Annotated in this window: 93 protein-coding genes, 1 pseudogene and 1 riboswitch (1 of these 95 running past the window's edge); of the genes and pseudogenes, 49 read left to right on the plus strand and 45 right to left on the minus strand. The window is 64.6% G+C overall.

The features are described from left to right. Positions 1 to 1,228, minus strand: a 1,228-nt coding sequence (locus tag F7R11_RS16770) for a GAF domain-containing protein (protein WP_151180541.1), incomplete at its 3' end; no start/stop codon positions are given. Positions 1,229 to 1,934: 706 nt separating this feature from the next. On the opposite strand from F7R11_RS16770, the gene F7R11_RS16780 reads away from it, so the two are divergent. From F7R11_RS16780 to F7R11_RS16795, 4 genes are all read left to right on the plus strand, one after another. Further along, a complete protein-coding gene (locus tag F7R11_RS16780) occupies positions 1,935 to 2,300 on the plus strand; it encodes a glycoprotein (protein WP_335720527.1) in 366 nt (121 codons plus the stop codon). Further along, entirely contained in the window at positions 2,297 to 2,728 is a 432-nt protein-coding gene (locus F7R11_RS16785; RefSeq protein WP_064806875.1) for a hypothetical protein, read from the plus strand. Before F7R11_RS16780 ends, F7R11_RS16785 begins: the two co-directional genes overlap by 4 nt. A gap of 50 nt (positions 2,729 to 2,778) precedes the next feature. Then, positions 2,779 to 3,687: a helix-turn-helix domain-containing protein gene (locus F7R11_RS16790; RefSeq protein ID WP_064806873.1), complete on the plus strand. Its 909-nt coding sequence runs from the start codon at positions 2,779 to 2,781 to the stop codon at positions 3,685 to 3,687. 139 nt (positions 3,688 to 3,826) lie between these two features. Continuing rightward, on the plus strand, positions 3,827 to 4,267 hold the full coding sequence (locus F7R11_RS16795) for a universal stress protein (RefSeq protein ID WP_048935857.1): 441 nt from the start codon (positions 3,827 to 3,829) through the stop codon (positions 4,265 to 4,267). 27 nt (positions 4,268 to 4,294) lie between these two features. Here F7R11_RS16795 and F7R11_RS16800 read toward each other — a convergent pair whose 3' ends face one another. The 3 genes from F7R11_RS16800 to F7R11_RS16810 form a co-directional block, all read right to left on the minus strand. Further along, positions 4,295 to 4,858, minus strand: a complete 564-nt coding sequence (locus tag F7R11_RS16800) for a Spy/CpxP family protein refolding chaperone (protein ID WP_064806871.1) — start codon at positions 4,856 to 4,858, stop codon at positions 4,295 to 4,297. Positions 4,859 to 5,012: 154 nt separating this feature from the next. Beyond that, positions 5,013 to 5,672: a response regulator gene (locus tag F7R11_RS16805; protein WP_064806869.1), complete on the minus strand. Its 660-nt coding sequence runs from the start codon at positions 5,670 to 5,672 to the stop codon at positions 5,013 to 5,015. Continuing rightward, positions 5,656 to 7,200: an ATP-binding protein gene (locus tag F7R11_RS16810; protein ID WP_064806867.1), complete on the minus strand. Its 1,545-nt coding sequence runs from the start codon at positions 7,198 to 7,200 to the stop codon at positions 5,656 to 5,658. The genes F7R11_RS16805 and F7R11_RS16810 overlap by 17 nt, the downstream gene beginning before the upstream one ends. Before the next feature lie 308 nt (positions 7,201 to 7,508). Between F7R11_RS16810 and F7R11_RS16815 the strand changes: the two genes are divergently transcribed. From F7R11_RS16815 to F7R11_RS16825, 3 genes are all read left to right on the plus strand, one after another. Further along, positions 7,509 to 8,288: an AraC family transcriptional regulator gene (locus F7R11_RS16815; RefSeq protein ID WP_249042860.1), complete on the plus strand. Its 780-nt coding sequence runs from the start codon at positions 7,509 to 7,511 to the stop codon at positions 8,286 to 8,288. Between the two features lie 92 nt (positions 8,289 to 8,380). Then, the gene (locus F7R11_RS16820; protein WP_064806865.1) at positions 8,381 to 9,298 is read left to right on the plus strand and encodes a DMT family transporter; all 918 of its coding nucleotides are present in this window, start codon (positions 8,381 to 8,383) and stop codon (positions 9,296 to 9,298) included. Positions 9,299 to 9,300: 2 nt separating this feature from the next. Then, the gene (locus tag F7R11_RS16825) at positions 9,301 to 9,993 is read left to right on the plus strand and encodes a B3/B4 domain-containing protein (RefSeq protein ID WP_064806863.1); all 693 of its coding nucleotides are present in this window, start codon (positions 9,301 to 9,303) and stop codon (positions 9,991 to 9,993) included. On the opposite strand, the gene F7R11_RS16830 is transcribed toward F7R11_RS16825, so the two are convergent. Continuing rightward, a complete protein-coding gene (locus tag F7R11_RS16830; protein ID WP_064806861.1) occupies positions 9,990 to 11,567 on the minus strand; it encodes a TerC family protein in 1,578 nt (525 codons plus the stop codon). The two genes, F7R11_RS16825 and F7R11_RS16830, sit on opposite strands and share 4 nt — an antisense overlap. Positions 11,568 to 11,676: 109 nt before the next feature. Next, positions 11,677 to 13,065: a cytochrome-c peroxidase gene (locus F7R11_RS16835; RefSeq protein ID WP_064806858.1), complete on the minus strand. Its 1,389-nt coding sequence runs from the start codon at positions 13,063 to 13,065 to the stop codon at positions 11,677 to 11,679. 274 nt (positions 13,066 to 13,339) lie between these two features. Here F7R11_RS16835 and acpA point away from each other — a divergent pair, with 274 nt between their 5' ends. Beyond that, on the plus strand, positions 13,340 to 15,487 hold the full coding sequence (gene acpA / locus F7R11_RS16840; RefSeq protein WP_064806857.1) for an acid phosphatase: 2,148 nt from the start codon (positions 13,340 to 13,342) through the stop codon (positions 15,485 to 15,487). A 66-nt stretch (positions 15,488 to 15,553) separates the two neighbouring features. Here acpA and F7R11_RS16845 read toward each other — a convergent pair whose 3' ends face one another. Then, positions 15,554 to 15,802, minus strand: a complete 249-nt coding sequence (locus F7R11_RS16845; RefSeq protein ID WP_064806855.1) for a dodecin — start codon at positions 15,800 to 15,802, stop codon at positions 15,554 to 15,556. 351 nt (positions 15,803 to 16,153) lie between these two features. On the opposite strand from F7R11_RS16845, the gene F7R11_RS16850 reads away from it, so the two are divergent. From F7R11_RS16850 to F7R11_RS16865, 4 genes are all read left to right on the plus strand, one after another. Continuing rightward, on the plus strand, positions 16,154 to 16,417 hold the full coding sequence (locus tag F7R11_RS16850; RefSeq protein WP_021192639.1) for a hypothetical protein: 264 nt from the start codon (positions 16,154 to 16,156) through the stop codon (positions 16,415 to 16,417). A 189-nt stretch (positions 16,418 to 16,606) separates the two neighbouring features. Further along, complete coding sequence (locus F7R11_RS16855; protein ID WP_064809015.1) at positions 16,607 to 17,908, plus strand: MFS transporter; 1,302 nt, start codon at positions 16,607 to 16,609, stop codon at positions 17,906 to 17,908. A 334-nt stretch (positions 17,909 to 18,242) separates the two neighbouring features. After that, on the plus strand, positions 18,243 to 20,132 hold the full coding sequence (locus tag F7R11_RS16860; RefSeq protein ID WP_064809014.1) for a hybrid sensor histidine kinase/response regulator: 1,890 nt from the start codon (positions 18,243 to 18,245) through the stop codon (positions 20,130 to 20,132). 287 nt (positions 20,133 to 20,419) lie between these two features. Then, positions 20,420 to 22,861 (plus strand): penicillin acylase family protein, encoded by a 2,442-nt coding sequence (locus tag F7R11_RS16865; RefSeq protein WP_064806853.1) that lies wholly within the window; start codon positions 20,420 to 20,422, stop codon positions 22,859 to 22,861. Between the two features lie 323 nt (positions 22,862 to 23,184). On the opposite strand, the gene F7R11_RS16870 is transcribed toward F7R11_RS16865, so the two are convergent. After that, the gene (locus F7R11_RS16870) at positions 23,185 to 24,111 is read right to left on the minus strand and encodes a sugar kinase (protein WP_064806850.1); all 927 of its coding nucleotides are present in this window, start codon (positions 24,109 to 24,111) and stop codon (positions 23,185 to 23,187) included. Positions 24,112 to 24,124: 13 nt separating this feature from the next. Continuing rightward, positions 24,125 to 25,402 carry an amino acid deaminase gene (locus tag F7R11_RS16875; protein WP_064806849.1) on the minus strand — a complete coding sequence of 426 codons (1,278 nt, stop codon included), beginning with the start codon at positions 25,400 to 25,402 and terminating at the stop codon, positions 24,125 to 24,127. Positions 25,403 to 25,553: 151 nt separating this feature from the next. Here F7R11_RS16875 and F7R11_RS16880 point away from each other — a divergent pair, with 151 nt between their 5' ends. The 5 genes from F7R11_RS16880 to F7R11_RS16900 all read left to right on the plus strand — a co-directional run bounded on the left by F7R11_RS16880 (position 25,554) and on the right by F7R11_RS16900 (position 30,452). Beyond that, a complete protein-coding gene (locus F7R11_RS16880) occupies positions 25,554 to 26,423 on the plus strand; it encodes a MurR/RpiR family transcriptional regulator (RefSeq protein WP_064806843.1) in 870 nt (289 codons plus the stop codon). A gap of 1 nt (position 26,424) precedes the next feature. After that, positions 26,425 to 27,909, plus strand: coding sequence for an N-acyl-D-amino-acid deacylase family protein (locus F7R11_RS16885; RefSeq protein WP_064809013.1), 1,485 nt, complete (start codon positions 26,425 to 26,427; stop codon positions 27,907 to 27,909). Between the two features lie 31 nt (positions 27,910 to 27,940). Continuing rightward, a complete protein-coding gene (locus tag F7R11_RS16890) occupies positions 27,941 to 28,327 on the plus strand; it encodes a RidA family protein (RefSeq protein WP_009240594.1) in 387 nt (128 codons plus the stop codon). A 107-nt stretch (positions 28,328 to 28,434) separates the two neighbouring features. Next, positions 28,435 to 29,787: a GntT/GntP/DsdX family permease gene (locus F7R11_RS16895; RefSeq protein WP_021192648.1), complete on the plus strand. Its 1,353-nt coding sequence runs from the start codon at positions 28,435 to 28,437 to the stop codon at positions 29,785 to 29,787. Between the two features lie 38 nt (positions 29,788 to 29,825). Next, positions 29,826 to 30,452 (plus strand): bifunctional 4-hydroxy-2-oxoglutarate aldolase/2-dehydro-3-deoxy-phosphogluconate aldolase, encoded by a 627-nt coding sequence (locus F7R11_RS16900; protein WP_021192649.1) that lies wholly within the window; start codon positions 29,826 to 29,828, stop codon positions 30,450 to 30,452. Positions 30,453 to 30,487: 35 nt separating this feature from the next. Here F7R11_RS16900 and ribB read toward each other — a convergent pair whose 3' ends face one another. Further along, complete coding sequence (gene ribB, locus F7R11_RS16905) at positions 30,488 to 31,213, minus strand: 3,4-dihydroxy-2-butanone-4-phosphate synthase (RefSeq protein WP_064806840.1); 726 nt, start codon at positions 31,211 to 31,213, stop codon at positions 30,488 to 30,490. Positions 31,214 to 31,332: 119 nt separating this feature from the next. After that, a riboswitch (FMN riboswitch) is annotated at positions 31,333 to 31,494 on the minus strand. 92 nt (positions 31,495 to 31,586) lie between these two features. Next, on the minus strand, positions 31,587 to 32,810 hold the full coding sequence (locus tag F7R11_RS16910; RefSeq protein WP_082932906.1) for a Zn-dependent hydrolase: 1,224 nt from the start codon (positions 32,808 to 32,810) through the stop codon (positions 31,587 to 31,589). Positions 32,811 to 33,190: 380 nt separating this feature from the next. Between F7R11_RS16910 and F7R11_RS16915 the strand changes: the two genes are divergently transcribed. From F7R11_RS16915 to F7R11_RS16925, 3 genes are read left to right on the plus strand one after another with little or no spacing between them, the layout of a single operon-like run. Continuing rightward, positions 33,191 to 34,510, plus strand: coding sequence for an MFS transporter (locus tag F7R11_RS16915; RefSeq protein WP_064806837.1), 1,320 nt, complete (start codon positions 33,191 to 33,193; stop codon positions 34,508 to 34,510). 23 nt (positions 34,511 to 34,533) lie between these two features. Then, on the plus strand, positions 34,534 to 35,334 hold the full coding sequence (locus F7R11_RS16920) for a class II aldolase/adducin family protein (RefSeq protein WP_064809011.1): 801 nt from the start codon (positions 34,534 to 34,536) through the stop codon (positions 35,332 to 35,334). Between the two features lie 5 nt (positions 35,335 to 35,339). Continuing rightward, positions 35,340 to 36,266: a 2-hydroxyacid dehydrogenase gene (locus F7R11_RS16925; protein ID WP_064809012.1), complete on the plus strand. Its 927-nt coding sequence runs from the start codon at positions 35,340 to 35,342 to the stop codon at positions 36,264 to 36,266. A gap of 4 nt (positions 36,267 to 36,270) precedes the next feature. Here F7R11_RS16925 and F7R11_RS16930 read toward each other — a convergent pair whose 3' ends face one another. Continuing rightward, positions 36,271 to 37,227: a LysR family transcriptional regulator gene (locus F7R11_RS16930; RefSeq protein ID WP_064806835.1), complete on the minus strand. Its 957-nt coding sequence runs from the start codon at positions 37,225 to 37,227 to the stop codon at positions 36,271 to 36,273. A 170-nt stretch (positions 37,228 to 37,397) separates the two neighbouring features. Between F7R11_RS16930 and F7R11_RS16935 the strand changes: the two genes are divergently transcribed. After that, positions 37,398 to 39,053 (plus strand): ArnT family glycosyltransferase, encoded by a 1,656-nt coding sequence (locus F7R11_RS16935; RefSeq protein WP_064806832.1) that lies wholly within the window; start codon positions 37,398 to 37,400, stop codon positions 39,051 to 39,053. Positions 39,054 to 39,125: 72 nt separating this feature from the next. Here the strand turns inward: F7R11_RS16935 and F7R11_RS16940 are convergent, their stop codons facing one another. The 3 genes from F7R11_RS16940 to F7R11_RS16950 all read right to left on the minus strand — a co-directional run bounded on the left by F7R11_RS16940 (position 39,126) and on the right by F7R11_RS16950 (position 41,677). Beyond that, the gene (locus F7R11_RS16940; RefSeq protein ID WP_021192657.1) at positions 39,126 to 39,548 is read right to left on the minus strand and encodes a putative hemolysin; all 423 of its coding nucleotides are present in this window, start codon (positions 39,546 to 39,548) and stop codon (positions 39,126 to 39,128) included. Positions 39,549 to 39,651: 103 nt separating this feature from the next. After that, positions 39,652 to 40,953: an ATP-binding protein gene (locus tag F7R11_RS16945; RefSeq protein ID WP_064806830.1), complete on the minus strand. Its 1,302-nt coding sequence runs from the start codon at positions 40,951 to 40,953 to the stop codon at positions 39,652 to 39,654. After that, positions 40,937 to 41,677 carry a response regulator gene (locus tag F7R11_RS16950; RefSeq protein ID WP_021192659.1) on the minus strand — a complete coding sequence of 247 codons (741 nt, stop codon included), beginning with the start codon at positions 41,675 to 41,677 and terminating at the stop codon, positions 40,937 to 40,939. Before F7R11_RS16950 ends, F7R11_RS16945 begins: the two co-directional genes overlap by 17 nt. 243 nt (positions 41,678 to 41,920) lie before the next feature. On the opposite strand from F7R11_RS16950, the gene F7R11_RS16955 reads away from it, so the two are divergent. The 5 genes from F7R11_RS16955 (at position 41,921) to F7R11_RS16975 (ending at position 52,006) form a co-directional block, all read left to right on the plus strand. Then, positions 41,921 to 43,333 carry an MdtA/MuxA family multidrug efflux RND transporter periplasmic adaptor subunit gene (locus F7R11_RS16955; RefSeq protein WP_064806828.1) on the plus strand — a complete coding sequence of 471 codons (1,413 nt, stop codon included), beginning with the start codon at positions 41,921 to 41,923 and terminating at the stop codon, positions 43,331 to 43,333. 47 nt (positions 43,334 to 43,380) lie between these two features. Then, entirely contained in the window at positions 43,381 to 46,536 is a 3,156-nt protein-coding gene (locus tag F7R11_RS16960) for an MdtB/MuxB family multidrug efflux RND transporter permease subunit (RefSeq protein WP_064806826.1), read from the plus strand. Beyond that, entirely contained in the window at positions 46,533 to 49,640 is a 3,108-nt protein-coding gene (locus F7R11_RS16965) for a multidrug efflux RND transporter permease subunit (protein WP_064806824.1), read from the plus strand. The genes F7R11_RS16960 and F7R11_RS16965 overlap by 4 nt, the downstream gene beginning before the upstream one ends. Beyond that, on the plus strand, positions 49,640 to 51,172 hold the full coding sequence (locus F7R11_RS16970; protein WP_064809010.1) for an AdeC/AdeK/OprM family multidrug efflux complex outer membrane factor: 1,533 nt from the start codon (positions 49,640 to 49,642) through the stop codon (positions 51,170 to 51,172). Before F7R11_RS16965 ends, F7R11_RS16970 begins: the two co-directional genes overlap by 1 nt. 270 nt (positions 51,173 to 51,442) lie before the next feature. Next, a complete protein-coding gene (locus F7R11_RS16975; protein WP_031328681.1) occupies positions 51,443 to 52,006 on the plus strand; it encodes an acyloxyacyl hydrolase in 564 nt (187 codons plus the stop codon). A 97-nt stretch (positions 52,007 to 52,103) separates the two neighbouring features. Here F7R11_RS16975 and F7R11_RS16980 read toward each other — a convergent pair whose 3' ends face one another. Further along, positions 52,104 to 53,462 carry a diguanylate cyclase domain-containing protein gene (locus F7R11_RS16980; RefSeq protein ID WP_064806822.1) on the minus strand — a complete coding sequence of 453 codons (1,359 nt, stop codon included), beginning with the start codon at positions 53,460 to 53,462 and terminating at the stop codon, positions 52,104 to 52,106. A gap of 662 nt (positions 53,463 to 54,124) precedes the next feature. Here F7R11_RS16980 and F7R11_RS16985 point away from each other — a divergent pair. The 3 genes from F7R11_RS16985 (at position 54,125) to F7R11_RS16995 (ending at position 57,624) form a co-directional block, all read left to right on the plus strand. Further along, complete coding sequence (locus F7R11_RS16985; protein ID WP_021192666.1) at positions 54,125 to 54,604, plus strand: hypothetical protein; 480 nt, start codon at positions 54,125 to 54,127, stop codon at positions 54,602 to 54,604. Between the two features lie 414 nt (positions 54,605 to 55,018). Beyond that, positions 55,019 to 55,927: a flagellar brake protein gene (locus tag F7R11_RS16990; protein ID WP_064806820.1), complete on the plus strand. Its 909-nt coding sequence runs from the start codon at positions 55,019 to 55,021 to the stop codon at positions 55,925 to 55,927. 269 nt (positions 55,928 to 56,196) lie between these two features. Then, complete coding sequence (locus F7R11_RS16995; protein WP_064806818.1) at positions 56,197 to 57,624, plus strand: bifunctional diguanylate cyclase/phosphodiesterase; 1,428 nt, start codon at positions 56,197 to 56,199, stop codon at positions 57,622 to 57,624. Between the two features lie 98 nt (positions 57,625 to 57,722). On the opposite strand, the gene F7R11_RS17000 is transcribed toward F7R11_RS16995, so the two are convergent. Further along, a complete protein-coding gene (locus tag F7R11_RS17000) occupies positions 57,723 to 59,291 on the minus strand; it encodes a methyl-accepting chemotaxis protein (protein ID WP_064806816.1) in 1,569 nt (522 codons plus the stop codon). 314 nt (positions 59,292 to 59,605) lie between these two features. Between F7R11_RS17000 and F7R11_RS17005 the strand changes: the two genes are divergently transcribed. Beyond that, positions 59,606 to 59,746, plus strand: coding sequence for an entericidin A/B family lipoprotein (locus F7R11_RS17005; protein ID WP_031328687.1), 141 nt, complete (start codon positions 59,606 to 59,608; stop codon positions 59,744 to 59,746). 96 nt (positions 59,747 to 59,842) lie between these two features. On the opposite strand, the gene F7R11_RS27530 is transcribed toward F7R11_RS17005, so the two are convergent. Both F7R11_RS27530 and F7R11_RS27535 read right to left on the minus strand, forming a co-directional pair. Next, complete coding sequence (locus F7R11_RS27530; RefSeq protein WP_390624411.1) at positions 59,843 to 60,736, minus strand: phospholipase D-like domain-containing protein; 894 nt, start codon at positions 60,734 to 60,736, stop codon at positions 59,843 to 59,845. Between the two features lie 159 nt (positions 60,737 to 60,895). Then, positions 60,896 to 61,549: pseudogene (locus F7R11_RS27535) on the minus strand (phospholipase D-like domain-containing protein); the annotation flags it as partial. A gap of 199 nt (positions 61,550 to 61,748) precedes the next feature. Here F7R11_RS27535 and cls point away from each other — a divergent pair. Both cls and F7R11_RS17020 read left to right on the plus strand, forming a co-directional pair. Beyond that, positions 61,749 to 63,185, plus strand: coding sequence for a cardiolipin synthase (cls, locus tag F7R11_RS17015; RefSeq protein WP_064806812.1), 1,437 nt, complete (start codon positions 61,749 to 61,751; stop codon positions 63,183 to 63,185). Between the two features lie 94 nt (positions 63,186 to 63,279). After that, positions 63,280 to 64,548: an MFS transporter gene (locus F7R11_RS17020; RefSeq protein ID WP_064806810.1), complete on the plus strand. Its 1,269-nt coding sequence runs from the start codon at positions 63,280 to 63,282 to the stop codon at positions 64,546 to 64,548. Between the two features lie 2 nt (positions 64,549 to 64,550). On the opposite strand, the gene F7R11_RS17025 is transcribed toward F7R11_RS17020, so the two are convergent. Then, on the minus strand, positions 64,551 to 65,552 hold the full coding sequence (locus F7R11_RS17025; RefSeq protein ID WP_031328688.1) for an AraC family transcriptional regulator: 1,002 nt from the start codon (positions 65,550 to 65,552) through the stop codon (positions 64,551 to 64,553). A gap of 153 nt (positions 65,553 to 65,705) precedes the next feature. Here F7R11_RS17025 and F7R11_RS17030 point away from each other — a divergent pair, with 153 nt between their 5' ends. The 7 genes from F7R11_RS17030 to F7R11_RS17060 all read left to right on the plus strand — a co-directional run bounded on the left by F7R11_RS17030 (position 65,706) and on the right by F7R11_RS17060 (position 72,350). Beyond that, a complete protein-coding gene (locus F7R11_RS17030; RefSeq protein ID WP_064806808.1) occupies positions 65,706 to 66,761 on the plus strand; it encodes a beta-keto acid cleavage family enzyme in 1,056 nt (351 codons plus the stop codon). Between the two features lie 72 nt (positions 66,762 to 66,833). Next, a complete protein-coding gene (locus F7R11_RS17035; RefSeq protein WP_064806806.1) occupies positions 66,834 to 68,174 on the plus strand; it encodes an MFS transporter in 1,341 nt (446 codons plus the stop codon). A 134-nt stretch (positions 68,175 to 68,308) separates the two neighbouring features. Continuing rightward, positions 68,309 to 69,289: a quinone oxidoreductase family protein gene (locus tag F7R11_RS17040; RefSeq protein WP_064806804.1), complete on the plus strand. Its 981-nt coding sequence runs from the start codon at positions 68,309 to 68,311 to the stop codon at positions 69,287 to 69,289. A 9-nt stretch (positions 69,290 to 69,298) separates the two neighbouring features. Then, positions 69,299 to 70,147, plus strand: coding sequence for a TauD/TfdA dioxygenase family protein (locus F7R11_RS17045; RefSeq protein ID WP_064806802.1), 849 nt, complete (start codon positions 69,299 to 69,301; stop codon positions 70,145 to 70,147). Between the two features lie 68 nt (positions 70,148 to 70,215). Then, a complete protein-coding gene (locus F7R11_RS17050) occupies positions 70,216 to 71,349 on the plus strand; it encodes a porin (protein ID WP_064806800.1) in 1,134 nt (377 codons plus the stop codon). Between the two features lie 100 nt (positions 71,350 to 71,449). Next, positions 71,450 to 72,022: an RBBP9/YdeN family alpha/beta hydrolase gene (locus F7R11_RS17055; protein WP_064806798.1), complete on the plus strand. Its 573-nt coding sequence runs from the start codon at positions 71,450 to 71,452 to the stop codon at positions 72,020 to 72,022. A gap of 13 nt (positions 72,023 to 72,035) precedes the next feature. Next, positions 72,036 to 72,350 (plus strand): Rieske (2Fe-2S) protein, encoded by a 315-nt coding sequence (locus F7R11_RS17060; RefSeq protein WP_064806796.1) that lies wholly within the window; start codon positions 72,036 to 72,038, stop codon positions 72,348 to 72,350. Positions 72,351 to 72,371: 21 nt separating this feature from the next. On the opposite strand, the gene F7R11_RS17065 is transcribed toward F7R11_RS17060, so the two are convergent. From F7R11_RS17065 to F7R11_RS27425, 17 genes are all read right to left on the minus strand, one after another. Further along, entirely contained in the window at positions 72,372 to 73,751 is a 1,380-nt protein-coding gene (locus tag F7R11_RS17065; protein WP_064806794.1) for an MATE family efflux transporter, read from the minus strand. Next, the gene (locus F7R11_RS17070) at positions 73,748 to 74,371 is read right to left on the minus strand and encodes a DUF2239 family protein (RefSeq protein ID WP_064806792.1); all 624 of its coding nucleotides are present in this window, start codon (positions 74,369 to 74,371) and stop codon (positions 73,748 to 73,750) included. Before F7R11_RS17070 ends, F7R11_RS17065 begins: the two co-directional genes overlap by 4 nt. A gap of 211 nt (positions 74,372 to 74,582) precedes the next feature. Then, complete coding sequence (locus F7R11_RS17075; RefSeq protein WP_064806790.1) at positions 74,583 to 75,389, minus strand: fused MFS/spermidine synthase; 807 nt, start codon at positions 75,387 to 75,389, stop codon at positions 74,583 to 74,585. A 44-nt stretch (positions 75,390 to 75,433) separates the two neighbouring features. Next, complete coding sequence (locus F7R11_RS17080) at positions 75,434 to 75,892, minus strand: YkgJ family cysteine cluster protein (protein ID WP_315853997.1); 459 nt, start codon at positions 75,890 to 75,892, stop codon at positions 75,434 to 75,436. 15 nt (positions 75,893 to 75,907) lie between these two features. Next, positions 75,908 to 78,655: a nitrate reductase gene (locus tag F7R11_RS17085; protein WP_064806788.1), complete on the minus strand. Its 2,748-nt coding sequence runs from the start codon at positions 78,653 to 78,655 to the stop codon at positions 75,908 to 75,910. Between the two features lie 289 nt (positions 78,656 to 78,944). After that, positions 78,945 to 80,177 carry an NAD(P)/FAD-dependent oxidoreductase gene (locus F7R11_RS17095; protein WP_064806786.1) on the minus strand — a complete coding sequence of 411 codons (1,233 nt, stop codon included), beginning with the start codon at positions 80,175 to 80,177 and terminating at the stop codon, positions 78,945 to 78,947. Then, entirely contained in the window at positions 80,174 to 80,512 is a 339-nt protein-coding gene (gene nirD / locus F7R11_RS17100) for a nitrite reductase small subunit NirD (protein WP_064806783.1), read from the minus strand. Before nirD ends, F7R11_RS17095 begins: the two co-directional genes overlap by 4 nt. Positions 80,513 to 80,526: 14 nt before the next feature. Beyond that, entirely contained in the window at positions 80,527 to 83,082 is a 2,556-nt protein-coding gene (nirB, locus tag F7R11_RS17105) for a nitrite reductase large subunit NirB (protein WP_082932904.1), read from the minus strand. 14 nt (positions 83,083 to 83,096) lie between these two features. Further along, a complete protein-coding gene (locus F7R11_RS17110) occupies positions 83,097 to 84,425 on the minus strand; it encodes an MFS transporter (protein ID WP_064806781.1) in 1,329 nt (442 codons plus the stop codon). A gap of 368 nt (positions 84,426 to 84,793) precedes the next feature. Further along, complete coding sequence (locus F7R11_RS17115) at positions 84,794 to 85,093, minus strand: hypothetical protein (protein WP_021192694.1); 300 nt, start codon at positions 85,091 to 85,093, stop codon at positions 84,794 to 84,796. Positions 85,094 to 85,268: 175 nt separating this feature from the next. Further along, positions 85,269 to 85,523: a GlsB/YeaQ/YmgE family stress response membrane protein gene (locus F7R11_RS17120; protein WP_021192695.1), complete on the minus strand. Its 255-nt coding sequence runs from the start codon at positions 85,521 to 85,523 to the stop codon at positions 85,269 to 85,271. 145 nt (positions 85,524 to 85,668) lie between these two features. Further along, positions 85,669 to 87,213 (minus strand): methyl-accepting chemotaxis protein, encoded by a 1,545-nt coding sequence (locus F7R11_RS17125; protein ID WP_064806779.1) that lies wholly within the window; start codon positions 87,211 to 87,213, stop codon positions 85,669 to 85,671. Between the two features lie 798 nt (positions 87,214 to 88,011). After that, complete coding sequence (cysC, locus tag F7R11_RS17130; protein WP_064806776.1) at positions 88,012 to 88,572, minus strand: adenylyl-sulfate kinase; 561 nt, start codon at positions 88,570 to 88,572, stop codon at positions 88,012 to 88,014. A 1-nt stretch (position 88,573) separates the two neighbouring features. Then, the gene (locus tag F7R11_RS17135) at positions 88,574 to 89,428 is read right to left on the minus strand and encodes an alpha/beta fold hydrolase (protein WP_231973347.1); all 855 of its coding nucleotides are present in this window, start codon (positions 89,426 to 89,428) and stop codon (positions 88,574 to 88,576) included. After that, positions 89,425 to 90,594, minus strand: a complete 1,170-nt coding sequence (locus F7R11_RS17140; protein WP_064806774.1) for a glycosyltransferase family 9 protein — start codon at positions 90,592 to 90,594, stop codon at positions 89,425 to 89,427. Before F7R11_RS17140 ends, F7R11_RS17135 begins: the two co-directional genes overlap by 4 nt. Further along, complete coding sequence (locus F7R11_RS17145; RefSeq protein ID WP_064806772.1) at positions 90,591 to 92,678, minus strand: tetratricopeptide repeat-containing sulfotransferase family protein; 2,088 nt, start codon at positions 92,676 to 92,678, stop codon at positions 90,591 to 90,593. Before F7R11_RS17145 ends, F7R11_RS17140 begins: the two co-directional genes overlap by 4 nt. 138 nt (positions 92,679 to 92,816) lie before the next feature. Further along, positions 92,817 to 96,188, minus strand: a complete 3,372-nt coding sequence (locus tag F7R11_RS27425; protein WP_064806769.1) for an autotransporter outer membrane beta-barrel domain-containing protein — start codon at positions 96,186 to 96,188, stop codon at positions 92,817 to 92,819. A gap of 541 nt (positions 96,189 to 96,729) precedes the next feature. Here F7R11_RS27425 and F7R11_RS17155 point away from each other — a divergent pair. From F7R11_RS17155 to F7R11_RS17165, 3 genes are all read left to right on the plus strand, one after another. Next, complete coding sequence (locus F7R11_RS17155; RefSeq protein WP_064806767.1) at positions 96,730 to 97,911, plus strand: glycosyltransferase; 1,182 nt, start codon at positions 96,730 to 96,732, stop codon at positions 97,909 to 97,911. A 237-nt stretch (positions 97,912 to 98,148) separates the two neighbouring features. Beyond that, positions 98,149 to 99,234, plus strand: a complete 1,086-nt coding sequence (locus tag F7R11_RS17160; RefSeq protein ID WP_064806765.1) for a helix-turn-helix domain-containing protein — start codon at positions 98,149 to 98,151, stop codon at positions 99,232 to 99,234. A gap of 312 nt (positions 99,235 to 99,546) precedes the next feature. After that, positions 99,547 to 100,506 carry a helix-turn-helix domain-containing protein gene (locus F7R11_RS17165; RefSeq protein WP_064806763.1) on the plus strand — a complete coding sequence of 320 codons (960 nt, stop codon included), beginning with the start codon at positions 99,547 to 99,549 and terminating at the stop codon, positions 100,504 to 100,506. A gap of 26 nt (positions 100,507 to 100,532) precedes the next feature. On the opposite strand, the gene F7R11_RS17170 is transcribed toward F7R11_RS17165, so the two are convergent. After that, entirely contained in the window at positions 100,533 to 101,822 is a 1,290-nt protein-coding gene (locus F7R11_RS17170; RefSeq protein WP_064806756.1) for an MFS transporter, read from the minus strand. A 263-nt stretch (positions 101,823 to 102,085) separates the two neighbouring features. Here F7R11_RS17170 and F7R11_RS17175 point away from each other — a divergent pair, with 263 nt between their 5' ends. The 4 genes from F7R11_RS17175 (at position 102,086) to F7R11_RS17190 (ending at position 105,439) form a co-directional block, all read left to right on the plus strand. Then, positions 102,086 to 102,646: a GbsR/MarR family transcriptional regulator gene (locus F7R11_RS17175; RefSeq protein WP_031328699.1), complete on the plus strand. Its 561-nt coding sequence runs from the start codon at positions 102,086 to 102,088 to the stop codon at positions 102,644 to 102,646. Positions 102,647 to 102,660: 14 nt separating this feature from the next. Continuing rightward, positions 102,661 to 104,034, plus strand: coding sequence for a cytochrome ubiquinol oxidase subunit I (locus F7R11_RS17180; protein WP_064806754.1), 1,374 nt, complete (start codon positions 102,661 to 102,663; stop codon positions 104,032 to 104,034). Continuing rightward, on the plus strand, positions 104,031 to 105,062 hold the full coding sequence (locus F7R11_RS17185; protein WP_064806752.1) for a cytochrome d ubiquinol oxidase subunit II: 1,032 nt from the start codon (positions 104,031 to 104,033) through the stop codon (positions 105,060 to 105,062). Before F7R11_RS17180 ends, F7R11_RS17185 begins: the two co-directional genes overlap by 4 nt. 71 nt (positions 105,063 to 105,133) lie before the next feature. Further along, positions 105,134 to 105,439, plus strand: coding sequence for an NIPSNAP family protein (locus tag F7R11_RS17190; protein ID WP_021192709.1), 306 nt, complete (start codon positions 105,134 to 105,136; stop codon positions 105,437 to 105,439). 15 nt (positions 105,440 to 105,454) lie between these two features. On the opposite strand, the gene F7R11_RS27320 is transcribed toward F7R11_RS17190, so the two are convergent. The 4 genes from F7R11_RS27320 to F7R11_RS17210 all read right to left on the minus strand — a co-directional run bounded on the left by F7R11_RS27320 (position 105,455) and on the right by F7R11_RS17210 (position 109,215). After that, the gene (locus F7R11_RS27320; protein ID WP_082932901.1) at positions 105,455 to 106,885 is read right to left on the minus strand and encodes a dipeptidase; all 1,431 of its coding nucleotides are present in this window, start codon (positions 106,883 to 106,885) and stop codon (positions 105,455 to 105,457) included. 76 nt (positions 106,886 to 106,961) lie between these two features. Continuing rightward, complete coding sequence (locus F7R11_RS17200) at positions 106,962 to 107,318, minus strand: hydroxyisourate hydrolase (RefSeq protein ID WP_104577583.1); 357 nt, start codon at positions 107,316 to 107,318, stop codon at positions 106,962 to 106,964. 5 nt (positions 107,319 to 107,323) lie between these two features. Further along, complete coding sequence (locus F7R11_RS17205; RefSeq protein WP_064806750.1) at positions 107,324 to 107,827, minus strand: nucleoside deaminase; 504 nt, start codon at positions 107,825 to 107,827, stop codon at positions 107,324 to 107,326. A gap of 38 nt (positions 107,828 to 107,865) precedes the next feature. Beyond that, a complete protein-coding gene (locus F7R11_RS17210) occupies positions 107,866 to 109,215 on the minus strand; it encodes a nucleobase:cation symporter-2 family protein (RefSeq protein WP_064806749.1) in 1,350 nt (449 codons plus the stop codon). Between the two features lie 147 nt (positions 109,216 to 109,362). On the opposite strand from F7R11_RS17210, the gene F7R11_RS17215 reads away from it, so the two are divergent. Both F7R11_RS17215 and F7R11_RS17220 read left to right on the plus strand, forming a co-directional pair. Then, on the plus strand, positions 109,363 to 110,277 hold the full coding sequence (locus tag F7R11_RS17215; RefSeq protein ID WP_064806747.1) for a LysR family transcriptional regulator: 915 nt from the start codon (positions 109,363 to 109,365) through the stop codon (positions 110,275 to 110,277). 78 nt (positions 110,278 to 110,355) lie between these two features. Further along, positions 110,356 to 110,787 carry a PGDYG domain-containing protein gene (locus tag F7R11_RS17220; protein ID WP_064806744.1) on the plus strand — a complete coding sequence of 144 codons (432 nt, stop codon included), beginning with the start codon at positions 110,356 to 110,358 and terminating at the stop codon, positions 110,785 to 110,787. 25 nt (positions 110,788 to 110,812) lie between these two features. On the opposite strand, the gene F7R11_RS17225 is transcribed toward F7R11_RS17220, so the two are convergent. Then, a complete protein-coding gene (locus F7R11_RS17225; RefSeq protein ID WP_064806742.1) occupies positions 110,813 to 111,733 on the minus strand; it encodes a hypothetical protein in 921 nt (306 codons plus the stop codon). 174 nt (positions 111,734 to 111,907) lie between these two features. On the opposite strand from F7R11_RS17225, the gene F7R11_RS17230 reads away from it, so the two are divergent. Then, complete coding sequence (locus F7R11_RS17230; protein ID WP_021192717.1) at positions 111,908 to 112,804, plus strand: oxygenase MpaB family protein; 897 nt, start codon at positions 111,908 to 111,910, stop codon at positions 112,802 to 112,804. 3 nt (positions 112,805 to 112,807) lie between these two features. Here F7R11_RS17230 and F7R11_RS17235 read toward each other — a convergent pair whose 3' ends face one another. Both F7R11_RS17235 and F7R11_RS17240 read right to left on the minus strand, forming a co-directional pair. Then, a complete protein-coding gene (locus F7R11_RS17235) occupies positions 112,808 to 114,382 on the minus strand; it encodes an MDR family MFS transporter (protein WP_064806740.1) in 1,575 nt (524 codons plus the stop codon). A gap of 88 nt (positions 114,383 to 114,470) precedes the next feature. Then, on the minus strand, positions 114,471 to 115,343 hold the 3' portion of the coding sequence (locus F7R11_RS17240; protein ID WP_064806737.1) for a LysR family transcriptional regulator. It continues 78 nt past the right edge of the window; 873 of the gene's 951 nt are visible here — the last part of the coding sequence; its start codon lies beyond the right edge, outside the window; the stop codon is at positions 114,471 to 114,473.

Here is a 115,343-nt window from a genome sequence, read left to right on the forward strand (position 1 = left end):
CTTCGTCGATCACGCGCTGCAGCGGGTCCAGCCGGTTGCGCCCAACCAGTTGCCCGGCACGCACCCGCAGGATGCGCTCGGCGCTGGCATTGGCTGCCAGCACCACGCCGTCCAGGTTCTGGATCAGCACGCCCTCGTTCAAGTGCGAGATGGCCAGGCGATAGCGCTCCTCGCTCTCGGCCAGGCCGCGCTCAATGGTGTCTTTCTGGATGGCGACGCCGGCCAGGTGGGTCACGTCGTCAAGGAAATTCAGTTCTTCTTCGCTCGGCAAGCACGGCTGACGGTAGAACAGCGTGAGCGCGCCCAGCTTGTCGCCACGTGAAGACCGGATCGGCAACGCCCAGGCTGCCGCAAAGCCCGCAGCCAATGCTGCGGTGCGCTCATGCTGCCAACGCGGGTCGGTTGCGATGTCACCAATCAGCGCAGCATTCCCCAGGTAGACCGCACAACCACACGCGCCGGCATCAGGGCCGACGGGCGAGTTCTCCAGCGTGGCAGCGTAGGCCGCGGGCAACGTGGGCGCAGCGGCCACACGCAGGGTCAGGCTTTCGTCCGGGTTGCCCTCAGCAAGCAGCATCACCGCCGCCATGGCATTCGGGTAGACCTGTTCGACGTACAGGCACAAATGGCGCAGCACTGTTGACAGCGTCGCATTGGACGCGAGTTGCGCAAGCACGGCGTTCTCCGAGGCGAGCAGGCGGCGTGCTTTCAAGGCTTCAGCACGGGCCTGTACGGCGTGGCGCTCAAGCGCGTGGCGCGAGCCGGCTTCACGCAGCACCAGCATCACTGCCGGTTGCCCCTCGTGCTCGCACGCAGCCGCTTCACTTGCAACCAGCACATGGGTGTAGTCGACCCGCACCAAGCGGTGCTCGACGGGCTGGGCACCCAAGCCACCGCTCACCATGCGCGCCAGATGCGGCACGGCCTGGCCCACATCATCTGGGTGGATCAGGCCGGCAAGCTGCGCACCTTCAAGCTGCTCCGGCGTCTGCGCATTCATCAAGCGCGCAGCAGCAGGGTTGGCTCGCACGACACGCCCCTCCACCGTCAGCAGCACGGCGTCGGACGACAGGCGCGCCAGCGCATCGAAATCCGTGCCCGTAGCCTGCTCTTCGGCTGCGGTCTGCGCCGGAGGAACAGGTGCCGTTGCCGGGCGCAGCATGGCCTCTGGGGCCAGCTCTGCGTCAACAGGAAGGGCTCCGGCATCGGCCGGATGAGAACGGTTCATCGGGGATACGGTTGCTTGGTCAGCGACTGCGACAGGAAATGCAGCCTACACGCGTTTCGACCTTATCCACAACGGCACGCCAGCGGAAAACTGAAGAGCGCTCTGCGCGATTTGCCTGAGCGCCAGTACGGTGCCCAAAGAAAACCCGCGCTCAGTTGACGAGGCGCGGGTTGAAATCTCTGGACCGTGTCGATCTGTTCCAGAGAGGAGAACCGACCCACGAAGCGACGGGCACATAGCTGCCGCGGCATCGCTTCCATGCTTTAAATAATAGTGTCCCGCCCAAAAAAACAAAGCGCGGAAAAGGCAGGGTATTCCATCCCTTTTCATAATCCGCCCCATTTTTCCCGACACCCTTTTTTTGGCACTGCACGAACCCCTTTGCTGCTTGTCCCGCCTGGGTGCACTGGCGCTTCTACGATGCACTGCACTGTGATACCGATGGCGCATATAAATCCCCCCGGCATATTGGTTGCTCGGAACATGCGCGCGAATGTTCTGCGTCTGGCTCGACATCGGCCGATTATGTCGATTGCATGCATCATTTTGCGCAGGGTGCATCACCCCCACGCGGACGATGGGGCAGTTTGCCGCGTCAAGTTTCGACACGAAGTGCCGTTACACTCCAGAGATCCCGCCTGCCCGCGTTGCTTTACAGGCGCACTCTGACCCCCGTGCTTTGACCGTCATGCCGTCTCTTTCCAACATGTCCCGATCGTCGTCGGCGTCGCCCGTGTTGCGGCGTTCCACGCGATTGCTGATTGCCGTAGCGACATTGGCCGCGCTGGTGACATTGCCGCGCGCGCATGCCTCAACGCAGCCCAGTGCACCGGCCGCTGCCGAGCCGTCGGCAACCACCTCAACAACGGCAGCCAAGACCGGAAAAGAAGGCAAGGCCCCCACCTGCCAGGCCATCATGCAGCGCCTGTCGGGCAGCCTGGCCGGCACGCCCAGCCGCGCCGACAAGCCTGGCGCGGTGATGGTCGACTTCGAAAAATCCGGCGTGACCATGGCCTGCAGCCACTCCGACGCCGTCGCCATTCCGGTTCCAGGCAACGCCAAGCCACGATGACCACCACCGCAATCGCACGCGGTGTGCTGGCCTGCATGCTGGCCGGACTGGCCATGACTGTTTTCAGCGCGATCGGCGCCGAACGCTGGATCACGCTGCCCGATCAACCAGACAGCTATGCCTCGCTCGACGCCGGCAGCATCCAGCGCATGCCCAGCGGCCCGATCAGTGCCTGGGTGCGCGTGGAGGCCTCCAACCGCGCGGGCATGCGTTCATTGCAGCGCATGCTCGGCGCCTTCCGTGGCGACATGGCCGACTTCCTCTACACCGTCGACTGCCGCAGCCGGCAGTTCTCCGTCTCGCGCGCCAAGCTGTACCAGGGCGCCATGACCGTCAGCGAGAAACAGTTCGCCAACGACGCCAACTGGCAACGCGTGGATGGCGTGGGCCTGGCGGGTGCGGTGGCGCACGAACTCTGCCCGGGCTAGCGGCCGAAGCCGCCCCGCACCGGCGGCGCGATCGTTGGTAACATCGACGCGTGCGCCCCACCCACGACCCCACTTCGCCTGATCCACGCGTCACCGCAGACGCCAGCGTCTTCGGTACGCTCGCGCGTGGGTCGCGCGCATCGCTGGAGCGCGTCGTCAATCTGGGCGATGGCGTGACCGCCGCCATCTGGTGCAACGAGCACGACGAGGCGCACTACGTCCAACCGGGTCACCACACGCTGTCGGTGTATCTGCAAGGTGGCTACACCACGCACCGGCAGGACTTGCCGAACCTGTTCGGCGCGCCGGGCCGTGTGTGCATGTTGCCGGCCGAGCACGAATCTGCCTGGGTAATCGAGAAGCCGATGCGCTTTGTCCACCTGTACTTCGCACCCGATGCTTTGGCCGGGCATGCAGTGCGTTTGCTCGACGCCGAGCCGCGCCTGTTTACCCTGCACGACCGCACTTTCATTGAAGACGCGCACCTCGCGCAATCGTGCGCGCGCATCGCCCAACTCGACTGGTCCGACCTGGACGACCGCATGCGTGCCAACGCGCTGGCCAATGACACGCTGTCGTATCTCGTGCAGACGCAGGGCCGTACACGCGCGCTGGCGGTGCGTGGCGGGCTGGCACCGCATGTGTGCCGCCGCATTGCCTCACGCATTGAAGCCGAGCTGCACTTGCTGCTGTCGATCGGGGAGCTGGCGGCAGAGGCCAATCTGTCGGAATTTCACTTTGCGCGGATGTTTCGCGCATCGTTTGGGGTGGCGCCGCACGAGTGGGTTCTGCAGCGGCGCATTGCACGCGCGCAAGACCTGCTGCGATCGACCACGCTGCCGCTGGCAACGATTGCCGAACGCTGCGGCTTTGCCAGCCCGAGCCATTTCAGCCGGCGCTTTGCCACCCAACTGGGGGCATCGCCCTCGCGCTATCGGCAGGCTTGGCAAGGCAAGTAACACGCTTGTCTGTCGCACAAAAAACGAACGACCGTATTTCAGCAACCGCTGAAGAGTGGCGCCGGCCCTAGCGTTTTCCACGATAGAGCTGTCGTGTGCAGTGCAGTAATTTGGAAGTGGGTTCCCCATGGAGAGCACCATGTTTACCCATATCCTCTTGCCGACCGACGGCTCCGAGCAATGCCGCAAGGCAATCGACGGCGCATTGAAACTCGCGCGCGCCACCGGTTGCCGCCTCACCGCTTACACGTGCATCGAAGAATTCCCCAACATGGCGTATTCCGCCGGGGTGGGCGAGTGTCCGCACGCGCACTACATGGAGCAGGTGCAGGGCTACGCGAAAGACTGTATCGACCGCATTGCTGAGCGCGCCCGGGAAGAAGGCATCCAGTTCGACAGCGATGTCTCGCAATTTTCCGAGCCGTACCTCGGCATTCTGGATGCGGCGAAGCGGCACGCGTGCGACGTCATCTTCATGGCATCGCACGGGCACCGCAGCCTGATGGGCCGATTGCTGATCGGCAATGAAACGCGCAAGGTGCTGACTTACGCGCAGGTGCCGGTAGTGGTCTACCGCTAGCGGCAGTAGACCACCAGGCAAGTCTGATTACATTGCCGCCAGTTCTTGCGCGGGTGCGTCTTCGCCCTGTTCAAGCTCGGCCACGCGCCGCGCTTCGCGATCGGTAATCTGCTTGCGCTGCTCTGGCGTCAGCACCTGCATGATCTTGGCGCCGGCTTGCGCGCGCAGTTGGGCTTCTTGGGTGACTGCGCGGCCCAGCGCTTCGGACAGCGTGCGCACGCGTGCTTCATCGTATTGGCCGGACATCACCATCTGACGCAGGTCACGACGCGCATGTGCGACAGCCTTGTGTTGCTCGCGCTCCTGCGGCATCTGCGCGTACTTGATCGCGAAAATCTTGTCGCGCTGTTCTTCGGTCAGCTTCAGGCCACGCAGGAAGAACTCGCCGCCGTGGTGGTGCCCGCGCTCCATACCGTGCGGTCCGGGTTGGCCAAAGCCGGGGCCCTGCCCCCGGCCCATCATGCCGGGACCATGCCCAGGCATCGGCGACATGGGAACTGCGTCGGGGGCGGCCGTCTGGGCCAGCGCGGCGCAAGACAAGAGAAGCCCGGCAGCAACGGCAACCAGGCGGCGGGAAGTCACAGCGATCATGATGAAGCTCCTGATGAGAACGTCGGCCGCGCATGTCAACCATGCCAGCCATACGCTCACTGTAGCCATCGATGTCGCACCAAAGGTGGGCAAACGGAGGAGTTTTCTTGAACGCCCGTTACGCCGCAATCGGCATGCAAACGCGTCACGTGTATCAGGCGTCGAGCCGGTATCCCACGCCGTAGACCGAGTGGATCATGTCGGTGCCGGGGCTCAGCAACTCCATCTTGCGGCGCAGATTCTTCACGTGCGTATCGACCGTGCGATCGGTCACGATGCGATGGTCGTCGTAGATCTGTTCAAGCAGATTCGCGCGCGAGAGAATGCGCCCCGGCGCACCGGCCAACGCCGCCAGCAAACGGAACTCCACGGGCGTCAGGTCCAGGCGTTGCCCGCGCAGCGTGGCCGAATACGCGGTGCCATCGATTACGAGCGCACTCTCTGGCGTGCCACCGCCACGTTGCGCACGCCGCAAAATGGTCTTGATGCGCGCCACCAGTTCGCGCGGGCTGAAGGGCTTGCAGAGGTAGTCATCTGCGCCGAGCTCGAGGCCGAGCAGGCGGTCGATCTCTTCCACACGCGCGGTCACCATGACGATGGGGACCTCGCTGAAAGTCCGCACCTCTCGGCAGATTTCCAGGCCGTCTTTTCCGGGCAGCATCAGGTCGAGCACCACCAGTTCGGGCATGGCCTCGCGCACGCGCTGCACCGCGTTCGTACCGTCGGCCAGCCACTCGGTTTCATAGTGAGCGGCACGCAGATAGTCGATCGTCAGTGCGGCCAGTTTGGGTTCGTCTTCAATGATCAGAATCATGGTCGGCAAGCGGATCAAGCAGATCAAGAATGGGCAGGCGGATGAGGATCCAGAGCCCGCCCAGCGGCGAAGGTCTGGCCTCAATGGTGCCGCCGTGTGCGGCAATAATGGTCTGACACAGGCTCAGGCCCAGCCCGGCACCGCCCTGCGCACGGCTGCGTGAAGGGTCGGCGCGGAAGAGCCGGTCAAAGATGCGCGGCAGCATCGCTTCGGGCACGCCCGGCGCGCTGTCCTGCACGTCGATCTGTTGCCAGTGGCCGTCCTGGTGGACGTGTACGCGCAATGTGCCGCCCGCGTCGGTGTAGCGCAGCGTGTTCTCCAGCAGGTTCTGCATGACCTGGCGCAGGCGCTGTGGGTCGCCGTTCACCATGGCGTCTTGCGAAGGCACGCTCGGCACATCGAGCTGCAGCGCGATGCCCTTCTCCATCAGGCGCGGCGTAAAGCCCTGCACGGCACTGCACACGGTATCGGCCAAATCCAGCGCTTCCATGTGGAAGGCCAGCGCCCCCACATCAGCCAGTGACAGCTCGTACAAGTCGTCGATGAGTTTGCTGAGCGTGGCCACTTCAGCCTGCAGCGAGGCCAGCGAGTTGACCGTCAACGGTCGCACGCCGTCTTGCATTGCCTCCAGTTCACCACGCAGCACGGCCAACGGGGTACGCAGCTCGTGCGAGATATCAGCGGTAAGTTGGCGACGCATTTTCTGGTTGGCTTCCAGCGATGCCGCCAAGTGGTTGAAGTCTGCCGCCAGCTCGCCAAGTTCATCGCGCGAATGCACGTCGACACGGGTAGCGTAATCGCCGTCGGCCATGCGGCGGGCGGCATCGGTCAGCCGTCGCATTGGTGCAAGCAGCCCGCGCGCGAGCAACACCGCCACCAGCGCGGCCAGCAATACCGACAACCCGGCGATGATCCATGTTGCACGCAGTTGCTGCCCAAGAAAGGCTTGGTCCGCACCTTCGGGCACACGCATGCGCGCCGGCATGGCCAGCCAGCCGATGGTCAGATCATTGTGGCGGAGTTCATGCCATTTTGCGGTGGGCCCCAGCGGTGGCCCATCGCCAACGATGACGTGGCGCTCGGCATCCAACAGCCAGATCGGCGAACGCGGCATCGGCGGCGGCTCCCCAGACGGGTGCGAAGGCAGGCTGCCGGCGCGGGCAACATCCGGCGGCGGCATACCACGACCCATGTCGGGCGGAAGCGGATCAAAGCGGTGACCCGGCGGCGGGTCGAGATGCTCGCCACCCATGCCGTTGCCACGGGCACGGGCGCCTTCGCGGCGCAGCAGCCGGAACCACGCCTGGCGGTCGTTGCGCAGGAATTCCCAGTTGCCGTGCTCGGCGTACGCAGCCTCAACGCCGCGGGCGAGCACGGTCATGCGCTCCGCCTCGCGCGTGTTGACGTACTCAAGAAAGTTGGCGTCGAAGCGCCATCGCACGGCCGCACCCATGGCAAGCGCCACGACGATGCTCAACGCGAACAGCACAACGAACAGCTTGGAGGTAATGCCGAAAGACGGACGCATGGATGGATGCCAACACACTGTCGCCCGCCCCAGCGGGGACGATTCCCGCATGGCCAAGCGTCAGGCTCTGCGCCATCTTACCGGGTGACACCGGGGCGGGATGTCTTGAGGATAACAACCGCATGGCGCCAGAAATTGAGCGAAATGAGAAGAACACGTTCCACGGCGTTTCGATATGGCGTCGCGTGCACGTGCCGCGGTCGGCCGCCTCGTTGCGCCCTGCTCCCTAAAGCACGCTATGCTGCTGCATTCGCCCTCCTGCCAGGAGACCCGCCTTGCCCAGCCGGCCGGCCCAGACTGCTTTCTCGATGCTCCGCTGCGCCATGCACGGCGTGGAGGCCGTTGCCGCCGACTCCGTCCATACCTTCCCGCGCCATACGCACGAGCAGTTCGGCATCGGCATTGTCGACCGGGGTGCACAGAAGTCCTTCAGCGGACGCGGCATGGTGGAAGCCGGTGCAGGCGACGTCATCATGGTCAACCCGGCCGAGGTGCACGATGGCATACCAATCGACGGCACGGGCCGTGCCTGGCGCATGCTGTATTTCGACCCGGGCACGGTTGGCACACTTGCGCATGATCTCCTGATCGGCAAGGACAATGCCGAATTCGACCGCCCTGTCTCGCGCGACGCCAACCTTGCGCGGCGCGTCCGCCTGTTGTTCGGGCAAATGACGGCACCCGCCGCGCAATGCGATGCACTGCTGCGCGAGCAGTTGCTGCTATCGGTGCTGGCCGATGCGCTGCACACCGCCAACCGCCACGCCGACGATGCCCCCGACGCCATCCGCATTGCGCGCATGCGCATCGACGATGACCCCGCCGCCGCGGTCTCCCTGCTCGACCTTGCCCAAGAGACCGGTCTCAGCCGCTTTCAGGTGTTGCGCGGCTTTGCGCGTGTCACGGGCCTCACGCCGCATGCCTATCAATTGCAGCGGCGCGTTGCCCTCGCGCGCCGGCTGATCGCCCAGGGTCTGCCGCTGGCAGAGACCGCCGCGGCCTGCGGTTTTGCAGACCAAAGCCACATGACCCGCCAGTTCGTGCGCAAGTACGGCATATCGCCGGGCATGGTGGCGGCGGCGCGGTAGCCAGCCACCCCGCCCTCGTCCCTGCAATTTCGTTCAAGACGTGCGCTTCGGGCGCGGCCATCCTGCGGGCTTTCACAGACGCAGGGTTCGACATGTCCAGACGCCTCGAAGGCTGCCTCTACCTCGCGCTTGCGATGGTGCTGGTGGGCAGCACGGTTACGGCCAGCAAGATCATCGCTGCCGGGCTCCCGCCATTCACCGCCACGGCGTTGCGCTTTGCGATAGCGCTGCCGCTGTTTCTCATTGCCATGCGCATGACCGGTGCGCGCTGGCCCGTGCTTTCACGCAAGGCATGGGGCCTTCTGTTCCTGCAGGCGGCGGCCGGCAGCGTGGGCTACACGACGCTGCTGATCTCTGGGCTTCGGCATACGTCGGCGGCAGATGCGGGCGTCATCATCGGCACGTTGCCGGTGGTATCCGCGCTCATTGCCATTGTGGTGCTGGGCGAACGGCCAGGGCGCGCGGTATTGGGGGCGATTGCACTGGCAACGGCCGGCGTGTTGGCCATCGCGTTCCAGCCAGGTAGCGACGCCGCGCATCCGCTCGCGGGCAACGTGCTGGTGATTGGCGCGGTCGTCTGCGAAGGGCTGTTCATCCTGCTCAACAAGCGGTTGCGCACACCCGTGCCACCGCTGGCGCTATCGACGCTGATGAGCATGTTTGGCTTGCTGACGGCCTTGCTGCCCGCCTTGTGGGAAGCCCCCTGGCAACTGCATGCCTCCGCCCAGGCAACGCACGCACTGGCCGCTATTGCCTACTACGCCATCGTGCCCACCGTCGGTGGCTTTGTGCTCTGGTATGCGGGGGCCGCACGCGTAAGCGGTGCAGAGGCTGCGCTCTTCACCGCGCTCGCGCCGGTGGCCGCAGTCGCGTTTGCTGCCGTGCTGCTCGGTGAGGTGGTCAGCGTGCGGCAGATCAGCGGTATCACATGTGTGCTGGCGGCGGTGTTGAGCCTCGCCTTGGCGCGTTCGTCTGCACCGACTTCTTCCCGACCCAAGGAATCCACCTGACCATGCACTTCATTCATGCCCCACAGATCTGGCAAGACTTTCCCGAACTCGTGCCAGGCGTGCTGTCCGTCGAGGGTGTCCGACAAGATGCTTGCGTCGATGCGGGGATTGCCCGCCTGCAGGCAACCGCACGCGCTCGGTTGGCAGGCACACCGGAAGGCGAATTGCCAGAAATCCAGGCGTGGCGGCGCGCATTCTCGCGCATGGGCCTGAAACCCACGCAATACCGCTGCGCTGCGGAATCGCTCTTGCGGCGCTTCAGGAAGGATGACGCGCTACCGCAACTGCACCCGCTGATCGACGTCTGCAACGCGGCCTCGCTGGCATTTGCGATTCCGGTGGCAGCGTTTGATGCAACGGCCATCGACGGGCATCTGACCGTCCGCCGCGCCACTGGCGACGAGCGCTATCTGACCTTCGCCGGCGAAATCGAGCAGCCCGATGTGGATGAGGTGATCTTTGCCGATGGCGCCGACCATGCGCATGCGCGCCGCTGGTGCCACCGCCAGAGCGGCGATTCAGCCGTCCGCGCAGACACATCGGGCGCGTTGATCGTGGCGGAGGGCATGCACGCAAACGCAGCGGCAGACGTGCGTGCGCTGCTGGAAACGCTGGCGGCAACACTGACGGCTGCCGGGATGCGGGTCTCGGCGCCGCGCCTGCTGAGTGCGGCGGCGCCGGAATACGTGGCTTAGGCTTCGGCGTCGGGCGCCGTCACCTCTTCCATGCGCTCGATGCGCACACGCACAATGCGGCGGCTGCCAGCTTCAAGGATGACGAAACGCAGGTCGTGGCGCACCAACGTGTCGCCCACCTCAGGCAGACGATCCCACTGGTTGAACAGGTAGCCGCCCAGGCTCGTGGCGCCGCCACCTTCGTCGAGCAGCCAGTCGACGTGCAGCACGTCTTCGAGCTGGCGCAGGTCGGCCTCGCCAGCCACCTCCCAGCAGCCTTCGCTCGCCTGCTCCACGTCAAGGCGCTCGTCTTCGTCGGGAAACTCCCCGGCAATGGCTTCCAGCACGTCGATGGGCGTCACCACGCCCTGCACCACGTCCAGGGGATCGATCACCAGCAGCATGCGCCCGCGCGCGCGCTTGAGCAGATCCATCAAGCGCAGGATGCCGACGTTGTCCGACACCTTGAGCGCGGGCTTGACCGAGCGCTCCACGTCGATGGTGCCGCGCGTGTCGAGGTCCCCCATCAGATCCTTGGCGCGAGCCACGCCCACCAGGTCATCCAGGCCGCCTCGGCAGACCGGAAACTGGTTGTGCGGCACCGCCAGCAACAACTTGCGCGTGGTTGCCGCATCGGCCTCCAGGTCCACCCACGAAATGTCGTGGCGCGGCGTCATGACCGAACGCACCGAGCGCTCGGCCAAATCCAGCACGCCGCTGACCATGCTGCGTTCTTCGGGGCGGAACACAGCCTCGGGCGCGGGCTGGTCCGCATGGGGCGCGGTTTCGTGGGCCTCGGCATCGGCCGGGGTACCGCGGCGGTCGCCCAGCAGGCTCAGCACAGCGTCGGCAGTGCGCTCACGCAGCGGGCGGCGGCGCTCGTAGCGCACGGTATTGCGTTGCGCCACTTGGTTGAAGAACTCGATCAGGATCGAGAAACCGATGGCCGCATACAGATAGCCCTTCGGAATATGAAAGCCCAGCCCTTCCGCCACCAGGCTGAAACCGATCATCAGCAGGAAGCTCAGGCACAGCACCACCACGGTGCGATGCGCGTTGACGAAGTCCGTCAACGGGCGCGACGCAAACAGCATGGCGCCCATGGCGATCACCACGGCGGCAATCATCACCGGCAGATCATTGACCATGCCCACCGCGGTGATGACGGAGTCGATGGAGAACACCGCGTCCAGAATCACCACCTGCGCGATCACGTTCCAGAACTTGCCGTGGCCGGTGCCGTGGCTCTCGTCCTGAGGCTCGCCATCCAGGCGTTCGTGCAGCTCAGATGTAGCCTTGAACAGCAGGAAGAACCCGCCCAGCAACAGGATGATCGAGCGCCCCGACAGATCCACCGACCCGATCGTCAGCAGCGGCTTGGTAAGCCCGATCAGCCATGACATGGCCATGAGCAACACCACCCGCATCCCCAGCGCCAGCCCCAGGCCGATCATCCGGGCACGATCGCGCTGCGCTGGCGGCAGCTTGTTGACGAGGATGGCAATGAAAACGAGGTTGTCGATGCCGAGAACGATCTCGAGCACCACCAGGGTGAACAGGCCGATCCAGATGGACGGGTCAGCAAGCCAAGTCATAGGGAGAAGTCAGTGACAGCGCAAATGCAATGCGCCGATGATAACCGCAGCGCACGCATGGCCCGCGCTGCGGCAGAGAACGCAACAAACGGGCCGGGCGTCCGTGCGCTCAGCGCTGGGCCATTTGGGAAGCCCGGGCGGCTTGTCCGGCCGGTTTTTCCTGCACGGGGCGATAGCCGTCGGTCAGCGTCTTGAGGAAAGCGACAATGTCGCGCACGTCAGCCTCGGAGAGCACCGGCTTGTCTCCGGGCTTGCCACCAAAGGGCGGCTCCATGTTGACGTTGGCGCGGTACTGGGCCGGCAGATCGTCGAACTTGTCGACGGTGCCGTCGGCCTTGCGCGGATACCACTTCTGCGGCTGGGTATCGCGCTGGGCGTAGAAACGCACCGCATCTTCCAGCGTGTGGATGGCGCCATTGTGGAAGAACGTCTTGCGCAGCGCCACGTTGCGCAGTGACGGCGTGCGGAAGCGGCCGCAGTAGTCGGCGCGGTCCTTCAGGTCCGTTCGGTCAGGGCCGCACAGGCCCAGGTCAAAGAACGCCGGATCGGCATTGGCTGCCAACGTGCGGTTGCGTGGCACGCCCACCGCAATGTGGCCGAAATCGGTGAACGCAGGAAAGGCGCCGTCCTGCTTGATTGCGCTCACGTGGCACGAGGCGCAGTTGCCCTTGGCTGGGTCGGCAAAGACTTGCAGGCCGCGCATCTCCTGCGGCGACAGTTTGACCTGTTTGCGCAAGAACGCGTCGTACTTGCTGTCGTACGGATAGAACTCCGACGGCGTCTGCTGAAACACCTCCAGCGCCATCAGAGCGGCGCGGAAAGCCGTGTCTTCATTGTCGAGAATGTCGTCGCCGAACACCTGGCGGAACGTCTGCGCGTGACGGCCATTGCGTAGCTTGGCCACCACCGCATCCGGCGTGCCGTTTGCCATTTCGTGCGCAGAAAGCAGCGGGATGCGTGCCTGGTCGTGCGTGGAGGACACTCGGCCGTCCCAGGTGTAACCGCCGGTCGGGCCCTGGTCTTCGGAATCGTTGCCATCGTTCTCGTAGAAGTGCTCGGAGAACGGCGGCACATTCTGGATGTAGCGCAATGACGGTGCGGCGCGCACGCCGGTCTTGTGCATGTCGGTGCCACCCAGCTGCACCGACAGATCGTTCGGCGGGCCGTAGGCGTGCGTGGGGCTATGGCAGCTTGCGCAGGACTGCTTGCCCGAGGCAGACAGTGCGGGATCAAAGAACAGCGCCTTGCCCAGTGCCGTCATCGCTGGCACCGACGGACGGCGCGTCGCCATCATCGTGTAGAAGGCCTTTTCATAGGCCGGTGCTGACGGTGCGAAGGCAGCCACCGGCTTGGCTGCGGATGCGGGGGCTGACGGCACCGAGGCCGCCGCGGCCTGCGCCGACGAGGGCTCGCCGCGCTCGCACGCAGCCAACCCGGCAAGCGCAAGCGCCGAAACAGCGATCACGCGAAACGTGGCAACAGGCAAAAGGCAGCGCATTGGCGGTGGGCGGAATATTGGGAGCCTTGCAACTTAGCATGCAAGTGATGACACTTTGATGTCGTCAAACCTCTGTCACGTCAGCCCTTGGAGAACGTTCATGGTGGCAAATGTCTTCAAACGTTCGGTGGTGCCCCTGCTCCTCCTGATGATGGTTATCACGATCAATTGGACCGAGACTCGCTTCAGGCCAACGTTTTCATCATCAACTTGTCACACAGGAAGCCCAGACTCCGGCTCGCTTTCGTCCCCCACACAACAATCCAGGGAAATCATGAGCCGAGCATTCCGTCTTCTGCCGCTGACCGCGCTGGTCGCGGCCAGCATGTCCGCCTGTGGCGGCAGTGACTCGAACAGCAGCGCCTCCACCCAGTCCACTTCGGGCGTGGTGACCGGCAGCTACTTCGAGCATGCCAAGGTCTGTATCGATGCCAACAACAACGGCAAGTGCGATTCGGGTGAAACCAGCACCTATACCGATGCCAATGGCGCGTACACGCTGAGCGGCACGGGCGCCATCACGGTGGAAGTCGGCACGGATGCTTTCCGCAACGACCCGGCTACGGGCGCCCACAATGCCATCACGCAACCGCTGGTGTTCCGCGCACCGGCCGGCGCCGCTGGCGTGATCAGCGCAATCTCGACGGAACTGGCTGCCCTGATGGACAGCAACGGCGGCGACATCAATGCTGCCAAGACGGCTCTGGCCGCACGCCTGGGCGTGACGATCGACAAGCTGCTGGAAGACCACAACAAGGAAAGCGACGCCAACATCAAGGCGGCGCTGCAGGCTGAAATCGATCAGGCCATCGCGCTCATCGCCGATGCCGTCGCCAGCGGCGGCGACATCAACAAGGGCATCCGCGACGGCGTTGCCAAGCGCATGGCGCTGAACAACAACGTAAAAACCATCGTCGTGATCTACGCGGAAAACCGCGGCTTCGATAACCTGTACGGGCTTTTCCCGGGCGCCAACGGCATCCCTGGCGTGAACCAGACCTCCACCGGCTCGTTCGTCGCGCAGAAGGACTTTGATGGCTCCGTGCTGCCAAGCCTGCCGCCGACCTGGGGTGGTCTGACCGCCGCCGGCCAGACCGTGACGCTGCCGCAAGCCAGCACCACCGGCTGGGCCAATAAGCCCTTCCAGATCGACAATCCGAACGGCATCAACGGTACGACCACCGTGGTTGGGCAGAACGTCATCACGCGCGACCTGGTGCACCGCTTCTATAACAACCAGATGCAGATCAACGGCGGCAAGAACGACATGTTCGCTGCCTACTCCGACGCGGGCGGTCTGTCACTGGGCTACTACGACGGCAGCAAGATGTCGATGTGGAAGATCGCCCAGCAGTACACGCTGGCGGATAACTTCTTCCAGGGCGCCTTCGGCGGCTCGTTCCTGAACCACCAGTACCTGATCTGCGCTTGTGCGCCGATCTACCCGAACGCAAAGACCTCGGTTGCCAGCGGCAACATCTCGCAAGTCACCGTCAACGCCAATGGCATCCCCGTGCTCAACCCGGGCACGAACAACCCGACCTCGGTCCTGTCGGGTGCCCCGGTCTATGCCAAGGACAGCACGCTCACGGCCGACGATGGCTCGGGCGTGTTCTACGCGGTCAACACGATGCAGCCGCCGTACCAGCCGTCGGGCAACGGCGTGGCCAGCGGCAACGCTGCCTATGCGGATCCGACCAAGGCATCGACCATGCCGGCGCAATCGCAACAAGCCAACATTGGTGACCTGCTGACAGCCAAGGGCGTGAACTGGGCCTGGTACGCCGGCGCCTGGAACGCGGCCATCGCCGACGCCCCGAACGCCACGCGCAGCGTGATCTACGGCGGCACGATCCAGTTCCAGCCGCACCACCAGCCGTTCAACTACTTCACGCGCTTCGACCCGGCCACCACCACCGGTACCGCCGAGCGGGCAGCCCACCTGAAGGACTACGACGCCGCCTTCCTGCAAGACGCTGCCGCAGGCAAGCTGCCGGCTGTGACGTTCTACAAGCCGCAGGGCAACCTGAACCAGCACGCCGGTTATGCCAACGTGGCTGACGGTGACGCCCACATCGCAAACGTGATCGCCCAACTGCAGCAGAGCCCGCAGTGGAAGAACATGGTGATCGTTGTGACGTATGACGAAAACGGTGGCTTCTACGACCACGCCACGGTGCCGAAGGCTGACCGCTGGGGCCCGGGTACGCGCATCCCGGCGATCATCGTGTCGCCGTTCGCCAAGAAGGGCTTCGTTGACCACACCCAGTACGACACGGCTTCGGTGCTGCGCCTGATCACGCACCGCTTTGCCCTGCCGACGCTGCCGGGTCTGAAGCAGCGCGACGATGCGCTCGTCTCCAACGGCAACAAGCCGATGGGCGACCTGACCAACGCGCTGGACTTCTCGCAGTCGCAATAACGCCTGCAAGCGCAGTCCTCATGAAAAAGGCAGTCAGGAGACATTCCTGGCTGCCTTTTTCTTTGCCTACTTGCCTTTCTTCTTGCCAGCAGGCTTTTCGCTCGCCAGGCTCTCCAGCCGCATCCCCACCTTGATCGTCACCTGCCAGTGAGCGATCTTGCCGTCCACCAGGTGGCCGCGCGTCTCGAGCACTTCAAACCAGTCCAGGTACTTCAGCGTCTCGCCGGCCCGGGCGATGGCATTGCGGATGGCCGCATCACTTGACTCCGGTGAAGACCCCACCAGTTCGATCATCTTGTAGGTATGGGAACCCATATCGCCTCCATGTTGGTCTGGGTGTCGTGCAGAAGGTCTCCTGCAGACTGCACGCTGAACGCGGTCACCACAGAGCGTGCGCCACGTCACTTACCAGAATGGCTGCTGCTGCCCCACTCTGCCAGCCCATTTTTTGGTGGGCGAACTGAATGCCTGGCGGTTAATTGCGTTTACAAATTTGACAAAGCTTGTCACGCCGACCGACGCGGCGCGTCAAACCTGGCCAGGGCATCTGCTTGAACTGTCATATTTCGCAGGTACCCTGCGCGGCTTTTGTATGACATCACGGCATTCTGCCGCTGGCACAGAACGTGCCTAGGTAGTCCACCCGTGTCCCCATGAGGAGGCGCCATGCGCCACCCCGCCCAACAAGCTATCGCCACGCCCCCGCTTTCCCGCACGTCGTCTGCATCGCCGTCCGACACCTCGCGCCTGCTGGCCGAGACTGTCGCCTTCCATATCGAACGCAGCGGGCGCCGCATCGAGGCCACCTACTCGGCCCGCAACGGCATCGTCACGGTCAAACATCAGGGCAAATCCCTGTCCACCTATTCTCCGCAGGGCGATTTCAAGGCTGTTGCACGTCAACTGCTCAGCGTCATGCTGACCATCTGAACACACAGCGCAGCCGGACGGCCCTCAGCCCGCGGGCAGTGGTCATGGTGAAAGTTCCTGTAATGGTTTGCCGGCCGTTCCGCCCATTCAGCGCCCGCACGGCCGAACGCTTGTGGCCCACATCCGTTACGATGACGGGCATCCCGTTCATCACTTTTGCAGACTGCCGGTTTCCGGCGCGCATTCACCGTGTCTGGCGACGCCGGCCTTTCCTCGTCTTCCGTACCTGCGCCTTCAGCGATAGCGCTGTCGCACGCGCCCTTCTCCTACCCCGCCTTCCGGCTGTTCTGGTTCACCAGGCTATCCACCACCTTCGCCTACCAGATGTTCGGTGTGGCGGTCGGCTGGCAGATCTACGACCTCACGCGCAGCGCCTACGTGCTCGGGCTGGTGGGCCTCGCCCAATTCCTGCCTTCAGTGGTGCTGGTACTGGCTTCGGGCCATATCGCCGATCGCTACGACCGGCGCCGCGTGGTACGTGCATGCCAGGCCATCGAGGCACTGGTGGCCATTGCGCTGTCGGTCATGGCGTTCAACGGGCACGCCGGCGTGCAGTCGATCTTCCTGTGCGTGGTGGTGATCGGCGCGATGCGCGCATTCGAGACGCCGACGCTACAGGCGTTGCTGCCATCGCTGGTGCCGCCGCAGGCGTTGCCACGCGCCGTGGCGTTGTCCAGTTCGGCTGGGCAGACCGGCGTCATTCTGGGGCCGGCGCTGGGTGGCTTCCTCTATGTGGCCGGCGCGCCGGTGGTGTATGCCACGGCAGCCGGGCTCTTTCTACTGGCGCACGTCCTGCTGGCGTTCGTGCGCATGGAGCGCGTGGTACCGGTCAGTACACCGGTGAGCCTGCAGTCGCTGTTCGCGGGCATCGCTTTCATCAAAGGGCGGCCGGTGGTGTTGGGCGCCATCTCGCTCGACCTGTTTGCCGTGCTGCTGGGGGGCGCAACGGCACTGCTGCCGATCTATGCGCGCGACATCCTGGGCACCCAGGCGTGGGGGCTGGGGCTGCTGCGCTCTGCGCCGGCTGTGGGCGCACTCGGGATGGCGCTCTTTCTTGCACATCGGCCGCTGGAGCAGCGCGTGGGCAAGATCATGTTCACTGCCGTGGCGGTCTTTGGGCTGGCAACGCTGGTGTTCGGGGTTTCACGCTGGCTGCCGCTGTCGATGCTGGCGCTGGTCGTGCTGGGCGCGTCAGACATGATCAGCGTGGTGATCCGGACCTCGCTGGTGCAACTCGATACGCCCGATGCGATGCGCGGGCGCGTGAGTGCAGTCAACTCGGCCTTTGTGGGCGCATCCAACCAGCTGGGCGAGTTCGAGTCGGGCATGGTGGCTGGGCTGCTGGGGCCGGTGCCCTCGGTGGTGATGGGCGCGCTCGGCACGCTGCTGGTGGTGGCGATCTGGATGCGCCTGTTTCCGGATCTGACGCATCGAGACCGCCTGCGCGACCCGCATCCCCCACACCCAACACCCCCCTCGTCAGGGGGATAACGCTGCACACCCGCGCCAGTATTGGCCCGGGCAGGAATCGGGCGCCAAATCGGCCACCCTCTGGCAGGCATGTCAGCGAAACCCCGATGGCGGCGGCGGCGGCCAATTCATATGCTGAGTCACCTTTGGCCGCTCTGTTCTGCCACGCCGGATCGTGAAGTTCATCCTGCACCCTCCCTCTCGCCCGCTGGACGCACGCGCTGCGCGCTCCGGGCACCACACGCGCCCCGCACGCCCATCCGGGCCCACTGAGCGGGTGCCCGATCCCGGGCCATTCAGCGGCAGCGGGCTGAACGTCGCACCGGCCATCCGGCCATCTGCCTGGCTGGTGGCGATCGGCGCGGCCGCGGTCGGCACGCTCGGGCGCTTGATGCTGGAGTCGGCCGCGGGCATTCGCCTGCCGTTCTATCTGGCGTTTCCGGTCGTGACGATTGCCGCCTGGTATGGCGGCTTCTGGCCCGGCATCGTCGCCATTGCCACGTATGCACTGCTGTTTGCCGGATTGGTCGAGTTGCAAGCAATTCCACCCGTCAACCTCACGCCGGTGCAGTTGAGCGTGTTTGCGGCGGGTGCGCTGCTGATCTGCCTGCTGTGCGAACAGTTGCGCCGGGCGCGCGCCGGTGCCGAACGCCGCGCCCGCGCTGAAACGCTGCAGCGCGTGTCGCAGCAGCGCCTGCTGGCAGCGCTACAGGCCTCGCCCATCTCGCTCTACGACGTCGATAACACGATGCACTTCACCTGGGTGCACAACCCCGTGCTCGGCCTGAAACCTGAGCAACTGATGGGGCGCACCGTGCGCGAAGTGTTCGGCCGCCGTGCCGCCGCGCGCCTGACAGAAGCGAGCCAGCGCGTGATTGCCAACGGCACGCCCACGCGGGTGGAATTCGCCTTCCGCCGCCGGCACACCCAGCGCGTGGTTTATGACGTGGTCGTCATGCCCCTGCGTGATGACACGGGCGAGATCGTCGGCCTGACCAATGCCGTGATCGACATCAGCGAACACCGCCAGGCCGAAGCCCGCCGCGCGCAGTTGCTTGAAGCCGAATCGCGCGCCCGTGAAGAGGCCGAACGCGCCAGCCGCCTGAAGGACGACTTCCTTGCCACCGTCAGCCACGAACTGCGCACGCCGCTCAATGCCGTGCTGGGCTGGGCGCAGCTGCTGAACATGCGCGCCTACGACGAGGCTATGTTCAAGCGCGGCCTGGCCGCCATCGAGCGCAGCGCCCGCACGCAAGTCCACCTGATCGACGATTTGCTCGACATGTCGGCCATCCTGTCGGGCAAGGTGCCGCTGGAGATTGGAGAAGTCGATCTGGCCGACGTGCTGGAGCGCGCCCGCGAAACCATCGAGCCGATGGCGCGCCAGAAGCAGATCAGCATCGACACGGAATACCTGCCCGTGCCCATGCTGCAAGGCGATGCGGGGCGCCTGAAACAGGTGTTCTGGAACCTGCTGGCCAACGCCGTGAAGTTCACGCCCGAGGGTGGACACGTCCGGTTATCGGTACACCCGGCACCAGAAGGCGTGGTGGCCACGGTGCGCGATACCGGCATCGGCATTGAGCCCGCCTTCCTGCCGCATATCTTTGACCGCTTCCAGCAGGCAGACCTGTCCAACACGCGGCGCCATGGTGGCCTGGGACTGGGGCTGTCGATCGCCAAGCAACTGGTCGAACTGCATCATGGGCGCATTACCGCGGCCAGCAGCGGGGCCAATCACGGCACCACGATGGCCGTCACGCTGCCGCTGCATGCCGCACAGCCGGACGAACAGACTGGCCGTACGCCCGGCCTCGTTTCCGGCACGTCGGCGCCCACCCTGGATGGCATGCGCGTGCTGGCCGTGGACGACAACCCAGAATCGCTCGGCGTGATTGCGCTGATGCTCGAGCGCTACGGCGCCGAGGTCGTTACCGTGTCCAACGGGCCCGCTGCACTCGACGCGCTGGAACAAGCCGCAGCAGACTGCCCGTTCGATGCGCTGGTCAGCGACCTGGCCATGCCCGGCATGGATGGCATGCAGCTTGTGCGTGCAGTGCGCGCGAAAGGCATGATCGACCTGCCCGCCATTGCCGTCACCGCATTTGCCGATCCGATCCGATTGAAAGCGGCCAAGGAGGCCGGCTACCAATCCGTCATCACCAAACCGATCTTCCCCGGTGAACTGGGCCACGTGCTGGCCGCCAACGTGCGTCGCAAGACCGGCCCGCAGACGTTGGTTTAGCCGACTGGCCTGACCTGCGTGGAGCCATGCCTTGACGGAATGGTTGACCCAACAAAAGTCATTGGCGCGGGTGTGCGCGCATCCGCATACTGGGCGCCTGTGCCGGCCGGTGGGCATCTCTCCCCTGGCAGTTCCCACCCAGCCTCACCGATCGGCCAGCTTGCCCTTCCCATCCGCCGCCATGCGTCATTCAGACGGCTGTCTGCTGTACCCATAAGAACGCCTGAATCCTGCCCCCATCTTGGGTTGCACTGGCATTCCGGGCGAAGAGAGGAGACTGCATCGCCATGCCCATCCGTTCGCTTTCCGTTGTGTTGTCGGCCATTGCGCTCGGCATGTCTGCGCAAGCTATCGCCAGAGATGCGGCCAAACCGGCCAACTCAGCCGCCACGCAGACCATCGCCGTGCCGGGCCTATCCAAACCCGCCGACATCCTGATCGACCGCTGGGGCGTGCCGCACATCTACGCCAAGAGCGAGGACGACGGCTTCTTCGCGCAGGGCTTCAATGCCGCGCGCGATCGGCTGTTCCAGATCGACCTGTGGCGCCGCCGCGGCCTGGGGCAACTCTCTGAAGTGTTCGGCCCCGCCTATGTGGAACAGGATCGCGCCACGCGGCTGTTCCTTTATCGCGGTGACATGCAGGTCGAGTGGAACCACTACAGCCCGGATGCACAGCACATTGCCACGCGCTTTGTTGCCGGCATCAATGCGTATGTCGACTGGCTGGCCAAGCACCCGGAACAGATGCCGCTTGAATTCCGCAAGCTGAACTACACGCCCGCACACTGGGCGCCGGAAGATGTGGTGCGCATCCGCAGCCATGGCCTGACGCGCAACCTGCAGTCGGAAGTGGCACGCGCCAACGTGGCCTGCAAGGCCAGCCTGGCCGACGACACCATCCGCTTTGGCCTGCAACCCGACTGGCAAACCCAGTTGCCAGAAGGCCTGGACCCGTGCCTGCCGAAGGATCTGCTCAAGGTCTTCTCGCTTGCCACACAAGGCGTGAAACTCACACCGGAAACGCTAAAGGGCGTCGATATCGACAGCACCCGTGTAGCTGCCGCCATCAACCTCGAAGAGACCATGGAGGGCAGCAACAACTGGGTGATCGCCCCTGGCAAGTCCACCACCGGCCGCGCCGTGATGGCCAATGATCCGCATCGCGCGTACTCCGCACCGAGCCTGCGCTACATCGCCCACATCAGCACGCCCACACTCGACATCATCGGCGCGGGCGAGCCATCACTGCCGGCCGTGTCGATCGGGCATAACGGGCACGCCGCCTTTGGCCTGACCATCTTCAACATCGACCAGGAAGACCTCTACGTCTACGCGCTGAACCCGGCCAACAACAGCGAATACCGCTACAAGGATGGCTGGGAGCCCTTTACCGTGCTGCACGAAACCGTGAAGGTGCGCAACGGCGAGGCTCGCCCCGTCGACCTGACCTTCACGCGCCACGGCCCCGTCATCTACATCGATGCCGAAAAGCACCGCGCATATGCCGTGCGTTCGGCCTGGCTGTCGCCTGGCATGTCGCCGTATTTCGGCTCGGTCGGCTACATGCGTGCGCGCACGTTCGCGCAGTTCAAGCAATCGATGCTGAACTGGGGCGCGCCCACCGAGAACCAGGTCTATGCGGATACGAAGGGCAACATCGGTTGGGTGCCGGGCGGCCTCGCCCCCATCCGCCCGAACTGGGACGGCCTGCTACCCGTGCCCGGTGACGGCCGCTATGAGTGGGCTGGCTTCTGGCGCGGCGACCAGCTGCCCAGCACCTACAACCCGACGTCGGGCTACTTCACCTCGTCCAACGAAATGAACCTGCCGGCGGACTACCCGTACCGCGAGCGCAAGCTTGGCTTCGAGTGGACCAACGGCTCGCGCCACGCACGCATTGATGAGGTGCTGGCCAAGCTCGACAAGGTATCGATTGAAGATTCGATGCGGTTGCAGAACGACATGGTGTCGATTCCGGCGCGCCGGCTGATGGCACTGCTGGCGCCGCTATCGTCCAACGACGCCGACACACAAGCCGCACTGAACCTCTTCAAGGGCTGGAACGCGACCATGCTGGCGGATTCTCCGCAGGCTGCGCTGCATGAGGTCTGGTTCACTCACCACCTGGGCCGTGCGTTCAAGAATGCGGTGCTGCCCAAGGCGAGTGCCGATGCGATGGGCGCGCCCGACACGGCCGTGATGCTCGACACGCTGGAACACCCGCAAGGCAGCGAACGCAAGTTTGGCGAAGACCCACAACAGGCCGCCGCCAAGCGTGACGCGGTGCTGCTCGCCAGTCTGAAAGACGCGTGGGCCGACATGGTCAAACGCCAGGGCCCGAACCCGCAGGCGTGGAACTGGGGCGTGCTGCACCACAACCTGAACGCCCACCCGTTCGCCGCCATCGTCGACGAGGCCACGCGTGCCAAGCTCAACGTTGGCCCGACACCGGAAGGCGGCAGCCCGTACACGCCCAACCAGTCGACGTATCGCGCGAGCGATTTCCTGCAGACCAACGGCCCGTCGTTCCGCACGGTGGTGGATGTCGGCAACTGGGACAACTCCCGTGCCGTCAACCTGCCCGGACAATCCGGCAACCCCGACAGCCAGCACTACCGCGACCTAGCACCGATGTGGCTCAAGGGCGAGTACTTCCCGCTGCTGTACTCGCGCAAAGCGGTGGAGGCTGCCACGGAATCACGGGTGCATCTGGTGCCGACAAAGTAAGAAGCTAAGTCCCAAAAGGAAACGCCACCGCAAAACAACGCAGTGGCGTTTTTCTTTAGCCAGTCACGAGCGCCAACACAGGCACCAGACGGTTTGGCCGTACCCTGCCCTATGCGGCGCCTTGAATTTCTGTTGCAAGGAGGAAAAAGGAAGGGGAACTGTCTGAGCGCAGCGAGTTTTCCCCTTCCCCTCCTTGCGACATAAATTCAAGGAGTCTGTCGCCGCATCGGGCGCGCCTTTCTTTGCTTACTTTCTTTGGCAAGACAAAGAAAGTGAGTCGGCCCCGGCAGGGGACGAAACACCAGCGCACCACCAACGTCAATCTAAGCAGCCTGCCCCAAAGCCAACGCCGCACGCACAGCATCCGCACGCGGAATCGGCGCAACAGCGCTATAACCTGTAGTCGAAATGGCCGCAGCCAGATTGGCATAGCGCGCGGCTTCAATCGGCGAATCCCCCGCCACAATGCGCGCAACAAACGAACCACCAAAGCAATCGCCCGCACCGGTTGCATCCACAGCATCGACCGTATGCCGCGGCACCAGCGTGCGCGACTCGGGCGTGGCGACATAGCAGCCTTCCGCACCCATCTTGAGCGCCACCAGCTTCACGCCCCAGCCGAGCAGCGTATCGACGATGCCATCACGATCATGGCAATCGAGCAGCACCGTCACGTCATCCCAGCTCGGCAGGCACAGGTCGCACGTGCGCATGGCCTCGCGCATCACCGCACGGGCGCGAGCCAGCGGCCACAGGCGCAAGCGCAGATTGGTATCGAACGACACCAACACGCCTGACGCCTGCGCATGCGACATCGCCGCCAAGCCAGCATCACAAGCCGTATCGCTGATCGCCAGGCTGATACCCGATAGGTGGAACGCCTTGGCCGCAGCAATCGCCTGCAACGGCAGTTGCGCGGTCTGGAAACGGCTGGCGGCGGAACCCGCGCGCAGGTAGTCGAAGTGATGACCGCGCGCATCGTGCGAGACGAAGTACAGGCCCGTCGGCGCCTGCGCATCGGTATGCACATACGTGTGATCGACGCCCTCCACTTGCCACAGCCCACGCAGCGCCTGACCAAAGCGGTCACCGCCTACCGCGCTGATGTAGCCGGTGCGTGCCCCCTGCCGTGCCGCAGCAATGCAGAAGTTGGACGTATCACCGCCAAAACCGAAGTTCCACGACGTGCTGCCGGAATCCGCCTGGTTGAACTCGATCAGCGCTTCGCCATAGGCGAGGATGTCTGCCATGTGCGCGCCCCGATCAGAAGTACGTCTGCACCACGTCGACGACGTTGTACGTGTCGTCGATGACCGGGATCTGGCGCCACTTATCGAACGTCAGGCACGGGTGCGAGATGTCGAAGGCAATCATGTCGCCGACCTTGATGTCGTCGCCGGGGGCGATCTTCAGGTAGGCGTGCTGATCCATCATGCCGGTCACCTCCCAGTGCGCGGGCGTGGCCGACGGGGCCTTGTCACCCGGGCGGAAATGCAGCACCGGTAGCGGCAGGCCGGCATCGAACGCCGCATCGCGCTTGCCCAACGCCACGATGGCGCGCTCGCCTTCCGGCACCGACTGCACGTAGGCCCACAGTTGCAGCGCGGGCAGCAGGCTGGAACGCATCTTGTGCGCGATCGGATTGTTGGCGTCGATGCGAGCCTGCGCTGCACGGTAGATGCCCACGTCGTGCGTCAGGTAGCAACCGGGGCGCAGCACCACATCCAGCGGCTGGCCGATATCGGTCTTGGCAAATTCCTCGGCCACCACGTCATACCAGGCCGAGCCGGCGCCGGTCAGCACAGCTGGCGTGCGTTGTAGGCGGCCGGCCTTCGCCAGATCGCCGATGGTCTTCACGGCGCGCTGCAGGAAAGCGCGGATGTCGGCCTCTTCCTTGATCACGCCTTCATAGACTTCCACGCCGGCAAGCTTGACCGCGCCATTGGCCCGCGTGAGCGCATCGAGCACGGATTGCAGTTGCGCCTCATCGCGCACACCGGTACGGCCGCCCTGCACGCCCAGCTCGATCAGCACCTGGATCGGGCGGCCCGCCTTGCCAAAGAAAGCGGCGAGTTGATCCACCTGATCCGCCGCATCTACCAGACAGAAAAATTCGAACGACGGATCGGCCAGCAGCTCAGCCAGGATCGCCATGTTGCGCTTGCCGACCAGTTGGTTGGCCATCAATACGCGACGTACACCATGTGCGTAGGCCACGCGCGTCTGGTGCGCCGTTGCCAGCGTGATACCCCACGCGCCGCCCGCCAGTTGGCGCTGGAACAGGCGCGGGGCCATCGTCGTCTTACCGTGCGGTGCCAGCTTGACACCGTATTCCCCCACAAAGCGCTGCATCCAGGCCAGGTTGTGTTCCAGGCGCGATTGCGAGAGCACCGCTGCCGGCAGGTTCAGGTCTTCGTTCAGTACGTTCCAGCGCTGGGCAGCAATCTGCTCCGGCGCGCAAGCGGCCTCCAACGCACCCAAGCCCTTGTCGAGCGGGTTGACGACGGCGTTGGTGTCTCCTTGATACTTTGTATCACTCATAGAAATCGACTCGCGTTCCTTTGGGGGTAAACATCGGGTTGACATAATGATAGCGGCGAAATTATTCTCCGGGCCAGCCTGTTACAAAGTACCAAAACACTCCGATCGCAGCTATCCGGACAACTACCGGGAGCCCAGCATGCTTGAACCAATGCGCGAACCGATGGACATCGTCACCCGAATCTCTCAGCGTGCCGCCGAGTTGCGGCCTGCTGAGCAGAAGGTCGCGCAGACGGTGCTGGGTGACATTGCCGAAGCCGCTGCCGGCAGCATCCAGACGCTGGCCGAACGCGCCGGTGTAAGCGAAGCCAGCGTCACCCGTTTTGCCAAGGCAATGGGTTGCCGCGACGTGCGCGAACTCAAACTCAAGCTAGCGCAGGCAGCCGCAGTCGGCCAGCGCTTTCTGGATGGCGGCGCCGATCGCCCGCCCTCCAGCGCCGACGGCATCCTGGCCGACATCACCAACGTGCTGGAAGCCAACCGCGCGCTGGTGCGGCCCGAGGCGTTCCGCAATGCGGCAATCGCATTGGCAGCGGCCCGCATGATCGCCGTGTTTGGCATGGGCGGCGGCTCGACCACCATGGCCGACGAGATGCGCTACCGCCTCGCCCGCCTGGGACGGCCGGTCACCACCTATCATGATTCGATGCTGCAGCGGATGGTCGCGGCCACGCTCAGCCCCGACGACGTGGTGGTCGTGTTCTCCGTGACCGGTCACGTGCCGGAGGTGATCGACAGCGTGACCATCGCGCGCGAATACGGCGCCAAGGTCATCGCCATCACGGCCATCGGTTCGCCGGTGGCGGCACTGGCCGATGTCTTGCTGCCGATCCAGGCCATGGAGACCGACTTCATCTTCAAGCCATCGTCATCGCGCTACGCCATGATGATGATGATCGACCTGCTGGCGACCGAGGTCGCGCTGCAGCAGGCCGATCGCAGCAAGGAGCTCTTACGGCGCATCAAGTACGTGCTCGATGCGCATCGCGGTGGCGGCAATCGTCAGCCGCTCGGAGACTGATATGCAGCAGTACGACACCGTCATCCGCCAGGTCCGCATCGTCGACGGCAGCGGCCACGAGCCCGAGGCCACGCTGTTTGACGTGGCCGTCACCGATGGGCGCATCGCTGCCATCGCCACGTCGGATTCCACCGCGTGGCTGGGCGACGAGGAAATCGCCGGCGAGGGCCGCGTGCTCGCCCCCGGCTTCATCGACGTGCACACGCACGACGACACCAACGTGATCCGCACACCCGACATGCTGCCCAAGGTGTCGCAGGGCATCACCACGGTCATCGTGGGCAACTGCGGGATCAGCGCATCGCCGGCCACACTCAAGGGCGATCCGCCGGACCCGATGAACCTGCTGGGGCCCGCCAGCGCGTTTGCGTACCCGACTTTCGCGTCGTACGTGGAAGCCGTCGAACGTGCGCAACCGGCTGTTAACGTGGCGGCGCTGATCGGCCATACGGCGCTGCGCAACAACCACCTGGACCGCCTCGACCGCCCCGCCACCGCCAACGAAGTGGAAGGCATGCGCGCGCAACTGCGCGAGGCGCTCGACAACGGTGCACTGGGGCTGTCTACCGGCCTGGCCTACGCCAACGCCTTCGCCTCCACCACCGAAGAGGTGATGGGCCTGGCCGAGCCGCTGGCCGAAGCCGGCGCCATCTACACCACGCACCTGCGCACGGAATTTGCCGCCATCCTCGATGCGATGGACGAGGCTTACCGCGTCGGCAAGCATGCGCGCGTGCCCATCGTGATCTCGCACCTGAAGTGTGCGGGCGCTGCCAACTGGGGCCGTGCGGGCGAAGTGCTGGAATCCATCGAAGGGGCGCAGCGCTATCAGCCGGTGGGCTGCGACTGCTACCCGTACACCGCCAGTTCGTCCACGCTGGACCTGAAGCAGGTGACGGACGAATTCGACATCTTCATCACGTGGTCGGAAGCGCATCCGGGCATGGCCGGGCAAACGCTCAAGGAGATTGCCGCCGCCTGGGGCACCGACCTGATGGACGCCGCGCGCCGCCTGCAACCGGCGGGCGCGGTGTACCACAACATGTCGCCGCAAGACCTGGACCGCATCATCACGCACCCCGCCACGGTGATCGGCTCGGACGGCCTGCCGAATGATCCGAAGCCGCACCCACGCCTGTGGGGCGCCTTCCCGCGCGTGCTCGGTTACTACAGCCGGGAACGCAAGCTACTGTCGCTGGCAGCGGCCGTTCGGAAGATGACGGGCCAGTCCGCCGAGCGCTTCGGCCTGACCGAACGCGGCCTCGTACGCGAAGGCTATTGGGCAGACCTCGTGCTGTTCGACCCGGAAACGGTGCGCGACGTCGCCACCTTTACCGATCCGCAGCAACCGGCGGCCGGCATTGCGGCGGTTTGGGTGAACGGCCACCTGTCGTACCGCGAAGGCACTGTGCTGCCGAATCGCGCCGGGCGCTTCCTCAAGCGCGGACCGCGTGCGCAGACGGCCACCGCCGCTGAACTCCACTGAATTTCTGTACCTGTTTGAAAGGAACGTAGCGATGACGATTACCCGAATTGGCGTTGAAGGCGGCACCGGCACCGGTGGCCAGCACCTCCCGTTTGCCCGCGCGGCCGGCGCTGACGGCTGGCTGTTCGTCTCGGGCCAGACGCCCATGGTGAACGGCGAGGTAGTCGGCAACGGCATCGTTGAGCAGTCGCACCAGACCATCAAGAACGTGTTGGCCATCCTGGCCGAAGCGGGCTACGGCCCCGAGCACGTCGTGCGCTGCGGCGTGTGGCTGGATGATCCGCGCGATTTCCAATCGTTCAACAAGGTGTTCAAGGAGTACTTCGGTGCCAACCCGCCGGCGCGTGCCTGCGTGGTGTCGAGCATGGTGATCGACTGCAAGGTCGAAGTCGATTGTGTGGCCTATAAGAAGCCGTAACCCGAGAAGCCGTAGTTCGCAACACAAGCGCATTTCAAAAGGAGCGCCCTGCACGACGGGGCGCTTACGACAACAAGAGCCGTGAATATCCCTGAGGAGGAAACCCGATGGTCCCGATGCAAGGCAACTCGCTATTGCTAACCGCCGCGTTGGCGGTGGTCGCGCTGATCTACCTGATCGCCGTTCAGAAACTGAACCCGTTCGTTACGCTGATCGTCGTCTCGCTCGCGCTGGGCGTGGTGGTCGGCATGCCTATGGGTGGTATCGTCAAGGCGTTCGAAACTGGTGTGGGCAACACGCTTGGCCACATTGCGCTGGTGGTGGGCTTAGGGACCATGCTCGGCAAGATGATGGCGGAGTCCGGTGGTGCCGAGCGCATCGCCAAAACGCTCATCAACGCCTTTGGCGAGAAGAACGCGCACTGGGCAATGATGGTGGTGGCCTTCATCATCGGTCTGCCGGTGTTCTTTGAAGTCGGTTTCGTGCTGCTGATTCCGATTGCCTTCAACGTGGCCAAGCGCACGGGCACGCCGATCCTGATGGTGGGTCTGCCGATGGTGGCGGGCCTGTCGGTCGTGCACGGCCTGATCCCGCCGCACCCGGCGGCGCTGCTGGCCGTGACGGCTTACCAGGCGGACATCGGCAAGACCATCATGTACGCGCTGATCGTCGGCCTGCCGACCGCCATCCTGGCCGGTCCGCTGTGGGCGATGCTCGTTTCGCGCTACGTCAAGCCGAACGAAGACAACCCGCTGGCCGCGCAGTTTGTTGAAGCTGACCAGAAGCGCGAACTGCCGGGCTTTGGCATCACGCTGTTCACGATCCTGCTGCCGGTGGTGCTGATGCTGATCGGCAGCTGGGCTGACTTGATCGCCACGCCCAAGACGCTGGCCAACGACATCCTGAAGCTGGCTGGCAACTCGGTCATGGCACTGCTGATTGCCGCGATCGTGAGCTTCTACACCTTCGGCAAGGCACGCGGCTTCAATCGCGAAACCATCCTCAAGTTCACCAACGAGTGTCTGGCCCCGATCGCCACCATCACGCTGGTGGTGGGCGCAGGCGGCGGCTTCGGCCAGATCCTGCGTGACTCGGGCGTGTCGAAGGCCATCGTGGGCGTCGCCACCGATGCACACCTGTCCCCGCTGCTGCTGGGCTGGGTTGTGGCCGTGATGATCCGTATCGCCACCGGCTCGGCCACCGTGGCCATGACCACCGCCTGCGGCATCGTCGCCCCCATCGCTGCTGCTTCGGGTGCCGCTGTCCGTCCGGAGCTGATGGTGCTGGCCACCGGCGCCGGTTCGCTGATCCTGTCGCACGTGAACGACGGCGGCTTCTGGCTGGTGAAGGAGTATTTCAACCTGACCGTGCCGGAAACCTTCAAGACGTGGACGGTGCTGGAAACCATCATCTCGGTCGTGGCGCTGCTGCTGACGCTGGCGCTGTCGACGGTGGTTTAATTTGTTCTGTTGATGTGAAGTTGATCTAGGAGAACGTTGTGGGTATCGATTCCGTCGTCCTGGCCGGCCCGGTCATTCCGGTGCTGCAGTTCCAATCCGTCGATGAAGGCGTCAAGGTGTGCCGCGCGCTGTACGAGGGCGGTATCCGCACGTTCGAGATCACGATGCGCACGCCGGTGGCGCTGGATGTGATCAGCGCGGTTGCCAAGGATTTGGGCAGCGACGCCATCGTCGGTGCCGGCACGCTCACGCGGCCGGAGCACTTTGCGCAGGCAAAAGAAGCCGGTGCGGTGTTTGCCGTGTCGCCGGGTATCACGGCTGCGCTGGCACTGGCGCAGGCCGATGTCGGCCTCGATTGGCTGCCGGGCATCGCCACGCCTTCCGAGTTGATCACGGCCTTGGAGTTTGGCCTGACCACGCTGAAGTTCTTCCCGGCGGAAGCGGCGGGCGGCATCCCGATGCTCAAGTCGATCCACGGCCCGTTCGGCGACGTGCGCTTCTGCCCCACGGGCGGCATCACGCCGCAGAGCGCGCCCAACTACCTCGCGCTGCCCAACGTGGTGTGCGTGGGCGGCTCGTGGATGGTGCCCAAGGACAAGGTCGCTGCCGGCGACTGGGCAGGCATCACGGCGCTGGCCAAGGAAGCGGCCGCGCTCAAGCGGTAGTCAACGTCACCTCTCCCGCGCGGCCGGTTTCCGCATCAAGCAAAACTGACCGCGCGCTCCATCTGTTCCCGATACTGGACGATGTCCTCAATGGTCAGCACCGGCAGATTGTGCTGATCGGCAAAACGCACCGCGTCGTCACGGCGCGCCATGGTGCCGTCGGGCAGCATCAGTTCGCATAGCACCGCAGCCGGCGGCAGACCCGCCAGACGCGCTAGGTCGACCGAGCCTTCGGTATGACCGCGCCGCGTCAGCACCCCACCCTCCTTTGCCACCAGCGGGAAAACATGCCCGGGGCTGACGACCGATTGCGTATCGGCGTCCGGCGCAATCGCCGCGCGGATGGTCGTGATGCGATCGGCCGCCGACACGCCGGTGCTCACGCCCGTACGCGCCTCAATCGACACGGTGAAGGCCGTGCCGTACTGGCTGCGGTTGTCTTCCACCATGGGGCGCAAGCCGAGCGATGCGCTCTTCTCCGCCGTCAGGCACAGGCAGACGATGCCGCTGCATTCGCGGATCAGCATCGCCATGCTGGCTTGCGTGAGCTTGTCGGCGGCAACGATGAGGTCGGCCTCGTTTTCGCGGTCCGCATCGTCGAGCACGACAACGGGCACGCCAAGCCGCACGGCATCAAGCGCGGCAGCCATGCGCGCAGGCATGTCAGCCGAGTCGAAGCGGGCTTCGATGGCGTCAAAGATCACATCGCTGTTGGGCAATGCGGGCGGGTGAACTACGGGGGATTGCTGAGTGGACAACATGGAAACGCTCCTCGCGAGATTGGCGACAAGACGTTCCAGGGCAAGCAGACAAACACGCCCGCGCAGCGGCACACCCGGCAAAGGCCAAGCGCGCCCCAGCAGCGGGAGCGTATTGTTCCGCACATCTTCTTCCATCCGGACTCTGACCGTCGGCCCCGGCATCTCACCGGGTCTGCTGACCCTCGCATGCAGGCGCATGCGAGGCGCTCGCGGGCTCACGGGCGCGAATACATTGCCCGCATACCGCCGGTGGGGAATTTCACCCCGCCCTGAAGACGTACTGCACCGGCAGGATTGCCGGCAGGCGTCATGCTACCGCAACAAGTTGCAATGCATCGACCCTACTGACGGGTCGGGAAAAGCGATGTGCCACTCACTTCGCCCGCGCCAACATGGCATGCAGCAATACATCGGCGCCGCGCGTGACGTCCTCGGGCAGCGCATCTTCGGCTTCGTTGTGGCTCAGGCCGTTCACGCACGGGATAAAGATCATCGCCGTCGGGCAATGCTTGGCGATGTGGATGGCGTCATGCCCTGCACCGCTCACGATGCGCTGGTGCGGGTAGTCGAGCGCTTGCACCGCGTCGGCCACGGCCTTCACGCAGGCGGCGTCGAACGGCGTGGCGGGGCTCACCCAGTGCTGGTCGATCTTCACCGTCAGGCCACGGCGCTCTGCAATCTCAGCAAAGCGCCCACGCAGCGCGGCTTCCATTTCCGCGATACGGGCGTCGTCGTGATGGCGCAGATCGACCGTAAAGGTCAGGTCTGCGGCGATGGTGTTGCGCGAGGCGTTACGAATACCGATCTCGCCCACCGTGACCAAGCCACGTGGCGCAAAGTCATCGACCAGCGCTTCCAGCGAAGTTGCCATCTCGGCCGCCGCGAACAGCGCATCGCGGCGAAAGCGCATCGGCGTGGTGCCGGCGTGCGCGGCCTGCCCCTGCACGTGCACGTCGAGCCAGCGGATGGCCTGCCCACCGGTAACGACGCCAATCGGCACGCCGTTCTCCTCCAGGATCGGGCCTTGCTCGATATGCGCCTCGAAGTACGTATCGAACGGCTCGCCGGGGATAGCGCGTTCGCCTGCGTAGCCCGTGGCCGCCAAAGCGTCGGCAACTGAAACGCCCTGCGCATCGCGCGAGGTCAGCGCCTGGTCGAGCGGCATCACACCGGCAAATGCCGCCGAGCCCAGCATGGCCGGCGTGAAGCGCGCGCCTTCCTCGTTGGTCCACACGACGATCTCGATGGGCTTGTCGGTTTCGACCCGCGCGTCGTTGAGCGTGCGGACAACTTCCAGTGCGGCCAACACGCCGTAAACGCCATCAAAGCGACCGCCTTCGGGCTGCGTATCAAGGTGGCTGCCGCTGGCCACCGGGCGCGCGTTGGCCGACTTGCCCGCGCGGCGCGCAAACAGGTTGCCGACGCGGTCGGTGCTGAGCGTCAAGCCAGCGTCTTCGCACCAGCGCGCAAACAATGCACGGCCAGCTGCGTCCTCTTCAGTGAGCGCCAAACGCCGTACGCCGCCCTTGGGTGTACCGCCCACCTCAGCCATTTCCATCAGGCTCGACCACAGTCGCGCCCCGTTGACCTTCAGCATGTCTCCCTTCCTTCGCATGCACGCCGACCGGCTCGGCGCATCCAGGCGTCTTTATCTGGCAGCGGGAGAAGACGCGTCAAATTGCGAATGTTTATCCGCTATATAAATCAGGCAAATACCGTTGGCGCGAAACATGCATGAGGTCATGGGCCTGCCAAGCACTCGCACCGCGATGGCGCAATCACAGCGGCCAGCGCCCAACGCAAGGGCATAAGCACGGCTAATACGGGGAATCAAAAATGCGAATTTGCCGGCATCTGCGTTGATGCGCATAAATGGCGACGTCGGCTGACGACCGACGCCCCGCTTCCGCGGCACAGACCGATGCCTGAACATCGGCGGCGCGGGGGCGGGCCACGCCCAATAGAGGAGGACGCCCCATGTCAGTGTCACAACCCACCACCGTGACGCACCAGCCCGTGCGCGCGGCCACCGCCGCATTCATCGGCACCGCTGTCGAGTTCTACGACTACTACACCTACGCCACCGCCGCCGCGCTCGTGCTGGGCGAGGTGTTCTTCCCGAGCAGCAACCACTTCCTGAGCACGATGGCGTCGTTCGCGACGTTCTTTGTCGGCTTCATTGCGCGGCCGCTTTCAGGCGCCGTGTTCGGCCACCTGGGCGACCGCATCGGCCGCAAGAAGATGCTACTGGTGACGATGTTTCTGATGGGGATTGCCACCACAGGCATCGGCCTGCTGCCCGGTTACGCCACCATCGGTATCTGGGCGCCGATCCTGCTGGTGCTGCTGCGCGTGCTGCAGGGCATTGCGGTGGGCGGCGAATGGGGCGGCGCGGTGTTGATGGCAAGCGAACATGCGCCGAAAGCCAAGCGCGTGTTCTTCGCCTCGTTCCCGCAGATGGGCAGCCCGGTGGGGTTGATCCTGTCGCTGCTGTCGTTCCGGCTGGTGTCGTCGCTCGACCATGAGAGCTTTGTCACGTGGGGCTGGCGCTTGCCGTTCCTGGCGAGCTTCATCCTGCTGCTGGTGGGCGTGGCGATCCGCATGGGCGTGAAGGAATCGCCCGAGTTCGAGCGTATGAAACAGAACAACGAGGTGCTCAAGAACCCGGTGGGCGAAGTGCTGCGCACGGCGTGGCGCCCGATCGTGCTGGCGGCCATGGCCACCACGATTGGCTCGGCGGGCTTCTTCTTCACCAACACCTTCATGATTTCGTACGTGACCACGTACCTGGGCATGTCGAAGGCGCTGATTCTCGATTGCCTGTTCGTCGTGACGATCCTGCAATTGCTGTCGCAGCCGGTGTCGGCGCTGCTGGCACAACGCTATGGCGATACGCATTTCCTGACGTGGGCCGCCTTCATCTCGATGCTCACGCCGTATCCGATGTTCCTGCTGGTGAGCACACAGAACCCGGTGGCGATGGTGGCGGGCATCACGCTGGCGGTGGTCACGCTGTCGGCGGTGTATGCCGTTATCGCGGGCTTCATGACGCCGGCCTTTCCGACGCGCGTGCGCTATTCCGGCATCTCGATCGCCTATCAGGTCTGCACGATGATTGCCGGCGGCACCACCCCGCTGATCGGCACGATGCTGGCCGAGCGCTACAAGGGCGAATGGTTGCCGCTGGCGCTGTTCTTTACGGTGCTCTCCGCGATCTCGCTCGTCGGCATCATCGGCCTGGGCCGCTATCGCGACGGCAAGCAGCCTGAAGAAGCCGCCGCACTCGCCACAAATTGATGTCCACCTCCATACGCATGCCCATGGAAGCCCAACCCGTTTCGCTGCACACACGCCGCCCGGCGGCGTTCTCTGAAGCCGAATGGCAGGTCCGCACCGACCTCGCCGCGCTGTACCGGCTGATCGACCATTTCCGCATGACGGACATGATCGACACGCACATCACCGCGCGCCTGCCGGACGAGAACGGTCGCCCCACGTTCCTCATCAACCGCTACGGCGTGCTGTTCGGCGAGATGCGCGCGTCGGACCTCGTCAAGATTGATCTGGACGGCAACGTCATCGACGAACGCGCCAATGCCGACCCCGAGCACTACGCCGTCAATGCGGCGGGCTTCACGATCCACTCGGCCATCCATGCTGCGCGCGATGATCTGCACTTCGTGGTGCACACGCATACGGCGGCGGGTATCGCCGTCTCCGCGCAAGAACATGGCCTGCTGCCGATCAGTCAACACGCGCTGAAGTTCTACGGCAAGCTCGCGTATCACGACTACGAGGGCATCGCACTGGACCTGGGCGAGCGCGAACGCCTCGTGCACGACTTCGGCCAGCACAAGGCGATGATCCTGCGCAACCACGGGCTGCTGGCAGGCGGTGCGACGGCGGCAGATGCGTTCCATGAAATCTACTTTCTCGAACGTGCCTGCCAGGCGCAGATCCAGGCATTGGCCGGTGGCACACCGCTGCGCTTTCCGCCGGAAGAGGTGCGCCAACGCACCGCTGCGCAGTTCAACCGCGAGGAATCGCCCGTCATCGCACGCCGCGCATGGCTGGCAGCGCTGCGGCTGATCGACACCTCCCGCTCCGACTATCGGAGCTGATGCGCATGACCACCCTCGCCCTCATCAGCCGCGACTACGACATGTCGCACCTGGTGCCCGCCATCCTGCGCGCCGCACCCGAGCTGGACGTGTGCATGTATGGCGAACCTGCAGCACACGACGCGGAAGTCGCTGTCTGCTGGAACCCACCGGAAGGCGCCATCGCCGCAATGCCCCGCGTGCGCCTCGTCCACAGCATCGCCGCGGGCGTCGACAACATCTTGGTTGATCCGACGTTGCCCGCCATCCCGCTGTGCCGCGTGGTCGATCCGCAGCACGCGCGCGGCATGGCGGAGTTCATCACCTGGGGCGTGCTGCATTTCCACCGGCAGTTGGACCGCGTGCTCGCCAACCAGCGCAGCGCGACGTGGTTCCGGCCGGAACAGCAACATCCGTCAACCTGCACCGTCGGCGTGATGGGCTTGGGGGAGATCGGTTCGCACGTGGCCACCGAACTGCATCGGCTCGGCTTCAACGTGCGCGGCTGGGCGCGGCAATCGCGTGATCTGCCGGGCGTTGGCGTGTATTGCGGCGGGGCCGGTCTGCCGATGTTCCTGGAAGGGACCGACATCCTGATCTGCCTGCTGCCGCTCACCGATGCGACGCGCGGCCTGCTGAACGCCAGCACATTCGCGCGGCTCAAGCCGGGGGCCAAGCTGATTCACGTGGGGCGTGGCGAACATCTTGTCGCCGCCGATTTGCTGGAAGCACTGCAAAGCGGTCACCTCGGCGGTGCTATCGTCGACGTGTTCCCCAACGAGCCGCTGCCGGCGGATGACCCACTCTGGCGCGCGCCCAACCTGATCGTCACGCCGCATATGGCATCGGTCGCCAGCGCTGACACCATCGGCTTGCAGGTCGCGCAGAACGTGCGGCGCCTGCTCAAAGGCGAACCGCTGGACAACGTCGTCGACGTTTCCCGCGGTTACTGACTGACTAACCGTTGGCCGTTTCCGGATAGCGCGCATCGATAAACCGGTGCAGCGCTTCCAGGAACGCCGCTTCCGCCGCACTGAACTTGCGGTCGGCCATCCACAGCAGGTGCATGTCGACATCTGCCACGCCACCTTCGGGTGGCAGGCGTTGCAGTTTCCCCTGCTCCACGTCGTCCTGCGCCACATGCTCGGGCAGGCAGCCGATGCCGAAGCCCGCCACGATCAACCGCCGCACTTCCCACATGCTCGATGACGAGCCGACCACCGGCCCGGTCAGCCCCATCTCGTCGCGGAAGAACGTGAGCATCGAGAGCGGATCACCGATCTTGTCGCCGGTGAACGAGACGAACTTCTCGCCAGCCAGATCGGCAATCTGCACATCCGTCTTGCCGAACAGCGGGTGGTACTGCCCGCAGAACAAGGCGTAGCGCTGGCGCAAGAACAGCCGGTGCTCGATCTTCTTGGGCAGCGCGCGCTTGGGTGAGAGCCCCAGCGTGGCCGTGCGCAACTCCAGGCTGCGCACCACATCAGCGCTGCGCATTTCTTGGCATTCGAGTTCGATGCGCGGATAGTCGCGGTGGAAGCGCCCGAGGAATGCGTCGTAGTCGGGGAAATCCAAGCCGCTGACGATGGCCACACGCACCATGCCGGCAATCTCGTGCCCACCCTCGCCACTGGCCTGCGACAGGCGCGAGATGGTGCCGTAGACCTCTTCGGCAATCAGGCGGACTTCCTCGCCCGCGCGGGTGATCTCGATGGGGTTGGCCTGACGATCGATCAATTGCAGGCCGAGCTGGTCTTCCAGCCGCTTGAGCGCCTGGCTCACAGCAGGCTGTGTCAGGTGCAAGCGTGTTGCGGCACGGCTGATGCTGCGTTCGCGCGCAATGGCGAGAAAGGTGCGCAACAGATTCCAGTCGAGGCGGTCGTTGAGGTAGGTGTCGAGCTTGGTCTTGCTCATGGGGCGAATTGCGTTGGGGGATTGGGAGGATTCGGCCATTGCAAGCCATATGCCAGCGGCTAACCGTGCGCTAACCCGGCATGGACTAGAATCCTAGCCTTTCCGACCGTGCCCGCGAAGTTCACCCCAGCATGGAATCCCGCATTACTCCTTCCCGCCGCTCGCCTTGGATGGCGCTGATTGTCGTTGCGCTCGTCGCCGTGTTCCTGGCGCTCTGGACGGACGACCTGTTCCAGCGCTCCACCCTGTTCCGCCCCGATGAAGGCCGCTATGCGGAGATCCCGCGCGAGATGGTGGTCTCGGGCGATTGGGTGACGCCGCGCCTGAACGATCTCAAGTATTTCGAGAAGCCGCCCCTGCAGTACTGGACGACGGCCGCCACCTTCCAGGCGTTCGGCGTGAATGCCTGGGGCGCGCGCCTGTGGCCGGTGCTGTTCGGCCTGGGCGGCATCCTGATGACGGCGTGGACGCTGGCGGTCTATCGCGGTGGACGCACGGCGGCAACCGGCGCGGCGATCCTCGCGTCGTCACTGCTGTATCTGCTGTTTGGTCAGGTCATCACGCTCGACATGGGCGTGGGTTTCTTCCTAACCGTGGGCGCGTGCGGCTTTGCGCTAGCGCAGCGGCCTGGTGTATCACGCGGTGGACAGCTCGGGTGGATGCTGGTGGTCTGGCTGGCGCTGGCCGGCGCCACGCTTACCAAGGGATTGATCGGACTGGTGGTGCCGGGGTTGATTGGCGTGGCCTATCTGCTGATGACGCGCAACTGGGCACTGATCCGCCGCATGCATTGGCTGCCGGGCCTGGCGCTGTACTTGGTCGCCACGGTGCCGTGGTTTGTGATCGTGCAGCAGCGCAACCCCGAGTTTTTCGACTTCTTCTTCATCCACGAGCACTTCCAGCGCTTCCTGACCAACGAGCATCACCGCAGCGGCAAGTGGTGGTACTTCATCGCGGTGGGCGCGGCTGGGCTGTTGCCTTGGACGCCGCTGTTCTTCACGGCCATCGGCAGACGCATTGGGCGCGTGGCCGATCTGTTTGTCGGCACGCGGGAGTTCGATCTGATGCGCTGGTCGATCGCCTGGACGGCGATGATCTTCCTGTTCTTCTCGGTCTCAAGCTCCAAGCTGCCGGGCTACATCGTGCCGGCCTTCCCTGCGTTGGCGATCATCCTGGCCCTGGCGCTGGAGAAGATGCCAACCCGCGCCGTTGCATGGGCGCTGGGCGTGAATCTGTTGATCGCCATCGGGCTGTGGTTTGCGGTGCCCCTGATTGGCGCCAAGGCGGGCGCCAAGATGCCGGCCGAGCAGGTGGCGCAAGCCATGCCAGTGCTGCGCAGCGTGATGGCCATGCTGGCCGTCGGCACGCTGGCAGCATTGCTGGCCCTGCGGTGGCAGCGGCACATGCTGGCGGTGATCGTGCTGTCGCTCTCCGCCCTGTTCTGCTGGGACCGGGTGCTCAACGCCACCGAGATCTTCCGCGATGCGCTCTCCGCACGCGACCTCATCGAGAAGACGCAACAGGCCGTCGGGCCGATTCCCGCCGAGATGCCGTTCTACTCGGTCGAGTGGCTGGACCAGACCGCCATCTATTACCTGGGCCGCCCGATGACGCTGGTTTCCGGCTTTGACGAGCTGGAAATGGGCGCCGGCCTGGAGCCAAACAAGGTGGTCGCCACCACGGACGAATGGATCCAGCGCTGGACCGACGGCCCGCCCGCTTACGCCTTCATGCGTCGCATGACGTGGCAGAAGTTGCAAGCCGCTGGCGTACCGATGCGCCTGGTGGCCGAATCCGCCGACAAGGTGGTGGTGGCGCGCCGGTAAGCTCGCGCGACACCTCGCGAACGCAAAAGCAAAGGGCCGCAGATGCGGCCCTTTTTCATGGTGCGCGGCGTCTTACCACGTGCAACTGCCGCGCAGGAACGCCCACTCCTCGCACTCATCTCCACCAGGGCTCACACAGGTGCCGACTTCGGTGCCGTTGGCGCGGGTGGAAAACTCAAGCTGCCCACCACGCTGCAGGCAGTATTCCGAAGCAGGATTGGCCATGCCGACATTGGAGCGCGGCGGCTCGGTTGCTGTGCCAGCAGGCGGCGTGGCCGGTACCACCGGTGAAGGCCGCGCAACCGGCGGCTGCGAAACAGGGGACGACATGGGCGGCGGCGCCGGCTGGATGGTCGTGCGCGGCGGCTGCCAGGGCGGCATCGGCGACGAGCAGGCCGCCAGCCCCGTTGCCAGCATCAACGCGGCAACAACGGCAGCGCGGCGGCCTTGGCCAGCATCCTCAACAACCGTGGCGAGACAGACTGCGCGATCCATGCGTTTCCTCCCGAGGTTCCAGTGCTGCGCACGCAACCAGCGTGCTTGACCGCCTAAGGATAGCGTACGAAACCGCCGGCCCCTATGTCAGGCGGTCAGACGGTCAGGCCGCCACAGCCGGCACGGGAAACCGCATGGTGACGCGAAAACCCGGCGTCGGCGCATCGCTCGCAGCCGGCCCGATCGACAGGTCGCCGCCAAGATGCCGCACCAGCCGATCGACAATCGCCAGGCCCAGCCCGCAGTGCGCATTGCCGCCGCGCGCCGGGTCCAGGCGGACGAACGGGCGCATCACCCGATCAATATCGGCCGTGGGGATGCCCGCGCCGTGGTCTTCCACTGTCAACGTAAAGCCATGCTCATCCGATGCCGTGCAGACGTTGACGGGCGCCGCGCCGTAAGCAAACGCGTTGTCGAGCAGATTGACGACGATGCGCTCCAGGTGCGTCGGCTTGAGGCGGAAGCGATCCCCGGCGTGCAAATCCAGCGCGACATGCTTGCCCTGCTCCGCAAACGGCTGCACCAGCCCACGCAGGTGGCGATCGACCGTCACCTCGCGCGCCTCGCTGTCACCGCTCTGTGCATAGGCGAGAAACTGCTCGACGATGGCCGACATGGATTCGACATCGCGCTCGATGCCTGCGCCCGCCTTTTGGTCTGCCAGCATCTCGGCACGCAGGCGCAGGCGTGAGAGCGGTGTTTTCAGATCATGCGCAATGCCAGCCAGCATGGTGTTGCGCTCTTCGTCCGCGGCGGACAGGTCGGCGGCCATGTGGTTGAACTGATCGGTCAACTGGCGCAGCTCGTACGGGCCGCGCTCCTTGAGCGGCGCCACATAGCGGCGCCGTGCCAGCGCACCGGCAGCCTCGGCCAGCGCGCGCACCGGGCGCTGGATCTGCCAAGCCGCAAACAACGAGAACGCAATGGCAATCGCCAGCACCACCATGATCCCGGGCACCACGGCCGAGATGGTCGGCGGCGCATGCACCCACACGAGCGGCATTGCGATCCATTTGTCGCGCTGCGGAAAACGCACAAACACCCGGGGAGTCGCCGCCGCTTCCAGCCGGAGTTCCGTGCCGGCCGGCAGGCGGCGGGCAAGCTGGCGCGCAAGCTCGGCGGATTTGTCCGATGCCGACAGTGCATCACCGGCCGGCGCCTCATTGGTTTCGATCACCAAGTCAGGCAACTTGGCGCGCAGGTGGCCATCCATCACCGCCTGGAAGGCTTGCAACTGGAACGCCATCTGGTCGACCGACGCCTGGTACTGCCGCTCGCGCCGTTCGGAGCGCAGCACGCCAAGCCACGAAAAATGGCTCAGCACCAGCACCACCACGATCAGCCCGGCCAACCGGCCAAAAAGGGTGTCAAACCGCGGCGTATCGAATCTAGCCTTGAACTTCATCGCGCACTTCCTGCTCTTCCCGCTCGTCCGGCACAAAGGTGTAGCCGCGGCCGCGCACGGTCTGGATGTAGCGCGGGCGCTGGGCATCCTCATCCAGCACGCGGCGCAGGCGCCAGATCTGCACGTCGATCCCGCGGTCGGACACACCGCTGCCCGGGCCATACATCAATTCGACGATGTGCTCGCGCGTCAGCACCTGCATGGCATGCGCAATCAGCAGCTTGAGCAGCGCAAACTCGGTGTCGCTGATGGACAGCGCGCGATCGCCGCGAAACAGCGTGCGCATGCGGAAATTGAGCTTGAACGGGCCGAATGCAAAGCTGTCGCGGTCTTCCGGGGCGGAGGCCGGCACCGCCTGGCGGCGGCGCAGCACGGCGTTGATACGCGCCAACAACTCACGCGGCGAGAACGGCTTGCCCAGGTAATCATCCGCGCCGATCTCCAGGCCGATGATGCGGTCGATCTCATCGCTGCGGGCGGTGAGCAGGATAACCGGCACGTCGTCGTTGCGGGCGCGCAGGTCACGCAGGGCCGACAGGCCATCCACCTTGGGCATCATCAGGTCAAGCACCACAAGTGCTGGGCGCTCGCGCTCGAGCCGGGCGGCCAGGCCATCACCGTCGTGCATGACGGACACGGCAAAGCCCTGCTGGGTCAGGTATTCGCGCAGCAGGTCGCGCAGTTCGACGTCGTCATCGACGACCAGGATCTTGGTGCCGCTCATGTCTGGGGGAGGCGCTTGAAAGTGTGCTCATGATAACGATTGTCACGCGCGCGAAGCGTCTATGCATTGACGTCATATTGTTTCTCGCGGTAACAGCAGAACGGGTTTGTAATCTGACGTAATACAACCCGCTGCGCGACTAATTCTGCGCAAAGACGATGCCTTTAAGCTGCGGTCTGACTGGAATAAGCGCCGGGTATCATGTGCGCTCATCCCCATATTGATCCAACCAGGAAGCACGACATGTCCGAGGCGATGGACCCTGAACGCGGCAACAATAAGAACGCCGGCCACAAAAATGCGGAGCACGGCACGCAAGAGATGCGCGATGGAGTCTCGCCGACGCTGCTGCCGCCTCCGCGCGAAGGTGGCAAGCGCCGCCGCTGGGGCATCTGGGTGGTGCTCGTCATTGTGGTGTTGATCGGCTACGCGGTCTGGCACGCAACGCATCGCAACGCCGGCGGCCCTGGCGGCGCGGGCCGAGGTGGCCCAGGCGGACGCGGCGCAGCCATGGCCAACAAGCCGATGCCCGTGATGGTGGCCACCGCCGCCAAGGGCGATATCAATGTGGTGATCTCGGCATTGGGCAACGTGACGCCCGTGGTCAACGTGACCGTCAAGAGCCGTGTGGACGGCCAGCTTGTGCGCATCCACTTTACCGAGGGGCAGAACGTGAAGGCCGGCGACCTGCTGGCTGAAATCGACCCGGCCACTTACCAGGCGCAACTGCTGCAGGCACAGGGCCAGCTTGCCCGCGATCAGGCCCTGTTGCAGAACGCCAAGCTCGACCTGCAGCGTTACCAGACCTTGGCTGCGCAGGACTCCATCGCCAAGCAACAGGTCGACACCCAGGCCTCGCTGGTGCGCCAGTATGAAGGCACGGTCAAGCTGGACCAGGGCAACGTCGACAACGCCCGCGTGCAACTCTCGTACACACGTATTACTGCGCCAGTGTCGGGCCGCGTGGGCCTGCGCCAGGTGGACCCGGGCAACATCGTGCATGCGTCGGACACCAACGGCATTGTCGTCATCACGCAGATCGACCCGATGACGGTCATCTACTCCATCCCCGAAGACAGCCTGCCCAAGGTCATGCCGCGCCTGCAGTCCGGTGACAAGCTGCCGGTGGATGCCTGGGACCGCGCACAGACCACGGTGCTTGCACACGGCGTACTCATGACGGTGGACAACACCATCGACAACACCACGGGCACGGTCAAGCTGCGCGCGCAGTTCCCGAACCAGAACGCTGCGCTGTTCCCCAACCAGTTTGTGAACGTACGCATGCGCGTGGATACGTTGCACGACCAGGTGATCGTGCCGGGCGCCGCCATCCAGCGCGGCACGCAAGGCACGTTCGTCTACATCGTGGGCCAGGACAGCAACGTGACGCTGCGCGTGGTCAAGCTGGGCGTGACCGAAGGCGAGCGCGTCTCGATCACCTCTGGCCTGCAACCCGGCGAGCGCGTGGTCATTGACGGCGCCGACAAGCTGCGCGACGGCGCACCGGTGGAAGTGATCCAGCCCGGTGCGGCCAACGCGGCAAGCGCGCCCGCTGCGGGCCAGGGCCGCCAGGGTGGGCAGGGTCAACGCCACCACCGCGGCCAGGGTGGTGCATCCGCGCCTGCGGCAAGCGCGCCTGCCGCCAAGCAGTAAGCCGTGCCTCGCGCACTCGCCTGACGAAGTCTTCTGTTTGAGCTGGCATGAATCCCTCACGAATTTTCATCCTCCGGCCCGTGGCGACCACCCTGCTGATGGTCGCTATCCTGCTGTCGGGCCTGGTGGCGTACCGGATGCTGCCGCTCTCCGCGCTGCCTGAGGTCGACTACCCGACCATCCAGGTGACGACGCTGTACCCGGGCGCGAGCCCGGACGTGATGACGTCGGCCATCACCGCGCCATTGGAGCGGCAGTTCGGCCAGATGCCGGGTCTGAAGCAGATGACGTCATCCAGTTCGGGCGGCGCCTCGGTCATCACGCTGCAGTTTGATCTGTCGCTCTCGCTCGACATTGGTGAGCAGGAAGTGCAGGCGGCCATCAATGCGGCCGGCAACCTGCTGCCGACCGACCTGCCGATGCCACCGATCTACAGCAAGGTCAACCCGGCCGACGCGCCGATCCTGACGCTGGCGATCACCTCCAACACGATGCCGTTGCCCAAGCTGGAAGACCTGGTCGACACGCGCATCGCACAAAAGCTGTCGCAGCTGCCGGGTATCGGCCTGGTGAGCATCAGCGGCGGGCAACGGCCGGCGGTGCGCATCCAGGCCAACACGTCGGCACTGGCGGCGCTGGGGCTGTCGATTGACGACATCCGCACTTCCATCGGCACGGCTAACGTGAACGGCGCCAAGGGCAGCTTTGACGGCCCGATGCGCGCGTCCACGATTGATGCCAACGACCAGCTCAAGTCGGCCGCCGAGTACAGCAAGATGATCGTCGCCTACAAGAACGGCGCGCCCATCCGCCTGTCGGATGTGGCGCAGATCATCGACGGGGCCGAGAACAGCAAGCTGGCCGCCTGGGCCAACGCCACGCCCGCCATCATCCTGAACGTGCAGCGCCAGCCGGGCGCCAACGTGATCGAGGTCGTGGACCGCGCCAAGGCACTGCTGCCGCAGTTGAAGGACACCCTGCCCGGCAACGTGGACGTGGCCGTGCTGACCGACCGCACCACCACCATCCGCGCCTCCGTCACCGATGTGCAGCACGAGCTGATCCTGGCCGTGGCGCTGGTGGTGATGGTGATCTTCCTGTTCCTGCGCAATGTGCCGGCCACCTTGATTCCGGCCGCGGCAGTACCGCTGTCGCTGGTGGGCACCTTTGGCGTGATGTACATGGCCGGGTTCTCGATCAACAACCTGACGCTGATGGCGCTGACCATCGCCACCGGTTTCGTGGTGGATGACGCCATCGTCGTGATTGAGAACATCGCCCGCTACATTGAAGACGGCGATCCGCCCATGGAGGCCGCGCTCAAGGGCTCCAAGCAGATCGGCTTCACCATCATCTCGCTCACCTTCTCGCTGATTGCCGTGCTGATTCCGCTGCTGTTCATGGGCGACGTAGTCGGGCGGCTGTTCCGCGAGTTCGCTATCACGCTGGCGGTGTCGATTTTGATTTCGGCCGTGGTGTCGCTCACGCTCACGCCGATGATGTGCGCGCGCTTGCTCAAGCATATTCCCGAGGCTGAGCAGAGCCGCTTCTACCACGCCGCCGGTGCATTTTTCGACAACGTGATTGCGCACTACGGCCGCATGCTGCAGTGGGTGCTCGACCGCCAGAAGAGCACGCTGCTGGTGGCGATCGGTACGCTGGTGCTGACGGGCGTGCTGTATGTAGTAGTGCCCAAGGGCTTCTTCCCGGTGCAGGACACGGGCGTGATCCAGGGTATTTCGGATGCGTCGCAGTCGATCTCGTTCTCGGCCATGGCCGAGCGCCAGCAGAAGCTGGCCGAGGTAGTGCTGAAAGACCCGGCGGTGGAGAGCCTGTCGTCGTTCATTGGCGTGGATGGCACGAACACCACGCTCAACAGCGGCCGCATGCTGATCAACCTCAAGCCGAAGGACCAGCGCGACGCCGATGCGAGCGAGATCATCCAGCGCCTGCAGCCCGAGCTGGCCAAGGTGGCCGGTATCTCGCTGTACATGCAGCCGGTGCAGGATCTGACGATTGAAGACCGCGTCAGCCGCACGCAGTACCAGTTCACGGTGGAAGACCCGGACCCTGCCAACCTGTCGAAATGGGTGCCCAAGCTGGTCGAGCGCCTGAAGCAGACCCACGAGCTGCGCGACGTGGCAAGCGACCTGCAGGACAACGGCCTACGCGCCTATGTGCAGGTGGACCGCGACAAGGCAGCGGTGTACGGCATCACGATGGCGGCGGTCGATAGCGCGCTGTACAGCGCCTATGGCCAACGCCTGGTGTCGACCATCTTCACGCAGTCGAACCAGTACCGCGTGGTGCTGGAGAACGACCCCGGCATGCACGCCGGCCCGCAATCGCTGTATGACCTGCATGTGCCATCCAGCAACGGATCGCCCGTGCAACAGGTGCCACTGGGGGCCTTTGCCACGGTGATCGAGCAACCGGGCTCGCTGGTCATCAACCACCAGGGCCAGTTCCCGTCGGCCACCATCTCGTTCAACGTGGCGCCGGGTGCATCACTGGGCGCGGCGGTGGAGACCATCAAGGCCGTCGAGCAGGAAATCGGCCTGCCGCTCAGCATGGCAACCAGCTTCCAGGGCGCGGCCCTGGCATTCCAGGCTGCCCTGTCGAACCAGCTTTGGCTGATCCTGGCCGCCATCATCACGATGTACATCGTGCTGGGTGTGCTGTACGAAAGCACGATCCACCCGGTGACGATTCTGTCGACGTTGCCCTCGGCCGGCGTGGGTGCGCTGCTGTCCTTGCTGATTGCCGGCAAGGACATGGGCATCATCGGGATCATCGGGATCATCCTGCTGATCGGTATCGTCAAGAAGAACGCGATCATGATGATCGACTTCGCGCTGGAGGCCGAGCGCGAGCAAGGGATGAAGCCGCGCGACGCGATCTACCAGGCCTGTCTGCTGCGCTTCCGCCCGATTCTGATGACGACCATGGCAGCCCTGCTTGGCGCACTGCCGCTGATGCTCGGCTCGGGCGTGGGCTCGGAGCTGCGTCAGCCGCTGGGCATCACCATGGTGGGTGGCCTGCTGTTCAGCCAGGTGCTGACGCTGTTCACAACGCCGGTCATCTATCTGGCGTTTGACGGCCTGGGCGAGCGCCTGCGCGGTTGGCGTGAGCGCCGCGCTGGGCGCAATGCGCGCGGCGGCCACAACGCACCGGACGCCGATCAACCGGGCGGCCAGTCATGAACCTATCCGCCACCTTCATCGCGCGGCCGGTTGCCACGGCACTGCTGACCATTGGTGTGGCGCTGGCGGGCATGGCGGCATTCCGGTTGCTGCCGGTATCGCCGCTACCGCAGGTGGATTTTCCGACCATCTCGGTCAGTGCCTCGCTGCCCGGCGCCAGCCCCGAGACCATGGCCGCCACCGTGGCAACGCCGCTGGAACGTTCGCTCGGCCGCATCGCCGGCATTACGGAGATGACATCGTCCAGCTCGCTGGGCTCGTCACGCATCACGCTGCAGTTCGATCTTTCACGTGACATCGACGGCGCGGCGCGCGATGTGCAGGCCGCCATCAACGCGTCGCGCAGCCTGCTGCCGTCTGGTCTGCCGAGCAACCCGACGTACCGCAAGGTCAACCCGGCTGACGCGCCGATCATGATTCTCGGGATGACGTCAGACACCATGTCGCGCGGCGAGCTGTACGACGCGGCATCGAGCATCCTGGCGCAGAAGCTGTCGCAGATCTCGGGTGTGGGCCAGGTGACCATCGGCGGCGCGTCGCTGCCAGCGGTGCGTGTGGAGCTGAACCCGACGGCATTGAACAAGTACGGCATCTCGATGGAGACCGTGCGCACCATCATCACCTCCACCAACGCCAACCGGCCCAAGGGCATGGTGGAATCCGGCGATCGCGTGTGGACGATCTTTGCCAATGATCAGGCCAAGAAAGCTGCCGAATACAAGCCGCTGATCATCGCCTACAACAAAGGCGCCCCGGTACGGCTGTCCGACGTGGCAGAAGTCACCGATGGCGTGCAGGACATCCGCAACTACGGCTCGGCCAACGGCAAGGCCTCAGTGCTGCTGATCATCAGCCGGCAGCCGGGCGCCAACATCATCGACACCGTCGACGCCATCAACGAGACGCTGCCCTACCTGCGCAACACCATTCCCGCCCAGATCAACCTGGATGTGATGATGGACCGCACCCCCACCATCCGCGCTTCGCTCAAGGACGTGGAGCGCACGCTTGTGCTGTCCATTGCGCTGGTGATCATGGTGGTGTTTCTGTTCTTGCGTAACGTGCGGGCCACGCTCATCCCCAGTGTGGCCGTGCCGGTATCGCTCATCGGCACGTTCGGGGTGATGTACCTGTGCGGCTACAGCCTCGACAACCTGTCACTCATGGCGCTGACGGTGGCGACCGGCTTCGTGGTCGATGACGCCATCGTGGTGCTGGAGAACGTCTCGCGCCACATCGAAAACGGCATGCGGCCCATGCAGGCAGCGCTCAAAGGCGCACGCGAGGTCGGCTTCACGGTCGTGTCGATGAGCTTCTCGCTGATTGCCGTGTTCATTCCGCTGCTGCTGATGGGCGGCATTGTCGGCCGGCTGTTCCGCGAGTTTGCGGTCACGCTGTCGGTGGCCATTCTGGTGTCGCTGGTGGTCTCGCTCACCACCACACCGATGATGTGTGCACGGCTGCTCAAGCCCGCCAACGAAGAGGAATATGGCTGGTTCCACCGCAAGACCGAAGGCTTCTTCACCTTCCTGCTCGACCTCTACCGCAACTCGCTGGCCTGGGCGCTGCGCCATAGCTGGCTCACGCTGCTGATCCTGGCTGCCACCGTCTGCCTGAACGTCTACCTGTACATCATCGTGCCGAAGGGCTTCTTCCCGCAGCAGGACACGGGGCGCGTGATCGGGTTCATCCAGGCTGACCAGGCGATCTCGTTCCAGGCAATGCGCACCAAGCTGACGGACTTCATCACCATCGTCCGGCAAGACCCTGCCGTGGAGAACGTGGTGGGCTTCACGGGCGGCAGCCAGCGCAACACCGGGCAGATGTTCCTGCAGCTCAAGCCGCTGGCCGAGCGCAAGTTGTCGGCCGATCAGGTCATCAACCGGTTGCGCGGCAAGCTTGCGCAGGAGCCCGGTGCCACGCTGTTCCTGCAGTCGGTGCAGGACATTCGCGTGGGTGGCCGCGCCAGCAATGCGCAATACCAGTACACGCTGCAAGCCGATGACCTGGACGAACTGCGCACCTGGGATCCGAAGATCAAGCAGGCGCTCATGCAGGCCAAGTCGCTGACGGACGTCAACACCGATACGCAGGACAAGGGCCTGCAGACCACGCTCGTGATCGACCGCGACAAGGCCAAGGCGCTCGGCATCAATCCGGCCGATATCGACAACGCGCTGAACGACGCGTTCGGTCAGCGCCAGGTGTCCACCATCTACAACCCGCTCAACCAGTACCGGGTGGTGATGGAAGCCGCGCCGCAGTACTGGCAAAACCCCGAGGGCCTGCGCGACATCTACGTCATCACGTCGTCCGGTGCGCAGGTGCCGCTGTCCACCTTCTCGCACTACGAGCCGACCAACACGGCGCTGGCGGTCAACCACCAAGGGCAGTTTGCGGCCAGCACGATCTCGTTCAACCTGGCACCCGGGGCGTCACTGTCCACCGCCACGCAGGAGATCCAGGACACGATGAACCGCATCGGCGTGCCGTCCTCCGTGCACGGCAGTTTCCAGGGCACCGCCAAGGCGTTTCAGGATTCGCTCTCCAGCCAGCCGGTGCTGATCCTGTTTGCGCTGATCACCATCTATATCGTGCTGGGCATTCTGTACGAGAGCTACGTGCACCCGATCACGATCCTGTCGACGCTGCCGTCAGCGGGCGTGGGGGCGCTGCTGGCACTGATCATTACCGATACGGACTTTTCGATCATCGCGCTGATCGGCGTGATCCTGCTGATTGGCATCGTCAAGAAGAACGCGATCATGATGATCGACTTTGCGCTGGAGGCTGAGCGCAGCCAGGGCATGAGCCCGGCGGATGCGATCTTCCACGCCTGCGTGCTGCGCTTCCGGCCAATTCTGATGACGACGATGGCCGCACTGCTGGGCGCCCTGCCCCTCGCGCTCGGCCGCGGCGACGGTGCCGAACTGCGCACGCCGCTGGGTATCTCCATCGTCGGCGGCCTGCTGGTCAGCCAGATCCTGACGCTCTACACCACGCCGGTGGTCTACCTGGCGCTGGACCGCCTGCGCCTGCGCCGCGCCGGCCGCACGAAAGACACACCGTTGCCCTCTTTGGGTTCGCAAGGAAGCTCGACATGATGAAAAGAGGCCATCAAGCCCACCGCACACCCCGCCTGCTGCCGCGCACGTTGCTGAGCGCGACGGCGCTGGCTGCCTGCGCACTGCTGAGCGCCTGCGCGGTCGGCCCCGACTACAAGCGCCCCGACACCGAGGTGCCGCAGCAGTACAAGGAAGCCGGCGACTGGAAGGTCGCCAACCCGAGCGACGCCATTGCCCGCGGCAAGTGGTGGGAGATCTTCAACGACCCGCAACTGAACGCGCTGGAAGAACAGGTGGCCGCGGCCAACCAGAACATCGCGGTGGCGGATGCACAATACCGCCAGGCGCAGGCGCTGGTGCAATCGGCGCAGGCATCGTTCTTCCCGACCTTGGGCGCAAGTGCCTCGGCCACGCGCAGCCGCTCGGTGCGCACCACCGTCAACCCGGACGGCAGCCTGTCGGTCGGCAACCCAAGCCTGCAGAACTCACAAAGCCTGTCGCTCAACGCAAGCTGGGAGCTGGACCTGTGGGGCAGCATCCGCCGCAACGTTGAATCCAACAAGGCCAGCGCGCAAGCCAGCGCGGGAGACCTGTCCGCCGCCCTGCTCTCGGCACAGGCAACGCTGGCGCAGGATTATTTTCAATTGCGGGTCACGGATACGCAGAAGGCGGTCCTACAGCGCACGGTGGCCGACTATGCGCGTTTCCTGAAGCTCACGGAAAACCAGTACGCCGTGGGCGTGGCGCAGCGCTCTGACGTGCTGACCGCGCAAACGCAGCTCAAGCAGGCGCAAGCGCTGCTCCTGGACACCGAAGTCACACGCGCCCAGCTCGAACATGCGATTGCGGTGCTGATCGGCAAGCCGCCGGCAGCGTTTTCGCTGGCGCCGTCAAAGGCGACCAACGTGTATGAACTGCCGGCGCTGCCGGCGATTCCGCTGGAGATTCCGTCTGCCGTGCTGGAGCGCCGCCCCGACGTGGCCGCTGCCGAGCGCCGCATGGCCGCCGCCAACGCGCAAATCGGCGTCGCCAAGGCGGCCTTCTTCCCGACCCTCACGCTGGGTGCTTCGACTGGCCTTGCGGCCAACACGCTCACGCACCTGGCGACGCTGCCCAGCCGCATCTGGTCGATCGGCCCGACATTGGCCGCGACGCTGTTCGATGGTGGTGCACGATCGGCCGCCCTGGATAAGGCGGGTGCTGCCTATGACGGCTCGGTGGCTACGTACCGCCAAACCGTGCTCGGCGCTTTCCAGGACGTTGAAGACAACCTGGCAGCCCTGCGCTGGCAGACCAAGGAATTCGACGTGCAAGCCGATGCGGTCAAGGCCGCGCAAGAGGCCGCGCAGCTCTATCTCAACCGTTACCGCGCGGGCACCGTCAGCTTCCTCGACGTGATCACCGCGCAAGGGACTGCCTACAACGCCGAGCGCACGCTGCTTACCCTGCAGGGCAAGCAGTATTCGGCGGCGGTGCTGCTGGTCAAGGCACTGGGCGGCGGCTGGCACGGCGAGGTGCCAGTCGTCGGCCAAGCCGCGCTGCAGCCGGCTTCCGCACCCACTGCGCAATAACCCCACGCCCTCCCCCGGTGTTGCCGGCGACTGACATTTCGTCGCCGGCAACACTGCCTTGTGCATAGGCGGCCGCACGCGGTGCGGTCATTCGCCCTATAATCGACGGAATTTTTCGGCCTAGTCTGATTGCCTCGGGCGCGCACATTGCGTCAACCACGTCGCCGTCTCGGCTATCCGTTTATCTGCCGCCATGTCCGCTGCGCGCGTGGCCGGCCGCTGCCGTTGCCGTAATCGCGCGCTGCACAACTGCTTCTGCCGCTCTCTCTGATGACCCGATCGACACTTCCCCGCTCCGCCAAGCTGATGGCTGCCGCACTTGGCGCCGCATCGCTGTTCGCCGCCCTGCCCGCCCAGGCCGATCCGTCCGTGCGCGTCATCTACGGCAAGGACAATCGCCATGGCATCGAGAAGTACGGCGTGGATCTGGATTTCGATTCGGGCTTCCACTGGGGCAACCCGGAAGGCTGGTTCGTGAACCTGGACTGGGAAGTGGCACTGGGCCAATGGCGTTCGACGAAGGGCACCAACCGTCAGAACCTGACTGAATTTGGCGTGACGCCGCTGTTCCGCATTGAAAAGCGTGGCAGCTCCTGGGTGCCGTTCATCGAGGCTGGCGTCGGCCCGCGTCTGCTGTCGCACACCCGCACGTCGGACGAGCACAACTTCAGCACGGCCTTCCAGTTCTCCGACATGATCGGCGTGGGCGTGGCCTTCGGCAGCAAGCAGCAATTCCAGGTCGGCTACCGCTTCGAGCACCTCTCGAACGCGTCGATCAAGCGCCCGAACCCGGGTACAGACCTGAACGAGCTGTACCTGCGCTACACGTTCTGAGTGGTGTGAGCGGGCTTATGCCCGCCCCGGCACTTGGTGAAAGCGGCCTGCCCTTGCGGCGGGCCGTTTTGTTTTTGCGCGCTGGATTGACGGCAGATCAGCGCGCGTCAGCTTCGCCGTCGAGATCGTGGTCGCGGTCGCGCGATCGCATGCCCATCAAGCGCTCGTAGTTGAGCGAGGCATGGAAGCCAAAACCGTTACCGCCGGCACGCTTGACCTCGTACATGGCGGCGTCGGCATTGCGGATCAGCGTGTGGGCGTCGTGGCCGTCGGCTGGGTACAGCGCCACACCGGCACTCACGCCCATCGACAGCACATGGCCTTCCACGCGGAACGGCGCCTGCAGTTCATTGATCAGGCGCTCGAGCGTCTGCTCCACATCGTCGCGCGTGGCGCAATGCGTGAGGATGGCGACAAACTCGTCGCCACCCAGTCGGGCAACCGTGTCGGACGCACGCAAGCCGCTGCGCAAGCGCATGGCGGTGGCCTTGAGAACGAGGTCGCCCACGCCGTGACCATACTCGTCGTTAACGGGCTTGAAGCGATCCAGGTCGATAAAGACAACGGCCACCTGGCCGCGCGCACGACGTGCCGCTTGAATGGCGACAAACAACCGGTCGCGCAACAGGCGTGCGTTGGGCAAATCGGTCAACGGATCATGCAGCGCAAGGTGATGCGCCTGGTCAAGCATGGCACGGCGCTTGGTCACGTCGAGCAGCGTGCCGCTCACGCGCGTGGCCATGCCGCGTGCGTCGCGCTCGGTCACCCGGCCGCGCGCGGCAATCCAGATCCACTGCCCGTGGCTTCCGCGCATGCGCTGCTCAACCTCAAAGCTCTCGACATCACCGCGCAGATGACGATAGATGCGCCGAGCACTCAGCGCGGCATCCTGCGGATGCACCATGGAGAACCATGCGTCGGGATCGTTGGGCAGATCCTCGGGATCGTAGCCGAGCATGTCAGCCGTGCGGCGGTTGAAGGACACGTGCCGCGCCCGCGTCGACCAATCGAAGGTGCCAAGGCCGGCGCCATCGAGCACATAAGACAGGCGCTGCTCCGAAGCACGCAATGACTCGAGCGCCAGGCGCCGCGCAGTCACGTCCTGCACCTGCACGATGAGATGCTTGCCTGTGCTCGCACCGCTGTCCTCGTGTGCGAGCGCAAGATCGGCCTGTACCCACACGGTACTGCCGTCCTGGCGCACGAAGCGGGTTTCCATCGACAGCGCTTCGCGCTGGCCGGAGAGCAGCGCTTCAACGCTATCGCGCGCGCGCTCGGTGTGATCGGGGTGGCAGAGATCGAACAGACCGCGCGTGCGCAGCGTCTGCGCCTCATGGCCTGTCAGCGCGCACAGCGCACGGTTCACGTCGAGGAAGCGACCCTCCGGCGCGCACAGGCCAATCCCTATCGGCGAATGTTCGATCGCAGCCTTGTACAAGTGGTGGTCCTCAAGCATGGCGATGCATTTTCGCGAATGCGGCAGTCCGGGGGTGGCTGATGTGATAACGGCCGTCCCGCCCCAGAGTGCTCAACAACGCATGCATTGCGTCGGGCGGGTGCGGTGGCGGCCGGCGTGATCCCCGTAACCGGTCTCGTGGTCTGCAACGCCGGCGGTGGCTGGCAGACCGGTCCGCGCGCATTGCGTGCGCGCGAATCGAGGCGGACTATAGAAGCCGCTGGTTAACGGGGCAATCCCTTCCCGCGAGGGGACATGGACCATGCGCTCACTCTGGCCCCCTCGTACTCGAAGTCGACGCGAAGGAAACGCGCCCCGCGTCATTCCCGTCAGCGTTTGTCGCTGTCGTTTGTCGACAGCCGCCCGGCGACGCCGGACATCCGACAACTGTACACCCGGGGCCTGTCGCAGAGCAGCTAACCGTTTGGTTAGGTCGAAAGGATGCCACGCGCGCCGCAATCGTTTGCCTGATATACGCGCAGGCTTCTCCACATTGTGGATGTCTCCACTTGCAGACAAGCCTTAGGCGATCATCCAGAAGAACGAGGTCGCGCAAAAAGGGAGCGCACTCCATTACTATTCTTGAAGATCGCTTCGGGGGGCGAGTGAACACGGCGAGCCGATGCGCGTCCAGACGGCGTGCGCGGCAAGTGGGAGGTTGTATGGAATTGAGTTTTGTCGCCCCCGGCACGCAAACGCACCGCTACGCCTTGAAGCTGGCGGGCCTGCCCGAAGGGTCTGAAGGCACCGAGCCCATCGATCCGGTCTGGATCGACGATGCCCTCACCGCGGCCGTGCGTGTATTTGACGCACACCGCGTGCACTTTGCCGATGCGTACTTCGCCTATCGTGCGCGCGATGCGGCGCAGCACCCCGCACATGCAGCGGACGTCGCTCAACCCACACGCGTTGCTGGCGATCTGCACGATGCCACACCGCTGCTTGCGGATACGTTTGCCATTGCGCAGCTTGCCGCACTTGTCTCGCTAGAGGCCGCGGGCGTAGCCGACATCATCGATGTGCATCTCGTGGTCGAGCGCCTGCGCGACGATGGCCCAACGCCACCCGCCGACAGCATCGGCGAAGTCACATTCACCACCGACAGCCTCCCGAGCCTACGCAGCGTCGCCAGGCGGCACTGATGACGGTGACGGCCGGGGCGACCTGCCCACGGCCGCGGCATCCCGAAAGGTCCGGTGTCGGTGCACCAGAAAATTGACGACGGTGGTGACGGCCGAGGCAAACATCTGCGCCATGAGAGACTACGGCCCGCGTGCCAAGCCGATTGCCATGATGGTGGCATTGCGCCCCAGTGCCAGAAACACCACCACGCCAAGTCGCAACATCGCGCACGCTGCCCCAGCGACTGACGACTGACGCCCGCCAGGGCGACACCCCCATCTGCACGAGTCTGCGCCGAATCGTGGCAACGATGCGCACAACGCCTGCACCCACTCGCCCCGAAAGCGACGCCAAGTGCGCTTTGCGCTTAAAGTTGCGTGACATTTGGCCGTATAAAGTCGTGGGACCCGCGCGGGTGCGGGTGCGCCATTGCCATGCTTGAACTTCAACCTCTCGACATTCCGCTTGCAATCCCCCTGCCGTGGCCGATGCTGGACGCCGACGGGCAACTGCTCGTACCCAAAGGCGACGTCATCCACTCACCGGAGGAGATCGACCTGCTGTTCACGCTGCATCGTCCGCATCGTCAGGCGGATGGCTCGCCGCAGCCGGCGCCCGCTTTTGCCAACACGCAGTTCCCGAACTCGCTGTTCCCCGACATGGGAGGTGAGGACCCCGACGGAGAGCGCAACATCGCCATGGAGCTGCTGGGCCTGCGCCCAGGTGGCATGCTCACCGTACGCCTGACAGCAGGCGCTGGGCAAAGCAAGGGCGCGGCGCGCGTGATGGGCTACAGCCCGCAGCGCCACCTGCTCATCACCATGCCGACCGACAGCGGCCGCGCAGTCATGCCCGTCAAGGACGAACTGCTGGAGATCCACGCGTTCTCGGGCGAGGGCATCGCCAGTTTCGAATGCACGGTGATGGCGGTGTGCCGCATCCCCTTTGAATACGTCGTGCTGTCACCGCCGCGGCGGATCAAGAACCGCACGTTGCGCAAATCGCTGCGCGTACGCACCAACGTGGTCGGCAAGATGCTGGTGAGCGGCGAGCCGCCGCGCATGATTCATATCTCCGATATCAGCACGACAGGGGCGTCATTCCGCTCTGCACATCGGCTGGAAGTCAGCGGTGCGCCAGCGCGCCTGCGATTTCGGGTGAAGACGCGCGACTACCATTCAGAGCTGGTGGCCGCAACACTCATTCGCAGCGAGAAGCCCGCCGATTTGCCCAACACCTATCAATACGGCGTGGAATTCATCGAGTTGGTCGCGGCGCAAAAAATGCTGTTGCAGTGCTTCATCTACGAGCAATTGCTGTGGGGTGGTCAGCGCATGGTGTAAGCCGGGCGCATGCCTGCCGCGACAGCGAAAACGCGCGCCCAAGAAAGCAGCAAGACGGATGTCAATTTCACTTTTATCTGAATTAATTAACGCTAAATTTATAAAAACGGCGCATGTGATTCCTGCGAAAACCTACCGGGAGTCGGCCACCCGCGCCGGGTTTGGGCTTATGATGCCCAACGGTTTGCCGTAACAACGTTGCACAATTGACGGCATGGGCAAACCCGTGCATTTCCGTTTCAAAGGCATTTGCAAGACGATCCCTATTTATGAGTCGCGCAACATCTGTCGCGCCATCGGGTCTGGATCCCACCTCCGAGTTGCCGGACCGAGAGCGATTCGTCCAACTGTTGGCAGCGATGCCACACGCCGCACGGCCCAACGCCGCGCCTGCGAGCGGCGCATTGCTGCTGATTGGACTGGATCATTTTGCCGAGGCGACCAACACGCTGGGGCCCCTTGCGGCACGCGCGGTCATCGTTGAATGTGCGGCGCGTCTCAAGGCGCTGTGCACGCCCGATACCGATGGCAACGCCCCGATCGTCGGGCGCGTGGGCCACGAAACCTTTGCCATTGCCTCGGCTGAATTTGCCTCCGCGCAAGCCGTACACGATCTCGCACGACGTATCTCCGCAGCGCTCACGCGGCCGTTCATTGCGCAAGGGTACGAGCTGGTCTGCTCGTGCAGCATCGGCATGACGCTGTTCGAGAGCACACCCACGGACGCCGCACGGCTGATCGAGCAGGCAGACCGCGCGCTCTATCACGTGCAGCACGGCGGCGAGCAAAGCCCCGCACTGTACGCTCCTGCCGCAATGCCGCCGCGTGCCGACGGCGCAGCTGCGACAGACCAGACAACCGACCCCGCCGCCGAACATCCGCGCCTGGCGGCGCAGCTACGCCACGCGTTGGCACGCCGCCAGTTCAGCCTGAACCTGCAACCGCAGTTGAGCCTGGCCGATGGCAGGATCGTCGGCTACGAATTTCTCCTGCGCTGGATATCACCTGAACTGGGCGGCGTGGCGCCGGCCGATTTCCTGCCGATCCTGGAGCAGACCGGTGACATCCGCGAGGTCGGCCGCTGGGTGCTCGACAATGCCGCGCAGATGCTCGCCGGCTTGCAACGCGAAGAATCCGAGCGGTCAGGTCGTGGTGGCCAGCGGCATCAGTCCAGCGTGCATGCGGCGGTCAACCTGTCGGTGGCGCAATTGCTTGACCCGCAGTTGAGCAACATCGTGCTCGACATTGCTGCACGCCATGCGGTGCCAACGACACGGCTGGTGTTCGAGGTGTCGGAGCACACGCTGCTGCGTGTCAACGGCGCAGCGCGTCAGGCCATCGACGCGCTACATGCGTGCGGTGCGCGCGTGGCCGTGGAAGACTTTGGGGCGACGGCACACAGCCTGGCGTGCCTGGAAACCTTCCGCCCCGATCAGGTCAAGCTCGACCGGGGCGTCGTCAGTGCGGTGGCCGATGCCCACCACGATGGCGCGTTGCAAGAGCTTGTAGCTGCCGCCCATGCTGCCGGTGTGCCCGTTACCGCCACACGCGTGGAAACGGCGGCGCAGCTCCAAGCGCTGCGTGCCTGCCGTTGCGACGTGCTCCAGGGCTACCTGCTGTCACAACCGTTTCCTGCACGCTGGATCGACGATACGCAAGGTGTGATTGCCGAGCGCGCGCGCGATCTGATGCCTTAAGGCGTATTAAGGCACCACCGCAAAAACAAACGCCCTTCCGCGCAAACGGAAGGGCGTTGTTGTTGAAGGCTGAAGCGCACCGTTGAGGCGCGCGGCATTCAAGCGTGGTTCGTGCGGAAGACCGCAACGGCGCTGCGCAGCGCCTCCGCCTGCTCCTCCAGCGACTCTGCAGCGGCAGCCGCCTGCTCCACAAGCGCAGCGTTCTGCTGGGTCACCTGATCCATCTGCGTGACAGCCTGGTTGACCTGTTCGATGCCGCTGCTCTGCTCTTCCGATGCGGAAGAAATCTCGCCCATGATGTCCGTCACGCGCTTGACGGCCACCACCACTTCCTCGATCACCGTGCCGGCCTCGGCCACCAGGGTCGAACCGTTTTGCACGCGGCCAACCGAGTCGCCGATCAACTCCTTGATCTCCTTGGCCGCCGTGGCGCTGCGCTGCGCGAGGCTGCGCACTTCGCCGGCCACCACGGCAAATCCACGGCCCTGCTCGCCGGCGCGGGCGGCTTCCACTGCCGCGTTCAGCGCCAGGATGTTGGTCTGGAAGGCGATGCCCTCGATCACGCCAATGATGTCGGCAATCTTCTTGCTGCTGTCGTTGATGCCCGTCATTGTCTCGATGACGCGGCCCACCACCTCACCACCCTTGACGGCGATGTCCGACGCATTGACTGCTAGCGTGCTGGCCTGACGGGCGTTGTCGGCGTTCTGCTTCACGATGCTGGTCAGCTCTTCCATGCTGGAGGCGGTTTCCTCCAGCGAGCTGGCCTGCTGCTCCGTGCGCTGCGACAGGTCCGCATTGCCGGCGGCGATCTGCTTGGTGGCGCTGGCAATCGAGTCCGAGCCCGTGCGCACCTGGCCGATGATCTGTTGCAGACTCGTCTGCATCGAGGCAACGGCATGCATAAGGCGCGCGGTTTCATCGCGACGGCCGGCAGAAGTCTGCCCTTCCATGCGCGTGGCCAGGTCACCCGAGGCCATGCGCTCGAACACCTGGATGGCACGCTCCAGCGGACGCACCACAGTGCGGCCCAGCACACTACGCGCCACCACCGACAGCACCAGGGCTGCAGCCAGCAGGCCCCCCGCAATCCAGATGCTCATGGTGTAGCGCGACTGCGAGTTGTCAAAGCGCGTCTTGCCGTACTTGAAGCGCGCCCCAACCAGCGGCCCCAGCGCCGTGTCGTAGTCGACAAACAGCTTCGGTACCTGGGTCGTATTCAGCTCGCGGTAGGTCGTCAGGTCGCTGCGCTCGAGCGCCGCAATGGCGGGCTCCAACGCCGTCTTCACGAACTTGGTGCGCGCGGCGTCGGCGGCTTGCAACTGGGCGCGATCGGCGTCGGGAATCGGCAACTTCATGAACTCGGCCCACGCGTCGTTGGCCGTGTTGACCATCGTGTGCGCATCGGCCAGCAGCTTTTTCAGCTCTTCCGGCGACGACACCGAATCAAAATTGGTCAGGTGAATGCGTGCCCACAGCAGGTTGATGGTGTCCTTGGCCAACAGGTCGAGCCCCTTGGCGTCTTCCAGGTACACGGCACGCAGGTCGTCATTCGTCGCCCGGCCGGTGGAGATGCCCGCAAACCCCACCACCGCGATCATCACGGCAAACACCGCAACCAGCATCGTCAATCGCGTCCGAATGCTCGTATCCATCCACTTCCACATATGTATTCCCCCGTATGGTTGGCCGTCAGGCGCTGTCTTGTGCTCTTTTTTCCGGCTTCGAAACACCGGTTATCTGGCACCCGTTTCACTCCTGAAATGTCCTAACGGCAGGGGGCGGCGGAAGTAGAGACCTTCCCCACGAATGTCCGGGATACGCCGCAAGTGATACGAAAGACTGTCAAAAAGATGCGCCTGACGCACCCTCCGTGTGCGGGGTGGCACTAAAATGCGGGTTGCTCCACCGGATGGGTGGGCAATCACTGGAAACCGTGCAGGATTGCGCGGTAGGCCGCACTACTCACAAGGGGATCAAGATGAAGAAACTGATTGCACTGGTGGCCCTGGGCTGCGCTTTCCTGGCCGGTTGCAACACGATGGCTGGCGTGGGCAAGGACATCCAGTCGGGTGGCCAGAAGCTGGAAAGCGCTGCCGACAACACCAAGCAGAAGATGTAATGCAGGATTGGCCGGGGCGATTACCCAGCCAGACTTGAAAGATGCTGCAAAAAAGCGCCACACATCGTGGCGCTTTTTTTGCGCCCTACACGCTGCCTACAGCAGTTCTTCCGGCGTGAACGGCGCGAGCATCTGAATCCACATGCGCCGGCCCAGGCTCACGTCCGGCTCGTGGTCGGTCACGATCTCCTGGTCGTTCTCGTAGGTGGTCCAGCGCAGGCGGCCATCCACCTGGGTCACGTGGTAGGCGCTACTTCGGGTCGCCGCGTCGAACAACCGCGCCACCGCCTGCGACAGGACCGGGCTATGGATGATCAGCCCCGTTTCCGTATTGAGCCCGACCGAACGCGGGTCCACGTTCATCGACCCCACAAAGAGCGTACTGCGGTCAACAATGACCGACTTCACGTGCAAGCTCGCCTGCGACGATCGGAACGTGCCGAACATCTTCGGTCGATCACCCAGCGTCGGACGCAATTCATAAAGCTCGACACCATCGTCCAACAACGCACTGCGGTATTTGGCGTAGCCGACGTGCACGATGGGCGCGTCGGTCGCGGCCAGCGAGTTGGTCAGCACGCGCAAGTGCACGCCGCGCTCCTGCAGGCCCTTGGCCACCGCCATGCCACGCACACCCGGCACGAAATACGGCGAGATCAGGATCACCTCGCGCTGGGCCTGGTCAACCTCGTGCATTAGGGTTCGGGCGACGCGCTCCTCGCCGGCGGTAACGTCTTCGCCGGACACCTTGACCGGGCGATCGACCGTCACCCTTGCCGGTGCCCATTCGAGTCGTAGGCGGTTGCGGGCAATCTGATCCGCCAGGAACCAGTCGCGTGTGGCCGGGCGCAAGGGCAATGCGTCCGTCTGCGCCGGTGGCTGACCCGCCAGCGTGGAGACAGGCCCCTGCGGGCCGGGTGCGGCATCCATGTCGATGGGCTGTGTGGGCACCTCAATGTGTTGTGGCGGCGCGGCGGGCTGATCCGGCATCGTCACCGGCGGTGGATAGTTGCCTTCTTTCGGCTCGGGCGGGTGTGCAGTGCTCGGTTCGGGCGCCAGCGCCTCTACGGGATAGGCGAATTCGCTGTTCCAGTACGCATCAAACGCGGCCGACAATTGCCGCACCGCTGGCCCGGCTGCCAGCACATCCAGGTCGACGAAATTGGTGGTCTGGTCCTGCGTGAAATACTCCGCGCCAAGGTTACGGCCGCCCGTGACGGCCAACGCGTTGTCGGCGATGAACGCCTTGTTGTGCATGCGCCGGTTGACGCGGCGGAACTCGGCCACGCCGCTCAGGTAGCGCGTCAGGTTCGACATGCGGCCGCCCGGAAACGGGTTGAACAGCCGCACATCGATGTTCTTGTGCGACGAAAACTTGAGGAAGGCGAGGTCGCGCCCATCGCTGTGGAGGTCATCGACCAGCATGCGCACACGCACACCGCGCTCGGCGGCCGCCCGCACGTGGCGCATCAGCTCGCGCACGGCGTTGTCGCTCGCGATGATGAAGTACTGCAGATCCAGCGTGCGCTCTGCACGGTCAGCCAGCGTGAGCAAGGTGGCATAGGCTTCCTCCCCGGAGGGGATCAGCCGGAAGCCGGACACATCCGCCGACGGCGCCGCAGCCTGCGCCAGACGCCCGAGCGTGGTGGCCGATTCGGCATTGGGCAGCGCGTTGCTGACGGGCCGATCGACATGCTCAGGCAGGCTGGCGCAGCCCGCCAGCCACAGCGCAGCCACCCACGCAAACAAAGCCAGCCACGCGCGGCGAGTCGTGCACGATGGAATCTGCGGGGGCCCTTGCATGTTCGATGGTGTTCTTTTGCTACCGTTGGTCGACAAGACGGCCTCTGCACATCAGCATGCGGCGTGCCACGCCCGCGTGCCTGGTGAGCCTACGCCAGCCATACGGCGCCACTGTATCCGTGTTTGTCCGACGCCACCCGGGGCATGTCAAAATGCGCACATCGTCGTGTGCCGGGCCGAGCCTTCTTCTCCCACCTCAATGCCGACCAGTACCACCGCGTTTTTTGCCACATTCCTCTTCCTCGTCCACAGCGTGGGCGTGCTCGCGGCCATCCATGCGGTGCTCACCGTGCGCACCTCGCAGGGGGCCATCGCCTGGGCGATCTCGCTGGTCACGCTGCCTGAGTTCACGCTGATCCCCTACTTGATCTTCGGGCGCAGCACCTTTGCCGGCTACGTGGATGCCCGCCGCTTCCACAATGCCCGCCTGCGTGAGATCACCCTCTCGGACGATTGGCGCAGCCTGCGCGACCATGAATCCAGTGTGGTCGAGCCGCAGCACGCCAGCATGCAGGCCCTACCGCGCCTGACCGGCATGCCTTGCCTGTCGCGCAACCGCGTGCGCCTGCTGGTGAACGGCGCCGAAACCTTCGAGGCCATCTTTGCCGCCATGGCCCAGGCGCGCCGCGTGCTGATCGTGCAGTTCTTCATCGTGCATGACGACACGCTTGGCCGCCGTCTGGCGGAGCTGATGCTCGAGCGCGCCCGCGCCGGCGTGCGCGTGTACTTCCTGTTCGACAGCATCGGCTGCCATGCCCTGCCCCGCCACTACGTGCAGCGCCTGATCGAGGGCGGCATCCATGCCAAGCCATTTGCCACGCACGGGGGCTTCGTCAACCGCTTCCAGCTCAACTTCCGCAATCACCGCAAGCTGGTGGTGGTGGATGGCGAGCGCGCCTATGTGGGGGGGCACAACGTCGGCAACGAGTACCTGGGCGAAAAGCCGCCACTCTCGCCGTGGCGCGATACCCATATCGAGATCGTTGGAGCGGCGGTGATGGACCTGCAGCTCACCTTTGCCGAAGACTGGTATTGGGCCGCGAAGGAAGTGCCGCAACTGATCGTGCCCGAACAGCGTCCGGTGGAAGACATGGTCTGCCAGGTGGTCGCCAGCGGCCCGGCCGACAAGCAGGAGACCTGCTCTCTGTTCTTCATGGAGGCCATCCAGTCGGCGCGCAAGCGGCTGTGGATCACCACACCGTATTTCATTCCCGATGAGGCCGTGTTTGCCGCGCTGCGTCTGGCCGTGCTGCGCGGGGTGGATGTGCGCATCCTAATCCCCTCGCGGCCAGACCACCGCGTGGTGTTCCTGGCCTCGACGCTGTACGCACACCAGGCCATCCGCGCGGGCGTGAAAATCTACCGCTACCTGCCCGGCTTCCTGCACCAGAAAGTCGTGCTGATCGACGACGACGCGGCCGCCGTGGGCAGTGCCAACCTGGACAACCGCTCGTTCCGCCTGAATTTCGAGGTGATGGTCATGACCGCCGACCGCCGCTTCGCCAGCGACGTTGCACACATGCTCGACGCTGATTTTGCCGAAGCCACCCGCATCGGCCGTGACGAATACGAGCGCGCCCACCCGATGCGCCGCGTGATCATGCACGTCGCCAAGCTGTTCGCGCCGATCCTGTAGTCGCGCTTCGAATTCACCCGCAAGAAGCGGAGCGCCACAACGCAGCGCCCTCCCTAACCTGAAGCCCAGCACTTTCAGGACTAGGAGACGTGCGATGCCCGCCCCCCTTGATTCATCGATCGACCGCCTAACTGCCGGCTTCAACCGGCTGGCGGGTTCCAACCTCGCCGCGCAATCCGCCGAGCAGATCGCGCTGGCCGCCATGCCGATGGTGGCGGTGCTCACCCTGCATGCCGATGCCAGTACAGCGAGCTGGCTGCAGGTGGCGCTCACGCTGCCGTTCGTGCTGTTTGCCATTCCCATCGGCATGCTGGCGGACCGTTGGCCCAAACGCACGTTGATGGCCGGGGCAGAAGCGGTGCGTGCAGCGGCACTGTTCGGGGTGGCAGGGTTGCTGCTCGCTGGCCAACTGAGTCTGACGGCGCTGGTGGTGCTGGGCTTTGTGGCAGTCTGCGGCACGGTGGTGTTCAGTGTGGCGGCACCGGCGTTGGTGCCATCGCTCGTGCCACCGGCGATGCTCTCGCGTGCCAACGGGCGCATCGAACTGGCGCGCACCGTGGCGTTTGCCTGTGGCCCGGCCATCGGTGGCGCGCTGATCGGCTGGACCGGTGCCATGACGGCCTTCGTGCTGGCCGCTGCGCTATCCGTTGGTGCAGTGGCGCTGCTGACGGGCGTACCCTCACCCGCAGCTGCAGCTGCAGCACGGCATGCGACGCATCCGCTGCGCGACATCGCCGAGGGTGCGCGCTTCGTGTTCCGTCACCCGCTGCTGCGGCCGGTGTTCATCACGCAGTGTCTCTTCACGATGTCCTTTTTCATGGTGCTCGCCGTATTCGTGCCGTATGCGGCGCACCGGCTTGGGCTGTCGGCGCAGGCCATCGGGCTCACGCTCGGGATGTACGGTGCGGGCATGGTGATTGGCGCACTGTTCGCTGCACGCATCCTGGCGCGCTGGCGCTTTGGCCATGTAGTGGCAACCGGCCCGGTGTGCGGGCTGGCCGGCGGTGCGTTGCTGGCAGCGACGCTCTGGCAGCCGTGGCCGGCGCTCGCCCATGCGGGGTTCTTCATGCTGGGGTGTGGGCCGATCCTGTGGGTGGTCAGCACGACCACGCTGCGCCAGACGGTCACACCGCCCGCGCTATTGGCACGCGTGTCGGCGGTGAACGTGATGTCGTACGGTGCACGGCCGGTGGGTGCTGCATTGGCGGCATGGCTGGCGGCGCAGGCGGGTATGGGTGCGTGCCTGCTGATGGCGCTGGCCGGCTTTGCGCTGCAGTTGTTGTGCATTCTCCAGTCGCCAGCAGTCCGGCTCGCGCGTCAGCCGAGCCCGGATGACGCCGATGCCGCGCTCAACCCAGCCTGACGCTATGGCGTCTGCGCATCGCGCCATGCACGCGGCGTCATGCCGAAGTGGGCGACGAACCAGCGCGTGAATGATGCCTGCCGCGTGTACCCCAGCAGCGCCGCCACGCGGCCGATCCGGTAACTCGGGTTGGCCATGTAGCGGACGGCCAGGTTGTGGCGCACCTCCTCCACCAGTTCGGAGAACGTGGCGCCGGCAGACTCCAACTGCCGCTGCAAGGTGCGTGCGCTCAGGTGAAGGTGCTCGGCCACCTGCTCCACCGAGGCACGCTCCAGCGGCAACAGCAGATACACCGCGCGCCGCACTTCCTGCACCACCGCATCCGGCCCCGACACGTTGAGCGGCTCGGCCAGGCTTTCTGCATAACGCACGAGTGCCGGGTCGGCGGCTGGGTTGGGCGTCTCCAGATCGGCCGCCACGCAGACGATGCCGTTGAAATCGCTGTCAAACACGATCGGGCAACCGAACACGCGCCGGTGCAGGCTGACATCCGCCGGGGCTGCGTGCGTGAAGTGGATGCCGCGCGGCTTCCAATGCGTGCCCAGCAGCGCACTGCAAATGCGAGCCAGCACACCCACGGCCAACTCGTTGGCCTGACGCAGTGGCACGGGCGTCTCGGTGATGATCTCCTCGCGGATGACCACCATGTCGCCATCGGATTCCAGATAGACCGCCAGTGCCTCGTTCATGAGATGGCGGTACTGGATGATGGCCTGCAATGCCTCGCGCAGGGTGCGTTTGTGACCCAGCAGCAGGCCGAGCACGCCAAAGTCCAGCTCCTGCCGCGCCTCGGCCATCTGCAGGCCGAGTGTCGGGCATGGCGCACTGGCCGCCGTGAGCTCCATCAACTGGCAGATCGCCACCACGGGCACGAGCTGTTCCGTGTCGGCCAGCTTGGCGGGGTCGAGCCCCACCTGCCGCAACGCCTCCTGCGGGTTGAAGCCGAGCCGCCGCACGACCTGAAAATAGCCGTTCAGCGACCGGGCGCGCACCATTGTCTCCATGGATGTCCGCCAGTATCAGGGGCCGCGTGGGCCCTCTTGGTGTTTACACGGAATGGCGCACAAAGAGAAAAACTTGGCGCCAAATGAGAAATACAACCCTACCGTCTCCCTATAGTGGAGTCCACCAGAGACATCCCCTACAGGAGACACACCGTGCAATTCCTCGATGATTCGCTGCACCCCGAGAACCAGGACAAGGTCGTGATTACCGCGGCACCGTACGGCCCGGAATGGATGCCGGAAGATTTTCCGGAAGACATTCCCGTCACGATGGAAGAACAGGTGCAGAAAGCCGTGGATTGCTACAACGCCGGTGCCACCGTGCTGCACCTGCATGTGCGCGAGCTGGACGGCAAGGGCTCCAAGCGGCTGTCGAAATTCAACGAGCTGATTGCCGGCGTGCGCGCTGCGGTGCCGGACATGATCATCCAGGTGGGCGGCTCGATTTCGTTTGCGCCGGAAGACGAGGGCCAGGCCGCCAAGTGGCTGTCGGACGACACGCGCCACATGCTGGCCGACCTGACGCCAACGCCCGATCAGGTGACCGTGGCCATCAACACCACGCAGATGAACATCATGGAGCTGCTGTATCCGGAATATCTGGAAGGCACCTCCCTGTCACACCCCGCGCTGCAGCAGGCCTACCGCGAGATGACCGTGCCGGCCGGCCCGCAATGGCTGGAAGAACACCTGCGCCGCCTGCAGGCGGCCGGCGTGCAGCCGCACTTCCAGCTCACCGGCATCCACGCGATGGAAACGCTGGAGCGCCTGGTGCGCAAGGGCCTCTACAAGGGCCCGCTCAACCTCACGTGGATCGGCATTGGCGGCGGCTTTGACGGCCCCAACCCGTTCAACTTCTTCAACTTCATCCACCGCGCGCCGGACGGCTGCACGCTGACGGCGGAGTCGCTGCTCAAGAACGTGCTGCCGTTCAACATGATGGCCATGGCAATGGGCCTGCATCCGCGCTGCGGCATTGAAGACACCATCATCGACCAGCACGGCAACCGCATGACCTCGGTGCAGCAGATCGAGCAATGCGTGCGCGTGGCAAGGGAACTCGGCCGCGAAATCGCCAGTGGCAAGGAGGCGCGCCAGATCTACCGCATCGGCACCTGGTACGACAGTGCCGAGGAAACGCTGGCCAAGAATGGCATGGCCCCCAACCGCGCGCCGAATGTGAAGAACCTGCCGCTGCGCGCGGCCTAAACTACAAGTCGCACTTTCACCGGGCCCAACACAGGCGGCGCTCAACGCAAGCGCCGCCACTCGGAGACAACCATGAATCTGCATGCTGCCGACCAGCACACAGGTGACCACGACGGCTACCTCGTCAGCCGACCCCAGGCGTGGTTTGCGTTTGCGATGACTTTTGCACTGATGCTGTTCGACTACATCGACCGGCAAGTCATCGTGTCGCTGTTCCCGCATCTGAAGACGGCGTGGTCGCTGTCGGACAAGCAGTTGGGTGCGCTGGTGTCTGTCATCTCCATCGTGGTGGCGGTGGGCGGGCTGCCGGTGGCACTGCTGGCCGACCGCTTCAGCCGCGTCAAAAGCATCGTCGTCATGGCGACGGTGTGGAGCTTGGCGACGATCTCCTGCATGTTCACGCGCAACTATGCGCAGCTCTTTGCGGCGCGGGCCATGGTGGGCGTGGGCGAAACGGGCTATGGCTCGGTGGGCGCGGCGCTCATCGCCAGCCTCTTTCCCAAGCGCCTGCGTGCCACGTTGATGGGCGCCTTCTTTGCGGCAGCATCCGTGGGCTCGGTGCTGGGTGTATTGCTCGGCGGTGTGATCGCGGCGCGCTGGGGCTGGCAGGCAGCCTTTGGCGTGGTGGGCGTGCCGGGGTTGCTGCTGGCACTGCTCTACGTGTTTGTGCCGGACTACAAGACAGTGGCGATGGCACCCGGTGCGGCGCAGGCTCGGCAGTCGGCTGGCACGCTCCTGCAACGCGTGGCTGGAGCACTCACCACTTCACGCACGCTGTGGTGGACCTGCCTGGGCGCGGCCTTCCAGCTGATCGTCGTGTCGACCATCTGGTCGTGGTTGCCGAGTTATCTGAACCGCTACCACGGCACACCGACGGACCGTGCAGCCATGCAGGCAGCGCTGGTGGTGCTGTGCGGCGCGCTAGGGGCCTTCGTGTGGGGCGTGGTGGCCGACCTGGTGGCGGCACGCCGTCAGCGCAACCGGCTGATTGCCGTGGCGGTGCTGGCCATCGTGACGCTGCTTGTGTTCATGACGGCTTTCGGCACGACCATGCCGGCCAACCAGCAATTCCTGCTGATCGCCTTCGGTGGCTTCCTGATGACGTGCACGGTGGCGCCAGCCTCCAGCGTGGTGTTCGACGTGGTCCACCCGGGTGTTCGCTCCACAGGGGCTGCGGTGCTCTCGCTGTTCCAGAACCTGTTCGGCCTGGCGATCGGCCCGTTCGTGGGTGGCGCCATGTCCGACGCGTGGGGCCTGCAGACCGCACTGGCTGTCATGCCGATCTTCGGTGTGGCGGCGGCTGGCTGCTTCTTGCTGGCTGCGCGCAGCTACGAGGCCGAACTGCAACGCGTGGCCAGCGTGCAAGTGGATGCAGCGCCGGCCCTCAGCCCCTCTGCGGTTGCCTCTGCATGAGCACCTAGCCCGACTTAACCGCGCGTCGCCTCCCGAGGCACCTCCATCCCCTCTCCGCTTTGACCGCGGCTCGCCCAGCGAGCCGCGCAGGCGGCGCGCACCCAAAAACATCTGAGAAACACCAGGAGACACACATGGCAACAGCAGTCCGCTTCCACGAAACCGGCGGCCCCGAAGTCTTGCGCTGCGAGACCGTCGAAGTCGGCCGCCCTGGCCCCGGCCAGGTCCGCCTGCGCCACGAGGCCGTCGGCCTGAACTTTGCCGATACCTACTTCCGCTCTGGCCTGTATCCGGTGCCGTTGCCCGCCGGCATGGGTGTTGAAGCGGCAGGCATTGTCGAGGCCGTGGGTGATGACGTGACCAACGTCGCCGTGGGCGACCGCGTGACCTACACCGGCTTCGTCAACACGCTGGGCGCCTACAGCACCGAGCGCCTGATCCCCGCCGCACCGCTCATCAAGCTGCCCGATGCCATCGCCTGCGAAACCGCCGCCGCCATGACCATGCGCGGCCTGACCTCGGCCTACCTGCTGCGTCGCATCTATCCGTTTGCCAAGGGCGATACGGTGCTGCTGCACGCGGCTGCAGGGGGCGTGGGGCTGATCGTTTCGCAGTGGGCCAAGCTGCTCGGGCTGACGGTGATCGGCACGGTGTCGAGCGAAGCCAAGGCGGACATCGCCCGCGCACATGGCTGTGACCACGTCATCAACTACACACATGAAGACGTCGCCAAGCGCGTGCGCGAGCTGACCGACGGCGTGGGCGTCAACGTGGTGTTTGACAGCGTGGGCAAGGCCACCTTTGATGCGTCGCTCGATTCGCTCAAGCGGCGCGGGCTCATGGTGTGCGTGGGCACGGCCTCGGGCCCGATCCCGCCGTTCAATCCGCAACTACTGGCGATGAAGGGCTCGCTGTACATGACGCGTCCGGCGCTGGCGGATTACATCGCTGATCCAGCGGAGAAAGCGGCGCTTGCCGGCGAACTGTTCGACCACGTCGCCGCCGGCCGCATCCGCATCGAAATCCACCAGCGCTACGCATTGCAAGACGCCGTGCAGGCCCACCGCGATCTGGAAGCACGCAAGACGACCGGCTCGTCGGTCTTCGTCATCTGAGGCACCGCCATGCGAGTCGAACAACTGACCAACGCGCTGGGCGCAGAACTCATCGGCGTGCAACTGGCCGATGCCATTGAAGACCACGGCTTGTTCAATGAGATCCGCACCGCGCTGCTCAAGCACCGCGTGGTCTTCCTGCGCGATCAGGATTTAAGCCGCGCGCAGCACGTCGCCTTTGCCCGCCGCTTTGGCGATCTGGAGGACCACCCCGTCGCCGGCAGCGATCCGGAACACCCTGGCCTCGTGCGCATCTACAAGACGCCCGATCACCCGAACGACCGCTACGAAAATTGCTGGCACTCCGACACGACATGGCGTGAGGCACCGCAGTTTGGCGCCGTGCTGCGTTGTGTGGAATGCCCACCCGTGGGCGGCGACACCATGTGGGCCAACATGGCGCTGGCCTACGACAAGCTGCCGGATAACGTGAAGCGCGAGATTGCCGACCTGCGCGCGCGCCACAGCATCGAAGCGAGCTTTGGTGCGGTCATGCCGATCGAGAAGCGCCTCGCGCTCAAAGCGCAGTATCCCGATCCGGAACACCCGGTGGTGCGCACCCACCCCGAGACCGGCGAGAAGGTGCTGTACGTGAACGGCTTCACCACGCACTTCACGAACTACCACACGCCTGCACGCGTGCGCTATGGGCAGGACGCCACCAACGGCGCTTCAGAGCTGCTGCGCTACCTGATCAGCCAGGCGTACATCCCCGAATACCAGGTGCGCTGGCGCTGGAAGCCGAACAGCGTGGCCATCTGGGACAACACCGCCACGCAACACTACGCGGTCATGGATTACCCGCCGTGCCACCGGAAGATGGAGCGCGCCGGGATCATCGGCAGCAAGCCGTTCTAACGACCTCCGGGGCGCTTGGTACACCCAACGCACCCGGCGGCGACCACACCAAGAGGAGACCCTGCAACATGAAGAAGAAACACATCGCCCCCTTTGCGCTGCTGGCCTGCGCGGGCGCAGCCAGCGCACAATCCGGCGTCACGCTGTATGGCGTGGTGGACACCAACATCGAATATGCGACGAACTTGCCCGGCGCCACCCCGGGCAGTTCGGGCAATCGCGTGTCGATGCAGAGCGGTGGCCTGTCGGGCTCGCGCTGGGGCATGCGCGGGGTGGAAGACCTGGGCGGCGGCCTGAGTGCGCTGTTCGTGCTGGAGAGCGGCTTTGCGAGCGACACCGGGCAATCGCAGCAAGGGGGCCGCCTGTTCGGCCGCCAGGCTTACGTGGGGCTGAAGAGCAGCACGGTGGGGCAGTTCACGTTCGGGCGCCAGTACACCACGCTGTTCCAGTTGCTCGCCAACTTCGAGCCGATGGCGTATTCCACGCAATATGAACCGGCGGCCGTGCAGACTGGCGTCAATTTCCGCTCGGACAACACTGCCATGTATACCGGCACCTTTGGCCCCGTCACCGCACAGGTGCACTGGTCATTTGGCACCGGCGCGCCCAGCGCCAACCCCACGGGCGGCGGCAATGGCGAGGTACCCGGCCAACCCCGGCGCGACAGCGGCTACGGTGCGGGTGTGGCGTACTCCGCTGGCCCGCTGGGCGCCACGCTGGCCTACGACCAATACAACCCGAGCGTGGCACTGGGCGGCGGCGCCTTCAGCTCGGGCACTGTGCGCAAGGCCGCGCTGGCCGGCAGCTACCTGTTCGGCGATGTCATCAAGGTCATGGGCGGCTACCGGTGGGGCCAGAACAAGAACGCCAACGGCAGCGTGGCGCTGCGTGATGACTACTACTGGGCCGGCGTGAACTACCAGGCGACCAACGCGCTGACGCTCTCGCTCGAATACTCGTACCAGAAGATCAAGACCATCAACAGCGCGCCCTCCACGCAGGCCAATCCGTGGCAAGTCGCGTTCATTGCCGACTACACCCTTTCCAAGCGCACCGACCTGTACCTGACCACGGCCTACGCCCGCAACGCAGGGCTGGCTCTGGACCAGGCCTCGGTGGATCTGAACGCCACCGGTTACGGCTTGGCCACCGGCAAGACCAGCATGATCGGCGCGGCTGTGGGCATCCGTCACAAGTTCTGAACGACCTACACCACGGGAGGCGGTTGCCGCCGTCTCCCCGGTCGGCATTCGAGGAGGGCGACCTCCTCGTTTTTTTTTTCTCACCCTACGTTTTCTGGCGATGCAAACTCACACCACTCCGACGATCCTCATGGTGCCCGGCCTGCGAGACCATGTGCCCGATCACTGGCAGACACTGCTGCAAGCCGCGCTCCAGGCCAAGGGATACCGGGCAGACTCGGTGCCGCCGCTGGAGGCCGACAAACTCAGTTGCGCGGCGCGCGTGGCGGCGTTGGACAAAGCGGTCTCGGCCATCGATGGGCCCGTGATTCTGGTGGCACACAGCGCAGGTGTGATGATCACCGTGCATTGGGCGCAGCGTCACGCACGCAGCATTCATGGTGCGCTGCTTGCCACGCCGGCTGATCTGGATACACCGCTGCCGGCGGGCTATCCCACACACGACGTGTTGCAGAAGAACGGCTGGCTACCCTGCCCACGTCGTCCGTTACCGTTCCCGAGCATCGTCGCGGCCAGCCGCAACGACCCGCTGGCATCGTACGAGCGCATCGCGGGCATGGCCGCCGACTGGGGCAGCCGGCTGGTCGATCTGGGGGATGTTGGGCACCTGAACCCGGCAGCCGGATTTGGGCCGTGGCCGGAAGCGCATGCCCTCATCGATGCCTTGCGCTGAACCGGAGAGCGACATGCCACGCGCTGTTTCGATTCCCGCGACGGAGCTACCGCCGGGTCAGCGCAGGCTGGTGTTCGTAGAGGGCCGCAGCGTCGTGCTGTTCAACATCGATGGCACGGTCTACGCCATCGACAACACATGCCCGCATCAAGGGGCATCGCTGGCCGGTGGAAAGCTGGAAGGCACGTGGCTGCAATGTCCGGCGCACGGGCTGCACTTCGATTTGGCTGCGAGCGATACAGCCGCGCTGTGCCTCAAGCATTTTCCGGTCAGCACGGCTGACGGCATGCTGACCGTCAGGCTGGAAGACTCGCCACACACAACATAGCGCGGTGCGGCGAGCACAGCATCACACCATGCGGCGAATACCAAAGCGCTGCGCGCGGCGCCGCCACACCAAACCGTAGTACGCCCCCTGCATCACGAACATGGCGATGAACGCAGCGGGATACGCCGCCCAGATGCCATCGGTGCCGATGTGCCGGCTCAGCATCCACGCCACCGGCACTTCCACCGCCGCAATGGCAACGATGGAGATGGCCGTGGGCGCCATCACCGTGCCGCTGGCGCGCATCACGCCCGAGAACACACTCGCCATACCAAAGATGACGGAGCTCCACAGCGAGATATGCAGCAGGCTCTGGGCCAGGCTCATCACTTCCGTGTTGGTGGTGAACCAGCCGATCACCGAGCGCGAGAACAGCAGCGCCAACACCACCAGCAGCCCGGTGATCGCCACGTTGAGCATTAGCCCGGTACGCGTGATGGCATCGAGCCGGTCCGTATTGCCTGAGCCAATGGCCTGGGCGCCCAGGATCGACGCGGTAATGGCGATCGACATGGCCGGGAACTGCACGTAGCTGATGATCTGCGTGCCGGCGCCGTAGGCGGCCGTGGCATCCGAGCCGAAGCTGTTGACGAACGACAGCAGCGCCAGCTCGGCAATCGAGATCACCACAAGCTGAACGCCCGTCGGCACGCCGATCTTCAGGACGGTTTTGAGCACACCAAGATCGACCCACAGATGCCGCGCCAGTACCGCATCCGGCGCGAGCGGATGGTTGCGGCGGCGCAGGAAGAACGCCAGCCACACCAACGCGATCGTGAACGAGATGATGGTTGCCACAGCACCGCTGGCCACACCCAGCTGCGGCAAACCAAACCAGCCGCGAATAAACGTTGGCGTCAGCACCAGGCCAATCGACGTGGACAGCGCCAGCGTACGCAACGGCGTGCGCGTGTCGCCCACACCCCGCATCATCGCCGTGGCCAGCAGGTAGACGAACAAGCCCGGCATGGCGTAGAGCATGACGCTGGCGTAGAGCGTGGCGTCTTGCAAGATGTCGGCTGGCGTGCCGAGCCAGCCGAGCAGCGCGTGCGCGAACGGGCCCCCCAGCAGCGCCACGGCCAAGCCCACGGCAAAACCCACCGACAGCGTGGTGCCCGCCACGGTCTTCATCGCCTCCGGCTTCTTGGCGCCCCACGCTTGGCCAATCAGCACCGCCGCGCCCGAACCCAGCCCGATGATGAAAGCGATGAAGAAAAACAGGATCGGGAAGAACGCCGACACCGCTGCCAGTGCCTTCACACCCAGCATGTGCCCGACGTACACGTTATTGAGCGTGCCCGACAACGATTGCAGGATGTTGGCCAGAATCAGCGGCCCGAGAAAGGCCACGAAGGTCCGCCACAGCGGGCGGGGTGTCGGTACTGCGGAAGGTGCCGTCATGCAGCCGCCTCTTCTTGTGAGTGGGTATCGAACGCGGCGCGCGCCAGCTTATGCGCGAAGTCGCGCACGTCGGCAGGCCACGTTTGGGTAAGGGATTGGAATGCACCGGCATCGCCTGCGAACAACGCGCGCGTGGCCTCTTCAAAGCCTGCGGCATTGCCGGCCATGGCCGCCATGAAGCGGTAGGCCGCCTCCTGTGCAGCGCGGCGACGGTCTGCGCCTTCGGTCGCGCGGCGCGCGTCTTCCACCAGCTTGCGCAAGGTGACGGACGCCCCGCCTGGCTGCGCGGCCAGCCAGTCCCAGTGACGCGGTAATAGCGTCACCTCCCGGGCAATCACGCCAAGTTTGGGACGGCCGGGGCCGCGCGGGCGGCACTCCGTATCAGCGAGCGCTGGCGCGGTCGACCTCGTGCGATCGAGTCGCGCGAGCACGTCATCCAGTGTGCCGCGCAGGTCGAGTTCCACGGGCTGCGCGGTTGCGTTGTCGAAGACGAGAACTTGGGAGTCGGGGTGCGCGTCGAGGTGCGCTTTGACCGCTAGGGCGACATCACGGACGGGCCCGCCGGCCAGGCGTCGGGTGCCGGCAAAGGCCGTGCACGCGTGGATTGCTGTGGCATCCATGGGAATGTGCTCCTGCTGCGAATTTCAACAGGAACGTATTCTACCCGGGTTTAATTGAGAATCAATATTATCCGGGTGGAAAGTATCGACAAGCCCCACCCCTGCCCCCAGCGAGCAAAGGAATCCCGGAATCCAAGCCTTGTTGGTAGCCCACACATGGGGCATGAGATCGCAATCGATCCGGCTGACTCCGCTCTCGTCAGCCAGCCGGTCAGTTCACCCGCGCTTGCCAAGACCTGCGATCCAACACGGGCCGCTCGCGCTGCTTCAGGTGACGCGCTGCCGAGCACAAGTCCAGCACGTGCTCTGCTTCCAGACTCCGGGCACGCGTGAGCAACGTGTTTGACGAGGGAAGCTTCCCTTTCCAGGCCACCAGCGTGTAGTTGCCACCATCCTCGGAAAGCCAGATGGAGAATGACTCGCCAAACACCGAACGCACTTCGTCCAGGTAGAAGGGAATATCGGGGTCTGTTTCCAGAAAATTGGCGACCAGCACACCGTTGTCAGCAAGCCGCGCGCGACACGCCGCATAGAAGTCCGCCGTGCCAAGTTGCGCGGGCATGCCGCACGCCAGGAAGCCGTCCACCAAAATGACATCCGGGTGCGCTTCCCGGCCTTTGACGTATTCCACGCCATCGGCGCAGATCACTTCGAAGCGGCCGTCATCCGGCGGAATCTGGAATGCATCGCGCAGGGCGATCACTGCCGGATCAATCTCAATGGCCGCGACGTGGGTGTCGGGAAGATGGTGGTAGCAATATTTGGCCAGCGATCCGCCGCCCAAGCCGATGATCGAGATCCGAGCCGGCGCCGGCTGCAGGAGCAAAAAGCTCATCATCGTGCGGGTATAGCCGAGCACCAGCTTGTTGGGCGCGTTACGGAACATGAGGCTCTGTATCGCGGATTCATCGAATTGGAGCGACACAATGTGGCCCGACTCCAGCACCATGGGCGCGCCGTCGGCGGCGTCTACAGGGAATGTCAGGTCGGTATCAAGGAGGGGGTCGAAGGCGTCCATCCGCGCATTCTATTGCGTGAGGCCGTTAGAACTGGCTCACGTTCTCAGACCAGTACGTGACGTGTTTCGACAAAGAAGCGCTGAATCTGCTGTTCAACGTCCGGATCGATCATCTGGTCCGGCCGCTTTCCATTTGGACAAGCAAGCCTCGGTGTCGTCCCAAACAAGCGGCAGATCAAGGGGCGTTCCAGATACACACTGCATCCCTTGGCATCAAGATGCGGGCAACTCAGGTTTGCCAATGCCGCTTCGTGTTCGGCATCGCTCTTGACGGGAAGCCTCGACATCTCTTCCGTTGAGGTGGTCACCGGGCCACAGCAATCATGACAGCCGGGGATGCACTCAAAGGCTGGGATGCGTGAGCGAAAAAATCTGATCTTTTGACTATGCATTGGCGAACGTATCCGGGACTCGACCAGACGAGATGATAAGGCGTTGCCCCGATGCGGTACCGGCATCGAAAAAAGGGCTGCGGTTGCCGTCCCATCTTTTCGATGACACATCTTGCTGCCGTGACATCACGCCGCCTCTTCCGTCAGCACACGCGCCTCCACCAACAGCCGCTTGAGCTCCGGCACGCAGGAGCCGCAATTGCCGCCGGCTTTCAGGCAGGCCGTGATTTCGCCGGTTGAGCTCAGCCCCTGAGTGCGGATGGCATCGCAGATGGTGTTGCGGCCAACGCCAAAGCACGAGCACACGGTCGGGCCCACATCCGCGCCGGCTTCGATCGGTTGGCCGAGCAGTACGCTTGCCCGGTCGAGATCTTCCAGGTTCTCCTGCGCAAAGAGGCCCGCCAGCCAGTTGCGCGATGGCAGGTCCGGCCGCGGCGAGAGAAACACACAGGCTTCGATACGGTCGTCCACCACATGCACCGCGCGATAGACGCGCGCCGTGGCGTCTTCGTATTCGAGCCAGTCGGCATGCGGGTCATCCACGCTGAGCAGCTTGCGCGCCCAGTCATGCAAGTTACCGAGTGGCTGGCGGCCGGCCAGTTCATACCGCACGAATTGTTTGCCCTGGATGCGCGTCCACCACGTTGCGTCATCGGTATCCAGCCCGCGGCGCGAGAGCACAAAGCCATGCCATGCCACGTCAAACGGCTCCACCATCACCGGCGTGTGCTTGAACTCGGGTTCGCCGGAAACGGGATCGACCTCCGGATTGACGACCGCACCGACGCGCGCATCGGAGGCGAACTGGCCGTTCCAGTGGATCGGTACGAACACGCTGCCGCGCGCAATGCCGCCCGTCATGCGCACGCGTGCCACCACACTGCCCCAACGCGAGGACACGCGCGCCAGGTTGCCCTCGCGCACGCCGGCCAGCAGCGCGTCGTGCGGGTGCAGATCGACAAACGGTTCGGGCACGTGGTCCGCCAGCTTGGGCGCGCGGCCGGTGCGTGTCATGGTGTGCCACTGGTCGCGCACGCGGCCGGTGTTGAGGATGAGCGGGTACTCGCCATCCGCCGCATGCGCTGGTGCGCGGGCCGACGTGGGTACGAAGCGCGCGCGACCATCGGCATAAGCGAAACGGCCATCGCTGAAGAGGCGCGCCTCGCTGCTACCGGAAAGCGTCACCGGCCATTGTGTCGGCACCATGCTGTCGTACGCATCGGCGTCGAGCCCGGTCAAGCCGCCAAGGTGGAAGGCACGGCGTACACCGCTTGCATCGTTGGCGTACGCGGACAGGCGTGCGTGTTCGTCGAACACATCGTGCGGGCTCTTGAAGTCGAAGCCGTCGTAGCCCATGCGGCGGGCAACGTCGGCAATGATGTCCCAGTCGGCACGCGCCTCGCCGGGCGCTGGCAGGAAGGCGCGCTGGCGCGAGATGCGGCGCTCGGAGTTCGTCACCGTGCCGTCTTTCTCGCCCCAGCCGAGCGCGGGCAGCACGATGTCGGCCAGCACGGTGGTATCGGTGGCTTCCACGATGTCAGAGGCGACAACCAGTTCGCACTTGGCCAGCGCACGGCGCGCCTGGTCGGCATCGGGCAGGCTGACCACGGGGTTGGTGCCGATGATCCACACGGCCTTTACGCGCCCGTCTTCAATGGCGTTGAACAGGTCGACCGCCTTCAGGCCCACCTTGTCGGCCATGCGGGGCGCGTTCCAGAACGTCTGCACCAAGTCACGATGCGCAGGCTCGTTCAGCTCCATGTGCGCGGCCAGCATGTTAGCGAGGCCGCCCACCTCGCGCCCGCCCATCGCATTCGGCTGGCCGGTAATCGAGAACGGCCCCATGCCCGCACGCCCTATACGGCCGGTCAGCAGATGGCAGTTGATGATGCTGTTGACCTTGTCGGTGCCCGCGCTGGATTGATTGACGCCCATCGAAAATGCCGTGATGGTCCGTTCTGTGTTGGCAAACCAGCTGTAGAACGTGAGCAGATCGTCGAGCTTGAGTTTGCAGGCCTTGGCGACGGCTTCAACGTCTTCGCTCTCGGTGCCGGCGGCTTGCAGTGCAGCGTCGGGGCCGTTGGTGTGCAGCGTGACGAAGTTGCGGTCCACCACGCCGCGTCGCGAGAGGAATGACAGCAGGCCGTTGAACAGCCGAACATCCGTACCGGGCTTGATGGGCAGGTGCAGATCCGCCAGTTCGCACGTGGCGGTGTGGCGGGGGTCGACCACCACCACCTTCATCTCGGGCCGTGCTTCCTTGGCGCGCACGATGCGCTGGAACAGGATGGGGTGGCACCAGGCGGTGTTGGAGCCGACTAGCACGATCAGGTCTGCCGCTTCCAGATCGTCGTAGCAGACGGGCACAAGGTCTTCGCCAAACGCGCGCTTGTGCCCGGCCACGGCGGACGACATGCAGAGGCGTGAGTTGGTGTCGATGTTGGCCGTGCCGATGAAGCCCTTCATCAGCTTGTTGGCGACGTAATAATCCTCGGTCAGCAGTTGGCCGGAGACGTAGAGGGCGACGGCGTCGGGGCCGTGTTGGTCGATGATGCGGCGGAAGCCTTGGGCGACGGTGTTGAGGGCGGTATCCCATGACACGCGTTGCAGTGGGGCAATGGGTGCGTTCAGGTCATGCGAGCGCTTGCGCATGGCTGGGTGGAGCAGGCGGCCTTCTAGGCTGACGGTTTCGCCTAGTGCGGAGCCTTTTACGCATAGGCGGCCTGCGTTGGCGGGGTGGGTTGGGTCGCCTTGGATGCTGACGCTGCCATCTGCTTGCGGGGTTGCGAGCACGCCGCAGCCTACGCCGCAGTAGGGGCAGGTGGTGCGCACGGCGTTCGTTACTGGGTGGATGGGGATGGTTGTGATCGTCATCTCTGTATTGCTTTGCGTTTGTGGTGCATCCCTGGTTTCATCCCCTGCCGGGGCTGACTCACTTTCTTTGTCTTGCCAAAGAAAGTAAGCAAAGAAAGGCGCGCCCGAGATGGCGACCCATCCCTTGAATTTTCGTAACCGGGCGGGGAAGGAGGCAAACTCGCTTCGCTCAAACAGGCCTCCTTCCTTTTTCCGCCCGCTTACGAAAATTCAAGGCGCCATCTAGGGCATCAACGGCCACACCGTCTGTATGCAAGGGTGTCGCCGGTTTCGTGTCTTGCCTCTCTCACTAAGCGGCCTCCGCTTCGCACAGGGCGCGGCCGAATAGCAGTCGTTGGCGGATTGGGGTGATGGGGGTCTGGCGTTGGATCAGGTCGAAGTACCACGGGCCGTCGGCCACATCGCCGTACAGCACTGCGCCGACTACGCGGTCGTCTTTCAGGACGAGGCGCTTGTAGACGCCGCGGCGCGGGTCGCGCAGGACGATGTCTTCGGTGCCTTCGCCGCCGATGAAGTCGCCCGCGGAATACAGGTCGACTCCCGTGACTTTCAGCTTAGTCGCTGTGGCCTGTTGGATGTAGCGGCGGTGGCCAGCGCCTGCGAGGTGCGCGGCGCATACGCGGGCTTGGTCCCAGATGGGGGCGACGAGGCCGAACGTTGCGCTGCGGTGCTGCACGCATTCGCCTACTGCGTAGATGCGGGGGTCGTATGTTTGCAGCGTGTCGTCAACGATGATGGCGCGTTCGCAGTGCAGGCCGGCGGCCTTGGCGAGTTCGATGTTCGGGCGTACGCCGGCGGTCATGACGACGAGGTCGGCGGGGATTTGCGTGCTGTCTTTGAAGCGCACGGCTGTCACACGATCGGTGCCGAGCAATTCGGCCGTGTGGGCGCCGAGCAGGAAGCGCAGGCCTTTGGCCTCCAGTGCTTTCTGCAGCAACAGCGCGGCGGGCTTGTCGAGCTGGCGCTCCATCAGCGTGTCGGACAGGTGGACGACCGTCACGTCCATGCCCTGGCGCATCAGGCCGTTGGCGGCCTCCAGGCCGAGCAGGCCGCCGCCGATGACGACTGCATGTCGATGGTTGCGCGCGGCTTCCAGCATCGTCTCCACGTCTTGGATGTCGCGGAAGGCGATGACACCCGGCAGCAGGTGCCCCGGTACCGGCAGGATGAACGGCCGTGAGCCGGTGGCGATCAGGAGGCGGTCGTACTGCATTTCCACGCCGTCGCGCGAGCGCAGCGTGCGGCGCGGGCGGTCGATACTCACCACCGGGTCGCCCGCGTGCAGCGTGATGTGGTTCTGCACATACCACTCGCGCGTGTTGAGCATGATGTCGTCGACTTGCTTCTCACCTGCAAGCACCGGCGAGAGCAGGATGCGGTTGTAGTTGCCGTGCGGCTCTTCGCCAAACACGGTGATGTCGTACAGGTCCGGCGCCAGCTTGAGCAGCTCTTCGACCGTGCGCATGCCGGCCATGCCGTTGCCGATGACGACGAGCTTGGGGCGCGCGGTCCGGGCATTCATACAGCCACCCAGATACGTCCGTCTTCCACCTTCGTCGCGTACGCGTGCACCGAGTTGGCCGGCGCTTCCAGGCACTCCCCCGTCGCTAGGTCAAAGTGCTGCTTGTAGATTGGCGAGGCCACGACGATGCGTTCACCCAAGTTGCCGACCAACCCGCGCGAGAGCACGGCGGCATCGGAATTCGGGTCGTAGTTGCCGATGGCGTAGACCGGCTGCGGAGCGCCGCCCGCAACGTGGAACACGGCGACTTGCTCGCCCTCCACCAGCGCACACACGCCGGTGTTGGGCACGATGTCGTCCAGCGAGCAAACAGGGGTCCAGCGAGGTGCTTGCATGATGGGCTCCTCTCTCAAGCGGCTTCAGCAACAACAGGAATGCGCACGGGGCGTGTCTTCGTGCGCTCATCCACCGTGGCGGGGCGGATCTGCCCGCGCTCCTCCACGAAGACGACGTTCGCATCCTTCGCGTCGCTGTTGACGAAGTGGCGGAAGCGCTTACGCACGTCCGGATTCGTCACGGCGGTCTTCCATTCGTCCTGGTAGGTGTCGACCACGTGCTGCATCTCGGCTTCCAGCTCGGCCACGATGCCCAGCTTGTCGTTGATGACCACGTCCTTCAGGTAGTCCAGGCCGCCTTCGAGGTTGTCGCGCCACGTGCTGGTGCGTTGCAGGCGGTCGGCGGTGCGTACGTAGAACATCAGGAAGCGGTCGACGTACTTGATGAGCGTTTCTTGATCGAGGTCTGCTGCCAGCAGTTCGGCATGGCGAGGCTTCATGCCGCCGTTGCCGCACACGTACAGGTTCCAGCCCTTTTCGGTGGCGATGATGCCGACGTCCTTGCCTTGCGCCTCGGCGCATTCGCGCGTGCAGCCCGATACGCCAAATTTTATCTTGTGCGGCGAGCGAAGCCCCTTGTAGCGGTTCTCCAGCGCAATCGCAAAGCCCACCGAATCGCCCACGCCGTAACGGCACCACGTGGAACCCACGCACGACTTCACCGTGCGCAGCGATTTGCCGTACGCATGACCCGACTCGAAGCCGGCCGCGATCAGCTCTTCCCAGATCAGCGGCAACTGCTCCAGCCGCGCGCCGAACAGATCCACGCGCTGGCCGCCGGTGATCTTGGTGTACAAGCCGTACTTCTTGGCGACCTGGCCCACGGCGATCAGGCCGTCTGCCGTCACCTCACCGCCCGGCATGCGCGGCACGACGGAGTACGTGCCGTCCTTCTGGATGTTGGCGAGGAAGTAATCGTTGGAATCCTGCAGGCCGGCGTGCTCCTTCTTCAGCACGAAGTCGTTCCAGCACGAAGCCAGAATGCTGGCCACGGCCGGCTTGCAGATGTCGCAGCCCATGCCGTGGCCGTGCGCTTCCAGCAGCGCATCGAACGACTGAATGCGCCCCACGCGCACCAGGTGATATAGCTCCTGACGCGAATACGGGAAGTGCTCGCAGATGTGATTGTTGACGGCCAGGCCCTGCTTCTTCATCTCAGCCTTCATCACCTGCGTCATCAGCGGCACGCAGCCGCCGCACGAGGTGCCGGCCTTAGTGGCGTCCTTCAACGCGCCGACGGTGGTGGCGCCTGCGCACACGGCCTGGCACAGCGCGCCCTTCGACACGTCGTTGCACGAGCAGATCTGTGCGCTGTCCGGCAGTGCATCCACGCCGAGCGCCGGGCGAGCATTGCCATCGGCTTGCGGCAGGATCAGGAATTCCGGCGCCTCGGGCAGTTCAATGCGGTTGAGCATCATCTGGAGCAGCGTGCCGTATTCGGCTGCATCGCCCACTAGCACGCCGCCCAGCAGGTACTTGCCGTCTTCCGACACCACCAGCTTCTTGTAGATCTGCTTGCGCTCGTCAGTGAACTGCACGCTGCGGCTGCCCGGCGTGGTGCCTTGCGCATCGCCCAGGCTGGCCACGTCCACGCCCATCAGCTTGAGCTTGGTGCTCATGTCGGCACCGTTGAACTCGGTCGCGTCATCGGCGGCCAGAATCTGTTTGGCGGTGATGCGTGCCATCTCGTAGCCGGGCGCCACCAGGCCATAGACCTTGCCGCCCCACAGCGCGCATTCGCCAATCGCGTACACGTCCGGTGCCGAGGTGCGGCATTCGGAATCGATCACGATGCCGCCGCGCTCGCCCACTTGCAGGCCGCAGGCGCGTGCCAGTTCGTCACGCGGGCGGATGCCGGCGGAGAAGACGACCATGTCCGCTTCCAGGTGCGTGCCATCGGCAAAGTTGAGACGGTGCGTACCCGCTTCCCCATCGACGATCTCCACCGTGTTCTTTTGCGTGTGGACGGTCACGCCCAGGTCTTCGATCTTCCGGCGCAGCATACGGCCGCCGCCATCATCCACCTGCATGGCCATCAGGCGGCCGGCAAACTCGACCACGTGCGTTTGCAAGTGCATGTCGCGCAGGGCTTTGGCGCATTCCAGGCCCAGCAGGCCGCCACCGATCACCACGCCGGTCTTGGCGCGCTGGCCGCATTCGGCCATCGCTTCGAGGTCTTCGATGGTGCGGTAGACGAAGCAGTCCTTGCGGTCCTTGCCCGGCACCGGTGGCACGAACGGCGACGAGCCGGAGGCGATCACCAGCTTGTCGTACGGCAGCACCTCGCCGGTGGAGGCCGTCACCGTTTTGGCCGTGGTGTCGATGGCGGTGGCGCGCGCGTTGAGCTTGAGCACCACGTCGTCGCGGTCGAAGAAGCCCGGGGCGACCAGCGAAAGGTCTTCCGCCGTCTTGCCAGCGAAAAATTCCGACAGGTGCACGCGGTCATACGCCGGGCGCGGCTCTTCGCACAGCACCGTCACTTGCAGGTGGTGACCGGGCGCGTGCAGCAGGCTTTCCAGAAACTTGTGGCCCACCATTCCGTGGCCGATGACGACGATCTTCATGGTCATGGTGATGTTCCTTGTCAGGCGTTGGCGGCGGCCAGCGTGTTGTCGTACAGCGCTTGTTCACGCGCCTTGTGTTCTGCCGAGAAGCGCACGGCGATGGCGCAGATGGCCGACAGTGCGACCAGCACGCCAAGGATGGACAGCGTGGCCTGCGTGTCGGCCATGCCCTTGAGCAGGAAGCCTGCCGCCACCGCGCCAGCGTTGCCGCCCGCGCCGATGATGCCGGCCACGCCGCCCAGCGCACGGCGGTCGATGAAGGGCACCAGCGCGTACGTCGCACCGCAGGCCATGTGGGTGAACAAGCCGAAACCGAGCATCGCCAGAATGGCGACCGTCACGCTACCGGCGTGGGCAAAGCCGAACAGGCCCAGGCCCTCGCCCAGCATCAGCAAGCACAGCAGCTGGGTGCGCGCATCCAACCCGCGCTTGGCGGCCATGCGGTCCGACACGATGCCGCCCAGTGCGCGGGCAAACAGTGCCAGCAGGCCGAAACTCGCGGCGGCCATGCCGGCAGCCGACAGCGACAGACCAAAGTGATCAACGTAGTAAATGGCGGCAATGTTGTGGATGAAGATCTCCACGCCAAAGCACGCACCGTAGGTGACGAACAGCAGCCACACGCGGTAGTTGCTGGCGGCGGTGATGAAGCTGCCCCAGCCACCCTTCTTGCTGCCCTCGATGGCCTTGCCGGCGACGCGCAGTTCTGCGAAGTTGCCCTCCGGGCAGTCTTGCGTATAGCGCCAGTACAGCGCCGCGACGATCAGCATGGCCACGCCCGGCACCACCATGGCAAGGCGCCAACCCAGGCTCTGCGTCACGCCCAGCATCACGATGGCGGTCAGCAGCAGTGGCATCGTGCCCTGCGCCACGCCACCACCCGCATTGCCCCAGCCGGCTGCTGCCGCGTTGGCGGTGCCCACCACGTTGGGCGCGAACATCACCGACGTGTGGTACTGCGTGATGACGAAGCTCGCGCCAATCGCGCCAATCGCCAGGCGGAAGAACAGGAACGCTTCGTAGCTCTGTGCCGTTGCCACGCCCAGCACGGGGATGGCCCCCAGCACCAGCAACCCGGTATAGGTCTTGCGCGGGCCGAAGCGGTCGCACAGCGGGCCGACAATCAAGCGCACCAGGATCGTCACCGCCACCGCGGCGATGTTGATGTTGGCGATCTGTCCGGGTGTGAGATGAAACTCGCCCTTGAGCACTGGCATGAGCGGCGCACAGGCGAACCACGCATAGAAGCACACGAAGAACGCGAGCCACGTCAAATGAAAGGCGCGCATCTGCGGCGTGCGCAGGCTGAACAGATCGATTCGGGTGGCCCGAGTGGCATTGGCGGTCATGTCGAATCCCAGTTCCAAAAAAAAAGAAAGGCGCCCGAGAACCGGGCAGCACTTGCCGGGTTCTGGGACGCCGTTGTCCAAATGACCCTGAGCACCAGGGCCTTCACCACGAAGAGCGCGGATCGCCATTGACACGCGCAATGGTGCTACGCAACAGGTGTGCCAGCACCGGAAACCCTTGATCTATTGCGGTTTACAGCAGATGCGCACAGTTGCCGTGCCTCGCGCGCGGGCAGCGCAAAGCACGGTTTCGGTGCGAAGGCGGTTCGTTATGGTGCGGCACGGCAAACGCGGCACGCGCCAATGGAAGGCCATCGGCGCGTCACATGCTGGCGCCGAAGCCACACGGGGCGAAGCGAATGACGAGATCAGTACCCGTGCGTAACCAGCGACAGCACAGACAAATCCGGATGCGTGCCGTCGACAATGCTGCGCGCGACGAGCACCGCTTCCTCCATTGCCGCTTCCGGGCTGCGGAAGCTGTCGTCGCCATCGGCATGGAACGGCACAACGTGGCCGGGCTGTGCTGGGTTGGCGCCGGGGTGGCAGACGTAGCCGGTGTAGGTGTAGCGCGTGCTATCGACCCCGTTGGCCCGGATTGGGCTGGGCAGCACATGAATCTCGAACCCTTCGTAGAGTTCTAGCGGTGGAGCGGGCTGGTCAGACATGGTGGTCTCGCTTGTGACGTACGCCTACCGCGCCGGCGCTTTTGGCGCGGCTTGGCTGTCTTGTACCAACCAGTCTAGGTGATGGGGTGGGTTGTGGAATCCGGCGGTTTGGAGGGGATGGGGACTGCTGCATTGCGGCCAGGCCTGCGCCGGAGGCGCTGGCCGCACGGTGCCGCTACGCGCGTTTGATGAGCCGGAGGATGAACAGCAGGATCACCGCACCAATCACTGCCGTGATGATCGAGCCGATCCAGCCGCCGCCCAGCGAGATGCCCAGCACCCCCGCCAGCCAACCGCCGATGAATGCGCCGACGATGCCGACCACGATGTCGACAAAGATGCCGAAGCCGCCGCCCTTGACCAGCAGCCCGGCCAGCCAACCAGCCAGTGCGCCAATGATCAACCAGGCAATCAAACCGTGTGAGGCCATGTTTCCACTCCTGAGGATGTGCGTTTTAAGGGGTGTTGCTGCATAGGCATAGTAGGCGAAGACCACACATTCGCCATGTGGCGATTTCGTGGTTTTTGCAATTGCCGATGGCGCACAACAGCCCTCGCACGCACAGGCGAGCAGCTCAGCGGAACACGTTCACGGCCTCCACCAGGCGCGTAGCCTGAATGCGCAGGCCTTCTGCCGCTGACGCGCTCTGCCCGACCAGCGTGGCGTTTTCCTGCGTGACCTGATCCAGATGGTTGACGGCCTGGCTGACCTGCGTGATGCCTTCGGTCTGCTGCGCGGTGGCCAGGCTGATGTCGGCGATCATGGACGACACCTTTTTGACCTGATCGACGATGTCTTCCATGGTCTTGCCGGCCTGGTCGACCAGCCGCGAGCCGGACTCCACCTTGTCAACGCTGGTGCCGATCAGCTCCTTGATCTCCTTGGCAGCGCCGGCGCTGCGTTGTGCGAGCGCGCGCACCTCGCCCGCCACCACCGCAAAGCCGCGGCCCTGCTCGCCGGCGCGCGCTGCTTCCACGGCCGCATTGAGCGCCAGGATATTCGTCTGAAACGCAATGCTGTCGATCACGCCGATGATGTCGGCGATCTGCTTGGCGCTCTGCGAAATCGCGCCCATCGTCGCCACCACCTCTTCCATGGCACGGCCACCGTTGAGCGCAGCCTGTGTGGCAACGCTGGATAGCGTGTTGGCCTGCCCGGCCGTTTCTGCGTTGCTGGCCACCGTGGCGGTCATCTGCGTCATCGAGCTGGAAGTTTCCTCCAGGCTGGCGGCGGCCTGTTCCGTGCGGATGTTGATGTCGCCGTTGCCCTTGGCAATCTCCTGGCTGGCCGATTGCACGTTGACCACCTGCTCGGCCACGTCGTCGATCAGCCAGCGGAACATCAGCCCGAGCTGGCTGATGGAGCGCAACGTCATGCCGATCTCGTCCGTGCGGTCGGCGATAGCGACTTTGCGGCTCTCGCCCGAAGCCACGCTCAGGGCGTGCTCCTGCAGCTTTTCCAGCGGCGTAGCGATCTGCACCTTCAATGACCAGGCGCCCAGCATCAGCGCCGCGAGCAATGCCACAGCAAAACCGCCAAGCGCCGTGCCAGACAAGCCGAACGCCCACGCCGCGGCCAGCAGCGTCGGCAACAAGGTGAGAAACGTGAGCCGAATGCGCCAGCGCACGGGCATGACCTGGAACACCGAGCGCCAGGCCATCCACCCTGTCCGCACGATCAAGCCCTTGTGGAACTTGCGGCTGCCGGCCTGGCCGGTGCGGAAATCCTTGTACAGCGCCTCGGCAGCGGCAATCTCCTCGCGCGAGGGCTTGGTGCGCACCGACATGTAGCCCGTCGGCTGACCATTGCGCACCACTGGCGTGGCATTGGCCCGCACCCAATAGTGGTCGCCATTCTTGCGGCGGTTCTTGACCAGCGCCGTCCAGGGCTGGCCAGCTTTAAGCGTGGCCCACATGTCGCCAAAGGCCTCCGGCGGCATGTCCGGGTGACGCACCATGTTGTGCGGCTGGCCCTCGATCTCCTCTCTGGAGAAACCACTGACTTCGACAAACGCCGCGTTCGCGTAGGCGATGTAGCTCTGTGTGTCGGTGGTCGACATGAGCGTGGCGTTGTCGGGGAACTCGTATTCGCGCTGGGTAACCGGTTCGTTGACACGCATGGCGGGGCCTCTCCTTGCTGATTTGTTTTACAAACGGGTTTTCGGCAGGAATCCGCACTTATTAATAGAAAAATCACCCCTCGTTAGTGGGGTATTAGATATAAATAGGCCGAACTCCCCGAGACGCCTTTAGATGAGAATGATTTTTCTTTATGGAGGCCAGGTACATCGCCACAGATCCAACGTGACAAATCAGACTGGCAAAGAACCCTTATACGAAAAGGAATTTTGTTTTTTACCGCCATCATCCACGACAACGGCGAACGCAAGGAGAAGATCGTCATTTGCCCTGCCAAGGAAGTTCGCTCGATTATTCCAACGGATCACTTTTGATAATCACTCATATTGGTTAATTCATGGATTTTCACCCTGAAATTGCCTGGTCAATATAAAAAGCCATACGTTTGCTTAGCAAAAAATCTCACATGCAAGAGCCCTAAGAAACGCGGGTAGACGGAAGGCTTGCCATCCGGTCTGAGACCTGCCGTGAAGTTCGCCTCAAGGGGTTCCGCTGTCGGCCTCCCACCCCCTTTGAAATCAGAGAACTAGGGTTCACAGCCGGACTTCAGGTAGGTGCGCATCCAGCGCTGGATCGTGTGCCCAGCTTGTCGACGCGTTCTTCCGGGCTCGTATGAACCCCTGCTCGCCACGCGCTCCCGGTCACGTAGCCGTCCGCCGGCAGCGCCGAATCACCCGCGGAATTCTGTTTCCAGGCGCGCGATGATCACTGGGATCGCTTGGCGGTGCGAGCGCGCTCCCACATCACCAAACGCGCCGGAATCCGCACGTCCGTCGCCATCAGCAGTTGCCTCGTATCGTTGCCGGCAACATCTCGTCCGTGCCCCTCAGCAACGCCAACGTTGCCGCAACACAGGATTCCGTCGACTCGCAGCCGGTATCAAACGAAAGCGCCGGGGCCTGTGGGGGCTCATAGGCATCGCTGATGCCGGTGAAGTTGGTGATTGCCCCAGCGCGTGCGCGCTTGTATAGCCCCTTCGGATCACGCGCTTCGCACACCGAGAGCGGCGTCGCCATGTGCACCTCGAAAAAACGTGATGCGCCGACGATCTGTCGAGCGCTATCCCGGTCTTTGCGGTAAGGCGAGATCAACGCGGCAATGGCCCACGTACCGGTGTTGTTGATCTGCGCGCACCATTGCGCGACGCGGCGGACATTCTCGCTGCGGTCTTCCCTGGAGAAACCGAGGTCGGGGCAGAGCTGCTTGCGCACGACATCGCCATCGAGCACGCGGCAAGGCACGCCCTGAGCGGTGAGCGATTCCGCCAACGCCAGCGCGAGCGTCGTCTTGCCGGCGCCGCTCAGCCCAGTCAGCCAAAGCGTGGAAGGAATCCGTTGCATGTCATGCCCCTGAGCGTGTTTTGCAGATCGGTGTGAGTGCCAGTAGCGCGGGCCATTGCCCAGCCCAGTCGCCGTCGTGGGCAAGGCCCAGCACGGTGTCGGCTTGCGCGCAGCGGCCGCCAACGGCCCGCACGAAACGTTGCGCCACTTCCAGCGGCACCACAGTGTCTTCCGCACCGCTGAAATGCACTTGCGGAACCGTTGCCACGCGTGATGCCACGTCGATCGGATTCATGGATTCCGGCATCGCCGAGACCGCGTGCCGACGGTTGATGAACTCGATATCCAGATTGCCCGCCACGGTACGGATGGACGCGACGTCGGTACGGTATGCAGCAACCAGCACGGCGATCGCTCCGCCTCCGGAATAACCGACAAGGTGAACGGGCTGGCCCGGCAACTTCGCACCGAAATGGCCTACCGCCTCATTCATCGTTGCCACCACTTCCGGCGCGAAGCGCTTGCCAGTCCAGTACGGCACACCGCATTGCGGGTTCAGCGCCATGGGTGTGAATTGGCATGGGCGCGCGAGGTACACCACGTTCGGTGACGGGTCCGCGGCTGCCAGGGCAAGCGCAGTGGCATGGCGCGGTGTCGGGTCAGCAGACGGTTCGACGCGGGAGATCCACGCCAGCCCATCTCCTTCGATATAGATGGTGAGGGGCTGGTCTGGGCGCGTGATGCGCGCGAATGCCGTCAGGACGAAGTGGTCGGTTTTCACCAGCTCTCGATGCAATTGGAACGGTGCCGCCAATGCGTCTGCGTGCGCGTTGCGGTCGAGCGTCGCGCACGCAGACAGTAGGACGCAAAACACGAGCAACAGCAGCCGGAAGAGCGGTTTCTGTGCGCGCATCATCCTTGCCCGCCGGCAAGCTGGGCCAACGCCTGCGCCATGTCACCCATGACGCTGCCCCAATCGCCACGAGACGGTTGGCGGAACAGGCGCACGCTCGGGTACCACGGCGTATCGCTGCGGCCGAGCAACCAACGCCAGTCCGGCACGAACGGCAGCATCACCCACGCAGGGCGGCCCAGCGCACCGGCCAGATGCACCGGCGACGAATCCACCGAGATCAGCAGATCGGCCACGGCGAGGATGGCAGCGGTGTCCTCAAAATCCTGGATCTCGTCGCTGAGCGACACCATCGCCATACCCGGCGGCGGCGATGCGGCCTGCTGGGCAGCCGGCCCTTTCTGGATGGAGAGGAAGGTGACATCGGGTCGGCACAGTGGTGCGAGGTCTACCAGCCTCATCGAACGGTTGGCGTCATTGACGTGCGTGGGGCGCCCGGCCCACACCAGCGCCACCAGTGGGCGCGGCAAACCGGCCAGACGTGCCTGCCACTTGGCTACACGCTGCGGGTCTGCCGACAAATACGGTGTTGTGCCAAGCAAGTCTGTGAGCTTCAGGCCCATCACCATGGGAAGGCTCATCAGCTCGCAATGCACGTCAAACGCGGGCGGCAGGTTGCCGCGCACGGTCAGCGCATCGAAACCGCTGCAGCGGCTGGCCAGCGATGCGCTCTCCGCGTTCACCTCCAGGATGACGCGCGCGCCGCCGCGCTCCTTCGCCCAGCGCACCATGCGCAGGAACTGGAAGGTATCGCCGTAACCCTGCTCATCGTGGATCAACAGCGTCTTGCCGCGGATGGGCTGACCAGTCCAACGCGGGCGCTGGACCTTGCGCTCGATCGCTGCCGTGTGCGGCATGCCGTAGCGGTGGTGATACTCGCGCCAGCCGCGCTCAAAGTTGCCTTGCAGCAGCAGCGTTTCCGCCAGGTTGAAGCGTGCGGTGAGATTGCCGGGCATGTTGGCAACCAGCATCTCCTGGATGGACTGTGTCTCGGCAATCTTGCCTTGCGGGCGAATCGCGTCGGCCAGCAACTGCCACAACACCAGCGGCCCCGTGCCGGACGCCAGAAACGGACGTACGAACGCCTCCGCTTCGGTCAAGCGCCCATCGACCAGCAGCGCACGGCCTTGGCGCTCGACCGTCGCGACATCAACCGTATTCATGTTCATGGCGCGCTGATCCCGAGTGCAGCGAGCAGCGGGCCGAGGTGGCTTGCGTGCTTCTGCCAGCGCCCCTTGGACGTGGTGTAGATCGGCTGGCGTACCTGGTTGACGCTGGCGGTGCGCACCACGCGGTCGTTTGCGTGGAACTGCAGGCAGGCGTCTTCCCAGGGCAGGCCGAGGAAGCTGACCAGGCGCCGCGCCTCGCCCTCCAAGTCATCCACCACGTGCTCATAGTCCACTTCGATGAAGCGATCGGCCGGCAGGACTTGGGCCCAGTGGGCCATCAGCTTCTGATAGTCGGTATAGAACTCGCCAAGCTCCGCCAGATCGTAGGAGAACGGCTGCTCACCGCCGAATTGCTTGGTGTAGCACGACAGGCACGTATCCACCGGATTACGCCGGCAATGGATGATGCGCGCACCGGGCAGGATCAGCGGAATCAACCCCGCATACATGAAATTGCCCGGCATCTTGTCGATCAGGCGTTGCCGACCTTGTGCCAGCGGTTCGATACGGTCCAGGTAGGCGCGGCCCAGGTGTTGCGCGCCCGCTGCCGTCAACGCCTGCCCAATATCGGGGAACGGCCCGGCACCCTCCACCACCAGACGCAGCGTCGAAAGCTCGCCCGCGCCCGTGACCTGCGAGTGCGACGACAGAATTTGCTCGATCAGCGTAGTGCCCGAGCGCGGCATCCCGACGATGAAGACCGGCAGATCAGACTGCGCGCCGGCGCCCGCCAAGTGCGCCATCCGCTCGGCAGTGAAGACTTCAGCGATGCGCTGCATCCATTGCCGGGTCGCCTTGGCGTCGTAACCGAACGTCGAGCGCTTCTGCTGGTTTGCGGTATGCAGGTGCGCGAAGGCGCGCGGCGCATCCTGCAGGTCGAGGTAGGCCTTGCCAAGCGCGAAATGCGCTGTGATGCGTTCGCTCAATGGCTTCGGTGCCTCGCTGGCGAGCCAGGCCTCGATGGCGTCGACATCCGAATCACCAGCCTGGAATGTCTTGGCTTCGGCGCGCGCCGTCAGCACCCGTACAGAACCGGGGAACATCGACAGCGCCCGATCGAACGCCGCCCGAGCGGCCTCTTTCTGGCCTGACTCCATCAGGAGCATGGCGCACCCGACCAATGCCTCTTCCGCCACTGTGCCGGGCAACGTTGCAGCCTGCTCGAAATGCGCGAGCGCCTGGTCGGTTTGACCCAGCCCCTGCAGCACCTGCGCCAGCGCGTGATGGGCTTCGGCACTGCGCGGCGCCAGGGTCACGGCCTGCTGTGCGCACGCGAGCGCAGCGTCCAGGCGCTCCAGTTGCTTCAACGCCGTCGCCCGGGCGACGAGTCCGGCGGGATGCTGTGGTGCAAACGACTGCAACGCATCCAACGCCTGCAGCGCCGCGGCATGCCGATGGCGCGTCGCCTCCGCATCGGCCAGGTTCAGGTAGGCATCAATCAGATGCGGGCTGAGTTCGATGGCCAGGCGCGCCTCTGCGGCGGCCTGGTCGTACTGCCCGTGCGCAGTCAGCAGGAAAGCGAGATTGCTGTGCGCCTCGGCATAGTGCGGATTCAGCGCCAACGCCTGGCGGTAGTGCTGCTCGGCCTGGCCTAGCCTGTCCAGACGCCTGTACGTATTGGCCAGATTGTTGTGCGCTTCCGGTGCATCGGGCGTGAGCGCCACCACCCGTTCCAGGCATGCGAGGCTTTGCTCAAGCTTGCCCGCTTCCTGCAGCAGGATGCCGAGATTGCTCCAGCCCGGAACCAGCGATGAGTCCAACGCCACCGCACGCTCGGCCGCTTCCTGACCCTCGGCCAGCATGCCCCTCTGGCGATACATCTCCGCCAGGTTGCTGGAATAGATGGCGGGTGCGCGTGGGGCCATGCAAGCCTGACGCACGTGCGCAATGGCCAGATCCAGGTTGCCATAGGCATGCGCCATGAGCCCGAGCAGGTGCAAGGCATCGGCCTGCCCCGGCCACGCGGCCAGCACACGCTGGCAATAGATTTCGGCTTCGGCTGCCTGGCCTGCGTTCCAGTGTGCATACGCACGGTTGAGCGCTTCGGGAATGCTGATTGGGTCGGAATTGAGCGCGCTCGACATGCGTGGCTCCAATGAATCAAATGGGGAAAAACCAGTCCGATCGGACCGCCTGCGGGAGTCTGGTTGACCGCCCCCCATAAAGCAATGAGCGCGCTCCCCCTTTCGGGAGGCGCGCCATTGGCACATCACTTCAAGACGTTAGAACAGCTGGCGCAGTTGCAGGCTGCCGGCATGCGATACATACCCACTACCCACTTGCAGCGAGTAACGCGCGCTGATGCTCAGGTTGTTTGCCCGCAGCAGCTTGACGCCGGCCGAGAGCACCGCCGAGTCGTTCACCGGGCTGGCACCCAGCGACGTGAAGCTGGTCTGACCCGTCGGGTCTGCCGCGAAGCTGGCTTGCGTCTGCGTACGCGTGTTGTTGTACTCATGACGCCATGCCACCTGCAGTTCCGGCACGAGCGTGCCGTACGAGGTTGCCAGCTCACGCGAGAACTTCACGCCGATGTCGCTGGTGACCGACGTCGTGTGCGACGCACCCACCGACAGCGCTGCACCATTGCCGCCCGATTCGGTGTAGCCGTTCTGACGCAGGTAGCCATACGTCAGGCTGGCCAGCGGCGTGACCGTGGCAACGGCGGTCGCAAACGGATAGCCGGCTTCCGCGCGGGCCACATACTGCGTGCCGCTGAAGCTACCGTCGGCATTGCCCGAGAAGCCGGCAAAGTTGACGGCGCGGGTGGTGTCGTAGTGCTGCTGCACGGCACCCGCCGACAGGTTTGCGTACCACGGGCTGCCCGTGTAGCTGGCGTAGCCCATCAGGCCGAACGAGTTCACACGCGTCGAGTTGCCGTCGGTGTCGCCCGTGTTGCTGATCTTGGCGTTGCTGTAGCTGAACACACCGCCCGCACGCCACGCGTCGTTGACCGCGTGATCGACGCCGAACAGCAGGCCGCCGAAGTTGGCGCTGTAGCCATCCACCTGATCACGTTGGCCCTGGTGTGCGTGGCCGCCGAATGCCTGACCCCACACGCCCCATGCCGGACCGGCTTCACCGGTCGAGACACCGCTCAGGCCACCGGCCTGGGCAAGGCGCACGCTGTCCGCATGCGTGGAGATGATGTTGAGCACATCCAGCGTCGGTGCCAGTGCAGCCTGGGCGGTCGAGCCCTGCGACACCGGGTTCAGTTGCTTGCCGGCGCGGTTGGCCGCGTCGCTGCTGCCCAGGTTCAGCGCCATCGAGGCGTTGTACAGGTTCAGCAGGCCCGGATCGCTGATGCCCGTGTACTGGGACAGGCCTGTGAGCGCCGCTTGGGCGTTCGGCACGGTCGCCGGCGGGGTGGGAGCCGGGGCAGGCGCGGGAGCCGGTGCCGGGGCAGGTGCCGGCGAAGGGCTCGTGGTCGGGATCAGAGCTGCGCTGACCACGGTCACCACCAGGTCGCTACGGCCATTGGCCGTGACGTTCGCACCGGTCAGGACACTGTTGTAACCGCGGATCGAATACCGGAGCGTGCCTTCGTTGTAGTTGGTGCCGGTGCTCGACGCATCGACGATCACGTAACGCTGGCCAGCCGCAAACGGATACGGGTTGACCTGCGCAAACGAAACGGCCGAGCCCGCGGCAAGGTTCACCGCGCCCGAGACAATCAGTCGGCCATAGCCGCGGTCGCCCGTGAGGGCGCCGTTGGCGATCGCACCGGTGTTCACGCCGATCTGCAGCGTACCGGCCGCGCTCTGGTTGTAGGTGCCAAGAATGTTGATCGCGTTGTTGACCTGCAGGACTGCGCCCGTGTTGCTCACGGCCACCTGACCGGTGGGAGCGGCCACGGCTGGGCCAACGCTGAGTATGTTGGTGGGCGCGGCACCAATGTTGTCGTTCAACACCAGGTTGCCCGAGCCGAATACAACGTTCGTGCCAGAGCTGGTGATCGTGCCGATCGTTCCGCCAAAGCCGGTCAGCGTGCCGAATGTCGAGCCCGCTCCACCATTGATGGTCAGGGCTTGAGGGCTCTGGTTCGTAATATTGCCGGCGATCACGCCTGAGTTGGTGATCGTGCCAATCGACCCGCCGTTGACGATGGCATTGCCAGCGCCCGTGATGGTGCCGCTGTTATCCACCGCGCCGATCGACCCGGCGCTGAGAATGCCGGCGACAAATGGCATGGTGCCCACGGTGCCACCGCTGATCGTTCCGCGGTTGACCAGCGTGCCGATCATGCTGGTGTTGTAAAGCCCTGGCACGCGACCGCTGATCACACCGTTGTTGGTCAGCGAGTTGATCGTTCCTTGGTTGGTGATACCAACGCCGCCGCCGCTAATGCTGCCGCTATTGGTGAGCGTGCCGATCGAGCCGCCGTTGAAAACGCCGGCATTCTGCTGACCGGTACCCGAGGGGAGGCCAAGAATGGTGCCGCTGTTGCTCAGCGTCTGGATCGTGCCGAAGTTGTTGATACCTGTGACGCTACCGCTAATGACGCCGCTCGCGTTGTTGGTCAACGCGCTGATCGTACCGCCGTAGCTTGTGATGCCAACGGAGTTGGTACCAGTACCACTAATGGTCCCGCTGTTGGTCAGCGCACCGATGGTGCCGTTGTTGGCAATGCCGGTATTGCCGCCAGTGATGGTACCGCCAGCGTTGTTGTTCAACGCGGTAATCGTGCCGCCGGAACCATTGATCCCCAACGCACTGCCGTTGATGGTGCCGCTGTTCGTCAACGTACCGATCGCGGCACTGTTGACGATGGCCGCCACACCACCTTGGATGACGCCACTCGCTGCGTTGTTCAGCGTAGTGATCGCACCTCCGTTAGTGATGCCATAGCCTGCAGCGACGCTGCCCGTACCCCCGCCAACGCCACCAAACCCATTGATGGCGCCGGTGTTGCTGAGCGTGACGATGGTCCCTTGGTTCTCAATACCGAAGCCGGTGCCGCCCTGACCGCCGATTCCGCCAATGCCGCCAATGCCGCCGTTGCCGCCCTGGCCAAGGATGGTGCCGCCGTTGTTCAGCGTCGTGATCAGCGCGCTGTTGATCAGGCCCGTGCCGCTACCGCCTGCGCCGCCTACACCGCTGGGCACGCCAGAACCGCCAGCGCCGCCGGTACCGCCGACGCCCATGATCGTGCCGTTATTGTTCAGCGTCGTGATGTTGCTTGCCGCCAGGCCAAACGCGTTTCCGCCCCCACTCCCTGGCCCGCCGGGCATGGGCATTGGCGGCGTACCAGGCGGCGTACCAGGCGGCATCATGATGCCGCCGTTCATACCGTTGCTCCCCGCCTGGCCGATCGCACTGATGACGCCGCCGGCTGCGTTGTTCAACGTATCGATCGAGCCGCCGTAAGAGCCGATCCCGACATTGGTCCCGCGGATCGTGCCGCTGTTGCTGAGCGTGCCCAGCGTGCCATCGGTCATCAGCGCAGTGCTGGCGCTCGAAACGCTGCCGCTGCTGGTTACCGTGTAGTTGCCGGCGCCCCAGAACTGCTGGGTGGTGATCGCGGTGCTGACAGTCGTATCGGCCGCAGCGATGGCCGGGGCCATGCTGGAGAGCGCGGCCGCGATTGCCAGCGTCAAGGTGCTCTGTTTAGGAAACTGATTGCGTTGAGCCATTGTTTTTGTACCTGAGATAGGCGGTTGAACGGCCAATCCGAGCCGCGCCCCAGCACACGTGTTGAGGCTCAAGGTCTGCCTGTCGGTTTCCCCTGCGCCTCAACACGGTGCGGTTTGCTTGCGTCGAACGACTTCCCCGTTTCGCAATCCGGTACGTTCTGGCAAATGGCGCTGTTATCTTCTGCGCGCCTCTGCTGCTACGTTCTTGGATCAGGCAAACCTGCCGGCAGGCTCTGTTCTGATGCGGCATCGGATGCCGCAAGCGAGCGTTTGACCGACAGCCCTGAGCCGCTACCAACTCCCCCCGGACTGCTGACACAACTGTGTCGGACTCGATAGTGGCGATTTTTTTGGGGGTGGTCTTGACCGTGCGTCTCAGTTTTTGGAAAGTTCCGCGCGATTTGGAAATTTCTATAAGATCCCTGCGCTACCTCAACACCACACGCTGCACAGGAATGCCTCGCATGCACCCTCGGGCCCACAACACCGCGCACCAGGACCGTGCATGAGCCGGATCGTTTTTGCGTGGGAGCTGGGTGAGAACCACGGGCACCTGTGGCGCCTGCTCCCGATTGCCCTGGCGCTGCAGGCAAACGGCCATGAGGTGATGTTCGGGCTCAAACCGATGGCCCTGGCCCAGCGCTATCTGGCGCCCCATGGCATCCGCTGGTTTGCCTGCCCCGCCCCCGCAGACATCACGCCGCTGGGCCGCGAGATTGCGACCTACGTCGATATTCTTGCCACCTATGGCGCCACGCAACCCGATCTGCTGGGCGGCATGGTGCAGGCCTGGCAACACATGTACGCCGCGCTCGAACCGGATCTCGTGGTGATCGAGCACGCGCCGCTTGCCTTGCTGGCGGCCAAGCGGGCAGGCATTCGCAGCGTCCAGGTCGGCACCGGCTTCACCATCCCCCCTACCCTGTCTCCGGCGCCGTGCTTCCGCCCATGGGAAGCGGACCACGCCGAGGCGCGCGCGCAAACGCAGGCGGCAGTGGAGCGCACCATCCAGGCGTTGTTCGACCAGCCGCAGGCGCTGACGACATTGCTCACCGCAGACCACACGCGGCTACTGACGCTGCCGGAGCTGGACCACTACGCAGCATCGCGGCCGCCCGGCACCACCTTCCTGGGGCCAGTGCCCGAGCCAGATACCGGCGAACGCGTGCAATGGCAGCAGCCCAACAAGCCGCACGTCTTCGTGTATCTGCACACGCAGCCCTGGCTGGGGACCGTGCTGACGGCGCTGGAGGCGTCCGGCGCCGAGGTGATTGCCGTCATTCCCGATATCAGCGACGAACTGGCGAGCCGCCACCGCCGCCTGCGGCTATTCCGGCGGCCTGTGCAAATGGCGCCCTTGCTGGCCGGCTGCACGCTGGCCATCACCCACGCAGGCCATGGCACGGCATTGAACTGCCTGCTGGCCGGCGTGCCGATGTTGCTGCTGCCGCTGCATATCGAGCAATTGATGGTGACCGAGCGTGTGGCCGCAACGGGCGCTGGCCTGGGGATCCTGCCCGCCTATGTGGAGAGCCGCTTCGGCCAGGTGCTTCACGATGCCTTGGCCAATCCGCAATACCGTGACGCGGCACGCACCATTGCAGTGCGCTACCAGAGCTTGCCGCGCGACCGCGTCCTGAAAGCCGTCACCGGGCTGATCGAGGACGTGCTGGCGCAACGCTGTTAGCCGACGCCACTCCGCACGCGAGGTGTTGGTCTTGTGTCTCACCCTTTTGTAGGGGAGTGCGCCGTCGCGCGTGATTGCAGGTGTTTTCTTCGCTACAGTCCCAGCCATAAGACGCCGTTCATAACAGCACCACCACAAAATACTCACGGGGCGGGGACTCTCTTGCATGGCACATTGCGCGTTCACGGTTGACGTTCGCTCGCCGTGCGAATCGTCGCTTGCGCACAGTGATCCGCGATGAGCACCGCATTGAACGACGACGCCCTCCACACTGCGCCAACGCTCAGTCGCCTGTTGTTGCCGCCAGCGCCACCAACGCTCGCACCCGGCATCGTGCACAGCGATTTCAGCGTGCAAGGCGACGCCCGCCAAAGCTTTTTGGCTTGGCAAGAGCGGATGAGCCCGGTCTATGACATACGGCCACCATCAAAGCAGGCCGACGATACGTTCAACGCATCGCTGTCACGCTACACGATCGACAATCTCAGCCTCTTCGACTTTCACACCGGCCCCAATCTGGCCGTGCGATCGTTGGGTCGGGTCTCGACCGAGAGCGTTCGTGATGTCACGTTCAGCATCTTCCTGGCAGGGCCGCCGTCGCAATTTCAGGGTGGCAAGCCGCGCGCTGACGCCGCGCATATCCCGCGCGTGCCAAGCATCCTCGCGCTGGACATGGATCAACCGTGCACCATCCGCAGCTTTGAGGGGCGACTCCTTCTTCTTTTTGTGCCGCGTGCGCTGGTGGAACAGTCATTCCCCGATGCGGCTTCGCTGCATGGCCGCTGGGTGCACGCCACCACCCCGCTGACGCGCTTGCTGATTGAGCATGTCGTGGCGCTCAGGCAGCAGATCGTTGGGCTGAGCAAGGAGGCCGCGCAGCAGGCCTTTCTCACCGCGGTGGAGTTGATCCTGGCGGCCTACGGCCAGCAGGCGGGCCTGGCAGGCAACGCCCGTGCGGCGGTGCGCGCTGCTGTCTACGGAAAAGTGCGGCGGCATGTTGAGAGCAATCTGCGTGATCCGAACCTGTCGCCGGAAAGCGTGTTGGCATCGCTGCATTTCTCGCGCGCAAGCGTGTACCGCATCTTCGAACACGATGGCGGCCTGGCCGCATATATCCGCAGTCGCAGGCTACGGATGGCCGCCGACGAACTGGTGCGCTTTCCGCAGCGGGGCATACAAGACGTTGCCTCGGGGCTGGGCTTCAACGATGCATCGAGCTTTACGCGTGCCTTCCGTCGCGCGTTCGACATCGCGCCCCGCGAACTCCACGAATACGCACCGTTGCTCCAGCACGGCCACGCCAAACGGGAGCGCTTCACCTAGAAGCCACGGGCCATTGACCCTCGCCAGGCGCCGCCAAGCCCCATAAAACCACGGCGCCGTCACTTTGCAGGCAAGGTGTTGGGCCCGAGCCTCACCCTTTAGGGGGGAGTGCCGCGCTGCGCGCAATTTCTTCGCTACAGTCATCACCACAATAAGCAGTTCATAAGCTGTACCACAGCACAGAATACTCACGGGGCGGGACTCTCTTGCATGGAACCTTGCGCGCTCACGGCTGACGCTCGCTCGCCGTGTGAACCCTCTATCGTTTACAGCCATTTCGATGCGTGCAAGCAGACGCATCAGAAGCCTCTAATGGCATGGCGAGAGCGGGTCGGCCACATCATCGACGTTCTGCCATCACGCGCTGATCTGGAGAAGCCGTTTCACGCCGCCATCGATCGCTACAAGGTCGGTGATGCGACGTTCACCGATTGCCGGTCCGATGCGATGCTGCTGGACCGTTCGCTTGCGCGCATTTCGACTGATTCCATCCGCGATTACGCTTTCCATGTGTTCCTGGAAGGCGGTGTCAACGATGTTGCTGTGCGCTCGTCCTCATCGCGCGACAACACGCTGGCTGCCGGCAGCATCCTCGCCCTGCACATGGGTCAGCCCGTGCGCATGCAGCGCAGCGCCTGCCGGGTCGCCACCATCTTTGTGCCGGGCGCACTCGTGGGAGAAACGTTTCCCGACCCTGAGGCGATCCACGGTCGCTTGATCGAGAACACGACGCCGCTCACGCAACTGATCGTCGAGCACGTGACGGCGCTGAGCCGTGACATTCCAGACATGAGTGCACACGCCGCGGGCAGCGCCATTCATGCGAGCACGCAACTCCTCGTCTCTGCATTCGGCAAGCAAGCCCAACTGAGCGGCAATGCCCGCGCTGCGGCACGGGCCGCCATGTTCGGTCGGGTGCGGCGGTACATCCAGATGCATCTGCGCCAGGAAGACCTCTCGCCGGAAACCGTGTTGCAAGCACTGCAGCTGCCTCGCCAGACGCTGTATCGTCTGTTTCAGCACGAGGGCGGTCTGGGCGCGTACATCCGCCACCTGCGGTTGCGGGAGGCGGCAGATGAGTTGGTCCAGCGCCCCGACCTGACCGTGACGGACATCGCGTTCGGGTTGGGTTTCAAGAGCTCGTCCGATTTCACGCGCGCGTTCCGCCGTGCCTATGACATGGCGCCGCAAGACTTCCGGGCACTGACGGGCAAGACGTTCTACGCGCGGCCCAGGGTGTCGCACAGCGCGCAGGTTGCAATCAGCGCGTAAGACGTCGCGGTTTCAGGCCATCGGTTTCAGGCTACTGCGCGGCGCTCCTTGAACGCGAGCACCGCCAAGAAACTCACCAGGCATGCGGGCGCCACATACCAGGCTGCGGATACTGGATCGCCCGTCCATTTGATCAGCCCGGTGATGATGAATTGCGCGGTGCCACCAAACAGCGTGACACCCAGCGCATGCGAAATCGCAAAGCCGCTGGCGCGCACGCGTGCCGGAAACGCTTCGAGAACAAGCAATGCGCCGATGCTGGTGCCCAGCGCCAACAACACGCTAATGACGGCCGTCCCGAACAACACGGTCAGCGGCCCTTTAGCGTGCGCCATCATCGCGAAAACCGGATACGCAAGCAGCGCCGTCGCCCCCGACGTAATAAGTACCAACGGCTTGCGGCGCGGCAACCGGTCCGCCAGCAGGCCCGACAGCGGCGACACCACGACCAGCAGCAACGTCGACAGCGTGGACGACAAGAACCCGATGATGGCCGGCATGTGCAACACGCGCGTCACGTAACTCGGCATGAAGGTGATGACGGCGTAGACCGGCACTGTGCTCCAGATCTTCGTCAACGTGGCCAGCACGAGCGTTCCACCGTGCTCCCGGCACAGCTCGACGATCGGGAGGGAGGTGCTGCGACCGGAAGCACCACGAGCCGGGCTATCGACCAGCTGACGCCGCAGGTAGAGACCCGCCGGCACAATCAGCAATCCAATCAGGAAGGGAATGCGCCAACCCCACTGCGTCAGGCTCGCCGGCGACATCGTGCTCGTGAGCAGTGTGCCCAGCAACGCACCGAACAACGCAGCCGCAGCCTGACTGGCGTATTGCCAGCTGACCAGAATCCCGCGTTGTGATGGCGGCCCGGCTTCCATTGCGAAGGTCACGGCCGCCCCCACCTCGCCCCCGGCGGCAAAGCCTTGCAGCAAGCGACCGACGAGGATGATGCATGGTGCCGCCACGCCAATCGCCGCAAAGGGTGGACATACGGCGATTGCGGCCGTCCCTGCGGCCGTCAGCCAGATGGTGATCGTCATGGCCGCGCGGCGGCCGACCCGGTCTGCATAGGCGCCGATCACCATGGCACCAAGTGGCCGCATGAAGAAGCCAACACCGAAGGTGCCGACCGCAAGCAACAGCGACGTCATCGGATCGGTGGCCGGAAAAAACTGGTCACCGATCATCACCGCGAAGTAGCTGAACACCGTGAAGTCGAACAACTCGAGACACGTGACAAGCGATGTCGCAATGACGACCTTGAGCAGTTCGCGACGGGAGTTCGCGTTCGCGGCGCGCAGATCGCGTGTCATAGGTGGGAGCATGTCGGCATTGTTGTTTTCGATTCACCTCGAGCGCAACCCATCTCCCCTCCGATTGACGTCACAGGAATGGCATGCTCGTTAATGCCCTCCATACCCTCTTTCTCAAGAAACTCTGAGACGCTGGACCGTCAACGGTGAGACGGATGCCATTGACTTTGAGACCGGACAGCCGCGACAGCGCGCCGCATTGTGCAAACGCACAAGACGACTAAACTTTCAGAAATTCCTGAAAATTGAGAAAGATCAAAACCATGCAACTTTCTCCCTTGAAACAGCGCTTCGTCTTGCATTTCGGCGAGATGGGCAGCCGCTGGGGCATCAACCGCACGGTTGGGCAGATCTATGCGCTGCTCTATGCGGCACGCGAACCGATCAACGCCGACGAGATTGCCGAGGCGCTGGGCTTCTCGCGCTCGAACGTGAGCATCGGGCTGAAGGAGCTGGAGTCGTGGAAGCTGGTGCGGCTCTCGCACAAGCCTGGCGACCGGCGCGAATACTTCTCGGCCCCCGACGACATCTGGACCATCTTCCGCACGCTGGCTGAAGAGCGCCGCAAGCGCGAGATCGACCCCACGCTTTCGCTGCTGCGCGACGTGATGCTCGAATCCCCCACAGACCCGGATGACCGCCACGCCCAGGCGCGCATGAAGGAGATGTACCAGCTCATCACGCTCATGACCAACTGGTTTGACGACGTGCAGAAGCTCGATGCCGACTCCTTGCAGCAGCTCATGAAGATGGGCGCCAAGGTGCACAAGCTGCTGGAAATGAAGAACAAGCTTGCCGTCGTGGTTGGCGGCAAATCGAAGTAGCCCCGAGAAGCACCATGTCACTTGATCCTGTTGCCCTGGCGCGCATCCAGTTCGGCGCCAACATCACGTTCCACATCCTCTTTCCCACCATCAGCATCGCGCTTGCTTGGGTGCTGCTGTTCTTCAAGCTGCGCTACCGCAAGACCGGCGACGAGGCCTGGATGGCCGCGTACCGCCTGTGGGTGAAGGTCTTTGCGCTGACCTTTGCGCTGGGCGTGGTGTCCGGTGTGACGATGAGCTTTCAGTTCGGCACCAACTGGCCGGGCTACATGAACACGGTGGGCAATATTGCGGGGCCGCTGCTGGCGTATGAGGTGCTGACCGCGTTCTTTCTGGAGGCCAGCTTCCTCGGCATCATGCTGTTCGGCACGGGCCGCGTGAGCCAGCGCATCCATACGTTTGCGACGTTCCTGGTGGCGCTGGGCACGACCATCTCGGTGTTCTGGATCATCGCGCTCAACTCGTGGATGCAGACGCCCACTGGCTACGTGATGATCGACGGCCGCGCGCATCCGCAAAGCTGGCTGGCGATCATCTTCAACCCGTCGTTCCCGTACCGGTTCACGCACATGCTGCTGGCCTCTGGGCTGACGGTGTCGTTCCTGCTGGCAGGGCTTTCCGCCTATCGCTGGCTGCGCAATGACCGCGGTGCCGACGTGCGTGCCAGCCTCAAGACGGGCGTGGTGCTGGCAGCGATGTTGATCCCCTTGCAGATCGTCGCAGGCGATGCACACGGCCTGAACACGCTGGAGCACCAACCGGCCAAGCTGGCCGCCATGGAAGGCATCTGGCAGACCGAGCGCGGCGTGCCCGCCGTGCTGTTCGGCATCCCGGATGCTGCCACGCGCAGCAACCGCTTCGAGATCGCCGTGCCCAAGCTGGCATCGCTGTATCTGACGCACTCGCTCAATGGTGAGGTCAAGGGGTTGGATCAGTTCGACCAGCACCCACCCGTGGTACCGGTGTTCTTTGCCTTCCGCCTGATGGTGGGCGTGGGGCTGCTGATGCTGGCGGTGTCATGGGTCAGTGCATGGCGCCTGCGCCGTAACGGAGAACTGCCGCGCTGGCTCGTGCGCACCCTCGTCGCGATGACGTTCTCCGGCTGGGTAGCCGTGGTCGCCGGCTGGTACGTCACAGAGATTGGCCGGCAGCCGTGGCTCGTCTACGGCGTACTGACCACCGCGCAGGCGGCCTCCACCGTGCCCGCCCAGATGATCGGCACGACGCTGGCGATGTACCTCGCGCTGTACGCCTTCCTCATCGCTTCGTATATCGGCGTGGTGTTCTACCTGGCCCGCAAAGCCGGCGGTGCCATCGACCCGACTGACGCCGACATTCCGGGCAAGCACAGCCCCCAACTCTCCGCCCCCGTTGCGAGCCACGCATGAGCACCCTCCCTGACCTCTCCCAACCCGCCGGCTGGCTGCCGGTGGTCTTCATGGCCCTGATGGGCATTGCCGTGCTGGCCTACGTGGTGCTGGACGGCTACGACCTGGGCGTCGGCATCCTGCTGCGCCGTGCCGATGATGCCGAGAAGGACACGATGATCGCCTCCATCGGCCCGTTCTGGGATGCCAACGAAACCTGGCTCGTACTCGGCGTCGGCCTGCTGCTGGTGGCGTTTCCTGCGGCACATGGCGAGATCCTGGGCGCGCTGTACTTGCCCGTCGCCGTCATGCTGTTCGGGCTGATGCTGCGTGGCGTGGCGTTCGACTTTCGCGTCAAGGCACGCGCGCACCACAAGCCGTGGTGGAACCGCGCGTTCTATGCAGGCTCCGTCATCGCCACGGCGGCGCAAGGGCTGATGCTGGGGCTGTACATCACGGGTTTCCACTACGACACCGCCAACATCATCTTTGCGATCTGCACGGCGGGCGGGCTGATTGCCGGTTACCTGCTGCTGGGTGCCACGTGGCTGATCATGAAGACCGAAGGCGCGCTGCAGTTGCGCGCGGTGCAGTGGGCGCGCGGCAGCCTGTGGTTCACCGCGCTGGGCGTGGCGGCAGTGTCGCTCGCCACACCGTGGGTCAGCACGCGCGTGTTCGACAAATGGTTTGCCTTGCCCAACATCATCCTGCTGGCGCCGGTGCCGCTGGTGACGATCGTGCTGTTCGGCCTGATCGATTGGGTGCTGCGCCGTCTACCGCAGCAAATTGCCAAAGGGGATGAACACCTGATCTGGGCACCCTTCGTGGGCACCGGCGCCATTTTCTTGCTGGCGTTCAACGGCCTGGCCTACAGCCTGTTCCCGTACCTGGTGGTGGACCGGCTCGACATCTGGCAGGCTGCCAGCGCACCGGAATCGCTCGAGTTCATGCTGGTGGGCGTGGCCATCGTGCTGCCGACCATCGTGGGCTACACCATCTACTCGTACAAGGTGTTCCACGGTAAGGCGACGGAGCTGCGGTACTACTGAATGACGGACATTGACGACGCGGCGGGCAGGCATTTAGGCTCACAGCCTTTCTCCTCTCGCCCGCACACCCCATGATCACCTGCTACCTCCGCTACATCATCAACCCCGCCCGGCTTGTTGAGTTCGAGACCTACGGCAAGATGTGGATTCCGCTGGTCGAGAAATTTGGCGGCCAGCACCACGGCTATTTCCTGCCCTCTGAAGGTGCGAACAACGTCGCGCTGGCATTGTTCTCGTTCCCGAGCCTCGCGGCATACGAGGTCTATCGAGAGCAGTCGAAAACCGACCCCGCCTGCATCGCCGCCTTCCAATATGCCGACGAAACCGGCTGCATTGTCAGCTACGAACGCAGCTTCTTCCGCCCTGTTCTTTCTTGATTCGTTGCGCGCGTATCAACCCACCGTCGCCTCAAACACGCGCCGATAGTTGCCGCCCAGAATCTGCCCCACCTCTGCCTGCGTGAAGCCCGCTTGCAGCAACGCCGTGGCCAACGCAGGCAACTGCTTGTAGCTGTTGAACACCGGCGGTTTGATAAAGCCCAGCATGTCGGTACCCAGCCCCACATGCGCCACGCCCACCACATCGGCCATGCGCTTGATGCCCAGTGCCATGGCATCGATGCTGGGGAAATCCGCCGCATTGGGCCATACGCCAATCACACCACCCGTGTCCGCCACGGCGCGCGCATGGTCGGCCGAGATCAATCGACTGCGCGCCCTGGGCGATCCGGAGAGCGCCGTATGTGACAGCACTAGCGGTTTGGTGGTGGTCGCCGCCGCGCGTTTGACGAGGTCATACGTGCCGTGCGCCACGTCCACCACGATACCCAGCGTATTGCAGCGTCGTACGACTTCCGCGCCAAAGTCAGTCAGACCGCCATGCACAGGCGGCTCGGTCTGGATGTCACCCAGCTCGTTCACGCGGTAGTGCGTGAGCTGTAGATGCCGCAGACGATGCTGTGTGTAGGCCTCGTCCACACGCTCGATGCGGCCCTCCAGAAAGTCCGCCCCCTCTGACGCGATGATGACGCTCGGGCCCTGTGTGCCCATGGCTGCCAGCGATGCGGCATCTGTCACCACACGCAGTTGCTCTTTGTCGATCAAGCGCTGGGCACGCGCAAACTCGGTCAGGCCGAGCTGATACAACTCGCCGGGCTCCGGCGTACGGAAGGCCTCGAAGCGGTTGCCGCTGGCCGCCACGTGCACGGCAGTGGTATCGGTGACGATGGCCAGGCAGATGACGTTCATGCCGCCGGTGCGCATCGGCTCAGCCACCGGTAGAAACGGCCGATTGGCGCCGATCTTGGGATCGCGCGAGACGATCACGCGGCCGGCGTGGCTGTGGATGTCGATGGTGAGTGCACCTGGCAATGGCGTCCAAGTCGTGTCCGCACCGGCATCGCCTTCGGTGTAGTTGGCGAAGCGGCCGGGTGCGCAAGCCGCCAGCCCCAACGCGGCGCCAGCGGCCAGGAACACGCGACGGCTCACGCGTGCTGATTGGGCCGAAGGTTGAGCGACAGTCGGTGCGGCGGCCACCAGTTGATAGCGCCAACCGGCCGGGTCGTTTTGCAAGCGCAGCAGACGGCCGCGCAGGCGAACGGCGTCATCATCCATGCGCACCGGCTGCGCGGCAAACACCTCGATGCTCGTCGCCGGACTGCGTGGCACGCAGCCACCACAGCAAGGCGCGTCTGCCGAGAGCAGAAAGTAGCTTGCCGACTGCGCTGCCGCATCGAGCGACAGTGCCCAACCTTCAATCTCAACGATGGTGTCGTGCAAGGCATCCGCCCCGCGTGTTTCGATGAGGGTCCAGTCGATCGGCATATGCGCTCCGCGTGGTTGGGCTGCGGTATTGTGCGTGCGATCCGACCCGGTTGCCACCGCGCCTGCCTACACCGTGTTACGCGCCACCCCGAAAGCACGAGTACCCCCACGGCGTCATCTTGAACGGCAGGTGGTAGTGCTGCGCCACATCGTCGAGCCCGAACCGGTAAGGCACCGTCTCCAGAAAAGGCGTGGCGGGCAAGGCGATGCCGGCCTGCCGGTAGTAGTCCCCCACCTCGAAGGTCGCCTCATACACGCCAGCCACGCACTGCGCCGCCAGTGCATCCAGCTCGCGCAGCGTGCCCGTCGGGCCGATGCGCCCGGCTGCCAGCAGCACGCGTTCGTTGCCGGCAAGCCGTTCGATGCGTACCGCCAGCCCCTGCGCCACCACGCCGCGCGACACGTCCACCACATGAATCGAGATACCGGGCATGCCGGTCACTTCCAGAAGCCGGTGTGCGAGCGGGCGGCCTCGTCTTCGATCAGCGGGCCGTGCACTTCAATCTGCCGCTGCCCACGCACGAACACCTCGCGGCACGGCAGCGAGAACGTCGGGTTCTCGGGGTGGTCTCCGGTCAGCACTAGCAGATGGTGCTCCGACAGTGCGTAGACCACGCGGCCAATGTTGCACCAGTAGATGGCGCCCGAGCACATGCAGCAGGGCTCGGCGCTGGTGTACAGCGTGCAGTGCGCCAGTTGTTCGGGCGACAGCACCTTGGCGGCGGCAGCCGCAGCGGCCAGCTCGGCATGCTGCGTCGGGTCACCTTCAGGCGGCATGGAGTTGTTGCCCGCCGTGGCGATCACGTTGCCGTGCTCGTCAGCCACCAGCGCGCCGAACGGGTGGCGGCCGCGCTGGCGCGCATCGTCGGCAAGCTGAATCGCCAGGCGCAGCAGCGCCATGTCGCGGTCGGTCAGTCGGGGTTGGGCGTCTCGTGCGTTCATGGTGAAGTCCCTGGTGTCAGTGTTGTATGGAATGGGAATCAGTGCAGTTCAGCGCCGGCGGCCGGGCTGGCCACATCGGCGGTGTGCGGTGCGGACTCGCGATTGAGCAGCAGGTTGAGCACGATGGCCGTCAGCGCGCCCAGGAAGATGCCGCTGTCGAGCACCAGCTTGAGCGGCCCGTGCACATGCTCGAACAGCGCCGGGAACGACATGGGCAGCACCCCCACGCTCACCGATACGGCCACCACAATGGCGTTGCGCGTGCCTTCAAAGCGCACCCGCGACAGCTCCTGGATGCCCGCCACCGTGGTCATGCCAAACATGACGATGGCGCAACCGCCGAGCACCGGCCGCGGCACGCAGGCAATCAACGCACCCAGCTTGGGGAACAGCCCCATCAACACCATGATGGCGCCGGCGGATGCCACCACAAAGCGGCTCTTCACGTTGGACAGCGCGATCAGGCCCGTATTCTGCGTAAAGGCGTTGTACGGAAAGCTGTTGAAGATGCCGCCCAGCATGGTCGACAGGCCGTCCGCGCGAAAGGCGTTGCCCAGCGTCTGCTGCGTCGACGGCCGGCCGATGATGGTGCCGATGGCCAGCACGTTGCCGGTGGTCTCCGCCATGATGACGAGCATCGCCAGCGTCATCACCAGCACGGGCGTAAGCGCAAAACCCGGCAGGCCGAATGCAAACGGCGGGCTGATCTCGAACCAGTTCGCCCGGCCCACCTCGGCAAAATGCGTCAGCCCGAAGCACGCAGCCAGCGCCGTCCCCGCCACCAGCCCGATCAGCACCGACAGGTTGCCCACAAAGCCGGTAAAACGCGCGTAGACGCACAGCGTGATCACCACCGTGGCCAGCCCGAGCAGCAGATTGGGCAAGCTGCCGAACGCGCTGTCCGCCGGGTTGCCGCCGCCCAACCAGATGGCCGCAGCCGGCATGAGCGACACGCCGATGATGGTGATCAGGCTGCCGATCACCACCGGCGGGAAAAACCGCAGCAGCCGGCTGAACACTGGCGCAATCGCAATGGTCAGCGCGCCGCTGGCGATCACCGCGCCAAACACGTGGTCCAGCCCGTATTGCTTGCCGATCATGATCATCGGCGCGATGGCGATGAACGAGCAGCCCTGTATCAGCGGCAGGCGCGCGCCGAACTTCCACACGCCCAGGGTCTGGATCAGGGTGGCGATACCGGAGGTCAGCAGGTTGGCGTTGATCAGGGTCACCATTTGCTGCGGGGTCAGGCCGAGCGCGCTGCCCAGGATCAGGGGCACGGCCACCGCGCCCGCATACATCACCAGCACGTGCTGCAGCCCGTAACTGAGCAGTTGCCGCAGCGGCAGGATTTCATCCACCGGATGCACCGGCTGTGGGGTCTTCATGTCGTTGTCTCCATCCTCTTGTGTCGGTTTGTCCGGCGAGGCGTTCTTTACGACGCTGCAACCGGCAGCGCATAATCCACCGCACGAATCGATACAAGAAGTTAGAAATCATCGATTTTTTAGATGCCTAGATCACCAGGAGACGCCGTGCGCTATTCGCTGGACCAGCTGGAGACCTTTTCCACCATTGCGCATGCCGGGTCGTTTTCGGCCGCAGCACGGCGGCTGGGCAAGACGCAATCGACCGTCAGCACGGCCATTGCCAATCTGGAGATCGACCTGGGGGTGGCGCTGTTCGACCGAAGCAGCCGCTCGCCCACGCTCACAGAGGCCGGTCAGCGCCTGCTGCTGGAAGCCGAGCTGGTGCTGGAGCGCTGCGCCTCGCTTGAAGCTCACGCGCAAGCCCTGGGCGACACGATCGAGCGCAAGCTCACGCTGGCGATCGAGATTCCGGCCAGCGCACTGACCGAGCCGCTGCGTGCATTTGCCGCCACCTTCCCGCATGTCGACCTGGACATCCGTCATCCCTTCCATGGCGATATCACGACACTGGTGCGCGACGGCAGCGTGGATTTCGGTATCGGCTTCTCGCAGCCGCACTACACGCGGGACCTCGCGTTCAGGCAGTTGGGCAAGCTGATCCTCGTGCACGTCGTCAGCCGGGATCACCCGCTAGCGCGCGAGACCACCGTGGACTTCGGCACGCTGCGCCAGCACCGGCGGCTCGCCTTCAGCGCGCACAGCAACACGCTGCCGAGCACCGAGTATCTGGCATCGACACAGGAGTGGAAGGCCGAGAACTACCTCGTTCTGCTGGAGATGATGCGCGCGGGCCTTGGCTGGACCACGCTGCCACGCCAGCTTGTGCGAGATGGCATTGCGCGCGGCGAGTTTGTCGAACTGCAGCTCACCGCCTATCCGCATACCGACTGGCTGGTCGGCGTGGACCTGATCTGGGCGCAGTCACGCGTGATGGGCCGCGCCGGCACGTGGCTGATGGACTGCCTGGCACGCCACAAGGTGTTCGAGCTGGATCGCAGCGGGCACCCCACAACGCTGTAGTGCCGCCGCAATACCGGCGCGTTTCGCGCTACCCTTACGGCCTTCGCTGTTCCGCCGCACATTCGCTGTCACCGCTTCATGCCCACTCTGCAACACGTCGACCTGCGCACCGACCCCGCCGCACGCACCTTCGTCAAGGACGAGACCGTCCAGGTCGATTTCGCCACGCAGCCCGGCGAGCTGATGAGTCTGGAAGGCCCCAACCGCTATGCGCCCGGCGATGCGCTCATCACCGGTTCAACGGGCGACCGCTGGGTGGTCTCGCGCGAGCGTTTCGATGCGAAGTACCTGCCGGCTGATGCATCACTCGCGCACGGACAACCCGGCGCGTATCGCAACCACCCGAGCGTGGTGCTGGCCAAGCAGATGCACGAACCCTTCTCGATGGCGCGCTCCGAAGCGGGCGACGTGCTGCACGGCCAAGCCGGAGACTGGGTCCTGCAATACGCCCCCGGCGACTACGGTGTCGTGCAGGCGCAGCGCTTCGCCAAGGTGTATCGGCCGGCCTGAAGCGCCGCGTGCACCACCAGCACCACTACTGCGCCGTCTGCTGGCGCTCGACTTCGTGGTGCTTCATCTCCAGATAATCCTGTCGATCCAGCTCATGTAGCTGACGCGGGTATTGCTCCGTGGCGCTGAACCATGTGTTGAGCCGCTGCTGCAGACGCTTTTCTGGCGGCGCAGACAACGCCTTCAGATACGCGTCGATGGCGAGGTAATAGCGCATCGTGTTGCGCTCAAGCAGACCACGCACACCGCCCACGTATTCGGGCTCCGCACCCGAGGATTCCGCTGCCTTGGTAAAGCCAACCTTGCCGCTGCCCACCGTGGCAAGGTACGTGCGCATGGCCAGTCGGCCGGCGGCGCCATAACCGTAGGCGTAAGTCAGATGCAGAAAGGTGTGATTGGCGACGCCCGGGGCGGGAATGGCCTCCAGCATGATGTGGTAGTCCCGGGTGCTGAGCGGGCCGGAATCCGCGCTGAGTTCAACACGAAAGTAATCCGCATTGCTCACAACCGGGCGATAGCTGAACTCAAGGCGGTAGCTACTGGAAAGTGATTCCTCCACCTTGCGGCCCAGGTTCACGTCGAGCACGCTGCCGCCGGTGCCCTGCGTGGCGTGGCAGTACTTGATGTTCAGATGCAGGATCAGCACGTCGCACCAATTGGCGGCGCCGTGCTCCGGGTCGTCCAACGCGCCCTTGACGGTGGCGAACGGGTAGTCGAGCACGCTGTAGATGTCGCTCTTGAGCCTGTCTGGCGCCTCGGTGGAGTCGAGCGCCAGCGGGCGGTGGAATGCGTTGTCGGCCAACTGCGGCGCAAGGCTCTGGTACTTGTCGTGCAAGGCCTGGGCGCTTTCTGCGTGCGCTGCCGGACTCACGCCCAGGCACAAGCCACCGAGCATCAGGATGATGGCGGCCAACCAGCAGGCGTTTCGGTAAGGGGTGCGTTGCATGGCGTGTTCTCGAGGTGGTTTGTGCATTTTAGGAGGCGCTATCGCAGCGTGTGCGCAACAAACGCGCCACACCCACCGGGCATATCATGCGGCGTTCCGTCATCACAGCGGGTGTGATCGGCTCGGTAAAATGAAGGCATCCACGTCTCCCGCCGTTCGGCCCCATCCGGCACCATGCCCTCCCCGCTTGCAACACTGCGCGAACGCATCGCCAACCAGGTCCGTGGCCTGACGCGCGCCACCGGCGGCCTCACGCTCGATATTGCCTCGCCCCCCGGCGACCCGGGCCTGTTCGGCCCCGATGCCGTCTGCTGGCAAGTCCATGCCGACTTCCCCGCGATGATGGCAGGCGGCATCAGCGCGCTGCTGCTACAGGCGCTGCATCCGCGCGCACTCGCCGGCGTGTGGGACCACTCCAACTTCCGTGAAGACCTGCAGGGGCGCCTGGGCCGCACCGCGCAATTCGTGGCCGGCACCACCTACGGCAGCCGACACGATGCGCTGACACTGATCGAACACGTCAAGGTCATCCACGGCCGCATCCAGGGCATTGCACCCGACGGGCGCCCCTATTCCGCCAACGATCCGGACCTGCTCACCTGGGTGCACGTGGCGGAAATGTCGAGCTTCCTGGCGGGCTATCTGCGCTATGTGGATGGCAGCCTGAGCGGTGCCAACCAAGACCGCTACTTTGCAGAAACCGCGTTGATTGCCGAGCTGCTGGGTGCCACCGACGTGCCGAAATCGCGCGCGGCGGTGCAGGCTTACCTGAACGCGATGCGCGCCGAACTGGTGGCGAGCGATCGCACCCGCACCGTAGTGGAAGTCTTGATGACATGGCAGGCACCGCGGCCAGGGCTGCAACCGGCGGTGCGCGTTTTTCTCGACGCCGGCATCCAGTTGTTGCCACCGTGGGCCGCGCAGATGCTGCAACTGGAGCGCCCACCGTTGCGCGCCGCCTTCAGCGCGGCCGCCATGCGCACCGTGGCGCCGACGCTGCGCTGGGCACTGCACGACGGCAGCGTCGCGCGCCGGGCCCGCCGCAGAGCCCTCGCGCCGCGCGTTTCGTAGCGATCAATCCACCACGGCGTGCGCGACCGACACCTTGCCGCGCAACGCCTTTTCCTCAAGCCGCACGAGCAACAGCGGTGCAATGACCGACACAGCCGCAGCAAAGAAGAACAGATGGCGGAACGCTGTCTCGCCCTCGCGTTGCAAGGCTTGCGCGTTGGCACTGTTGCTGGCGAGCGCCGCGTGGAACAGGTCCATCAGCAGATCACCACCTGCTGCCACCTGCGCCTCGGGTGCAGCCTGACGCAGCAGCGCGATCAGCACCGACGTCAGCACTGCCACGCCCACCGCGCCGCCCAGCAGGCGCGAGAACGCGGTGAGTGCGGTGGCCAGCCCCACGGTCTCGGGCGGGACAGCGTTCTGCGTTGCGACCAGCCCGGTCGGGAACTGCACGCCAATCGCCAGGCCCAGCACGATCATCGCCAAGGTCAGTGGCAACACGCTGTGCGGATCCAGCAAACCCAGCGACGCCACGGCAAACGGCACCACGCAGGCACCCGCGATCATCAACGGCTTGTAGCGGCCGCTGTGCGTCATCCACTTGCCGGCAAGGAAGGCCCCGAGCGGAATCGACAGCGTGAGCGGCACCAGACGCAGTGCCGCAGCATCGGGGCTGGCACCCGCCACCATCTGAAAGCGCAACGGCATCAGCACCGACGTGGCGATCAGTTGGAAAAAGCAGAGGAACAGCGCCAGGCAGCAGATCGTGACCGTGCGCACACGGAACATCGACAGCGGAATGATCGGCTCGGCCGCGCGGCTTTCCTGCCAGACGAAGGCGCCCAGCACCACCACCGCACCCACCAGCAGGCCCAGGTTGTCAGGCTGCATGAGCGGCACGCCCTGACCCACGCGCGTGATCATCACCAGCAACGCGGTCAGCCCCACGGCAAACAGCACGACACCCAGCACGTCGATCGGGCGACGCTGATGCGCCACCGGCAGGTGCCGCAGCGCACGGCGCACCACCACCAGTGCAACCAGCCCCAGCGGCAGGTTGATCCAGAAGATCCAGCGCCACGACAGGTAGTGCGTCAGGTAACCGCCGATCACCGGGCCTGCCAGACTGGCCATGGCCCACATACCGCTCACGTAGCCCTGGTAGCGGCCGCGCTCGCGCAACGGCACCACGTCGGCAATGGTGGCCTGCGCCACCGAGATCAGCCCGCCGCCGCCCAGCCCCTGCAGCACGCGCGCCACCAGCAGCATCGGCATGCTGGTCGCCAGCGCGCACGCCACCGAGGCCAGCACGAACAGCGCAATGGCCGTGGTCAGCATGGCACGGCGGCCGTACAGGTCACTCAGTTTTCCGTAGATGGGCGTGACAACGGTAGAGGCCACGAGGTAGGCCGACACCAGCCACGCCATCAATGAAAAACCGTTGAACTCCCCTGCAATGACCGGCAACGCCACCGCGACAATCGTTTGCTCCAGCGCGCCCAGCAGGATGGCAAGCATCAGGCCGCCCATCACCACCATCACCGGAATCTCGGGCACCGGCGGCGCGTCGAGCGAAGCGGCCGACGACGTCGGCACGGTATCGGAAGTGGGCGGTTCGAGGTTCGGGCGGGAGGACATGGAAACGCGTGTGAACACGCTGGACGGCGTCACACAAAGGCAGGAGGGAAGCCCCCGATGATACTGCCGATCCGAATTCGTTGCAGCGTCAACGATTGAGGTTGACGTCGTCGCCTTCGTAGCAGCGGGTAAGCACTTTCTCGGTCAACGGGGGCATTTCTGCGGCCAGCAACTCGATAAATGCACGCACCGCCGGCACCAGCCCGCGACGCGACGGAAACACCGCATGAAACTGGTGCGTTTGCAGCTTGTAGTCTGCCAGCAATTGCACGAGCCGGCCTTCTTGCAGCGCTTCAGCACACACGTTGTACGGCAGCCGCCCCACCCCCACGCCGCCGATGGCACTCAGGCCGAGCAGGCGCAGGTCGTCCGTGGCAAGCACGGGTTGGCATTCAATCTCGACAGCCGTACCGTCCGGCGCGGTCAGGCGCCAGCGTGATCGTTCACCGCTGAGGGTCCCCAACCACAGTCCGGCCACGCCGTGCAGTGATTCCGCGGTGTCGAACGGCCCGTGCTCGGCCACAAATTCGGGGCTGGCAACCAGCACTTGGTCGCTCACGCCAAAGGTCCGCACGATCAGGTTGGAATCGTCCAGCGTCGAGCGCACGCGCAATGCCACGTCGTACCCCTCGCCAATCACGTCTACCCGGCGGTTGGTCACGTCCAGCTCCAGACGCACGTCCGGATGGGCGCGCAGGAATCTCGGGATCACCGGTGCCAGGAACAGGCTCGACACGCCCACGGGGCAACTCACACGCAATCGGCCGGAGGGCTTCTCTCCAGCATGCTCGGCCACTTCAAGCGCGGCGCGGGCGGCCTGGGTCATGGTCTCGCAATGCGCATAGAACGCCGAGCCGACATCAGTAACGTGCACGGCACGTGTTGAACGCTGCAGCAGCCGTACGCCCAACCGCGCCTCCAGATCCGCCACGCGGCGGCTCACGCGCGACTTGGGGATGCC

Source organism: Ralstonia insidiosa (genome assembly GCF_008801405.1).
Lineage (GTDB): Bacteria > Pseudomonadota > Gammaproteobacteria > Burkholderiales > Burkholderiaceae > Ralstonia > Ralstonia insidiosa.

Coding starts and splice junctions, on each gene's coding strand:
- F7R11_RS16780 (WP_335720527.1), top strand. CDS start 1,935: ATGTCCCGATCGTCGTCGGCGTCGCCCGTGTTGCGGCGTTCCACGCGA.
- F7R11_RS16785 (WP_064806875.1), top strand. CDS start 2,297: ATGACCACCACCGCAATCGCACGCGGTGTGCTGGCCTGCATGCTGGCC.
- F7R11_RS16795 (WP_048935857.1), top strand. CDS start 3,827: ATGTTTACCCATATCCTCTTGCCGACCGACGGCTCCGAGCAATGCCGC.
- F7R11_RS16800 (WP_064806871.1), bottom strand. CDS start 4,858: ATGATCGCTGTGACTTCCCGCCGCCTGGTTGCCGTTGCTGCCGGGCTT.
- F7R11_RS16805 (WP_064806869.1), bottom strand. CDS start 5,672: ATGATTCTGATCATTGAAGACGAACCCAAACTGGCCGCACTGACGATC.
- F7R11_RS16810 (WP_064806867.1), bottom strand. CDS start 7,200: ATGCGTCCGTCTTTCGGCATTACCTCCAAGCTGTTCGTTGTGCTGTTC.
- F7R11_RS16815 (WP_249042860.1), top strand. CDS start 7,509: ATGCTCCGCTGCGCCATGCACGGCGTGGAGGCCGTTGCCGCCGACTCC.
- F7R11_RS16820 (WP_064806865.1), top strand. CDS start 8,381: ATGTCCAGACGCCTCGAAGGCTGCCTCTACCTCGCGCTTGCGATGGTG.
- F7R11_RS16825 (WP_064806863.1), top strand. CDS start 9,301: ATGCACTTCATTCATGCCCCACAGATCTGGCAAGACTTTCCCGAACTC.
- F7R11_RS16830 (WP_064806861.1), bottom strand. CDS start 11,567: ATGACTTGGCTTGCTGACCCGTCCATCTGGATCGGCCTGTTCACCCTG.
- F7R11_RS16835 (WP_064806858.1), bottom strand. CDS start 13,065: ATGCGCTGCCTTTTGCCTGTTGCCACGTTTCGCGTGATCGCTGTTTCG.
- acpA (WP_064806857.1), top strand. CDS start 13,340: ATGAGCCGAGCATTCCGTCTTCTGCCGCTGACCGCGCTGGTCGCGGCC.
- F7R11_RS16845 (WP_064806855.1), bottom strand. CDS start 15,802: ATGGGTTCCCATACCTACAAGATGATCGAACTGGTGGGGTCTTCACCG.
- F7R11_RS16850 (WP_021192639.1), top strand. CDS start 16,154: ATGCGCCACCCCGCCCAACAAGCTATCGCCACGCCCCCGCTTTCCCGC.
- F7R11_RS16865 (WP_064806853.1), top strand. CDS start 20,420: ATGCCCATCCGTTCGCTTTCCGTTGTGTTGTCGGCCATTGCGCTCGGC.
- F7R11_RS16870 (WP_064806850.1), bottom strand. CDS start 24,111: ATGGCAGACATCCTCGCCTATGGCGAAGCGCTGATCGAGTTCAACCAG.
- F7R11_RS16875 (WP_064806849.1), bottom strand. CDS start 25,402: ATGAGTGATACAAAGTATCAAGGAGACACCAACGCCGTCGTCAACCCG.
- F7R11_RS16880 (WP_064806843.1), top strand. CDS start 25,554: ATGCGCGAACCGATGGACATCGTCACCCGAATCTCTCAGCGTGCCGCC.
- F7R11_RS16885 (WP_064809013.1), top strand. CDS start 26,425: ATGCAGCAGTACGACACCGTCATCCGCCAGGTCCGCATCGTCGACGGC.
- F7R11_RS16890 (WP_009240594.1), top strand. CDS start 27,941: ATGACGATTACCCGAATTGGCGTTGAAGGCGGCACCGGCACCGGTGGC.
- F7R11_RS16895 (WP_021192648.1), top strand. CDS start 28,435: ATGGTCCCGATGCAAGGCAACTCGCTATTGCTAACCGCCGCGTTGGCG.
- ribB (WP_064806840.1), bottom strand. CDS start 31,213: ATGTTGTCCACTCAGCAATCCCCCGTAGTTCACCCGCCCGCATTGCCC.
- F7R11_RS16910 (WP_082932906.1), bottom strand. CDS start 32,810: ATGCTGAAGGTCAACGGGGCGCGACTGTGGTCGAGCCTGATGGAAATG.
- F7R11_RS16915 (WP_064806837.1), top strand. CDS start 33,191: ATGTCAGTGTCACAACCCACCACCGTGACGCACCAGCCCGTGCGCGCG.
- F7R11_RS16920 (WP_064809011.1), top strand. CDS start 34,534: ATGGAAGCCCAACCCGTTTCGCTGCACACACGCCGCCCGGCGGCGTTC.
- F7R11_RS16925 (WP_064809012.1), top strand. CDS start 35,340: ATGACCACCCTCGCCCTCATCAGCCGCGACTACGACATGTCGCACCTG.
- F7R11_RS16930 (WP_064806835.1), bottom strand. CDS start 37,227: ATGAGCAAGACCAAGCTCGACACCTACCTCAACGACCGCCTCGACTGG.
- F7R11_RS16935 (WP_064806832.1), top strand. CDS start 37,398: ATGGCGCTGATTGTCGTTGCGCTCGTCGCCGTGTTCCTGGCGCTCTGG.
- F7R11_RS16940 (WP_021192657.1), bottom strand. CDS start 39,548: ATGGATCGCGCAGTCTGTCTCGCCACGGTTGTTGAGGATGCTGGCCAA.
- F7R11_RS16945 (WP_064806830.1), bottom strand. CDS start 40,953: ATGAAGTTCAAGGCTAGATTCGATACGCCGCGGTTTGACACCCTTTTT.
- F7R11_RS16950 (WP_021192659.1), bottom strand. CDS start 41,677: ATGAGCGGCACCAAGATCCTGGTCGTCGATGACGACGTCGAACTGCGC.
- F7R11_RS16955 (WP_064806828.1), top strand. CDS start 41,921: ATGTCCGAGGCGATGGACCCTGAACGCGGCAACAATAAGAACGCCGGC.
- F7R11_RS16960 (WP_064806826.1), top strand. CDS start 43,381: ATGAATCCCTCACGAATTTTCATCCTCCGGCCCGTGGCGACCACCCTG.
- F7R11_RS16965 (WP_064806824.1), top strand. CDS start 46,533: ATGAACCTATCCGCCACCTTCATCGCGCGGCCGGTTGCCACGGCACTG.
- F7R11_RS16970 (WP_064809010.1), top strand. CDS start 49,640: ATGAAAAGAGGCCATCAAGCCCACCGCACACCCCGCCTGCTGCCGCGC.
- F7R11_RS16975 (WP_031328681.1), top strand. CDS start 51,443: ATGACCCGATCGACACTTCCCCGCTCCGCCAAGCTGATGGCTGCCGCA.
- F7R11_RS16980 (WP_064806822.1), bottom strand. CDS start 53,462: ATGCTTGAGGACCACCACTTGTACAAGGCTGCGATCGAACATTCGCCG.
- F7R11_RS16985 (WP_021192666.1), top strand. CDS start 54,125: ATGGAATTGAGTTTTGTCGCCCCCGGCACGCAAACGCACCGCTACGCC.
- F7R11_RS16990 (WP_064806820.1), top strand. CDS start 55,019: ATGCTTGAACTTCAACCTCTCGACATTCCGCTTGCAATCCCCCTGCCG.
- F7R11_RS16995 (WP_064806818.1), top strand. CDS start 56,197: ATGAGTCGCGCAACATCTGTCGCGCCATCGGGTCTGGATCCCACCTCC.
- F7R11_RS17000 (WP_064806816.1), bottom strand. CDS start 59,291: ATGTGGAAGTGGATGGATACGAGCATTCGGACGCGATTGACGATGCTG.
- F7R11_RS17005 (WP_031328687.1), top strand. CDS start 59,606: ATGAAGAAACTGATTGCACTGGTGGCCCTGGGCTGCGCTTTCCTGGCC.
- F7R11_RS27530 (WP_390624411.1), bottom strand. CDS start 60,736: ATGCCGGATCAGCCCGCCGCGCCGCCACAACACATTGAGGTGCCCACA.
- cls (WP_064806812.1), top strand. CDS start 61,749: ATGCCGACCAGTACCACCGCGTTTTTTGCCACATTCCTCTTCCTCGTC.
- F7R11_RS17020 (WP_064806810.1), top strand. CDS start 63,280: ATGCCCGCCCCCCTTGATTCATCGATCGACCGCCTAACTGCCGGCTTC.
- F7R11_RS17025 (WP_031328688.1), bottom strand. CDS start 65,552: ATGGAGACAATGGTGCGCGCCCGGTCGCTGAACGGCTATTTTCAGGTC.
- F7R11_RS17035 (WP_064806806.1), top strand. CDS start 66,834: ATGAATCTGCATGCTGCCGACCAGCACACAGGTGACCACGACGGCTAC.
- F7R11_RS17040 (WP_064806804.1), top strand. CDS start 68,309: ATGGCAACAGCAGTCCGCTTCCACGAAACCGGCGGCCCCGAAGTCTTG.
- F7R11_RS17045 (WP_064806802.1), top strand. CDS start 69,299: ATGCGAGTCGAACAACTGACCAACGCGCTGGGCGCAGAACTCATCGGC.
- F7R11_RS17050 (WP_064806800.1), top strand. CDS start 70,216: ATGAAGAAGAAACACATCGCCCCCTTTGCGCTGCTGGCCTGCGCGGGC.
- F7R11_RS17055 (WP_064806798.1), top strand. CDS start 71,450: ATGCAAACTCACACCACTCCGACGATCCTCATGGTGCCCGGCCTGCGA.
- F7R11_RS17060 (WP_064806796.1), top strand. CDS start 72,036: ATGCCACGCGCTGTTTCGATTCCCGCGACGGAGCTACCGCCGGGTCAG.
- F7R11_RS17065 (WP_064806794.1), bottom strand. CDS start 73,751: ATGACGGCACCTTCCGCAGTACCGACACCCCGCCCGCTGTGGCGGACC.
- F7R11_RS17070 (WP_064806792.1), bottom strand. CDS start 74,371: ATGGATGCCACAGCAATCCACGCGTGCACGGCCTTTGCCGGCACCCGA.
- F7R11_RS17075 (WP_064806790.1), bottom strand. CDS start 75,389: ATGGACGCCTTCGACCCCCTCCTTGATACCGACCTGACATTCCCTGTA.
- F7R11_RS17080 (WP_315853997.1), bottom strand. CDS start 75,892: ATGTGTCATCGAAAAGATGGGACGGCAACCGCAGCCCTTTTTTCGATG.
- F7R11_RS17085 (WP_064806788.1), bottom strand. CDS start 78,655: ATGACGATCACAACCATCCCCATCCACCCAGTAACGAACGCCGTGCGC.
- F7R11_RS17095 (WP_064806786.1), bottom strand. CDS start 80,177: ATGAATGCCCGGACCGCGCGCCCCAAGCTCGTCGTCATCGGCAACGGC.
- nirD (WP_064806783.1), bottom strand. CDS start 80,512: ATGCAAGCACCTCGCTGGACCCCTGTTTGCTCGCTGGACGACATCGTG.
- nirB (WP_082932904.1), bottom strand. CDS start 83,082: ATGACCATGAAGATCGTCGTCATCGGCCACGGAATGGTGGGCCACAAG.
- F7R11_RS17110 (WP_064806781.1), bottom strand. CDS start 84,425: ATGACCGCCAATGCCACTCGGGCCACCCGAATCGATCTGTTCAGCCTG.
- F7R11_RS17115 (WP_021192694.1), bottom strand. CDS start 85,093: ATGTCTGACCAGCCCGCTCCACCGCTAGAACTCTACGAAGGGTTCGAG.
- F7R11_RS17120 (WP_021192695.1), bottom strand. CDS start 85,523: ATGGCCTCACACGGTTTGATTGCCTGGTTGATCATTGGCGCACTGGCT.
- F7R11_RS17125 (WP_064806779.1), bottom strand. CDS start 87,213: ATGCGTGTCAACGAACCGGTTACCCAGCGCGAATACGAGTTCCCCGAC.
- cysC (WP_064806776.1), bottom strand. CDS start 88,572: ATGCAACGGATTCCTTCCACGCTTTGGCTGACTGGGCTGAGCGGCGCC.
- F7R11_RS17135 (WP_231973347.1), bottom strand. CDS start 89,428: ATGATGCGCGCACAGAAACCGCTCTTCCGGCTGCTGTTGCTCGTGTTT.
- F7R11_RS17140 (WP_064806774.1), bottom strand. CDS start 90,594: ATGAACATGAATACGGTTGATGTCGCGACGGTCGAGCGCCAAGGCCGT.
- F7R11_RS17145 (WP_064806772.1), bottom strand. CDS start 92,678: ATGTCGAGCGCGCTCAATTCCGACCCAATCAGCATTCCCGAAGCGCTC.
- F7R11_RS17155 (WP_064806767.1), top strand. CDS start 96,730: ATGAGCCGGATCGTTTTTGCGTGGGAGCTGGGTGAGAACCACGGGCAC.
- F7R11_RS17160 (WP_064806765.1), top strand. CDS start 98,149: ATGAGCACCGCATTGAACGACGACGCCCTCCACACTGCGCCAACGCTC.
- F7R11_RS17165 (WP_064806763.1), top strand. CDS start 99,547: ATGGCATGGCGAGAGCGGGTCGGCCACATCATCGACGTTCTGCCATCA.
- F7R11_RS17170 (WP_064806756.1), bottom strand. CDS start 101,822: ATGACACGCGATCTGCGCGCCGCGAACGCGAACTCCCGTCGCGAACTG.
- F7R11_RS17175 (WP_031328699.1), top strand. CDS start 102,086: ATGCAACTTTCTCCCTTGAAACAGCGCTTCGTCTTGCATTTCGGCGAG.
- F7R11_RS17180 (WP_064806754.1), top strand. CDS start 102,661: ATGTCACTTGATCCTGTTGCCCTGGCGCGCATCCAGTTCGGCGCCAAC.
- F7R11_RS17185 (WP_064806752.1), top strand. CDS start 104,031: ATGAGCACCCTCCCTGACCTCTCCCAACCCGCCGGCTGGCTGCCGGTG.
- F7R11_RS17190 (WP_021192709.1), top strand. CDS start 105,134: ATGATCACCTGCTACCTCCGCTACATCATCAACCCCGCCCGGCTTGTT.
- F7R11_RS27320 (WP_082932901.1), bottom strand. CDS start 106,885: ATGCCGATCGACTGGACCCTCATCGAAACACGCGGGGCGGATGCCTTG.
- F7R11_RS17200 (WP_104577583.1), bottom strand. CDS start 107,318: ATGCCCGGTATCTCGATTCATGTGGTGGACGTGTCGCGCGGCGTGGTG.
- F7R11_RS17205 (WP_064806750.1), bottom strand. CDS start 107,827: ATGAACGCACGAGACGCCCAACCCCGACTGACCGACCGCGACATGGCG.
- F7R11_RS17210 (WP_064806749.1), bottom strand. CDS start 109,215: ATGAAGACCCCACAGCCGGTGCATCCGGTGGATGAAATCCTGCCGCTG.
- F7R11_RS17220 (WP_064806744.1), top strand. CDS start 110,356: ATGCCCACTCTGCAACACGTCGACCTGCGCACCGACCCCGCCGCACGC.
- F7R11_RS17225 (WP_064806742.1), bottom strand. CDS start 111,733: ATGCAACGCACCCCTTACCGAAACGCCTGCTGGTTGGCCGCCATCATC.
- F7R11_RS17230 (WP_021192717.1), top strand. CDS start 111,908: ATGCCCTCCCCGCTTGCAACACTGCGCGAACGCATCGCCAACCAGGTC.
- F7R11_RS17235 (WP_064806740.1), bottom strand. CDS start 114,382: ATGTCCTCCCGCCCGAACCTCGAACCGCCCACTTCCGATACCGTGCCG.